Here is a 115,343-nt window from a genome sequence, read left to right on the forward strand (position 1 = left end):
AGCGAGGGCACGCAGGCGACCTGCGCGGAGCGCACCAGGTCGACGAGTTCGGCGTCGCTGATGCCCTTCACGAACTCGAGGAGGTCCTCCAGCTGCTCCTCGCGGGCCTGGGCGGCCACGAACAGCAGTTCGTCGCCCGCCTCCAGGGAGTCCTCCTGGCTCGGGGCCAGGACGCGGGTGCCGCGGATGATCGTCACCAGGGACGTGTCCTCCGGCCACTGGACGTCGCCCACGCGCGTGCCGGCGAGCGCCGACTCGGGCGGGAGCGTCAGCTCCACCAGGTTGGCGTCGCCGTGGCTGAAGCGCAGCAGGCGGACCAGGTCGCCCACGCTGACGGCCTCTTCGACCAGGGCGGACATGAGGCGCGGGGTGGAGACGGCGACGTCGACGCCCCACGACTCGTTGAACAGCCACTCGTTCTTGGGGTTGTTGACCCGGGCGACGACGCGCGGGACCCCGTACTCGGTCTTCGCGAGCAGCGAGACGACCAGGTTGACCTTGTCGTCGCCGGTGGCCGCGATGACCACGTTGCAGCGCTGCAGCGCCGCCTCGTCCAGGGAGGTGATCTCGCAGGCGTCGGCGAGCAGCCACTCCGCCTGCGGGACGCGCTCGACCGAGATGGCGGTCGGCGCCTTGTCGACGAGCAGAACCTCGTGCCCGTTCTCCAGGAGCTCGCCCGCGATCGAGCGGCCGACGGCTCCGGCTCCGGCAATGGCGACCCTCATCAGTGACCGCCCTCCCCTTCAGGGCCTTCGGCGAACGCCGCCTCGACCTTCTCGACGTCGTCCGTGCGCATCATCACGTGGACGAGGTCGCCCTCCTGCAGCACCGTCTGCGACGTGGGCAGGATCGCCTCGCCCAGCCGGGTCAGGAACGCGACGCGCACGCCCGTCTCCTCCTGGAGTCGGCTGATCCGCTGGCCGACCCAGGACTCCGAGGCGTGCACCTCGGCGAGCTGAACACCGCCGGTGGGGTCCCGCCACAGCGGCTCCGCGCCGGACGGCAGCAGACGGCGCAGCATCTGGTCGGCGGTCCAGCGGACCGTGGCGACCGTCGGAATGCCCAGGCGCTGGTAGACCTCGGCGCGGCGGGGGTCGTAGATCCTCGCCGCCACGTTCTCGATCCCGAACATCTCGCGGGCCACGCGGGCGGCGATGATGTTCGAGTTGTCACCGCTGGAGACGGCGGCGAAGGCGCCGGCCTCCTCGATGCCCGCCTCGCGCAGGGTGTCCTGGTCGAAACCGACACCGGTGACGCGGCGGCCGCCGAACCCGGAGCCCAGACGGCGGAAGGCCGTCGGGTCCTGGTCGACCACGGCGACCGTGTGGCCCTGCTGTTCCAGGGTCTGGGCAAGCTGGGACCCTACCCGGCCACAGCCCATGATCACGATATGCACGGCCCTACCCCGCACTCCTCATAGGCCTACTGACCTGCGTAAACGTCCTGCTCATGTCTCTCTCTCGCGGCTCGGTCCAGCCGGTGTGGCTCGATCTCGGGCACGGTGCGGGCTTGTGTTGCGGCTCGCGTTCTGGACCACCGTATCGGCAATGGGCGCGATCTCGACCTTCGCGTGGGGGCACCGGATCGTCCGGGTGCGGCGCCGGGGTGGAAGTGGTGGGGGAGCGGAGAGGGAAAGGAGGAGAAGGAGCGGAAAAAGCGAGGCGTGGGGAGAGGCGGGACAAGGGGTTCGGAAGGGGCGTGACAAGGGGGAGAAGGAGAGAGACGGGGAAGTCCGGGAGGAGGGCTCGGGCGAGGGCTGAGGGCGAATGGGGGTGGCGGGTGGGCGACCCCCCGTTCGAACGCTTACGATCCTCTGCGTGTCCAAACTGACCGACGTGCCCAAACGGATCTTGATCGGGCGCGCACTGCGCAGTGATCGGCTCGGAGAAACGCTCCTGCCGAAGCGCATCGCACTCCCCGTTTTCGCCTCCGACCCGCTCTCCTCCGTCGCGTACGCGCCCGGCGAGGTGCTGCTGGTCCTGTCCATCGCGGGCGTGTCGGCGTACCACTTCAGCCCCTGGATCGCGGTCGCGGTCGTCGTGCTGATGTTCACGGTCGTCGCCTCGTACCGGCAGAACGTGCACGCCTACCCCAGCGGTGGCGGCGACTACGAGGTGGCCAACACCAACCTCGGCCCGAAGGCCGGGCTCACCGTCGCCAGCGCCCTGCTCGTCGACTACGTCCTGACCGTGGCCGTCTCCATCGCCTCCGGCATCGAGAACCTCGGCTCCGCGGTCCCCTTCGTGGTCGAGCACAAGGTGCTCTGTGCCTGCGCCGTCATCGTCCTGCTGACGCTGATGAACCTGCGCGGGGTGAAGGAGTCCGGGAAGCTCTTCGCCATCCCGACGTACGTCTTCGTCGCCGGCGTCTTCATCATGATCGCCTGGGGTGCCTTCCGCGGGCTGATCCTCGGCGACACCATGCGGGCCCCCACCTCCGACTTCCACATCAAGGCGGAACACCAGGGCCTCGCGGGCTTCGCCCTGGTCTTCCTGCTCCTGCGGGCCTTCTCCTCCGGCTGTGCGGCCCTGACCGGCGTCGAGGCGATCTCCAACGGCGTTCCGGCGTTCCGCAAGCCGAAGTCGAAGAACGCGGCGTCCACGCTCGCCCTCATGGGCGCGCTCGCCGTCACCATGTTCTGCGGCATCATCGCGCTCGCCATGACCACCAAGGTGCGGATGGCCGAGCACCCGGCGACCGACCTGATCCACAACGGCGTCGCCGTCGGCGGAGCCTACGTCCAGAACCCGGTGATCTCCCAGGTCGCCGAGGCCGTCTTCGGCAAGGGCAGCTTCCTCTTCATCATCCTCGCGGCGGCGACGGCCCTGGTCCTCTTCCTGGCCGCCAACACCGCGTACAACGGCTTCCCGCTGCTCGGCTCGATCCTCGCCCAGGACCGCTACCTGCCGCGCCAGCTGCACACCCGCGGCGACCGCCTCGCCTTCTCCAACGGCATCGTGCTGCTCGCGGGCGCGGCGATGCTCCTGGTCGTCATCTACGGCGCGGACTCGACCCGGCTGATCCAGCTCTACATCGTGGGCGTCTTCGTGTCGTTCACGCTGAGCCAGACCGGCATGGTCCGGCACTGGAACCGCCACCTGCGCTCCGAGCGCGACGCCGACAAGCGGCGCCACATGGTCCGCTCCCGTGCGATCAACGCCTTCGGCGCCTTCTTCACCGGCCTGGTCCTCGTGGTCGTCCTCGTCACGAAGTTCACCCACGGCGCCTGGGTCGCGCTGCTCGGCATGTGCATCTTCTACGCGACGATGACCGCGATCCGGAAGCACTACGACCGGGTCGCCGAGGAGATCGCCGCGCCGGAGACGCCGTCCGACGACAGCGTCCGCCCGTCCCGCGTCCACTCGATCGTCCTCGTCTCGAAGATCCACCGGCCGACGCTGCGGGCCCTGGCCTACGCCAAGCTGATGCGCACGGACACCCTCGAAGCGCTGAGCGTCAACGTCGACCCGGCCGAGACGAAGGCGCTGCGCGAGGAGTGGGAGCGGCGCGGCATCGAGATCCCGCTCAAGGTCCTCGACTCGCCGTACCGCGAGATCACCCGGCCGATCATCGAGTACGTGAAGAGCCTGCGCCGCGAGTCCCCGCGCGACGCGGTCAGCGTGATCATCCCCGAGTACGTGGTCGGCCACTGGTACGAGCACCTGCTGCACAACCAGAGCGCGCTCAGGCTGAAGGGGCGGCTGCTGTTCACCCCGGGGATCATGGTGACGTCGGTCCCCTACCAGCTGGAGTCCTCCGAGGCCGCCAAGAAACGGGCCCGCAGGCGTTCCGAGTGGAACGCGCCGGGCGCCGTGCGCCGCGGCCCGGTCGAGAAGCGCCCGAAGGAGCCGAGCGGCAAGTAACGCCGTTCCCGAACGGTCGGCTCCTGGTGAGCGGCCGGGTGACAGCCACGTAGACTGGACGGCTGTTGTCCGGCCGCTTCTCCGTTTGTGGCCTCCCCTGACGTACTGGAGCCCCCGCCATGCAGGCAGAACCGACGAAGTCCCTGGTGGGGAAGGAGTACGAGGTCGAGGTCGGCCCCGTCGCGCACGGTGGCCACTGCATCGCGCGCACGGCCGAGGGCCAGGTCCTGTTCGTCCGGCACACGCTGCCCGGCGAGCGGGTCGTGGCGCGCGTGACCGACGGCGAGGAGGGCGACCGCTTCCTGCGCGCGGACGCCGTGCAGATCCTCGACGCGTCCAAGGACCGCGTCGAGGCCCCCTGCCCCTACGCGGGACCCGGCCGCTGCGGCGGCTGCGACTGGCAGCACGCCAAGCCCGGCGCCCAGCGCCGGCTGAAGGGCGAGGTCATCGCCGAGCAGCTGCAGCGCCTGGCCGGGCTCACGCCCGAGGAGGCCGGCTGGGACGGCACGGTCGTACCGGCCGAGGGCGACAAGCTCCCGGCGGGCGAGGTCCCGCAGTGGCGTACGCGCGTCCAGTACGCGGTGACCGAGGACGGCCGCGCCGGTCTGCGCCGCCACCGCTCGCACGACGTCGAGCCGGTCGAGCACTGCATGATCGCCGCCGAGGGCATCTCCGAGCTGGGCATCGAGAAGCGCGACTGGACCGGCATGGAGTCGGTCGAGGCGATCGCCGCCAGCGGCTCGCAGGACCGCCAGGTCATCCTGAAGCCGCTGGTGGGAGCCCGGCTGCCGATCGTGGAGCTGGACAAGCCGGTCTCCGTGATGCGGGTCGGCGAGAAGGACGGCGGGGTCCACCGGGTCCACGGCCGCCCGTTCGTGCGCGAGCGCGCCGACGACCGTACGTACCGCGTCGGCAGCGGCGGCTTCTGGCAGGTCCACCCCAAGGCGGCGGACACCCTGATGAAGGCCGTCATGCAGGGCCTGCTCCCGCGCAAGGGCGACATGGCCCTCGACCTGTACTGCGGCGTCGGCCTCTTCGCGGGCGCGCTCGCGGACCGGATCGGCGACAAGGGCGCGGTGCTCGGCATCGAGTCCGGCAAGCGCGCGGTCGAGGACGCCCGGCACAACCTCTCCGGGTTCGACCGCGTCCGCATCGAACAGGGCAAGGTCGAAGCGGTGCTGCCGCGCACCGGCATCACCGAGGTCGACCTCATCGTCCTGGACCCGCCCCGGGCCGGCGCCGGCAAGAAGACCGTCGCACACCTCTCGACGCTGGGGGCCCGCCGCATCGCGTACGTGGCCTGCGATCCGGCGGCTCTGGCGCGGGATCTGGGGTACTTCCGGGAGGGCGGGTACCGGGTGCGGATGCTTCGGGCGTTCGATCTGTTCCCGATGACCCATCATGTTGAATGCGTCGCGATCCTTGAGCCCGCCGAAAAACGCCACTGACCTGCTGTTTTAGCGAGTGTGCGTTATGTGCGTTGTGTGCGTTACGGGCGATATCTTGACGCATGTTCGACGCATATTTGACGCACGTGACGCACGTTTGACGCATGAACTGATGGCTCGTCAGGGCCCCTCTTGATTGGCTGACGGTTCATCAGGTCCGGTCTGGAGGTCTCTGGCTTCCCGTCGTTGGGGGCTGCGGGAGACCTCGGTTCGCGAGGGCCTCAGAGGGGCGAGGTACGGCGCAAGATCCGCGCTGCTGGGTGCCGGTGGCGAGGGCAGCTTTGGTGTCGAAGTGGTTTCGGTGAGTTGCTGAAGGTGGGCGTCTGCGAACGCGAGCCACTCCTCGATCGCGGTCCTTTCCTGCCCGGGGGGCAGGGATGCGTTGTGGTCGCGTACTGCTGTGACGAATTCGGTCAGGCGCTTGGTTTCGTGCCAGGCGTCTGCCTGCTTTTCGAGGTGCTCGATGCGATAGGCGTTGGCGTATGCGGCGTGTGCTCTGAGCAGGGCGCTTTCCCGGTTCTGCCGTGCCGCCTCCTGGGCTTGCTCGTCTGCGTGCTGGCGTTGTGCCGCGGCTTCGCCTCGGAGGTCGACTTCCTGCGCAATTTCGGCGAGTTGGTCTTCCAGAGGGCGGCCGTTGAGGTCGGCCCATTCGCTGCCGCGGTGCGGGATGCCGCCCCGGAGGGTGAAGCGCAGCCTGTCGGCGGGGGTGTAGTCGAAGCGGGGGATGCGCATCCACGTGTGCTTTTCGGCGTCGGCGCGTTCCTTGTCGGTGGGGATGTGTTTGCTGTGGTCGTGTTCCTGTAGGACGAGGACGTTGATGCATTCGGCTTGGGCGGTGATGGTGAAGTGCGGTGCTGCCTGTCGACGATGGCGGGGCGGGGGAGTGTTTGGAGCTGGGCCGAGCGTGGTCGTGTGGCCCTTTGATTCGGCGGTGGTAACAAGGGCTTGGATGAGGCGCAGGGCTCGGTTGTAGACGGATTTGGTCAGCTCCATGCGCTGGGGGCGTTTTTGGAGGGCCGCGACCACTGGATGGGGTTTGGTGAGTCTCGCGGGCACGTTGATGGGGGTGAGTTCGGTGAGTCGCCATGTGGGGATGTTGACGAGCTTGATTTCGTAGCCGCTGTAGGTCTGCTTCCCGCGCAGTTCCTGTGAGTGCGGGATCTTGCCGGACTGGCGTGCGGCGCTGATCCGCGATGCCCAGTTCACTGCGCGCGGGCCGGATTCGTTTGCCTTGACGAGGCGGTTGTTGTTGGCTGTCAGTTCTTCGAGGAGCTGGTCGGTGTAGTTCGTGCGGGTCTTCGGCGTGGTTTGGGGGTGTCGTGTCGCCAGATCCTCCGGCGCCTCAGGTGCTTCGGCGTCGTGGTCCCGTGGGCCGATACCGGAATCGGCGAGATACTGTCGTCCCTTATCGGTGAGCTCGGCGTTCCAATACCCACGCCGTTTGGTGACTTTGATCAGTCCTCGGCATTGCAGAGCCTGAGCGCTCACCTTGTACGTACTGTCCGGCCAAAACCCGGAGGGGCACCCTTGACTCACCCAGGAGAGTACGGCGTGCTGCCGCTCGTTCAGGTCCCCGTGCACGCGGCCCTCCCACGGTTGTGTACCTGCGCTGCCCCGCTCATGATGCCCGTTCCCGTTTCGGGAATTCAGGCAGGCTGAAGGACAGTGCTTCGTTCAGATGACATCTACGGGTGAGAGGCCGTGAGTTCGGCCAGTGTCGGGTACGGTGTCGGCGGCCGGGGCCGCTCGCCCGTGGAATGGGCGGGGTGCGCGGGCCTGTCACGGACCCTCGGCGGTCCTCAGCGCGCGGCTTCGCGCACCTAGACAACTCGTTGCCTTTTAGCGGCCCCCGATTGGCAAGTGCGATCATGCTGGCATCCAGCACCGGGAGTGCCCTGGTCTTTCCTAACGAACACCAGGGTTACAGCCTCTGCGTTGCCGCGCAGACCCCACTGTGGGATCTCAAACTCCGTGTCGGAATCTCACGGTCGGTGTCGGATGGAAGCCGGATCCGACACCATGCTGAGATTCGCAGTTCGCAGTAGGCAAGATAGAGTGCGGTCAGTGGGTTGCTGCTTTTCTACGCTGGTGCCCCGTTCACTCGTCGGGGGACTTCGTTGCCAGCGGGATGCCGCACCGCCAGCAGCCGTTCGCGTGGTCGTCCCCGCAGACGTAGCCGATGCCACCATCCACGCACCATTCGGCGGCCTCCTCGGACAGCAGGTCGGGCCCGGCATGGAGCAGCCGACGGAGTTCCGTGGTGTCCGCGATGTCGGCCGGGCGGTTGGTGAACCACTCGTCGAACCAAGGCTTGTCTCGGTGCACGTTCCAGCGCGAATTCTCCCGGTCGTCGACAGCCGTAGTGAACCGATCGACGACGCGCCCCCAACTCGGTGTTCCGAACCAGCCGTTGTCGGACGCGCAGAAGAATTCGATCAGGGTTCGCAGGCCGAACGTCTTCTCGCGAAGGCAGTACGCCCGCCCCCAAGCGATCGCGTCCTGTGCCATCTCCGCGAGTTCTTCGCGCGGATCAGCCTCGTGCGCCGGGTCGTCAGGATTGTGGCAGGCCAGCCCGAGCTCGAGAACAGACTGCCCGGTCGGTAGAACCCGGGACGGGTTGATGATCGTGAGACCGAGACCGATCCAGTCGACATGGTCGAACGACAGCAGCGAGCGCACGAGTCGGGTGGTTGCCGTGTTGATCCGCATCATTGTGCCGTCGTGAAGCGGACTCTTCCCGGCATGCCAGTTCTCGATGGGTGTGTTGCGCCACACCGCGAGCGTGATGCGGGTGGCAGCGAGCCACAGCAGCGCGTCGTCGTCGAGATGCCCGAACCGCTTGGCGCACTCCTGGGCGCCGTAGGGAATCAACTCTTCCGGTTTCGGCCACCTGTGGCTGTCGGGCCCTTCAGGCGCGTACTCGTAGTCGTCGGCGTACTCGTCGAGGATCGCGCTCAACTCGGCAGCGCTGTAAGCCTCGCTGTACTCGGAGCTGTCCGGCTCCTCGACGGTGTACATGTCGTGGTCCCAGGAGACGTACACGTCGCGCCAGAGCACTACGGCATCGCACTCGCCGGCGTTGTCCGTCACAACCGGCCTGATGGTGATCGGGGCAGTACGCCCGTCGGTTCGCTCGCCGTCCTTCTCGGCGGCCCATGCGGTGATGACGCCGAGCGGCTTCGGAAGGAGAGGACCGACCTCGGTGATGCTGAACGGCTCGTCGTCGTCATCGGTGTCGAACCGGCTGTTGACGAACGCGACCGCCTCGGAGGGCGTGCTGACGAGGGACTGGCTACCACTCTCGTTGTCAACCACTCGCCACAACGGGCTGTTCTTCACGATGCTCTCCGATCGCGGTGAGCGCACCCGGGGCGGGTGCGATGTGCCGGGTCGCTCGGCACTGACTCCGATTATGGGCTGATCAACCCATCCGTAGTCCCGAAGACGGTTGTCTGCGACAACGTTCGGTACGTTCGCGTGCAATCTGCTTTTCGCGACCGCGGCAACACAGCGGAGTCTCACAGCGGAGGAGGCGAAGATGGCGCTGAATAAGAAGGGTTCCCGGCGCATAACCGTTGACGGGATCGAGTACCGCTGGCGGATTCGCAGGAAGCCCTCCTACATGCAGGGCCTCTGCTGGACACCGCTGACCTATGCGGTTGAAGCGGCCAGCGGCAGCCAGCCGGGCACGACCTTGATCGTCACCAGCGGTCAGGCTCATCCCAGCAACTGGGTGGGCGTCGAGGCGGAGCCCATTCGTCCGGCTCACGTTGTTGCAAGCATTCGAGAGGCACGAGATCGAGGCTGGGATCCAACCCGGGTCGGTTCTCCTTTCCAGCTCGACCGATCCGCAGGATTCATCGCCCAGTCATGAGACAGAGCCGTGTGCCAGCACTCGACGCAGGAGAGAGCGGCAGGTGGTCGGGCTCTCCAGATTGCGGCCCAGTCGAGCCCGCAACCGAGATCTGCCAGGTGGGCAAAGACCATTCCCCACTGTGCGTGCAGTGCCCTGAACGCCATCACTCCCCCTGCTGCCCTCAATGCCTTCCATGCGTAAGCCGTCGATGACACCGATCTCGGTGCAGCGCAACTTCCGCTTCCACCTGCCGGATGCCCCAGGAGAAGACCGATGGCTGCGCCTGGACGAAGTGGCGCTCCCGCCCACCACACCCGCGGCGTACCCGCATACCTCCTTGCTCGGCTCTGAGTAGTCCCTTGCCGAGGTTCCGATCGCTTGACCGCCGGTGGTACGGGAGCTCAGGGTTCCCGTCTGTGCGCTGAAGCCCCGGGTGGGCAGGTGGGTGCGGTGCACTGGGCCGACCGAGGCGCCGGAGAACCGGAGACGTGCGCCCTGGGTATGCGCGGAGTCGTGTCGTGCGCGGCCCGGGTCTCGCGCCCGTCAGGGAGGGCGGCTGCGATCATGTCCACGACCTTGCCGCCGCTTGCTTCGATGCCGACCCAGCGGATCTTCGGCAGAGACATGGGCGCCCCTCCTGTACTCGGAGCAAGGCGCTGACGACGCGCTGGTCCTCGGAGAGGAAGACGTGGCAGCCCGGGAGGTAGCAGGTCCGCCAGAGATCCAACGCAGCCAATTGCTTGGCTTCTGTTCTTCGTTGACGTCGGAGAGCCAGATCCGGGTGAAGTCAGTGGTGACCCCTGCGGCGGTGCATTACCTTAACCCACCTCAGGAAGGGGCGAGTTGGGAAGGCAATCATCCGAACCAGTGAAAGTGGGCGGCCTGGGATCGCGGCGTCATCAGCCGTAGTGGCAGGCTCCGTGGTGCACGTCGGTGGCTCATCACCGGCGTCCGCCTCATGCCGCTACCGGCGGAGCAGGAGCAAGCTGCGAGATGTTCAGGTGCCGCAGAGGCACTGTTGAGCTGATCGTTCCTCGGGCGTTGGCAGATGGACTGTACGGGGCGAGGACCGCCGCACTCTCATTCACGGGTGTCGGCCCGTCCCTTGCCGGCACGAGGCTTCGGCGCTCGGGCGCGTGACACGCTCCCGACGGACGGGAGCTTCTGTGTTCGCCCGGGACGCCCGGGTGGAAGGACAACACCATGGTCGCGAAACGACCTGATGGCATTTTTCCGTACATCGGCACCGAAGCCTGGGGCCGGAACCTCGCAGCTGCCATCGAGAACACCTGCGCGGAACACAAGGTCGTACCCCCTCCCCGCCAGGCGATCACCGAGGGTCTGGCCACCGCTCTCCCGGACACTGAGATCAAGGGTCTGATCACAACCCGGAACAGCAAGAAGGTACTCAAGCCCTCGGCCTACCGTCTCGTACAGGCGGGCGAGGAGCAGGTACTCCTGCTCATGTGCGACGTCCACGGTGCTGCGGTGGTCCCGTGGGACCTCAACGACCGCACCGTCAACTGCTGGTCGCCGCCCGTCGCGGAGGCTGGCCAGCGCGTCAAGGACCTCATCGCCGCCGAGTTGGCGCTGCACGAGGCCAGGAAGACCGCGAAGTCTGCTGACAAGGAGCGGGAGACTTGTCGCCGCGCGGCCGGGGACAACACCTACACCGCGCAGGCCCTGTCGGCGGCCGAGCAGAAGCACGATGAGGCCGGGCGCTGTGTACGGGAACTCGAAGGTGAGCGTCAGGCCCTCCTCACTGCCCTCGGTGGCCGGCGGCCGCGTCCAGTGGTCCGCGCCGCGGTGGAGGACGGGGAGCCGAAGGCGGCGCTGGCTCTCTCCGAGCAGCCGTACGAGGTGGCCTTCCACATGCAGCGGTACGCCGTTGAATGTCTGGAGCGCGCCGGGAAGTCCCGCGGCTACGACCTGGCCGAGTCGCTGGTGGACGCGGGGCAGCTCTCCAAGGGTATGAACGTCCTGCAGCAGTGGCAGATCGTCCACTCCGACGGCACGGTGTCGAAGCTGTGGCGGCTGGCCGCCGTGACCGGGAATAACCGTGTGCTGGCCCGTCTGAACATCTTCCGCGTGCGTCCGGAGCACCTGGTCACTGGGATGCCCCAGTCCCTCCTGCCGATGCCGAAGGACAGGAAGGCTGACGCCGGGCGTCTGCTGCTGAGCCAGCGCGAAATCCTGAACCGGCTCTCCGACAAGCTCAACGAGGCCGGCGCTAAGCCAGAAACGGAGGCCAGCGACCCTTCAGTCCGGGCTGGAAAGATCGCCACAGTGTCCGCGGAGATCGTGATCGGCTGCACCAAGCCGGCGGGGTTGGAACACGTCCTGCGGACGCTGAACGTCAACGACCACCTGCGTGGCATCCAGCCCTACGACGAGGACGCGCGCCTGATCGCCCTCTTCGCGACGCTCGTCGACTCCTACACCCGCGAATCCCTTCTCATGGACGCGCTCGCCGAGGCGTTCCCCGACGCGCGCGGCGCAGACCTTCTCGATCTGGCCGGGGTACGCGACGCGCTGACGGCCAACGGACCGCTCGACCCGCTCGTGCCGCTGACTCCTGCGGACGACGACGCCTCCCCGGCAGTGCTTCGCGACATCGCGGTGCGCGCCATCACCGCGCTCGTGTTCCCCGACATCCCGCCCGAGGGTGTGAAGGTCACGAACGCGCGTACCGACACGGGACGGTTCTGGCCGATCGTCAGGGGGACGCTGCAGGAGCCGGCATGGAGTCAGACCAAGGCGAAGACAGCGGAGGCGCGTACTCGTCTGTGGTCCGCCGCCGTCGCCCAGCTGTTCCTGCACCGGGGCAACATCCTCTCCGCTCAGGGCTTCTTTGGCGTCCAGGAGACCGCGAAGGGCGCCGGTCAGGACCCGCGGTCCCTCAAGGCGCTTTTCCTCGGGGCAAAGGCCGGCGATGCAACCGCGTGGACCGCTCTTGTCAAGCGGATGGCCCCGGCGCTGATCCATGCCCCGCAGTCGTTCATCACTCCCGGCCAGGGCAGTGAGGCGGGCGACGGCCGCAAGGGCGTGCGCCGCACCCCCAAGAGCGCCCTCGCCGCCCTCACCCTGGCGTACACAGCGGGGAGCGCTCCGGATATCAGCAGGGCTCTTCTCCTCGCGTTCGCGAAGGCCGTGCTGGAACACCCGGACGCGGTACAGCCGCCGGAGTCGGAGGACGGCACGCCTCTGATCTGTTATGGGGAGCAGCACTGGGTCGAGGACCGGACGCCCATCACCGCGGGGATGGTGATCGCTCCTGATACTGAGGGGCAGCCCACCAACTACGTTGCCGACAAGGCGTGGTTCGACGAGACGTTCCCCGTGGAGCTCGGCCGCCCCGCCCCGGCCACCCCCGGAAGCACCGCCCACTCTTCCACGGCCGGCGCAACCAGCACCGACCCCACTGCTACCACCGCACACGGCGTACCGCTGGCTGACCCTCGTGATCTGCTGGCTACGCTGCGGAGGGAACTGCCCGCCCGCGTCGAGCTCGTTGAAGGGGGCTATCAGCAGGCGGTGGACTCCGCCCACACCCTGATGACCGACTTCGAGGAGGCACACCGTCTGCGAGTGCAGCTCGGAGAGGATGCACTCCCGGCCGAGCAGCGGATCGAGTGGATGGAGAAGCTGACGAAGGTACGGGCCGCGGCCCAGGCCAGCATGGCGACGCTCGAACAGGTGGAAGCGCTGATCCTGCTCGTCTGAGCGATGAGGTAAGACCCGAGTTTGTCGGGTACGGGTGGGCCCCTGGGAGCAGTTGAGGGGCCCACCTGCTGTTTTCACCAGAGGCGTGCCAGACCCCGGCGTTTCGCCGCGCTGCCCCGGCCAGTCGCGAGAGTGGTCCAGGGGCGCGTCCCGAGGGGTGGCGGGCCGGCCCAGGCGGCGCGGCCCTCTCGCTGTGCGGCAGGCGGAGGGGGAGGGTGACCAGGCCCGGCCGGCAGTTCGGGGTACGCACCGCGCCGTCGGACTCCGTATTGCGGGCGTTCCGCTTGCCTCTGTTCCAGGACAGGTGAATTCCGCGGGGCATTCGAGCGGGATTGACTCGGTGGCGAGGGGTTCGTGGACTTGCCGCCAGCGCGTCCACATCACCGTTCGAGTCCCGAGTGTCCGGCTCTCCATAGAGCCCAATGTCATATATTTCGAGGTCGGAGTTGCGGCGAAATGTAAGTTCGCTGGAGGCAGACGCGTAGGACTGGAAGTATCTTGGCGAGGCATGTCACAGTTGCCTCTTCGTGAAAACCGCAAGCCCTCAGAAAGGTATTCTTTTTTATGGCGAATGTTGCCTCTGCTGCACTTCAGATCCCTCAAGCTGCGTGCTCGAAGGACGGAGGGGGCCTTCCGGCAGGTGCGCTTGGTGATGCCCACCTCGCACCGGCCTCTGCCGGCGGAGGCGATAGCCTCACGGGTGTGTCTTTCACCAGCTCACCTAGCGCCACTGCCCACGCCGAGGCCATCCCTGCCGAGGCCGTGGCCAACGGCGAGGTCTACACTCGCCGATGGGTCGTCGACATGATCCTCGACCTGGTCGGTTACACCACCGACCAGGATCTTGATCGATTGACCATCGTCGATCCCGCCTGTGGTTCTGGCGCGTTCCTTCTGGGCATCGTTGAGCGTCTGAGCACGGTGTGTCGAAAGCTTGAACGGGACCTCCCCATTGAGGGGGTCCGAGCTCTCGATCTCCTGAGTCGCAACGTGAAGGCAAGCCGCGAGGCGGTGGCGGACGTCCTTATTGCGGATGGCTGGGACCGTGAGACGGTGCACACTATCGTCAGTCAGTGGATTCGCCATGGTGACTACCTTCTTGACGACATGGGGAAGGCTGATTTCGTTGTCGGAAATCCTCCCTATATTCGATTGGAAGACGTCCCTGACCAGCGGATGCGGCTTTACCGACAGGGTCATCCTTCCATGGTTGGCCGGTCCGATATTTACGTCGGATTCTTCGAAAGAGGACTCGGGTCCCTCACAGATGGTGGGGCACTCGGATTTATCTGTGCGGATCGTTGGATGCGCAACCAGTATGGTCGCGAGCTGCGCAAGCTGGTTGCCGACCGCTTCAGCATGGATTTCGTTGCAACCATGCATGACGTCGATGCTTTCGAAGAGCAGGTGTCGGCATACCCGGCGATCACGATCCTGCGTAACCGCCCCCAGGGCGAGGCTGTTGCGGTCGACACCACGAAGTCCTTCGGGGCAGATGAGGCCCGTCAGCTGATGAGCTGGATGGGTGACGAGGATCGCGCTGCCGCGAACACAGGGAGCTTCAAGGCGGCCCGACTGCCGCACTGGTTCTCGGCAGCAGACTCCTGGCCGGCTGGAAGCCCCGCACGCCTGGCCCTGCTTGAGGACCTCAACGACCGGTTCCCCGTGCTTGAAGAGACCTTGACGAAGGTCGGGATCGGCGTTGCCACAGGATCCGATGCTGTCTTCCTCACCGAGGACGCGACCCTCGTGGAGAGCGACCGGCTCCTCCCCATGGCGATGGTGAAGGATGCCAAAAGCGGGCACCTGGAGTGGCACGGCACCCACATGGTCAACCCGTGGGACGAGAACGGCGAACTGGTAGACCTTGCCAAGTACCCGAAGCTGAAGGCGTACTTCGAGACGCATCGGACGGCACTCGAAGGCCGATACGTAGCGAAGAAAACGCCTGACCGCTGGTACAAGACGATCGACAAGATCGACGCGAGCCTGACCGGCCGGCCAAAGCTGCTACTCCCGGACATGAAGCTAACAATTCATCCTGTACTGGATGAAGGTGGCTATTACCCCCACCACAACCTTTACTACATTGTGTCCGATGCGTGGGATATCAAGGTTCTAGGGGGACTTCTTCTGTCTCGCGTGGCCCAGACCTTCGTCGAGGCGTACGCCGTCAGGATGCGGGGCGGCACACTCCGCTTCCAGGCCCAGTACCTACGGCGCATCCGGGTACCTCGCCCCGAGACCATTTGTCAGACCGATGCTCTAGCGTTGGCGCACGCGTTTGATCACCGCGATGTGCAAGCTGCCACGGAGGCGGCCCTCCATGTCTACGGGATCGAGCGCATCCCGGACTGACGCTGACATGGGGGACCGATGAGCACCCAACCTAACTGGGACAACAACGCGTTGAACCGAGCCGTCCACACGATGTGGGCGGCCCGGTCGCATGGCACTCAAAGCGGGAAGCACATGGCTGCGGTCGAAGACCTCGTGATCACATCCGCGGTCGAGGCTTGCAAGGGCACTCCCATTACCTTCTTGAGAGGCGAGGCCGCCACACTCCCTGGAGTCTACCGACCACGCAAGAACTGGGACCTCGTCGCCTTGGATGACGACCGTCTCGTCTTTGCCATTGAGATGAAATCCCAGTCCGTGGAGAAGATTAGTAACAACGCGAATAATCGAAACGAAGAGGCCATAGGGAGTGCCACCGACCTGCGCCTGGCCCACAAGAAAGGGCTCCTCGGGAGGGATCGAGGTGATTCCCATAGGCCCTGGATCGGGTACTTTTTCATCCTGGAAGAGGCGATTCAGTCGACACGGCCCGCTCGGCAGCAGGTGAGCGCCGCTCTACCTACGGATTCCGCTTATGGGACTCACCCGTCCTATGAAGATCGATACCGCCTGCTTTGTGAACGCTTGCTGGAGAATAAGCTCTACGATGGAGCGTGTTTCCTCCTCTCGAATACCGATCCTGACGCTGTGGTCAAGCAGTCTGACCCGAGCTCCGGCATTGATTTTGGTAGCTTTATGGCATCCCTTGAAGGCTATCTCGCAAAATATTGTGCCAACAGGACCTGAACCGAGGCGGGCCTGGGCTTGGGTCTGTTTCAGCCATTTCATGCGCCGAGACGGCATGGTCCACTAGCCTGATCGCTGGCTTCGGCGTTCGAGGCCCGCAGCGTCGAGAGCTGTGCCGGTTTCGTGCGGCCTACCCGTTGGCTGCGCGCCGATTGTGGCGGGACCATGGACGGTAAATTCGAACTCGCAGTCCGCAAGTACTGGGAGACGCGAGAGCAGCAGACGGCGAGGCAGATCGCCGAGGGGAAGCAGGATGCAGGGCTTCGGGGCGCCGTTACAGGCGGCGCCCACCTCGATGCCCTGACGCAACTGATCGTGGAACACTTCGTCGACGTACTCGGTTACCCGGCCAGCTCGATATCCCTGGGCAAGAAGGCCGAGCTACCGGGCTACTATCGTCCAACCAAACAATGGGACCTCATCGTCAAGAATGGAGCTCAGCTGGTTGCGGCTATCGAGTTCAAGTCTCAGTCTGGGCCATCGTTCGGGAACAACTTCAATAACCGGACAGAAGAGGCAATCGGTAGCGCCGTAGATACTCAGCGCGCCATCTCGCATGGCCTTCTGGGTGATGCCCGGCCCTGGCTCGGATATGTCTTTCTGCTGGAGGATGCGGAGGGATCCACCCAGAGCGCGAAGCGAGACTTCAAACCGAGCTTCAAAGTGGATGAAGCGTTTGAAGGGCGACCTTCCTACGCTGACCGCTATCAAGTACTCTGCCGAAGGCTCGTCGAGGAAGAACTCTACGATGCCGCCTGTTTTGTCTTGGCCCCCAAAGATCCCGAACGGCCTATCAGTCAGCCCGACTCGCAGCTAACCTTCGCGGGATTCATTGAGTCGCTCACGAAGCATGTACGGAAAGAGCCGGGGCTCTAACCGGCGGTACCTTGACCGTGTGTCACGAGTTCTCCGGCTAATTCTGGAAGGTGCTCACCGCAAAGCGATGGGGACCTTCTGTGTCGACTGGTCTGCCGTGGAGGGAGCGGGGCAGGGGTATTGCAAAGTTCCTCGATCTTATAAGTGTGCTGGTCAGGCGATGCCCAGGAGAGTTGAGTAGGCAGGTGAAAGGCTCGTCGGAGACGTGGCGAAGGCTGGCGCCGATGAAGATTTGCAGGACGGGCTACACAACAGCTCAGCCTTCAACACCCCGCTCGTGCAGAGGAAATGTCCGCTCCGAGCCTTCCGCAAAACGCATTAACGGCCCGTTGTCGTCGCCGGGGGAGCTGCCCTCGCGGCGTTGGCGCCCACCGGTCTGCCGGATTCCCCCGGGCGGGACCACGAAGAGCGTAGGATTCCGGAATTATCGATCAAGGGCCGCGCCGCCCGGGGGTTCCCTTCCGGGGGAAGAGGGTGCCGTGGCCTCTATCGGCGGGGGACTGTGTGTACTTGGCGCATCTGCGGGTCGAGAACTTCCGCGTCTTCGGACCTGCAGCGACGGGTGATGGCGAGCGGAGTGATTCGCTGAGCCTGTGGTTCACGGCTGGGACGAATGTGCTCGTGGGGGAGAACGACAGCGGGAAGACGGCGATCGTCGACGCGATCCGGCTGTGCTTGCAGTCCGCGGCGGCGGACTACTACCGGGTCTCCCAGGACGACTTCCACCTCGGGAATGACGGGAGGGCAGAAACCTTCACCATCGGGTGCTCCTTCACCGACCTGTCGACCGAGGAGCAGGCAGTCTTCCTGGAATTGCTCACCCACGACCGCGAGGGCACCGCCTGGTTGTGTGTCACGTTCAAGGCCCAGCGGATGGATCCACTACGCAACCGTGTCTCGGTCACCACCCGGACCGGACCGGACGGCAACGGCCCCGCCCTAGACGGCGCAGCTCGCGAACTCCTGCGCACCACCTACCTGCGCCCCCTTCGCGATGCGGAGGCGGAACTACGCTCGGGCCGTGGGTCACGGCTGTCCCAGATCCTCGCCGGCTACCCGGCGATGAAGGACCAGGACGTCGACGACTTCGACCCGACCGGTGATGAGCCCCCGTCGACTCTGAGGGGAATTCTGAGGCGGGCTGAGTTCGATATCCGCAACAACAAGGCTGTCGCGGAGGTGAGTGAGGACATCAACTCGGCATACCTGCAGCGGTTCGCGATTGGTGACGACGTCCTGCGCGCCAAGATAAGCGTTGCCACGGACGCGACGCTGGTCCGCGCGCTGGAGCGGCTGGAACTGAACCTCTTCACAGCATCCGACGAGTGGACGCGCCGCGGACTCGGTTACAACAACGCCCTGTTCATGGCCGCGGAACTGCTCCTGCTGGGCAAGAACGAACTGGCTCCTCTGCTGCTGATCGAGGAGCCCGAGGCGCACCTCCACCCCCAGCTGCAGACCCGGATCATGGACCTGCTGCGGGACAAGGCGCAGAGGCCGCAGGAAGGTGACAGGGCGCCTGTGCAAGTCATCCTCACCACCCACAGTCCCAACCTCGCCTCCTCGACGCCGGTCGAGTGCCTGACCCTCGTCGCCCGCGGACGCACCTTTCCGCTGCGGCGCGGTATGACCCGCCTGAACGATGGGGACTACGCGTTCCTGACCCGGTTCCTGGACGTCACCAAGGCGAACATGTTCTTCGCCCGCGGTTTGGCGATGGTCGAGGGAGACGCCGAGGCGATCTTCCTGCCCGCGCTCGCCGACGCCCTGGGCATGCCCTTCAACGAACACGGGATCAGCGTGGTCAACGTCGGCCACGTCGGCCTCTTCCGCTACAGCCGGGTCTTCCAACGCGCCGGTGAGCAGATCCCGGTCCGCGTGGCCTGTATCCGCGACCGCGATCTCGTGCCCGCCGGCACTCCCGAGGTCATGAGAGGCAAGCTCGCGCGCTGGACCGATATGACGGAGGAGGAGATCTCCGCGTACGTCACGAACCTCACCACCGGCGACGACGGGCCGGTGAAGACATTCGTGTCCGACTGGTGGACGCTGGAGTACGACCTCGCGGTCACGTCCTGGACCATGGCCAGGCTGATGTACCGCGCGGTCAAGCTGGCATCCGTAGCTGCACGGTCCTGGCCGGACGCCGACAAGACGGGGAAGGCCATCGCACGGGCCGACCGGGTTGTCGACACGTGGATAGGGCAGGGCCTTTCCCTGGAAGAGGCCGCCCTGAAGATCTACCGGCCGCTCAAGCTGGATAACGTCAGCAAGCCGATCACCGCACAGTTCGCCGCCCAGCTGCTCGACTCGACGCCGCTGGTGCGCAGCGATGTCCCGCCCTACCTGCTCGAGGCTTTCACGTACCTGTGCGGCGAGGTGGCCCCGTGATCCGCCCCTACCTGCCCGATGCCTTCGCCACGTACAAGGTGGAGGCCATGGTGAAGTTCCTGGGGCTGGATCCGCTCGATGCCGAGCAGTGGGACTTCCTGCAGAGCGAGAGCACCCAGGACCTCCAGGCCGCCCCGGGGTCGGGCAAGACAACCTTGATCGGACTCAAGCTCGCCCTGATGGCCGACGCGTGGACCTCCCCGACGCGCGGGGTGTGCGTGCTGTCGCACACCAACACGGCCAAGAACGAGATCGCCGATCGAGTGGGCCTTCTCGCCGCAGGACGCAGCCTGCTGCGCTATCCGCACTTCATCGGCACCATCCAGTCCTTCGTGCACACCTTCCTCGGGCTGCCGGCCGTGCGGGCCAAGAGAGTGGAGGTCCGGTCCGTCGACGACGCGACCTTCGAGACCGCAGCGCTCCGGCTCCTGCAGCGCCCCGAATACTCCACCCTGCGCAGCTATGTGGGGCACCACCAGCACGAGGGCACCGGCATCGTCACCGGGGCGACGTTCACCTACCGGGACGGCGAACTCGCGGTCACTGGAGCGGCCAGAGATCTGCCCTTCGGCGCCCAGTCTCCCAGCGGAAAAGAACTGGACCACCTCAAACGGACTCTGGCACGCCGGGGTATCTTCCGCTTCCAGGACATGTACGCCATCGCCCAGGAGTATCTCGCCCGGCACCCGGATATCGCCGCGGCGGTTACCACGCGCTTCCCGTTCGTTCTCCTCGATGAAACGCAGGACACCAGCGCCACCCAGCACAAAATGCTGGACCTCGTGTTCGGTTCCTCATCCACCGTCGTGCAGCGGGTGGGCGATACCAACCAGGGCATCTACAGCGACGCGGCCTCCGTAGGAGGGCCCGCCTCTCTGTTCCCGCTGCCGGGGGCCCCGGAGCTGCCGGTCAGCCGCCGCTTCGGGCCGCAGATCGCGGCCGTGGCAAGCCGCCTGGCCGTCCGGCGGCCCCAGCAGGTCCGCGGAGCCGGCCCCGACGGCCAGGTGGCGGTTCTTCTGTTCGACGAAACCACGGTGTCTGAGGTCGTACCGACCTTCGAGCGCATGGCCGCTGTGGCCGTCCCCGAGGACGTCCTGGTGCGGCGTCCACCGCGTGCATTGGGTGCGCGACAGAACCCGAAAACCTCACCCGTCTACCCGCAGTCGATTTCCTGCTACCTGCCCGGCTACACCCCGACCAGCCGCCCGACGGCTCACCGCACCCTGATCGACGCGGCCCGCGCTGCAAGCGCCCGTTGGAGGACAGGCCCGGACAGCAACGAAGCGGCCACCGAGTTGTGGAATGCCGTGCGCGCGTCCGTCTCGTCACCGGCCAGCGACGGCCTCCCGGCCCTCGGCCGCCTGGAGAGGTCAATGGCGACGACCGGAGGCAGAGTGCGCATCCTTCTGCGTGAACTCCTCCTCAACGCAGACGAGTTCGACGCAGCGAGCTGGACAGAAGTCACCGAGCAGCTGGCTGCCCAGCTGAAACTCCTCAACGGCTGCCAACTACGCGAGCCTGGAATGGAATTCACCACCGCTACCGCGGCAGGCGCGGCTCTCGGGCCCGCTCCCGCGGCCGTCGCCGCAGTACCGGCGGCGCGGGCCGTACCCGGGACCATCCAGAGCGCGAAGGGTGAGACCCACGCGGCAACACTGATCCTGGAGTGCCTGGGGAAGACAGGCAGGAAGTTCGACGTGACCGAGGCGCTACGCATGATCGCCGAAGGGAGCGACCCGCTGCGCGAACTGAAGAGCATCCAGGCCGCCGTGCAGCTCGTCTTCGTCGGCGCGACACGCCCTACCCACCTTCTGGTGTTCGCCGCCCACCGCGACCGCAGCAAAAAGTACGCAGACGCGCTGGCCGGCGCTGGCTGGGATATCCGGGACCTCACCGAGCACTGAGCCTTCGCCAACTTGAATTCGCAGGTAAGGGGCCGGGTTGGCCGGTCCTCGGGATGCTCGTGCTGGCCGTGGGCGGGACCACCGTTGGCGGTCAGCCGCTGCGTGGTCTTCTGCGCCCAGCGGGGTTCCTCGCGGTCGAGGCGGATCAGGACGAGGGTGTTCTCGGTGATGGTGTGCCAGGTCTCGGCTTCCAGTACGCCGCGATCTCTTCGGTGTCGGGGGGCGGTGATTGTGGCGACGACGGCGCTCGCGTGGGTGGGGTGGGTATCGAGCAGGACCTGGGCGTCGAGTGAGGGGCCGGGGCCGCGGCCTGATCCAGGTTCGTGCAGTCGTGCCGCCCTGGGCAGCTGCTGCCGTCGACCGGAACCCTAACGGCCGCTGGAGTGCGATGGGCGGTCTGGTTTCGTGAGGGACTGCCTGGGGCCTAATGTTTGAATGGCATGCCGGGTGCTTCATGCGTCAAGAAGCCGCACGTAACGCACACAGCGCACGTAACGCACGCGAGCGTTTTGCCCAGATTTTCCGCCGCAGGGTGCTGACCTGGGGCTACTTCCACGGGTTTGTGCTCCACATGTTTCGCGATGACCCATCATGTTGAGTGCGTCGCGATCCTCGAGCCTGCCGAAAAGGGCGCCTGACCTGCCGTTTTAGCTGGTGTGCATTATGTGCGCTGTGGGCGTTACGGGCGATATCTTGACGCATTTTCGACGCATGCTGGGCCCTTCTGACGCACGTTTGACGCACGTTCTGATGAGGTGTCAGCCGTGCGTTTCCCCAGCTGAGGGTGTATCGAGTACGACTTGAGGGGTCTCCCTCTTTACTGCCTCTTGGCGAACTCGTGCTCGATATGGCCTGACTTGGGGCTCGGTCGGAACGGGGTCCGTACGGGTTCCAGTGGCCGAGGACTGGCTTGAGGTCGTCGCCGCTGGGCTTCGGTGGGAGTGCAGCTTCGGCGCTGCGGCGGACTCGGTGATCTGCTGGAGCCGGGCGTCCGCGAAGGCGAGCCACGCCTCGGTCTCTGTCCTTGTCTGCCCTGTTAGCAGCGCCGCGGCGTGTTCGCGTACCGCTGTGACCTATTCGGTCAGGTGGCTTTGTTCGTGAGAACGGGGTTCTGGCACAGATCTTGGGAAGCGGTCGCGGAGCGTCACCGCGGTGTTCGATCGCGAGGGCTCGGATTCGCGTGAGACCGGGTCCACCTCGCGGCTGGGAGTGCTGACCTAGCCAGGTTTGATGGTGCAGGACGGCTGCGCGGTGCGCAGGCAGTCGCGGTGGGCGACGATGCAGGTCTCCGCGGCCCGGCCGAGGTTTTGCCAGAGGTGAAAGCGATCTGCGATCTGGAGAGCCCCGGTGGCGCCGAGCCGAGCCCCTTCGGCGTAGGCGCCTGCCCGGTCGCGGCAGATGATCTCCACGCCGGGATGGGTGGTGGGCCACGCGGCCAGCGGTCCCGCTTCCCGGGTCGGCGGGACATCGACCACACGGTGAGTCTCTCCGCAGGTCAAGACGGTGGAGTAGGTCTGGCCCCGGCGGTTGGCGAAATCGTCGACACCCAGTACGCGGGGCACCGGCAGGGCAGGGTCGGGCAGCGCCGTCACCCGTCGCAGCAATGTCATCCGGCTGGCCGGGATGGCGAGCACGGCGGCCAGCCGTGCTCCGGCCCGCCCGGCCAGTGCCAGCCCGATGCGCTCCACCACCGCGTGCAGGCGGCGGGCGTACGGCGCGGTTACCGTCGCGAACTGCTCGGCCAAGGTACGCCGTGGAGAGGTGGCGTTGTCACATATGAACCGGCGGACCCGCAGCGCGAGCACCACCGGGTGGTCGCCGAGCGGGAGGTCACGTGGGCGGCGCTGGTGGGTGTCGTGCACCCGCGCCGCGAAGCGGCCGCAGCCCGGGCACGTGCCACCCGCCGCACATCCCCGGCCTGTTACCCGGACGAGGCCGAGCGCAGTGGGCGACAGCTCCACGGTGATCTCGTCGAGGAAGTCGGCGAACAGTGCTCTGTCCCAGTAGAAACCCTCCAGGGCAGTCCATATCCGGCACCGTCCGCCGGTAGGCAGGAGGTGTGACTGCACCGACGAGGACCTGATGGAGCGTCAAATGGCGCTCCTGCCAGCAACGGTGAGCATCCTCCGGGACTGCGAAGGCCACGGGATCGAACGGAACTCTCACCCTCCGCGACGGCCCTCAAGATCTGTGCCGGATCCCCGATCTCCCCGAGAGACCTGCAGAACACATTCAGTCGCTTCTGACCTTGCGCCTCCCGCAGGTCGACGTCGACGGCAGCGTGGAAACGGAAGATTGTGACAGCGCGGCCTCCGATCGGGGGGTCGGTAGCACCTCCTCCTTTCGGGGTAGTGACACTTCCAGCCCTTCTCTGTGACGAGATCGAGGGCGGCCTGCCAGTGCTCCACCGAGGCATCCGGGACATGCAGGTCCGGCAACGACCTCTATGTCCGGGATGAAGATGCACGTCACGTCATCCCGCGGCAGATCGGCCACCGCGCCAGGCTGCCTGGCTCACCGACCCGACGCATCTCCCTTTCCCCTGCCAAAAGTCATAGGGGCTCACCCTTCGGAAGCCCGACTCCCCGAAGTGGCGCAGGAAGTGGATCTTCGGGAGAAGGCGGCTGTCACGCAGGCAAGGGGTGAACCACAGGACAATTGGATGGGTGTAGTTGAGGCGAGCGATCCCCATTTACGTGCGTTTCTCGTTGTCGCTGCAAGCAGGTCTCCCCCTGGAGCCGAACCCAACGCCAGGGGGAGGATTTGCCAGGCGAGGCTTGTTGTAGGACGTCCAGAACGCCTGCCGGCGCAGCCGGTCGTCCTCAGGGCAGCGGCCCCAGTAGCCGACCGGGGCCAGAGTGGCAGCACGGCTCGAACGGCTTCCACGAGTCATCGTCCGCGATCACCGGCTGGGTCGTCACATCTCCGAGAGCTGCCCGCTCGTGACATTCACGCCCGACCAGGACCGTTCAGTGAGATCCTGTGACGAGCTCTCACGGCCGCAACTCGCACGAGGCCAACAGGCACAGGTTTCCTCCCTGTACGAGCCCTATCCCGCCGGACGTGTGGCCCTCCGATCCGATGGAGCACCGGGAGAGCGGGCACAGGTTGAAGCCCTGTGAGCCTTGGTAGTCCTTGAAGCCCGCTGCCCTGTCGTCCATGAGCGGCGAGGAGTGCGCTGCGTTCTTCGCAGCCGCTGCGGCAGACGTATCAGCTGCTGACGCGCCAGTTGCCCCTGCGAGGCCCAACGTTGCGACGCTGCCGACCATGGCTATACCGCTCAATGCCCTGCCCCACGCTGATCGATACATCGAGTGTGCCCTCTCGTTCGAATGGCGGCGAGCTGCCGCCGCGGTGCCGTACGTCGTTGATCCGTAGCCCTCCCGTGCGATGGATGGGTACGCGTTCGAGGTCCGATGCGGACGTTCTGCGCAGTAGTAACAAAGGGTGTCTCGCGTCACACACCAATCCGTAGTCCCATGCGTCTCGGATTAAGCGCGGAAGTCGATGTGTGGGGGTCTTCGCACATGCATCGAGCCGTGTGAGATCGGAAGGGTGATCGAGGGTGTCGGCACGCGTTACAGGTACTGGGGGAGAGCGCATCACTGAAGACTCTGCCGACTCGCTCGCGGTGACTCCCGCCCAGGAGTCGTTGTGGTTCGCGCACACGCTTCGTCCGCTGAGCAGTGAGTTCATGATCGCGGAGTACGTCGACATCCAGGGGGAGTTGAACCCTGCGACGCTGTCTCGGGCCGTGGCCCATGTGACGGGCGAGATCGACGCGATGCGTGCCGCGATATCCGATGAGGGGGCAGACTCCACGGCGCGGCAGGTGGTTCGCCGTGACCTGCCTGTCGAGGTTCCCCTCATCGACTTGTCCGCGAATGCGAATGGTGAGGCCGAGGCTCACGAGGCCATGCGTCGGGATCTCGCCAGACCTGTGGGCGTGAGTGGTGCGACGGTCATGTCCTTCGCTCTGTACAGGCTTTCGCGGGCACGTCATCTGCTGTACCTGCGCACGCATCACCTGGTGCTGGACGGTTACGGTGCGGCCTTGGCACTTGGCCGTATCGCCGAGACGTACGGCCTGTTCGCGGACGGCGCCGACGTCCCCTTCCAGTCTCGTCCCCTTGGACCACTGGTCACCGAGGCCCGTCAGTACCGCGAGTCGGCCCAGTACAGCGAGGACGCGGCGTACTGGCGCGACCAGCTCGCGGGAGCCCCGTCGCCAGAACGGCTCAGCGATGCGCCGGGTGTTGTGGGGGGACAGGTGCTGCGGCAGTCGGTCGTGCTGGACGGCGAGCGGTGGCAGCGGCTGCGGGACGGCGCGCGGAGCGCCAAGGTGGCCTGGCCCGCGCTCTTCGTCGCGGGGACGGCCGCGTATCTGCACCGGATGCGCGGAGTGGGCGACGTGCTGCTCGGCATGCCGGTGACCGGGAGGCGCACCAAGGTCGCACGGGCGACGCCTGGCATGATGTCCCAGGTCCTTCCGCTGCGCCTGCGGCTGTCCGCCCAGGACACGGCCCAGGACCTCTTGCGACAGACGACGCTCGCCATGCGGGCCGTGCTGCGCCACCAGCGGTTCCCGGCCCAGGAACTGCGGCGGCATAGGGGCCTTCGGCAGGGCGAGCCCCTGACCGGGCCGTCGGTGAACGTGCTCGCCTTCGACGGGGATCTCCGCTTCGGTGCTGCGTCCGGCACGCTGCACAATCTCTCGATCGGGCCGGTCGAGGACCTTACGCTCGCCGTGCATCCCGCGCCCGGTGGGGCCGGCGCGCGGATCGATGTCCTGGCGAACGCGGCTCTCTACGACGACCGCGCGGCGGCGGGACACCTCGAACGGATCGTGCGGGTGACCGAGGAGCTGGCGTCGTCCCCGGCGCGCTGCCTTGGCGCACTGGAACTGGCGAGCCCGCAGGAGAGGGACGTACTGCTGGCCATGGGAACCGGCCTGTCGGACGACGGGGAGGGCACGAGGCTGGGTGGGCGAACGGCCGGTGAAGAGCCCACTCTGCCGGAGGTCCTGTCTCGGCTGGCCCGCGAGATGCCCGACGCACCCGCTGTCGGTGACGGCACGGGAAACCTCACGTTCGCCGAGCTTGACCGAGCCGTCGATGCGGCGGCCACCGCCCTGCGGGGCGACGGCGCAGGGCGCGGTGCGGTCGTCGCGGTCGCGCTGCCCCGCTCACTCGACACGGTCGTGGCTCCGCTTGCCGTCCTGCGCGCGGGTGCCGTCTACCTGCCCGTGGACCTGTCCTATCCGGATGAGCGCATCGCTCATCTGCTGGCGGATGCGGCTCCCGCACTCCTTGTCTGCGCGCCCGACAGCCCGGTCGCCGCGCTGGCGCCGACCGGCACGAAGGTCCGGCCCCTGTCCCACGGCCCGGGCGAGGTGCCCGACCCTGCCACGAGCGGCCCGCGGGGTGAGGACGCTGCCTACCTCATCTACACGTCCGGATCGACGGGCAGGCCCAAGGGAGTGCTCGTCGAGCACCGTTCGATCAGCAATCTGCTGGCCCACCATCGCTCGGAGTCCCACGCGAGTGCGCAAGCCGCTCAGAGGCGTCAGCTGCGTGTGGCGCTCACCGCTGCGACCTCCTTCGACGCCTCCTGGGATCCGCTGCTGTGGATGTTGAGCGGACATCACCTGCACATCGTGGACGACAAGACGCGCCGTGATCCCGAGGCGCTGGTCGCCTTCCTGCGCACCCGGCGCGTGGACGTCATCGAGACCACCCCCAGTTTCCTGCAACAGCTCCTGGCCGCCGGCCTCACCGCCGATGACACCGACACAGGCCGGACAACGCCGCACCGTCCCACGGTGATCGCTCTCGGAGGCGAATCCGTCAACGCCGACCTGTGGGAGCGCCTCGCATCCGAGGATTCCCTTATCGCCTACAACTTCTACGGACCGACCGAGACGACGGTGGACGCCGTCACCGCACGCGTGCGCGGGACGGATCCGCTGATCGGGCGCCCTGTCCGAGGGGCACGTTCCTACGTCCTGGACGCGGCCTTGCATCTGCTGCCGAGCGGTGTGACGGGGGAGCTCTATCTCGCTGGAGAGGGGGTGGCGCGCGGCTACGTGGGTCAGCCCGGCCTGACCGCGGACCGTTTCCTCGCCGATCCCTTCGGGGAGCCGGGAGCACGGATGTATCGCACCGGAGATCTGGTGCGGTGGCACGAGAACGGTTCGCTGGAATTCGTCGGGCGCAGCGACGGGCAGATCAAGGTCCGCGGGCACCGCGTGGAGACGGCGGAGATCGAAGCCGCGCTCATTGCGCTGCCGGGAGTCGCGCAGGCCGCGGTCGTCCTTGGGGGCGGCCCGGACGGACAGCGGCTGGCCGCCTTCCTCGTACCGTCCGGCGACGCAGCGGGCGCACAGGTACGCGACGACGTGCGCCCGGTCCGGGACGCGCTCGTGACGTCGCTGCCTGCTCACATGGTGCCCGCCGCCTACGCGCTCGTCGAGCGGCTCCCACTGACCCCGAACGGGAAACTGGACACGTCCGCGCTCCCGGAGGCCACCGCCGTCTCCGCCGGCTCCTCGAACGCACCGGTCACGAGGACGGAGGAGCAGGTCTGCGCCGCGATGGCCGATCTGCTCGGCGTGGCCGAAGTCGGTAGGGAGGACGACTTCTTCGCCCTCGGGGGCCATTCCCTGCTGGCCACGCGCCTGCTGAGCTCCGTGGCCGAGCGTACGAACGTCCGACTTCCGGTTCGCGCCCTCTTCGAAGCACCGACGGCCGCCGCACTGGCGCTGGCCGTCGACGCCCAGCGCACCCACACAAAGGCTGCGGGCGGGGCGGCCACAGCCGTCACCCAGCAGCGCCCGGCCCGGCTGCCGCTCTCAGCGGCCCAGCACCGCCTGTGGCTCCTGGAGCACATGGGAGAGGGCGGTGAGCGCTACCACATCCCCATCGCCCTTCGTCTTGAGGGCGATCTCGATGTAGACGCCCTCCAGGCTGCCTTCGCCGACCTCCTGGCGCGGCACGAGAGCCTGCGCACCGTCTATCGGCAGGACGAGCAGGGACCGCACCAGGTCGTGCTGGCTCCGGACGCGTGCACCGTGGCCCTGCGGACGAGCCCGCTGCGGCCCGACGCCCGCCCCGGCGACTTCCCCGGCCCCGACTTCGACATCTCCCGGCAGCCCCCGATCCATGCCGTGCTGGTGCCCACCAGCGATCCGAGCGCCACCACCCGGAGCCACCTCCTCCTGCTCACGCTCCATCACATCGTCGCCGACGGATGGTCGATGAGGCCCCTGATCCGCGACCTGAGCGAGGCATACGAAGCCCGTCTGAAGGGGCAGGCGCCCGGCTGGACGCCACTGCCCGCGCAGTACGCGGACTACGCACTGCGGCAGCAGGTGCGGCTCGGCGTCCGCACGGACACCGACTCCCTCACCACACGCCAGCTGACCGGTTGGCGGGAGACGCTGAAGCGCCTGCCGCCCGAAATCCCCCTGCCCTACGACCGGCCGCGCCCGGAACGGGCCACCTTCCGCGGAGGCCGCATACCCGTGCGGGTGGATGCCGCAGAACACCGCGCTCTGGTCGCCCTTGCCCGGCGGGCGGGTGTCAGCCCCTTCATGGTGCTGCACGGTGTGCTCGCCACGCTGTTGCACCGTTTGGGTGCGGGCGACGACATCGTCGTCGGAACGCCGGTCGCGGGTCGTGACGAAGAGGAGTTCCACGACGTCGTCGGCTTCTTCGTCAACACGCTGGTCCTGCGTGTCGATGCTGGGGGCGACCCGGCCTTCCGGGAGCTCCTGGAGCGTGCGCGCGTGACAGACCTGCGTGCCTACGGCGCGCAGGATCTGCCCTTCGAGCAGTTGGTGGAAGCACTGGCACCGCCGAGGTCGCTGTCCCGGCACCCCCTCTTCCAAGTGATGCTTGCGCTGAACAACACAGCCGCGCCCCGGCTCGAACTGCCGGGTGTGAAGGCGCACGTGCTGACCGCCGACCGGAACAGCGCGAAGTTCGACCTCACCTGGGACCTCACCGAGTCGCACGGCCCCGACGGGCTGCCCGCGGGCCTGAGCGGAGAGGTGGAGTACAGCTCCGATCTCTTCGACGAAAGCACGGTGCGCCGGTTCGTCGACCATTTCGTTCGCCTGCTGCGCTCGGCGCTCGCCACTCCCGACGCCCCCCTGAGCGCCCTGGACATGCTCACCAGGGAACAACGCGAGGCGGCGCTCGACACCGGCCCGCGCGACGGTGAGGTGCACCGGGGGCAGGACCTGGTGCACAGCGTGTACGACGTGCTCGACATGCAGGTGGCGGTCACCCCGAACCGCATCGCCGTGGCCGAAGGGCATCGCGCCCTGACGTTCGGTGAACTGTCCGACGAGCTGAACGGCGTGGCACGGCGGCTGGTCGCCGCGGGTGTCCGGCCAGGGGACCGCGTCGCTGTCGCGCTGCCCCGGTCCGGACGGCAGATCGCAGCCATCTTCGGCGTGCTGCGCGCGGGAGCGGTCTACGTACCGCTGGACCCGACGCACCCGGCAGAACGGAATGCGCACATCCTGGACTCCGTACAGCCGACCGTGCTGCTCACCGAACGGCAGTGCCTGGTGGAGCTGGCTGACGTGCGCGTCCCCGTCCACTGTCTCGACGAGATGCCCGTGGGGGACGTGGACACGATCTCCCTTCCCTCGGGCTCACCGGACGCCTCCGCGCCCGCCTACGTCCTGCACACCTCAGGATCGACCGGCCGGCCCAAGGGCGTGGTCGTGGAGCACCGGGCGCTGGCCAATCTTTTGCGGCACCACACGCGTCATCTGATCGCCCCCGCCGAGCGTGCGAACAATGGCCGTCCGCTGCGTGTGGCCCTCACCGCGGCGGCGACCTTCGACGCCTCCTGGGACCCCCTGCTGTGGATGGTTGCGGGACACGAACTGCATCTGGTCGACGACGCGAGCCGCCGCGATCCCGAGGCGCTCGTGCGGCTGTTGCACGAACGACGGATCGACGTCATCGAGACAACTCCCTCGTTCCTCGAACAGTTGCGCGCGTGCGGGCTGTTCGCACCCGGCAAGCCCTGGCCGCGCGTCGTGGCGCTGGGTGGCGAGCCCGTCAACGAGACACAGTGGAACGAGCTCGCGGAGCTGAGCGGCGTCACGGTGTGGAACCTCTACGGGCCGACCGAGGCGACCGTGGACAGCGTGATCGCCCCGGTGACGCGTGGTTCAGTACCTGTCATCGGCCGGGCGATCACAGGGATGCACGCGCGGGTGCTCGATGCCCGGCTGAGCCCCACGCCGCCCGGCGTCACCGGGGAGCTGTACCTCGCCGGGGCCGGTGTGGCCCGTGGATACGACGAGGCGACCGGCATGACCGCGGACCGCTTTCTCGCCGACCCCTACGGCCCCCCTGGCACCCGCATGTACCGGACCGGCGACCTGGTCCGCAGGCGCCCGGACAACTCCCTTGTCTTCGTGGGCCGTACGGACAGTCAGGTCAAGGTACGCGGATTCCGTGTCGAGACCGGCGAGGTGGAGGCGGCACTGACCGCACACCCGGCTGTCCGGCATGCGGCGGTCACCGTCCAGGAGGGTGAGGACGGCGGCCGGCTGGTCGCCTGGGCCGTTCCGGAGACGGCGGCGGGAGAGCCGACCGCCGCGTTGCTGCGCTCCTTCGTCGCCGACCGGCTCCCCGCATACATGACACCGACCCGCCTCGCACTGGTCGACGAGATTCCCCTGACCGCGCACGGCAAGACGGACTTCGCCGCCCTGCCGGAGCCGGAGGCGGATGCGACCCACGACGGCGAACGTCCGCGCACGCCGCAGGAGGAGATCCTCTGCGCGCTCTTCGCGGAGTGTCTGGGCACCGGTCCGGTCAGCCGCGACGCCGACTTCTTCGCGCTCGGCGGTCACTCCCTGCTGGCCACCCGGATCGTCAACCGCATCCGCAACGCGTTCGGCGTCGAGATCCCGGTACGCGCCCTGTTCGAGGACCCCACCCCGGCCGGGCTCGCCACCCATCTCGACGGAGCCGCCCGCGGCCGGCCGACCCTGCGCGCCCGCACCGTCCGGCCCGCCGACCTCCCGCTGTCCTACGCGCAGAACCGGCTGTGGTTCCTCAACCGCATGCACCCGGCGGACCCCTCGTACAACCTCCCCATGGCGGTGACCCTGCGGGGGCACCTGGAGACAGAAGTGCTGCACCGTGCGCTCAGCGACGTCGTCGCCCGCCACGAGAGCCTGCGCACGGTCTTCCGTGAACCGGCCGACCGGTCCGGCACCCCGGTCCAGCGTGTCCTGCCCGTAGAGGGATTCAGCCCAGCCCTCACCGTCACGCCGTGCACCACGGAAGGAATCGCCGAGGCGCTGGCCGCAGCAGCCCGAAAGGGGTTCGACCTCACCGAGGACCTGCCGCTGCGCGCAGAACTGCTGCGGATCACTGAGGAGGAGCATGTCCTCCTCCTGACGCTGCACCACATCGTGGCCGACGCATGGTCCATGGGTCCGCTGGCACAGGACCTGGCCGCCGCCTATGCCGCCCGGAGCAGCGGTCGCGCCCCCGCGTGGACGCCGCTACCGGTGCAGTACGGCGACTACACGCTCTGGCAGCAGGACATCCTGGGCCTTCCCGAGGACCCCGACAGCCTCCACGCCCGCCAGCTCAGCCACTGGAAGGACGTCCTGGCGGGTGCGCCCTTCGAAGCGTCCCTTCCGACCGACCGGCCCCGCCCGGAGCACGCCTCCGGCAGCGGCGGCCGGATCACCCTGCCGCTCACGAAGGAGGACGGCCACCGGCTCGCCGCCCTGGCCCGACGCGAGGGCGCCAGCACCTTCATGGCCCTGCACGCCGTCCTCTGCGCGCTGCTGGACAGGCATGGAGCAGGCGATGACATCGTCATCGGCAGCCCCGTCGCCGGACGGTCCGACGAGGCCCTCGCCCCACTCGTGGGCTTCTTCGTCAACACCCTGACACTGCGCGTGCGTACCGACGGCAATCCGGACTTCCGCACCTTGCTGGCACGCACCCGCCAGACCGACCTGGCCGCGTACGCACACCAGGACCTGCCCTTCGAATCACTGGTGGAGCATCTGGCCCCGCCGCGCTCGCTCGCCCGGCATCCCCTCTTCCAGGTGATGCTCTCTCTCAACAACGCCGGGCAGCCCGTTCTCGACCTGCCGGGTCTCCACGCCATGGTGCGGGGAGTGGACACGACCGCGGCCAAGTTCGACCTGTCGTTCAACTTCTCGGAGCAGTCCGACGACGGACAGCTGACCGGGGAACTGGAGTACTCCAAGGACCTCTTCGACGCCGAGACGGCCGAGAGCATGGCGCACTCCTTCGTCGAGCTGGTCAGGCTCGTCGTCGCGGAGCCGGACGTGCCGCTCTCCCGCCATGACGCACTGACCGGCCAACGCGAGGGTCTACTCGCCCGCGGGCAGGGCCCCCGGCCGACTCCGCTCCACCCGACCGTGGTCGCCGGCTTCGAAACCACGGCCGCAGCGGCGCGCAGCAGCGACATCGCCGTACGCCACGGCACACACTCCCTGTCCTTCGCGGAACTGTCCCAGGACAGCGCACGGCTGGCCCACCTCCTACGGGCCCGTGGCGTCGGACCGGACCGGACGGTCGCTGTCCTGCTGCCGCGCTCGGCCGGATCCATCACCGCGATGCTCGCCGTGCTGGCCGCCGGCGGCGCCTACGCCCCGCTCGACGACGCCCTGCCCGCGGCGCGGATCCGCGCCGTGCTGGAGGACGCGGAACCCGTGGTGGTCCTAGCGACCACGACCACCAGGGACCGGATCCCCGACGGTCCCTGGCAGACGGTCCTGCTGGACGCCGCCGAAACCGAGTCCACCGTGGCCGCGCTGCCCGCCGACCCTCCACCGGCGGCGTCACCCGGCCCCAACGACACGGCATACGTCCTGCACACATCCGGCTCCACGGGACGCCCCAAGGGAGTTGCCGTCGAGCACCGGTCACTAACCCAGCTGTGGGAGCACCACCGCCGCGCCCTCTTCGCCCCGGCCCGCACCGCCGTCGGAGGACGCAGGCTGCGCGTTGCCCTCACCGCCTCGCTGTCCTTCGACGCCTCCTGGGACCCGGTCCTGTGGATGCTCGACGGAAACGAACTGCTGATCGTCGACAACGACACCCGCCGGGATCCTGCGGCCCTCGTCCGCCTGGTCCGCCAAGAAGCCATCGACGTACTGGAGACCACGCCCAGTCATGCTGCCGCGCTGCTGGACGCCGGACTCTGCGATCCCGTCGGCGGCCATCGGCCGTCCGTACTGGCTCTCGGCGGAGAAGCCGTCCCGCCCGGCCTGTGGCGGCGCCTTCGTGAAACGCCCGACCTGACCGTGTGGAACCTCTACGGCCCCACCGAGGCCACGGTGGACACTCTCTACGCGCCCCTCGACGGCACGGACACTCCTGTCCTGGGCCGGCCCGTCGCCGGAACTCGGGCCTACGTTCTCGACCGCTTCCTTCGCCCCGTCGCCCCCAACTCCACCGGAGAGTTGTTCCTCGCCGGTGCATCTCTGGCCCGCGGGTACGTCGGCAGGCCGGGCGAAACCGCCACCCGCTTCGTAGCGGACCCCTTCGGCCCGCCGGGCGAACGCATGTACCGCACCGGAGATCTCGTCCGTTGTGCTGCGGACGGCCGACTGGAGTTCCGCGGCCGAGCGGACCAGCAGATCAAGGTACGCGGCTACCGCGTGGAACCCGGAGAGATCGAGGCCGTGCTGGAACAGCAGCCCGGCCTCGCACAGGCCGCTGTCGTCGCCCGTTCGAGGACGCGAGCGGAGGGCAACGGAGCGGACCAGCTGATCGCCTATGTCGTGCCCGCACATCCATCGGCAACGGCCGACGCACCAGCTCTCGCGGACCGCGACGTTCTGCGAGCGGCCGTGGCGGCCGAGCTGCCCGGCTACATGGTTCCCGCGGCATTCGTCACCGTCGACGCGCTGCCACTCACAGTCAGTGGAAAGCTCGATGCCGGCGCTTTGCCGGATCCCGACGACGAACTCATGGCACGAGGAACCGGCCGCCCACCCGCCGGACCGCGCGAGGATCTGCTCTGCGACCTGTTCGCCGAGGCCCTCGGCCTCGACCACTGCTGGGCGGACGACGACTTCTTCGCCCTCGGCGGCCACTCGCTGCTGGCTGCCCGGCTGTTGGCACGCGTACGCGACTCCTCCGGCACCGAGCTGGGCATCCGCGCGCTGTTCGAGACACCCACACCCGCCGGGCTCGCCGCGGCCCTGACGGAAGTCGACACGCACCCGGAAAACGGCGACCGAGCCACCGCGGACCTCGCGTGCCTGCTTCCGCTGCGTACCACCGGCACTCTGCCGCCGCTGTTCTGTATCCACCCGGCCGGCGGCCTCGCCTGGTCCTACGCAGGTCTGTTGCAGCACGTCACCGACCGACCGGTCTACGGGTTGCAGACACCCAACCTCGACGGCACTCACCACCTCCCCGACAGCATCGAGGAGATGGCGGCCCACTACGTCGCGCAGCTCCGCACAGTCCAGCCGCACGGCCCCTACCACCTGCTCGGCTGGTCTTTCGGAGGCAACGTCGTCCAGGAGATCGCCGTCCAGCTCCAGGGCGCCGGCGAGGAAGTGGCTCTGCTGAGTGTCCTCGACGCCTTCCCCGTGGCTCCCGCCGACGGCCTGGAGGACGCCGGACGCGACACCGTCTTCCGCGCCCTGCTGACCGCGCTCGGCCTCGACCTGTCCGCATGGGACGACGATGCCCCGCTCGATGCGGCGGTCGTCCGCGACGCATTGCGGGACACCGGCAGTCCGCTGGGAGCGCTGGATCCCTCGACCATCGAGACCATGGTCGACAACTTCGCCCACCAGGCCCGCCTCATGCGTGCCTACACCCCGCGCGCCTTCAACGGCGACGTCCTGTTCTTCCGCGCCACGGAAGAGGATCCGGCGAACGGTCTGACGCCCTCCCTGTGGACTCTCTACATCCAGGGCGATCTCGAAGTCCACGACGTCCCCTGCGGCCACGCCCAGATGCTGCGCCCCGAATCCCGGGCACTCATCGGGCCCGTCCTCGAAGCTGCACTGCGCACGCACTGACCGCATACCTGACTGTCGGCCCCGATCGCGGGACCGACAGGCACAACCCGGGCGGAACACCCCAGCCCGGCCGACCACACCCCATCCCGCAGACGAAAGGCTCCTCACCATGACCAACCCCTTCGACGACCCCGCCGTGCAGCACCGCGTGCTGGTCAACGACGAAGGCCAGCACTCCCTGTGGCCCGAATTCGCCGACGTGCCGGCGGGCTGGCAGCCGGTCCACGGTCCCGCGTCCCGCCAGGAGTGCATCGCCTATGTCGACGCCAACTGGACCGACCTCACGCCGCGCAGCGCGCTGGCCAGCCGATGAGCCCGTCCCGAACGGATCTGCGGGGAGTACCACGCCAACCCCTGCCGCTCGCCGCGGTCGCACCGCCTGCCGCCACGCCCCCTGGCGGTGGGTACCCGATCGTGACCGAAGGGCTGACACGCAGTTTCGGGGACCGCCGGGCGCTCGCGGGGATCGACCTGCGGGCCCCGGCGGGCAGCGTGCTCGCGCTGCTGGGCCCGAACGGCGCCGGAAAGACCACGACGGTGCGCATCCTGACCACGTTGCTTCAGCCGGACGGCGGCCGGGCGACGGTCGCCGGACACGACGTCAGCGACGAGCCCCACGCAGTGCGCCAACGGATCGGGCTCTCCGGCCAGTACGCCGCCGTCGACGAACGCCTGACCGCGCGAGAAAACCTCTATCTCGTCGCCCGGCTGCACGGCATGAGCCGCAGGACCGCGCGGGCGCGGGTCACCGATCTCCTCGACAGGTTCACCCTCACCGAGGCTGCGGACCGTCCCAGCGGCGGCTTCTCCGGAGGTATGCGCCGCCGCCTGGACCTGGCAGGCGCGCTGACCACCCGGCCCGCGGTCGTCTTCCTCGATGAGCCCACGACGGGTCTCGATCCGCGCGGAAGAGCCGACACCTGGCAAGCGGTTCAGGATCTGGTGGCCGACGGCACCACCGTCCTGCTGACGACCCAGTACCTGGAGGAGGCCGACCAACTCGCGGACTCCGTTGCCGTGATCGACCACGGCCGTGTCATCGCCACCGGCACCGCTGCCCAATTGAAGGCGGCCGTCGGCGGAGAGCGCATCTCGCTGCGCGCCACGGCTCCCCACACCGTCTCAGCCATCGCCTCGGTACTGGCCGGAGTGGGCCCGCACCAGCCGAAGGCCGATGCACGCACCGGCCACGTGTCGGTCGCCACCGACAACGGTTCCACTGATCTCCAGCACGTTCTGGCCACTCTGGAAGCGGCAGGGCTCGCGGTGACGGACATCTCTCTGGCGCCCCCCACACTCGACGACGCGTTTCTCGCGCTCACCGGCCATCCACGTCGCGATCCTGGTGCTGGCGCAGGCCCTGCCGCGCCCGCACGTCGTGGAAGCCGCCGAAAAGGAGCCCACGCATGGCGACGGTGAACCTCAGTGCCCGGTGGCCGACGGGATCGATGCGCACCGTGCGCGACGGTGCGCTGATCGCCTGGCGCAATCTGGTGAACCTGCGCCGCACACCCGGCGCGGTGGTGGCGGCGCTGGTCCAGCCGCTCATGTTCGTCCTGCTCCTCGCCTACGTCTTCGGTGGAAGCCTGGGCGGTGACCAGTACCGTACGTTTCTGATGGGAGGCATCTTCGCGCAGGCCGTCACCTTCAACGCCTCCTTCACGGCGATCGGACTGGCCGCCGACATGGACAAGGGCATGGTGGACCGCTTCCGCGCACTGCCGACACCGCGCGGCTCCGTGATCCTCGGCCGCACCCTGTCCGACCTTTCCATGAGTGCCGTCACCCTCGCGGTGACGTCGCTGTGCGGAGTGTTGGTCGGCTGGCGCGTCGAAGGATCTGCGGCCGGCGCCCTGGCCGCATACGGGTTGGTCCTGCTCTTCGCTTTCGCCATGTCCTGGGTCGGGGCGACGGTGGGGTTGATGGCTCGGAGTGTCGAAGTCGCGCAGAGCGCCGGTCTGATCTGGCTCTTCCCTGTCACCTTCGTCTCTGGAGCCTTCGTCCCGGTCACGACGATGCCCGCTCCGCTGCGGCTCGTTGCCGAATGGAATCCGGTCTCCGCAGTAGCCACGGCGGCTCGCTCCTTGTTCGGTAACGAGGCCCCACGCGGCATCGGCGGGCCCAGTGGCTGGCCCGCTCAACATGCTGCTGTGTACGGGCTGTTGTGCTCATGTGCTGTGATCGCGATATTCATGCCACTTGCGGTCGGCCGGTACCGGCGCATCACCCGCGGTTGACGGCGGGGCCTGTGTGGACGCCGCACGATTCACCTTGTGTCACCGTGTTCGCTGAGCGTCATGATCCAACGGGCGTGGGGCTGAGAGGGGTCGTAGCGTCAGAGGTGTTGTTGCCTTCGGACATTGGAGTCCCTCATGCGCATCACACTTGCCAGAGGTGCGGTCATAGCCGCCCTCACCTGCGCCGCAGCGCTTCCCATGGTCGGCGCCGCACAGGCCGCGGTTCCCGCGCAGAGTTCGGTGCAGGCAGTCCGTACCCTGCCGGCGGACGACGGTCCCGGGTGGCACCACCACCACGGCGGATACTGGGGCCACGACCACTACTACGGTGGTGGTATCGGCCTCGGCCTCGGCCTCGGCTTGGGCCTGGGCGTCGGTCTCTGATTCGCCGGGAGCCGCAGCGAGCGGGAGCGAGCATGTCCAAGCAGCACGCGGGACATGCCAGCTCCTGCTCGTGTTGTTTCCGTCGCTCTACCAGGGGCCGATGGCGGCGCGTGTGACGAGGCCGAGGCCCACGATCGACACCAGCGCGGCAGTGCCGACGGGGCCGTAGCGAGCCAGCCGGCGTAGACGCTTCCACCGGGCGGGATCCGTTGCGCGCAGACCGTTCTCGATGCGGGCTCGTAGGCGTACCAGGAGGAGTCCGGCGAGGGTGAGTGTTCCGGCCATGCCGATGCCGTAGCCGACGACGAGGCTGATTCCGAAGGCGGTTCGGCCCAGTGCGGTGGCGCCCAGCAACACGACGAGCGCGGATGGGCTCGGTACAAGGCCGCCGGCGATGCCCATGCCGATGAGACCGCTGCGCTTCGTCCGCGGAACGTGGTGTGTGTGGCTGTGGGGGTGGTGGTGCTCCTTGGTGAGCAGCGCGACAGAACCGGGTGCCATTTCGTCCGGTTGAGCGTGATCGCGGTGAGGTGTGGGGAGACGCGGAAGGTGGTCGTGCGCCGCATGGCCGGCATCGCCGTGATGGTGCTCGTGGTGGTCATCGTGATGGTGATGGTGGTGGCCGTGGTGATGCGGGGGTGCGTCGCGGTTGAGGAGTGCGGAGCGCAGCAGCCACAGGCCGATGCCGGTGATCATGAGGCCGCTGATGACACCGAGCCAGGTGAGAACCGCTTCGCCGGCGAGATTCGTGGCGAGGGGGAGGGCCAGTCCCAGCGCGAGAACGCCTGCGGTGTGGGTGAAGGTCACGGTGGCACCGACAGTCAGAGCGTCTCGCGGAGTGCCTCGCTTACCTGCGAGGTAGGCCGCCATGAGCGTCTTGCCGTGTCCGGGCATGGCCGCATGGGAGGCGCCCAGGACGAGCGAGAGCAGCAGTGCCAGCAGCCCGACGGGAACGGTCAGTTCGCGCGCGCCCAGCAATGAGTCGAAGGTGTTCTGCACGGCGGACAGTGCTGTCGCGATCGGACCGGTCGAGGGCAGGACATCGCGCACCGAGGCCAGGTCCTGCGTGCGGCCGGGCTCGGCGCGCAGGTCGGCGGTGCGCTGGTTCAAGGGCGACGCCAGTGGGTCTTTGGGATAGTTCCGCAGTTCGTCGGTCGACGACTGAGCAGGCACATCGGAGGAGGCCAGGGCCAAGCCGTCGGCGCGGGCTGTGATCTCCTGCCACCCGACGCGTCGGGTGTCGTACGTGGTGCGCAGTCCGATGACGGCCGGAGAGTGCAGGTCTGCGGGCGCGGTCATATTGCACTCAAGGCGGCTGGTCGGAAGCCCGGCCTCTCCCGGACGGCGGCTGAAACGGCTGGACGAGAGGTGCCATTGAAGGCGGCTTGCGTCCACGGTGGTGAGGAGCTGGCGCTCCAGTGCACTGCACGCCTCGCCTGCGTAGTGCGTGCTCTCTTGGTCGCTGACGCGTCCGTCGTGGTCGGTGTCGATGTCCTGGAGTTCTTGGGCGGTGGAGATCTCCGCGCGGTCCACGACGATGCGGGCGTCGACGCCGTCCGGGTGCAGGACGAGTCCCGTGTGGTGATTGACGGTGAAGTTGCCCAGGGGGTGAGCTGTCGCGGGAGTTGCGGTGGCGATGGCGGCGGCACTGAGGCAGGTGACGGCTGCCAGCACAGCGGCAAGGGTGCGTGGGGCAGTCGGGTTCATCGGGGTCCGTCGATTCTGTCGAGCGCGGCGCGGGCCTCGGGGGCGTGCACGGGATGGAAGTGCGCGTCGATCGCGAGAGCTCGTCGGAGGTCGCCGCGTGCCTTGGCCGTGTGGCCGAGCGACTGATGGATCATCGCGCGGTGGAAGAGAAGGAGCGCGCTTCGTGTGCCCAGCGCCAGGGCGCGGTTGGCCTCGGCCAGGGCTTCCTGGTCCCGGCCCGCTCGGTGCAGTGCCCAGGCATAGGCATCGTGTACCGCGAGGAACGGGCGTGCTGCGATGGCCTGGTGGCCCATGCCGACGGCGGCTCGGGGATCTCCGTGATCGGCCTCGAAGAGGATCGCATCCGTGTCGGGCCGTGCCCCGGTCTCTTTGCGTACCGCATCCTGGGCGCGCAGGACGCGGTACTGGTCCTGGGCTTGATCCGGTCGGCCCAGGGACTGCTGGAGTTCGCCCAGCGCCAGCAGATAGTGGGGCAGTGGTGCGATGGCGATGGCCTCGGTGTAGTCCCGGACGGCGCGCGTGTGGTCTCCGAGCGCGGTGTACGCGCGGGCGCGCGCTTCCAGTAGCCCGCTGTCGTGCGGGGATTGTCCGAGCCCTCGCTGGGCTTCGCGCAAAGCGGTCCGAGCGTCGCCGGCGTCCGAGGCGAGCAGGGAGAGGTGCGTGAGGGCGAACGAGCGCTCGGCCGGGGAGGCCGCGGCGTCGAGAGAGCGATTCATCAGGGTGCGGGCTTTGCGGGTGTCGCCGCGCAGTTCCCACGTGTAGGAGGCCCTGGCCAGGGACGTGCTGTCCGGCCGGAGGTCGGTCATGCGCTGGACGGCGTCGAATGCCTCGTCGTACCGGCCGAGTTGGGTGTAGGCGTCGGCCAGGACGCCGTATGCCGGTGCGCTGTACGGATTTGTCGTGGTGGCCTGGAGCGACCAGGTCAGGGCCCGGGCGAAGTCGTGTCGGCCTGCGGCGAGGGCCGCCATGGCGGTCTCCGCGTGGTCGTTGCCGGCCGGTTGCACCTTCAGCGACCGGCGCAGCGCTCCCTCGGCCCTCGCGTAGGTAGCGGGGTCGGCGTTCTGCCGGGCCTGTTGCACGTATGCCATCCCGAGGGCCGACCAGGCGTCGGGATCGGTGGGGAGTTGGCGCACACGCTGCTGGAGGGCGGCCAGAGATCCACCGTGCGCGGGGCGGGCGGAAGTTGCGGTGTCGGGGGTGGCGGAGCCCAGCGGTGAGAGGCCCAGCGCCCCGGCGGTGAACAGGGCGACGCCCAAGGCGATGCAGACGGCCGCGCTGCGCAGGTGTCTGCGCCGGGCAGGCGTTCGGTGGGGATGGTCGCTGGCCACGAAGACCTCCGGGACAGAGCGTGGGCCCCCGGCGGGCCAGGCATCGTCGTCTGGCCCGCCGAAGATGGTGTGCGGTGGAAAGGATCAGGCGGTGGTGCGCTTGCGGCGCATCCGGAAGCCGCCGACGCCGAGCAGGAGTGCCCCCGCCGCGGTGACGGCCGATGTCTGTGCCGTCTTCAGCGACGACTGCTGGGCTCCGGGGCTCCCCGCGGCCGACTTGTTGACGCTCTTGGTGTTGGGCAGCGCCAGGTAGGGGAACGACGTACCGAAGGCGGTGTCGTTGGCGTTCACCTTGTCGCCGTCGGCCAGCGCGGGCACGAGCTTGCCGGTCTGCGCGGCGCCCTCGACGGCCTGGAGCGAGATGTCGATGACGTCGTCGCCCAGGCGGCGGCCGTTGGGGAAGCCGCCCAGGTCGCCGGCGAGCACGCCGAGCCGGTTGGGCTTGGCCGTGGGGGCCACGGCCATGTTCAGGCGCAGTTCCTCGGCGGGGACGATCCGGCGCTGGTCGGCGTCCTTGTTGAGGCGGTGGGCGTTGAGGTCGGCCTTGACGGGACCGCACGCCTTGCAGATCCCGGTCAGGAAGATCTCGGCGAGGTCGTTGCGCGGTGCGGCGGGCGCCGGTACCCCGTAGACCTTCTGGATCAGCTTGGGCAGGACCGGGTCGAGGACCTTGTCGACGACGGGCTTGACCGTGCGGTCCTGGTCGGGGGAGAGGGAGTTGAAGGCGTCCTTGTACTTGAGCGGGACGACGACCTCGTTGACCAGCGGGTTGCCGAGGCGGGACACCTGGCGCCAGCCGTCGTGGTGGCCGGAGCGGCTGTCGGACACCTGCGCGCCGCGGCGTTCAGTGGTCGACCACACGCCCACGACCGGGTTGCGGGAGCTGTTGCCGCGCAGCGCGAGGGCCTTCTTGGGGATCTGCAGCGCGACGGTGTTCACGTTGTACCCGGCCAGGGTGTCCTGGCCGCGTTCGCTCAGGTTTCCTCCGTACAGGAGGTCGAAGACGCGCAGGTCGGCGAAGAACGGGTCGTCGGCCTGCCCGGCGAACGCCTTCGCGCCGCCGTTCACCGGGCGCACGGCCTGCCCGCGCAGGGCCCCGTAGTCGGGCATGGAGGCGTTGCCGGTGCGGGAGGGCGCGACCGGCGCGTTGTGCAGCAGGGTGCGGGTGCGGTGGCGGCCGTCGGTGACGGTGAGGTCGTAGGTCTGCCGGAAGTTCAGGTCGGGGTCGGTCAGTGAGGTGACCTGCCCGGTGTTGTACAGGAACTGTCCGCCCGCGTCGCGCACCTGGTTGCGGAACTTCCAGGTGTAGGTCAGGTCCGGGCGCCCGTCACCGGTGTTGTCGATCTTGACGTGGTAGCGGGCGTCGTCCGCGAAGGCGTAGAAGTTCGGGCCGCCGTTGGGCTCCTCGAAAGGAATCCAGTTCGCGACCAGCGTGACCGTGTCACTGCGGTCGGGGCTGGTGAAGGCATAGACGTCGGTGTTGTCGGCCCGCGGATCGCCCGCGATCAGCGGTGCTTCGCGGTGGCTGGACGCGGCGCTGGGAGTCGGCGCGAGCGCAAGCCCGGCCAGACCGGCTGCCATTGCGCCGGAGCCCAGGACGACAAGCGCCTGGTCGACGACACGTCTGGCCGGCCTCTTGGTACGGGACATGGGCGAAAGTCCTTCCGTGGCAGGACACCCGCCCCCGTTACTCCGCGCGGAGCGAAAGGGCGGTGCGGCCTGGGGTGTGGACGCAGTGCGAGCCAGCCGACCGCCGATGGATCAAGGTGAGCCTGACGGTCAATCACCAGCTGGCACCAATGCGCGACATGAGAAATGCCTTAACGGAGAGAACCATGGATTCCGTGTCGCGTGTGACCGTTGCCTGTGCTGCGATTCTCGATCCCCCCTTCACGCGCTGCGGGAATCGCAGGTGAGGGACTCGCAAGTGAAATGTATGGGCTTTCATAATTCGTTCGGGGGCGCGAGCGAAGGTTACGCCGAAAGGGGGATGCGGGCCCATCGCACCAGGTGGTCTTGCGGGAAGGCTGCTGCGCGGCCTGTGAGCCGACGCTGATCAACTCGTCCTCTGGCCCGCGCTCTTCACTGGCAGTGTCCCGGACTCCCGGCAGTGAACCGTGTCTTCTCGGTGCAGAGAGAGTTTCCTGTACGCCACTCGAAGGGTTCTCTGGTGCGGGCCAATCCGCAATGGTGTCTGCTCCGAATTAATTTTGCCGCCGCATTTTCCTGATGGCGTTGACGCGGAATGTCTTTGAAGATCTGAGCTGTGGGCTTGCTGTATTAGTGCTGCCTCCGAACCCGGTTCGGCCTTGTCGAGCCGCGAGTGCGAGGGTGGGTGCATGACAGATGAACGTTTTGAAGTCACGCGCCAGATCGCCGCATCCCCGGCTGCGATCTTCGACGTCCTGTGTTCGCCGCAAGGTCATGTCCTCATCGACAGCTCGGGGATGCTCCAGTCCGCGGAGGGCGCACCGGTGACCGCGGTCGGGGACGAGTTCGTCGTCCACATGGACCGGGAGGCGTTGGGCGATCTGCCCATGGGCCGCTATGACGTGACAGTGATCATCACGCGCTACGAAGACGGGGCTCTCCTGGAGTGGACGATCTCCGGCACCATCCAGCCGCCGATCCGTCACCTCTACGGCTACCGCCTCGAACCCCACGGTTCCGGTACGGCCGTCACGTCGTACTACGACTGGAGCCAGATCGACGACAAGTACCGCCAGGCAGACATCTTTCCGGTGATCCCGGAAGCCGGCCTGCGAGCGACACTCGGCATCCTCGCGCGCACCGTCGAACAGGCTCCTACGGCTGCGACGGGCTGACGGCGACGGGCAGAGAGAGCGTCACCTTCCGGAGACGCCCGCCGTGCCTGGCCTTCAAGGCTCCACGGTGAGACACAGAAAGATCCGCGTGAGGGGGCGGGGCGGGCTTGGTCCGTGGCCTCGTCGAGGATCGACAGCAGCGGTGTCGTTCCGGCCGGGTGCACTTCGAGATCGTGTGCCGTGTTGACCAGCACGCGGCGGCCGCGGTAGGCGCGGGCCGCCGCGTCGGCGTCCCGTTCGTCGAAGGCGCCGTGGAAGTACAGCACGAGGCCGATGAGTTCTGTCTTCCAGGCTCCGGTGGGCCATCGCGCCAGGACGCCCTCGGCGGTCATGGGTGCGCGTGGGGGCAGGCAGGTCGGGAGTGCGGCCTGTCATGGCGTTCTCCTTTGCTGACTTCCGGCCTTCAGGTCACTGCCCTGGGTCGGGCGAGGGGGTGTGGTGCGAGCGGGGCTGGTCGAGGCGCGCGTAGACGACGGTGTTGTCGGCGTAGTGATGGTCGCGGTAGTCGCCGGCGCAGGTGATGAGGCGCAGTTCAGCGTGGTCGGTGTTGCGGTAGACATCCAGTGAGGGGAACCGGTTCTTGGCGTATTGCGCGGTGCGGGTGACGGTGAACCGAGCGGTGCTGCCGTCCTCGCGCTCTACGTAGACGTGTTCCCCGGTGTGCAGACGAGCGAGGTCGAAGAACACCGAGCGCTTCTGGTTCCAGGTGACGTGTCCTGCCAGAACGGCCGGCCCTTTGGCGCCGGGCGTGGGACCGGGGGTGAACCATCCCGCGCGGTCCGGGTTCTTCGGGGTCTGCATGGCCCGGTTCTTGTCGAGACCGAGCCGCTCCAGGGACGTCTTCACGCCGATAGTGGGGATGGAGAGCCGGGTCGGAGGTGATGAGGCCATCACTGCGGCCGCGGCCGAGGGGGCCGGCGTCTCGTCGGGCACTGCGGTGGCGGGAGTCGACGGTGTGGCGACGGGTACGCGGTGGCGCGCTGCGGTGGGCGGGGCCGGTGTCTGTCGCAGGAGGCCGATGGTGAGAGCGGTGATGCCTGCGATGAGGAGGGCCACGGCCGCGGTGGCCGACAGCGCCTGCTGTCGACCACCGCGGCGCCACCATGCGACATGTGGTGTGTCACGCGATTCCATGACAGTCCGTCAGCTGTTGCTGTCGGCGGGCTGGTGCTTGCGGCGCCGCACGAAGAACACGCCGGCACCGGCCAGTGCCGCGGCGCTGCCACCGGCGATCAGGCCAGGAGCCTCGACTCCTGCTGTGCTGCCGGAGCCCGTCTCCACGCCGCCGACCGGCATCGACCCGACAGCCGCGCCCTGGAGCATGCCGCAGTCGGCGGGGGCGGTGGCTTCCTGCGGGAGCTTGGGGTCGAGTTCGCTCTTGCCCTTGCCGAAGTCGTACTTGCCGTTGCTGTTGGGGTCGATTCCGTGCTGGACCACGTGCAGATCCTTGATGTGGTCGGCGACCTTCTGGGAGACGGTGATGGTGCGTTCGTAGGAGAGGTGGCCGTTCTTGTCGGCGGTCGGCATGCGGTCCACGGCCAGGCCGCTGCCCTTCGACGTGTCTCCCTTGGTGGTGAGGGAGATGTTGATGTCACCGTAGGAGGGAAGGCCCTCGGCGGTGGTGATGATGCCGTCCTTGTTCTTGTCCGCGGAGGCCTCAGGGCAGTGGAAGTCGTGCCCGGTGGTCGAGCCGTGGATGTGCTGGGCGTGCGGCTGGCCCGGAACGAGACCCGATGCCTCGATCTTCACTGTGAGCTTCGTGCCGTCCAGCATGAGCATTGCGGTGCCCTTGGAGCCGGAGTTGTTCAGCGGCGCCAGGTCGACCTGGTAACTGTCTCCGGACGTGGCCGTCGCGTGACCCTCGTGCGCGACGGCCGGGACGGCGCAGAGCGCCAGTGCCGCCGGGACAGCGGCTAGGGTAGTCAGTCGTGCGGTGTGACGGGCTATCACAGCAAGCCTCTTTCCTCCGCCGCCTCGCTGTTCGCCGCGAGCGGCACGGGACTCTCGAACTTCTGACGCCCTTATTCCGGAGACCTCGCACCGAGCGGATTGGTTGCATCGCGTCGTTTACGCTTCGGCTTGAAGGCGAATGTCAACACGCTAAGGTCGCGCGCTCTGGCGTGAAACCTGCCGCGTCCGGTGCGGGCGCTCGATCCGGACCTGTTGCGAAGACACGGATTCCACAGGGAGAGCTTGCGTTTGGTGTGGTCGTGGATGCGCAGCAGGCAGGAACCGACACAGGAGCGGGGCATGGTCCAACAGACGAACCGTTGTCACTGTCGGGACGAGCAGGGAACGCCGGTGGCGCGGGCCTTTTCCTCTCAGGAGCACAGCACTCCCGGGGCGGCTCGTCGTGCGGCGACCCGGTTTCTCGACCATGCCAGGTCCGAGCACGGCTGCGAGATCGACCGATCCACGGATGAGCTGTGTGAGCTGACGGTGAGCGAGCTGGTCACCAACGCAGCCAAGTACGCACCGGGGCCGTACCTGATGGAGCTCGCACTGACCCCCGTCGAACTGCGCATCACCGTGTGGGACAGCAGCACAGATCTGTCGGTGGCGTCGATGCCCGACCCGGACCGGGCCGGGCAGCACGGGCTTGAGATCGTCGAAGCCGTCAGCCGGCATGTGGACGTACGCCCGGATCCTGTCGGCAAGCGCATCACAGCCGCCCTCCCGCTCCACGCCTCCGACGACTGAGAACCGCCTGGCGAAGCAACGCAGAAGAGATCGACCTCATCATCGGCCCTCGCGCCCTCAAGATCCACACGTACCGGGCCGGCGAACATGTAGCAGGACCTCGGCCTGTTTCGTACGCGGTGGAACCATTGCTTGCCACACCGCGCTGTTGCAGCGGGCCACGTATTGTTCCAGAGCGGTCAGTGCGTTCATCCGGCGCGCCTGCCCGGCGCCGGGGACGGCCAGGCTCACCCATTGGGTGGAGCTCCGCCGGCATCGATCCGCACGCTTTGACCGGTCACAGCAGTGTGGCGCCCCGCCTGCGGGGCGCCACACTGCTCGTGCCTCTCTCAGGAGGCCGTGTTCGTGATCCGGTTCAGGAGTGCGAACCGGTGGTGTTGCCGGTGGCTCCGGTGGGGCCGGCCTGCTTGGTGGTGGTCTTGAAGTACGCCTTGCCGTCGGGAGTGAAGCCGCTGACCGTCTCCATCGTCATGCCGCCGTTGACGTTGGCGGAGTTCTGCGCCTTCTTGTAGGCGGGGCCGTCGTCGGCGGAGGCGAGGCCGGCGGCGCCGATGACCAGGGGGGTGACGAGGGCGCCGACAGCGAGGTACTGGGCAAGCTTGCGCATGGATGCGGTCCTTTCGAGATCGCCCGGCCGCAGGGCCCGCGGACACAGGACCACGGGCAGGCGGAGCGGGCCGGAAGCCCCGCCTGCTTCGACGCTGGGCCCGGATCACCGCATCCGCATGTTGATCAAAGCCGAACGCGGTGATCCGTGGCGGCGCCTGACGCGGAGCTTTCCCTTTCCGTGGCTGGCAGCAGTGGGAAGGACGTGGTCCGGACGGGTGAACTCGGGCCGTGCAGCCAATCCAGCTCCCTGGGACGTTCCGGATGGCCAGTGAGAAGCGAACCGCTTCTCGTCCTTGCCCCAAGGGGTGGGGACCGTGCGGATGAGTGTGGAGCGTTTCATGTCTCGTGTGCTGAAGAGCGCGGCGATCGTGGTGGCCATCGGCGGTTCGGTCCTGGCCGGTGCGGGCGCGGCGGCCGCGGACGCCGGAGCTCAGGGCGCCGCTGTGGGCTCGCCCGGCGTGCTGTCCGGCAACGTCGTCCAGGTGCCGGTCCATGTCCCGGTCAACGCCTGCGGCAACACCGTCAACGTCATCGGCCTGCTCAACCCGGCCTTCGGCAACAGCTGCGCCAACGACTCGGGCAACTGGGGCGGGCACGCCTGGGACGAGGGCCACATGGGCCACCACGGCTCGATGAACCACGACGGCGACATGGGCATGTGGAAGTAGTCCACCGCCCGTAGGTACTGAGGCAGGCCCACCCGCGGCCTGCCGTCGCAACACGTATCCCTGGCGCCGCAGGAGCACTCGGCGCCAGGGATACGGTGCGCAAGAACGCCGCGCGATGCGCCCTGTGCCGCCGAGGGCGCGCTGTTCACACGGATGTCAGGACGTCGGCGAGTCGCCGCCCGGAGATGCCGCGAACGTGCAGGGCTCGATGGTCTCTGTGCAGGCCACGGCAGCGGCGGCAGGAACGGTCTGCAGGAGCAGAGTGGTCCAGGTGACACCCGGAGTGCAGGCGGGGGCGAACAAGAGGGCGCCGATCGTGCCGATGAGCGCAGCCAGTACGGCGGCCCCCATCGTCCACAGCACCGAGATGCGCGGCCTGCCCGTATTGATCAGCCGACCCAGGGTGGCCATCACGACGCCAACCGGCAGGCAGAGCAGCGCATTCAGCACACTCACCCCGCAGTTCCCATCTCAATGCGAAATGGGGAAGGTGGGTGAGGCGGCCGCACGCCTGCGCTTTGGAATCGCTGACCACCTCACCCGGACACAACCTCCGGGAGACCATCGCTCAAGTCCTCCCGGACGCCTCCTGTCCGTGCTGTCCCGTACCCCGGGTGACAGTGGGACAGGGGAGCAGATTTCCCGTCTTCCCTCTGCTCGGTTGTGTCAGTCCGTGGTCCGTCAGCTCTTGGGCATGAGGACGGAGTCGATGATGTAGACGTTGGCGTTGGCGGTCTTGACGTTGCCGCACACCACGTTGGCGGAGTCGTTGACCTTGTAGGACTCGCCCGAGCCCGACGTCATCAGCTTCGACTTCTCCAGCGTGTCGAAGGAGCCGTTCTCCAGGTCCTTCGGCGCAAGCTTCTGGCCCACGACGTGGTAGGTCAGGATCTTGGTGAGCTGAGCCTTGTCGTTGAGGACCTTGTCCAGGTCGGCCTTCGGAATCTTCGCGAAGGCGTCGTTGGTCGGCGCGAACACCGTGACGTTCTGCGCGTTGTTCAGCGTGTCGACCAGACCGGCCTTCTTCACGGCAGTGACCAGAGTGGACAGCGCCGGGTTGTTCGAGGCGGCGGTCGCGACCGGGTCCTTGGCCATCCCGTCGAAGGAACCCGCACCGTCCTTCGGCACCGACGCGCAAGCCGAACCGAAGGGCTTGTCGGAATCCGTCATGTCGTCGGAGGGGCTGGCCATGTCCGAGCCCTTCGAGGCGGCAGCCGAAGAACTGTCGGACGCCTTGTCCTTGGAGTCGCTGTCGGAGCACGCCGTCAGGGCCAGCGGCAACATCGCGGCGGCGGCAACGACAACAGCAACACGACGGACTCGAGTCTGCATGACAATCCCTCAACGATCAGATCCGTGAAGGCCATCCGCCTCCATCGAACGGAATCCGGAGCGGCGGCCGCAGCGGATTGGTGGATTCCCGAAAGAGTGGGACGCCCGCGCATTCCGCACGGTCGAGTCCCAGGTCAGACGCCATGGCGCGGCAAGAAGAGATGCCTTGACCGTGAAGATGCGAGCTCCTGCAACAGGCCAACGTGTGTCGAGGGGAGCACCACGACCGTGGTGCTCCCCTCGACACACGCGCAGCAGGGCCAGGCCGCCCTGCCACCTGTCAGGAGGGCAGGGCCATCGTCGCCAGGGGCGAACTGGTGGGCTGTTGTGACCCGCCGGCCGGTTCCAGCGTGATACCGATGCCCGTGGCCTCGCCCACGCGGCCGTCCATGAGCACGCTCTGGTCGACCCGGGAGGCGTCCATCAGGCCTGCCGAGCGCATGTGGCCGTCGTCGGCGAACCACAGCTGGTACACCTTGCCCTTCGGAGGGGCTGCCATACGGGAGGCAATGAACACGGCCCTGCCGCTGCCCCGCGAGACAACCACGGAACCACGCGCCCCTCCCTCCAGGGGCGCGGCGGCCACCTTGGCGTCCGGCGCGGCGAGAACTGCGGCGATCCGGTCGGATTGTTCCCGCACGGCCTCGGCCCGGTGACGCGCGTCGTCGGCTTGGCCGTGCTGCCACACGGTGGTTCCGCCGAGAGCGGCGATCCCGGCCGCGCAGGCAGCCAAGACCCACCGCAGCGCCATTCCGTGGCGTGTCCTCGCCCCGCTGGACGCCTTGGCTGGCGGAGCGGGATGCTCCTGTCGCACCTCACTGATCTGCCGCAACACCTGCGACTTCAGATGGTCGGGAGGGCGGATCGTGGTCGCCAGGGCGAGTCGTCCGGCGGTGGCGGTGAACTCCTGTACCTCCAGCGCGCACGACTCGCACCGGGCCATGTGCGTCTCGAACAGGGCGCGTTCGGCGTCGTCGAGCGCGTCGAGTGCGTACGCGCCTGTCAGCGTGTGCACATCGCCTGTGTCCACGGTCATGCCGTCACCCCCAAGCAGTCACGGAGCCGGATGAGCCCGTCCCGCAGCCGCGTCTTGATCGTGCCCAAAGGCGCCGACAGTTCTTCAGCGACCTCTTTATAGGTCAGGCCCTGGTAGTACGCCAGCGTGACCGACTGACGCTGGATCTCACTGAGCGAACGCAGGCACCGGCGCAGTTCTTCCCGCTCTTCCCGGGCCTGCACCTGCTCAGAGACCTCGTCGAACTCCGGAGCCCGGTCCAGCAGCGCGGCCCGGTGGTCGCGAGCAGCCGCAGACTCCACGGAGCGGATGCGGTCGACGCTGCGCCGGTGGGCCAGAGTGAGCAACCAGTTGAGCACCGACCCGCGCTCCGCTCGGTAACGGCCGGCCGTGCGCCATGCCTCCACCCACACCTCCTGGGCGACTTCCTCGGCCTGGGCGTGGTCGCGCAACACCTTGAGGATCAGCCCGAAAACGGCATTGCAGCCCGCGTCGTAGACGGCGGCGAACGCCTCCTGGTCTCCCGCACCGACCTGCCTGACGAGCGCGGGCAGATCAGGGCCATGGGCTGGATTGGGGCCGATCGAGATGGGTTGCGTCATACGCCGCCTTCCGGATACCGCTGGAACGCGGTGTGAACTGGGGGACCACACCAGTAACTCATGTGCGCCCCGACCACCCACCGTGAGGATCATGTTCGTCGCTTCCTGGCCGTTTCCTTCCCTCTATCTAGTCGACGGTGACGACGACCGAGTGCCAGCCGGAAGCGCCGTCGGGGATTGTCGGGGTGCGCTTCTGTGTCTGGGTCTCGCCGGTGCGGTCGGTGGCGCGGACGGTGAGGGTGTGGCCGCCCTTTGTGGCGGGCCACTCGTACGACCACTGGCGCCAGGTGTCGCGGGTGTCCTCGGTGGCGAGCCGGGCCATCTCCCACGGTCCGTCGTCGACGCGTACCTCGACCTTGTCGATTCCGCGGTGCTGGGCCCATGCGACGCCCGCGACCATGACCGTGCCGGTCTTCGGGCGGCCGAACGGCTTGGGTGTGTCGATGCGCGACTCGGTCTTGATCGGCGCCTTCTGCGCCCAGTCCCGCTTGACCCAGTACGAGTCGTAGGCGTCGAACGTGGTCAGCTCGATGTCCTGGATCCACTTGCAGGCCGACACATAGCCGTACAGCCCCGGGACGAGCATGCGGACCGGGAAGCCGTGCTCGAAGGGCAGCGGCTGTCCGTTCATGCCGAGGGCGAGCATCGCGTCGCGGCCGTCCATCACGTCCTCGACCGGGCTGCCGATGGTCATGCCGTCCACCGAGCGCGCCACCAGCTGGTCGGCGGGTCCGCCCTTCGACGGGGGCCGCACGCCGCATTCCTTGAGCAGGTCGGCCAGGCGGACGCCGATCCAGCGGGCGTTGCCCACGTAGGGGCCGCCGACCTCGTTCGAGACGCAGGTGAGGGTGATGTTCCGTTCGATGAGCGGCATCTTCAGCAAGTCGTCGAAGGACAGGGTGCGTTCACGCTGCACGCCCTTGCCGTGGATGCGCAGTTTCCAGGATGTGGCGTCGACCTTGGGCACCACGAGGGCGGTGTCGACGCGGTAGAAGTCATCGTTGGGCGTCATGAACGGGCTGATGCCCTTGATCCGCAGTGCGGCCCCCTTGGGTACGGCCGCCGCTTTCGACGACGGGGCGGGGAGCACGATGTCCTTGCGGGAGGCGACGGCGTTCTGGCCCTGGGATCCGTTGAGGGCACGCCCCGCGAGACCGGCGCCGGTGGAGGCGGCGGCCGCCGCGGTGGCCGCGAGGATGAAGCCGCGCCGGTCCCACCCGGAGCCTTCCCCGTCGTCGCCGGGCTGTGCGGGGGTCGCCCCGCCCTCGGCCTGGTCGGTGTCGTGCTCCGCGCTGGCCGCGGCCGACTCGTGCACCGTACGGCGGGGCTGCCCCAGCCGTCCGATCAGCCAGTACAGCAGGCAGGCACCGACCACGGCACCCACCACGGAGGGCAGCGCGTCGGTGGCGCTGGTCGAGTCGGGCCTGCTGGTGGCGGCCAGCGCCCCGACCACGCCGAAGGCGAGCACACCGAGCGATCCGATCAGTCGCCACCGCGTCGCGAACGCCCCCAGGACCAGGGCGAGGACGGTCAGCACGGCGAGAATGCCGAGCTGCAGAACGAGCTTGTCGTTGGTGCCGAACTGCCGGATCGCCCAGTCCTTCACGCCGGGCGGGGTGCGGTCGATCGCCGCCCCGCCGACCGCGATGACCGGTCCGGATTCGGGGCGCACGGCAGCGGAGACCAGTTCCGCGATCGCGATGGCCGCGTACCCGGCGAGCAGGCCGCTCAGGGAACCGAGCGACAAGCGTTTGATGCCGCGCAGCGGCTTGGGTCGTACATCGTGGTCCATGACCGGAATCCGTCCTGGAAGCGCGCTTGGATTGGTCCTTCACACCATCGAAGTGGCGAGCGCTGGCTGTTCCACAGGAGTAGCAATCGGTGACCGGCCACCGGCGACGACAGCCCCAGCGGAAACGACTCTTCCCCCGAAAGGTGCAAAACGAAGGCGGGGCAGGCATCGGAAGAATCCGGAGGTGCGGCGGTGGGATGACGCGGGGATGCTTACTGCCCTGATCTGCCGGGTGGGCCGGTGGCTGCGCGAAGTCGTCGCCCTGGTGAGGCGCCTCGGCTGTTCGTGGAGATCATAATGACCGATCGCGCGGCCCTGCGTGTTCCCGGTAAGCACCCGGTACCGCGCACCCACAGACCCGGCTTCGAGCGCAGTATCCACACGCCAGGGCAGCTGGCTGCCCTGGCCTCGTGGATACGTTGAGTGCGCGTGCTGCCGGGGCTGGTGCGGGTGGGGGGCAGGGATTGGTTGCTGGCTCTGACTGCGTCAGACCTTCTCGGGCAAGATTCGAGTGTGGTCCGCGGTGAGCATGGAGATGTCTTCGACATCGGACGTCAGGATCGTGACGCGGCCAGGCTGCGCGAGCGCGGTGGCGCAGAGCGTGGCGTCGATGGCGTACTTGTGGCCGTGCAGTCCAGCTGAGCGCAGCAGGGTCGTCGCCGTCTGGGCGGTGGCCTGGGTGACGGGCTCGACCCGCAGTCGGGACAGTGTCCATTTCAGCGCCGCGTCATTGATCCTGGGGTGGATCACCTTGACCAGCACTGCAGCCGAGGTGACGATGGGCCAGTCGGCATCGCGGGCGGCGGTGAGCCACTCCTGGACTTCGCGGTCACGCTGGACGGCCTTGGCCAGGCCCTCACTGTCCAGGATCAGAGCGCCGCTCACACGGCAGCACCGGCAACGGAGGAGGGGGTGCCGGTGAGCTTGGTTCGCTTGGCGTCCACAGCCTGCGGATCGGCGGGACCGTTGACGCGCTCGAAGTCGGCGATCAGCTCGTCCACGCTGTCGCGCTCGATCTGCCGCTGCGCAGCCTTCTTCAGGTAGGCGGACACGCCCCGCTTGCCGACCCGTTAAAAGGATCACCCGGTGGGTCGTGCGTCAAGAGATCGCACGTAGTGCCCGTAACGCACATCGAACCTGGCCCGAACCACTGTCGGTGTGGCGCTGACCTGTGACTTTCTTTCACATGTTTTTGATTCACATGTTTCGCGATGACGCATCACGTGGAGTGCGTCGCGATCCTGGAGCCCGCCGCCAAGGGTTCCTGACCTGCGGAGACCTTCCCCAGGTCTGCCCCCGATCTCTGTCGGGGCCAGACCTGGGTCCGCCTACGGGTGTGCCTTCTCGTACAGGGCCCGGGTGACGGCCAGCCATGTCTCCTTCGGCAGGGGCGGAATCCGGTCCTCCTTCGCGTCGATCAGGAGTTCCTGCAGGATCTGGTGGTCGGCCGGGTCGTCGGACGAGGCGATCGAGCTGAGGTATTTGGTGAGCCCGGGGCCGTGGTGCTTCGTCGTCCGGGGTTCGACGAGCCAGCCGAAGAACCAGCGGATCATGCGGGCGGTGCGTTGGGCGTGGAGGTCGGTCAGGTAGAGGTCCAGGGGGTCGGGGGACGCCGTGATCCGGAAGTCGGCCGTCAGGAGGGTCGCGAGGAGGTCGCGGGCCGACTCGTCCGCCTGGACAGCGGGTGGGAGGTACTCCAGGACGATGTTCTGGGCGGCGTAGTGCAGGGGCTGGCGGAGGACCGACAGGAGGTCCTTGTGGTGGGCCTGGGCCAGGCGCTCCTCGGTCTTGTGCAGGAGGTCGGCCGCGGGTTCCGCCCGGTTCGTCGCGTGGGTCAGGTCGTCGGCCAGCATCAGGATCTGGGACCACTCCATGCGGGCCCGGCGCCCCCGGTGCGCCCAGAGCTTCGAGCGCGGCGACCTTCCCGCGACCGGCTGGTCGAAGAGGTCCGGCAGGGCGTCGTCGTTCAGGGTGCGTCGGCGATCTGGCGTCAGCCGGTCGGTGATCGCTCCCATCGCCGGGGCCGTCGCGGAACTCGTGGCGGCGCTCGTGACGGGGGGCGTCGGATGGTGGGTGGCGAGGGGTGCGTCCGTCCGCGCGGGGAAACCGGAGGGCGGGGGCGGCGGTGGCCCGTACTGAGGCACGTACTGAGGCGTGTACTGAGGCGGGGTGCTCGGCGGCTCCGGGTAGCTCTGGTGAGCCCTCTGCCCCGACCGTTCGGACTGCCCGTGCTGCTCCGGCTGCCTGGGATCCCGGGCCTGTCCGGACGGGTTTGTCGCGTGTGCCGTCGCAGGCATTGATTCCGGCGGCAGGGGCTCCGCGATGGCGCGCTGAGCCTCCGTCCCTTCGAGTGGGTCCTGCGCCTCCTCCGTGGGACTCCCCGTCTGCTGTGGCTCCGTCGTCGGGTGGCGGGAGGGTGAGGGAGAGGGCAACTCCGTTGATTCGAGCTGCTGTTGGCGCCACTCTGGTGGCGGCGTCAGGATCGAGTCGGAGGCCGGAGTGTCCCGGGTCGGCTGATGGGTCGGCAACTCTTCCTGTGCGTGCGGCTGTTGCGGCAGTGCGGGCTGCTTTTCCACTTCCAGGGGCAGGGGTTGGGAGATCACCGGGACGGAGCCTGTGTCCGTAGTTACCGGTGACTCGTAGCGGGCGGGCCACACCTCGCGGAGCCGGGTGTGGAAACGCCGGACCTCCGGATCGGCCGCGTTCGGGTCGGTGTCCAGCAGGCGTTGGTACTTGCCGAGGGACCAGTCCAGGTAGTGGTCCACGAGGGTGGCGGCGAGTTCGGCGGCCGGGTCCGTGCCGGGGTCCAGCAGGTCGATCCGGCGCAGGCGGCTGTCCTCCGCGGGGGAGACGCGCCAGGCCGGCACGAACACCACCCGGTACGCCTGGTCGTCCATCGTGTCGAAGGTGGCGAACTGCCAGCTTCCCGAGCCCCGGTCCAGCGAGGAGCCGAAGATCCACCACAGGCCCCACAGCACCAGGAGTGCCGGTTCCGGCGACTCGCGTCCGGGAGGGACCGGCCGGTGCCCCGGGGCCTGGGCAGCCCGCGCCGTGGCCAAGGAGTCGTCCAGTTCGCCCACGAGAGCCGACAGCCGGGCTCCCGGAGTGCGCAGGAACTGAGCCACCAGACAGATGAGCGGGCGCCGGACCAGCCGGACGTTCTCCCACATGCGGTGCCGCATGTGATTGGCCAGGGCCTTGAGCCGGTCGCGCGGCATCGGCTCGATCGGCCCCGTCACCCGGTCGGCCCAGCCCTCCTCCGCCCAGGCAACGGCGCCCAGACTGACGCAGTAGAGGGGGAGCAGGATGCGCGCCGGGCCCAGGAGGGCGTGGCAGACCGTGCTGTCGCGCTTCTGGGCGTCGGAGCCGGGGGTGCGGCGGACGAGCAGGACGCGGTCGCCGGGGATGATGTGCCGGACCAGGCTGGGGCGCTGCACGTCACCCATCACGCGGAGCACCGGGCCGAGCCGGTCGGCCAGTTCGCGGGCCTCGGGCTCGGGGCAGGAGTGGGCGACCGCGGCGATGCCCGCGCCCCGGTGGCCGACGTTGCCGGCCCAGCGGAACACGACCTGGTGCACCGGGTCGTCGGGTGCGACCGCGTCTCCCGGCCGGCCGGGCGGTGTCCGTGTCACAAGCCCACCGCCGCCGGCCGGTCCTCGGTGCCGCCGTCGATCAGCCCGCACATCGCGAGCACGGAGACCAGCGGCTCCAGCACCCGCAACGGCCGGGTGCCGTGCGGGAATCTGCCCTCGTGGTCGTGGCTGCCGGTGGCCGAGGCGAAGTGCAGGGTGCAGCGCAGCACGCTGTCGAAGGGGCCGACCCACGCCTGCCCGGTGTGATGACGCAGGAACGCGTACGCGTCGCGGCTCTCCTCCGCGAACCGCTCGGCCATCCGCTGTTCCGGCGGGGGTTCGTCCAGCCAGCGGTCCACGGGCGGTTCGAACCGCACCAGATCGCTCTTGTTGATCACCACCGCCGCCGCCACCCCGAGATACTGCCCGCCCGCGCGCGGCAGCCGGTCCAGCACGGTCTGGAACGCCGGATCGCCGCCCCGGGTGTACCCCAGGTCGCCGCGCAGCGGGTCCAGATACGGCATGGGCAGCGCCCGCAGCGGATCCACCACGAAGATCAGCGCGTCCACCCCCACCATGAACCGGGTCAGCGCGTCGGTGCGGCGCAGGTCCTCACCGGCCAGGTCGAAGAACGCCACCGGCCGGGCCGGCCCGTCCGGCCGGCTCAGCAGCAGCGCGTCCACGAACGCGGCGAACCCGCCGGCGCTGCGGGTGTGCTCCAGCATCGTCCCGGACCGCAGCCGCTCCACCCGCTCGGTCATGAACGTCTGGTGGTCCTGCGGGTTCACGGACTGCATCTGCAGCCCGTACCGCTTCAGACCGCCGTCGGCGATCTCGGCGATCATCTGGGTGAGCAGATGTGTCTTGCCGGTGGCCGAGTCCCCGACCATCGCCACGGTCAGCGGGCTGCCGTTGGTCAGATAGGGCACCGGGATGTAGTGGGTCTGCCCGCTCTCGGAGTTGCCGCACCGCTGATAGGCGGAGCGGAGGGTGTCGGCGAGACGCAGCGGACTGATCTGCCGGTCCACGTGCAGCTCCTCGAACAGCTGCTTGTCGTTGCGGACGAACAGCTGCTGCTCGTCGTAGGAGATGATCTCCAGGCAGTACGGGCAGAGGATCTCCTGGGCCGTGGCGCCCGGCGGCATCGGAACGGTCATCGGCGGGTGTCTCCTTCGGACCGGCTTCCGCCGGGCTCGTTCGTGCCGGAGGTGCGGCCTCCGCTGATCCAGGTGCGCAGCCGGCTGCGCTCGCGGGCCGGATACTCGTAGCCGGTGAACTGGGCCGGCGGCGCCTCCCCGTACCGGGACCCGTCCGCGCCGAACCCGCCGGGGTCCCCGGCGCGTTCCTGCCCCGGGACGGACGGGGTGTGCGCCGGGGGCGGCGGGGCGAGGGAGGCGTGCTTGCGGCGCCGGATCTCCTCGAACTCCCGCCGGTGGCGCTCCAGCGGGTCCGGCAGCAGCACGCTTGCCGCCTCGGCGGCGACCTCCGGCGCCAGGGTGCGCAGCAGCGCGTCCGGCGTCGGCCGGTCCTGCGCGCGCCGGGCGAACACCTGGCCGAGCGTCTCCTGCACGGACCGCTGCGCCGCCAGGTCGGCGGGCGGCCCGTCCGCGCTCCCCGGCCGACCGGTCACCAGGTGGTACATCACCTGCGCCACGCTCCACAGCGCGTCCCGTGCCTCCGTCGTGCCCGTCCCGGCCCGCTGCTCGGGCGAGGAGTACGGCGGTATGCCGTACGGCACCCGGGGACGCCCGGTGCGCACCACCGAGCCCAGGTCCCACACCTGCACGCCCTGCGCGTCCCGGCGGACGGCGCCGGGCACGATGCCCCGGTGCACCAGGCCGACCGCCTCCATCAGCCGTACCGCCAGCACCAGATCGCGTTCCACGGCCCGCTGTTCGCCCATCGAGACCCGCTCGGTGGGCCCGGACAGCGGGCGTCCGCGCGGCACGGCGTACAGCACGAACGGCGCCGGGGTGTTCACGTCGTAGCCGACCGGCGTCGGGAAGAGACCGCCGAAGCGGGTGCCCGCGTACGCCCGGTGCAGTGCCAGCGCGGCGGTGATCTCCGCATGGAGCAGGGTGTACGCCTCCCGGTCCGCGCCCGCCTCCTGCGGCAGCCGGACCTGGAAGCCCCGCCAGCCGTCCTCGAATTGGACCGGCCGGGCCAGCGCGGGCGGCCGGACCAGACGCGGCCGGTCCGGCCCGAACCTGGCCCGCACCCGGTGCGTGGCGCCCTGCGGGGAGACGAAGGACAACTCCACGGCCGGCTCCCCGGGCGTGACCGGTCCGGTGCGGGCCTCGCGGCCGGTGTGCTCGCTGGGCCGCGCCCGCTCCGCGCGGTCGCCCTCCGGGTCGTGGACGGACTCCTGACGGGCGGTCGGCCGGGGGCCGGCCGCCGCGTACGGCTCCGGCGCCGGACCGAACCGGTCCGGGTGCGGTGCGGGCCGGTGGTCGTTCACCATGACTTCCCCACTGTGTTGGTCCGTGCGCCCGGGGCGCGGTCGGTCGTCGTCGTACGGGTACGGTTCACCGCTGCGCCTGTCCCTCGCCGGGGTCCGCTGGACCGTCCTCGGCCCAGGTGCGTACGCGGACCTTCTCCACCACACCGGCCCGGAGCGGCACCAGCCGCAGCGTGCCGGCGAAACGGCCGGACGCCGTCCACACCATCGAGGCCGGTGCGGCGTCGGGGCCGTGCCCGCTCGTGCGGACCTCCACCACAGGTCGTACGGCCTGCGGGGCGAACGCGATGGACCGCGCCTCGGCCGGATCCCGGCTGAGCAGCGAGAGCTGCGCCGGCGGGCACAGCAGCAGCGGCCTGCCCTTCTCCGAACCGATGTTGAGCACCTCCCGGACCGGCTGGGCCCCGATGCCCAGCAGCGCCGCGGCGTCCCCCCGCACCCGGTCCTGCCGGGCGTAGGCCGGGGCGGGCACCACTCCGTTGTCGCGCAGGGCCAGCCCGGCCGCCGCGATGGCCCGGCACACGGCGGCCTCCAGCGTGGTCGGCGCCCCGCCCGCGGGCCGGGTGTGGCCGCGCAGCGCGTCCACCGTCGCGTCGGCCAGGTCCGCGACCAGGGTGGCCACCAGATCCGGACCGCCCTCGCCCGCGCCCCGGTGGAGCCAGGGCGGCGCCACCCGGGACACCTGCCGGGGGCGGCTGTCGGGCGCGGCGGCGGGCTCTGCCCAGCCGCCCGACGACGCGTCGGCAGGCGGGTCGTCGGGCCAGTCCGGCCAGTCGGCGTCCGGCCCCGACGGGTCCTGCCCCGGCGGGTGGTGCTCCGACGGATCCGGGTGCGACGCGTACGGCTGTGACGCGTACTGCTGTGACGCGTGCGTCTGCGACGCGTACGGCGGCACCCCGTACCCGTTCGTCCGTCCCGCGTCCCCCGTCGTCGCGTCCGGCCGCGCCGCTCCCTGCCGGGCGCCGGAGGCCATCGGCCGGTCGTCCGGCCAGGACGACTCGTCCCAGCCGGGGTCGGACCAGCCGTCAGCACCGACGGGTCCCATGCCGGACATCGAGTGTCCCGCGTCCGCCTCGACGGCCGCGCTCCGCAGCACCGCCGCGAGCGTCCGGGCGCCGTCCGCGCAGCGGGTGCGCTCCTCGGCCGCCCACCACTGCCTGCGCAGCGCGTCCGCCAGGACGGCGTCCACGCGGGCCAGGCACGGCCCGAGGTCCGAGGTGCCGGTCGCCTCCCACCAGTCGGCCACGCCCCGGCGCCACCAGGCCCCGACGCACAGCACCGCGCCGAGCGCACCGACCAGCACACCCCCGAGCACCACCGCGCGCGGGACGCTCACCAGCAGGGTCAGAGCGAACCCGGCGCCCGCGCCGGCCGCCAGGGCGGCCGCGCGGGCCGCCTCCGCCCGGTGCACCCGGCCGCCCGCCCCCCGGCCCGGCCGCACCGCGGCGGCCAGCGCGCCGCCGAGCAGGAACACCGCCGCGGGCAGCAGCGCGAGCAGCGTGCCGGGCCACGGCGCGAGCGCGGAGACGAACGCGGCCAGCGCCGTCGGCACCAGCTGCCCCGCGCGGGCGCGGGCGAAGTACAGCGGTACCGCCGCCGACATCCGCCCCAGCGACTCCTCCGGGCACGCCCGTTCCAGATCCCGCAGCCGGGCGGCGGACGGCGTCGGCGCGACCCGTTCGGCGAGTGCCGTCAGCCGGGCCGCGACCGCGCGCAGCGGCAGCCCCGAGGTCAGCCAGCGCGCGGTGCAGCGCTGCAGCCCTTCGTCCGACTCGCCGCCGCGCGACCGGTGTTCCCACATCTCCGGCAGCGCCACGCCCCCGTCGGCGAGCCGGGCCAGCGCGTCGCCGTGCGGGACACCGGGCGAGCCGCTGTCCCGCAGCACACCGGCCACCACGTCCCGGTACCGGCGCAGCGAGGTCGCCGCCCGGGTGATCGCCGCGGGTACTCCGTCCGCGACCTGGCGACCCGTCAACAAGGCTCGTGCGGAGCCCAGTTCGGATCGTGCCGCGGCCAGATCGTCCACGGCCCGTACGCACGCGGCGCGGGCGGCCTCGGCGGGACCGCCCGGACGCAGCAGAGCCGTCACCGGACGTTCCGGCCCCGGACCGAGCAACTCGGCCAGCCCGGCCGGGAGATCCTGCGCGGCGGGCGGCCCGGAGACCGGCACCTCGCCCCCGGCGAACCGGGCCAGCGCGCCGGTCCACGCGCTGTCCCGCGCGTCCGGCGTCAGATCGTGCTCCAGCACCCGCAGCGACAGCGTGGCCACCGACACCGGGGCGTCGTGCAGTTCGGACAGCACCTTGTCGAAGAGCTCCCGCACCCGCAGCAGATCGACGAGGGCGACGATCGCCGCCGCTGTCTCTCCGGCCGGGTCGTCGGTGCGCGGATCGTGCCCCGCCCGCGGATCGGGCGCCCACAGCACTCCCGTACGGGAGGACTGCAGCACGGACGCCAGCCGTAGCCTGCGCCCGGTCCCGCCCTCCGCCGGGCGGTCGTCCGGGTACGACGCGGTCCGGTACGGCGCCTCCGCGTACGCGGCGTCCGAGGGCGGCGGTTCCGCGGGCCGCCACCGCTCCAGATCGCCGACGACCAGGCAGAGCAGGCTCACCCCGCCCAACGTCGGGGCCGCCGCGACCAGTTCGTACGCCTCGGCGTGTGCGGTCAGCCCGTCCGGCTCGTCCACCACCAGGAACCGCAGGTCCCCGGAGTCGGACCGGCCGCTGTCCGGCAGCAGTTCGGCCATCCGGCGGCGCAGATCGGCGCCGTCCACCGGTACGTCCCGGCCGTCCCGGAAGTCGAGTACGACGACCGGGCTCCCCGTGCCGCTCACGCGTGCTTCTCCCAGTTCTCGCGGGCGTCGTCGCCGTCGCCGTCGCCGCCGGACGTGATGTCCTCGTCGGGCCAGTCGGCGTCGCCGTCCGCGTCCGAGATGCCCCAGGGCGCGGTGGAACCGGCTCCGGGCCAGCCCGGGTCGGACTCGGCGGCGCGCGGGAAGGGCGGATACTCCGGCGACCGCGCGGGCACCGGTCCCGACGCGGGCCGCCCGGCCGGCGGCTGCGGCACCGGCCGGACCCGGTCCGGCTCCCCGGATGCGTGCTGTCCCGCGTCCTGGCGCGGGCGGCCCGCGGGACCGCTCGCGGCGGGCGGCAGCGGGGTGTCCGGCCAGTGCCGGGTCCGCTCGTCGTGCGGGGGAGCCGCCGGCCACCGCGCGTCCCCGTCGCCGCCCGGCCGGCCGCCGGGCCCCGGCCTGCCGTGCGCGGGCACGTCCCAGCTGTCGGCACGCCGGGGCGCCGCGACGTACGGGTCGGCGGGCAGCCCCGTGTCCGCCGGGCCGGGGCGCTGCGGACGCTGGGCGGGCCGCTGCTCCCAGGACCGGTCCGAGGATCCGTTCGAGCCCCGGTCGGAGGTCCACCGTTCCCCGTCCGCCGGGTACTTCGGGTCCGCGTCCGCGCTCCGGCTCTCGAGGACCCACTCCTCCAGTTCGCGCAGGGTCGGGTGGGCGCGGTCCTCGCCCTCGGGGAAGGGCAGATCGAGCGCGTCGGGCAGCGTCTCCGCCCAGAACTCACGCAGCCGGCGCGTCCAGTCGGACACACGTGCGCCGTAGCGCCGCTCCCGCTCGTCCAGCAGCCGCAGCTGACGCGGCGCCACCTCGTGGACCAGCTTCAGATACAGCTCCGAGGGCTCGCTGCCCGAGGTGCCCAGGCCGCGCGGCAGCGTGTTCATCACCACCTTGCAGTAGCTCTGCACGATGTTCTCCTCCGCCAGCAGCGCCCAGCGCTCGTACGCCCGCAGCAGTCCGGCCCAGCTGGAGATGCCCTCCTGGTAGTCGGTGAGCGCCAGCTGGATGCCGAGCGCGTCCTGGCCGGCGTCGTCGTGCAGCCGGATGCGCAGCCGCTGCGGGGACGCCGGGTCGCCCTGGTAGTCGATCTGGCCGTTCCACAGCGCGCACAGCAGCCGGTTCAGGATGTGCGCACGGTCGTCGGGCGTGCTGGCCAGCCAGTCGTCGCGGTACCCGAGCCGCTGCCGCCAGCGCAGCACGTCCTCGTCGCGGCGGGTCTCCTGCGCCCTGGCCCACTGGCGCAGCACCTTGCGCGCCTCCGGCACCTCGGTGAGGCTCATCTCGCTGCGGAACAGCACCACGGAGATCGAGTCGGTGTCCACCGCCCGGTACTCGATGGTCCGCTGGCTGTCCGGAGGCAGCCGCAGATGCTTCTCCAGGTAGTTCTCCACGGTCACCCGGCGCGAGCCCGGATAGGTGATGAGGACCTTCAGCCGCCCGTTGCCCTCGGGGGTGAACGCGGCCGGCAGCAGACCGGCCAGCTTGTACCGGAACTGCTCCAGCGCCCGCGTGCTGACCTGCTGGGACGCCTCGGTGTCGCCCGCCTCGGCGGCGAGCAGCGTGCTCATCCTGGGCAGCAGCGCACGGGCCTGCCGTCCGTCGGGACGCTCGGAGAACAGCCGCTGCACCCGGTGCTTGAACGCGGCCTTCACCTCGGACACGGCCGCGTCGGGGGAGTGCCGGCCGGCCGCGAAGGCGCTGCGGCGCAGCTCGGCGTCGACCAGCTTGTGCAGCAGTGCGGCCTCGTCGCCGTTGGGCCCGAGCTGGTGGCTCTCCACCAGACGCTCCATCAGCGCCTGGTAGAAGCGGCCCAGGTTGCCCTGCGGGGGCAGCAGGTAGGAGACGCCGGTGCGGTCGTCGTACAACTCCTTGACCTGCGCGGTGTGCCCGCGCGGCTGGTCGTCCACGTGCTTGCGGAACGCGTCGCCGATCGCGTGCACCTCGTTGCGCAGCAGGTTCGCGGCCTGCCGCCAACGGGGCTCGTGCTCGCTCCACGCGCGGTGCCAGATCGTGCGGGCCCGCCACTTGTACCAGCGGTCCTGCTCCTCCAGCACGGCGGCCACCTCGTCGTCCGCCCAGCGCAGCCGGGGCCCCACCATCCGGCCCTTGATTCTCGGCGCGGGCGGCGGCTGCACCTCGACCCCGGCGGGCCGCGCCGGGTCCTGCCGGCGGTTGTCGAGCATGCCGAGGAAGCCGAGCCGGGCCACCGTGTTGGTCTCGCCCGGCACGCCCGACACCACCCGGCCCAGCGTGAACAGGTCGGTCTTCAGGAGCAGTTGTTCGGCCGCCGCGCGCGGCGAGAAGCCCTCCACCAGGACCGGCATGCGGTGTGCGACCTGCCGGTCAAGGTCGGCGAGCAGCCGTCGCATCTGCTCCAGCCGGTCCCGCAGCGCGGTCTCGATGTCGTTGCTGCCGCGCGGCAGCGGGTCCGGCTGGGTCACCTCCAGCGGCTCGCGCCGCCACAGCTCGCCCAGCCCGGCGGCGGTGAACATCTCCCGGACCAGGGGCGCCGTCTCGTGCGGCACGGCGGCGGAGGCGTCGGTCAGCCCGGTCACCGCGTGGGCGAGCATCTTGGCCGCGACCAGCTCGGCCAGCTCGTCCAGCGGCGCCGTCATCGACGCGACCAGGCTGGTGGAGATGGCCTTGCGGCCGATACCGGTCGCGGAGCGGGTCCGGCGGCTGATGTCGCCGTTGACGAAGTTGCTGGCGAACGTCTGGTAGTCGTCGTCGCGGCCGCCGCCCTTGGCCTCGCCCAGGTTCAGGTCGGTGCCGACCAGGGACACCACCAGGGAGACGATGGAGCGGCGCAGGTCGTCGGGGCGGATGCCGGCCGTCTGGCTGAACAGGAACGCGGTGGGCACGGTGCCCGGCCGCAGCGACACCGGGTGCGTCTGCGGGTAGCGGATGCGCAGCGACTCCTGGAGGTCCACGTCGCCCAGTTCGGCCTCGGCGTCCGGCGCGTTCTGCTCGTCCACCAGCCGGGACAGGTCCACCACCGCGCGGGCGGCGTTGAGTTCGGCCTCGCGGCCGCCGCCCTTGGCCTCCGGGAACGCCGACGGCATGACGACCAGCGGATAGATCCGCGCGCCCCGGAACTTCTTGTCCTTGAACGCCTGCCCAATCAGATGCAGGTAGTCCAGGAAGATGCCCGTACCGGTCCCGCCCGCCACCGAGAACGCCACGAACACGTCGCAGCCGTTGATGGTGTCGCCGCCCACCTCCTGGAGTTCCCCGCCGGATCCGGCGATCGCGTCGATGGCCCGGTGCAGCGGGGTCAGCACCGGCGCGGGACCGTTGGCGAGGGTGGCGAACAGTGCGGCGCGGCCCACCGTGGGCAGCTGGCCGGCGCCGTTGCGCAGCGGGTTGATCTTGGGTTCGCCGCCGTGCGGCGGCAGCCAGTCGGACACCTCGTCGCGCAGCAGCGCGCGCAGCATCCGGGTCACCTCGGGCGAACTGTCGTAGTCGGCGGGCAGCAGGTCGTGCGTGGCGCGCGAGGTGCGGCTGTAGGCCTGCCGCAGCGTGGTGTCCGCGCTCAGGTGCGGCAGGCGGCCCAGCTCCGCCTCGCTGTAGTCGGCGTACACGAACTGCAGGCAGCCGGGCAACTGGTAGGGCAGTCGGCCGTTGCCGGTGAGGGCGGTGCCGTCCGGGCCGCAGAGTTCGGCGCGCAGCCGGCGCTCCAGTTCGGCGCCGATCAGACCGCCGGTGCCGCCGAGGCCGACGAACAGCATGGGCTGGAAGATTTTCATCGCTTCGTTTCCCCCTGTCTGGTGCGTGCGCACCGGACATGTGATGGACCCCAGGTCTTCTGAGCGGACCTGCCCCGGGCCGGTGGTGCGGCCCCCGCCGCACCACCGCCCGGTGTCAGGTGGCCTCGTCGAATTCGTCGTACGCGGAACTGCCGTACGCGGAGCCCCCGTACGAGGAACCTCCGTACGCGGAGCTCCCGTACGTGTCGCCCGCCCCGGGGGCGTCCGCGGCCCTCCGGTCGGACGGCGCCGGTGCGGGCTTGCGCTGCCGGGGCAGCAGGTCCGCGAGCCACCGGGGCATCCCCGGCCGGCGGGCGGCGGACCGGCCGCCTGCGCCCCGTTCCACGCGGAGCTGGACCCGGCCCTCCAGCGGGATGTCACGGGCCAGCGGGTACGACTGGTCGCGCCCGTCCGGGGTGCGCAGCCGGACCCCCGTACGCGGGTCGCGCTGGAGGGCGTACCGGCCGGTGGGGCGGGGATCCAGCCGGGGGCCGGGGCCGTCCGGGTCGGACACGTCGAACCGGTACCAGGGGTCGCGCTTGCGGGGCACCGTCGTCTCGCTCGCCGTCCGCTCCCCGGACGCGTCCGACACGATGAGCCGGAGCAGCAGCCCGCCCGGCGAGACGCCCTCGAGCGCCTGCCTGCGGTGCCACACGAACCAGCCGAGCAGTCCGGCCAGCAGCACGGCGCCGGTCACCAGGGCCCACCACCACGCGTCCCAGACCCGCTCCGGCCAGGAGGGAACCGGTGTGACGTCCACCTTCACCAGCTTCGCGTCGAGCAGCCGGGCGGAGTCGTCGGCGTCCGACACCTCCATCCGCGCGGTCAGTTCGCGCGGGGCCTGATGCCCACCCACGGTGAGCCGTCCCGCGCGGTCCACGGAGTCGCCGGGGGCCAGCGTGATCTCGGTGAGGGAGAGCGCGACCGCGCCCGGCTCGGAGTCCCGCAGCGACAGGCGCAGGGTGTGCGGCCGGTCCGAGTCGTTGGACGCCAGCAGCCGGAACGGCAGGCTGCCGCCGGGGTGCGCCTCGGCGTCGGCCACGCGCAGCTCGGCCCGCACCTCGGGGTTGGCCGAGGCGGTGCGGGTCACGAACGGGCGGTGGTCGGCGGTGAGTCCGACGGAACCGAGCACGCCGACGGCCTTGAGCGCGCCGCTCGCCCCCCGGGGGATCGTCACGGTGCCGGTGAAGCGGCCGTCACCGGCCTTCCGGTCGCCGTTCTCCCCGGTGTCGGAGAGCGCCAGGCCCAGGGGCGCGAAACCGTCGCCGGTCAGCCGCCCGGAGACCTTCAGCCGGCGCAGGTCAGCCGGGTCGACGATGCCCTGCTCGTCCCGGGTCTGGAGGGTCAGTTCGACACGGGCCTTCTCGCCCGGCCGGGGCGCGGCGGGCGTCATCACGATGGAGGAGCGCACCGCCCCCCGCCACTGCACGGAGACACTGGCCAACCGGTCCCGGTGGCCCTCCGGGGCGTCGAGCCGGACCCGCCAGCGGCCCGGCCGGGGGTCGGTGATGCGCAGCGACTCCACCTCGCCGCCGGACCCCGCCAGCGTGAACGTCGAGCCGTCGGAGCGGGCGCCGGGCTCGATCTTCCGGTCGCGCGGGTCGTAGTACGTGGCCCTGACCGCGGGGTCGCCCTTGGAGACGACGATGGTGGCGAGCGTCGCCAGCGGGGACAGCGGTACGGAGATGTCCGCCGGCGGGGTGTCCTTGCGCGGCGGGTCGGTGACCAGGCAGCGCGCCCCGGCGAAGGCACGCTGCACGGCGTCGCCCAGGGTCTGGGAGTCCGTCGCCCGGTCCGCGTCGGGGAGGGCCGCCTTCAGGTCCGTGCACCCGCCCCGGTAGCCGCCCTTCGCCATGGCCCGCAGCGCGGGCATGTCGATCCTGTCGCCGAAGCCGAGCGGCCAGATCTGGACCTTGGCGGCGCGTGCCTCGGCCAGCGCCTTGGTCAGTTCGCGGCGGCCGTTCTCCTCGCGGCTCTCCTTGTCGGTGCCGTAGGAGGGGCTGTCGCTCACGTCGAGCTTGCCGTCGGTGAGCAGGAAGAGAATGCGCGGGCGGCTGCCGCCGTGCTCGCTCAGCCGGGTCACCGCCTGCCGGATGGCGTTCGGGAAGTCGGTCCCGGTGCCCCGGCCCGGGCTGCGCCGGGCCAGCCGGCCGATGCAGCCGTCCATCTTCTCCCGGGCCACCGCGTCGAGTTCGGTGGTCGGGCACACCTCGTCCACCGGGCTCTGGTCGTCGTTGTCGGCGCTGGCGAACCCCAGAACGGTCATCCGCGAGGCCGGGGAGATCTCCCCGACCGCGATCCGCCCGGCGGCGTCCCGCTCCCGCTCCACGTCGGTCGTGCTCAGACTGTTCGACTCGTCCACCGCCACGGCCAGGTCCACCGCGTCCGTCGCGGTGGACGCGACCGGGGCGAGCGGCGCGGGCAGCGCCGCCTGGCCGAGCGCGGTCCCCCCGAGCAGCAGCAGCACGGCGGCGGTCCGCCGGACCCCGAACAGCCTGCGCCGCCGGCCCGGTGCCGTACGGCGCGCTCCGGCCGCCGCGCGGGCGCCGGACGCGGTACAGGCGTCAACCACTCTTCGGTGTAAGGCGATCGGCGTACCGATGTCGTGCGTGGTGCGTGCGTCGGACGCCGTACGACGCCCTCGCCCCCGTGCCGTACGCCCCGGACCACCGCGGACCGGTGCGGTGTCGTGTGCGTCCATGTCGTCCCCCTCGGATGTCACTTGATAGACGTAGATGTCGGGCGCACGAGACCCGTGTGGGCCCGCGTGCGCCCTGGTGACGGCGGCCGGTACCGCCGTCCACCCCCCTGAAAGCGTCGGGATCAGCCGAGCAGCAGCCCGGCCGTCGCCGACAGCGCCCCCGCCACCAGGCAGCCCGCTCCCCAGCGGATGCACCGGTACTTCCTGATGAGGATGTGGCTGTTGTCCACGGCCTGGGTCAGCAGCCAGGCCGTGACGTCCCCGCCCGCTCTGCCGACCGCCTCGGCCACGCCGTCCGCCCCGCCCGCCGAGTGCACCGAGACGACGTCGGCGAAGAAGGTGATGCCGGGCCCCACCCGCTCAGTTCCGCTGTGCGGCAGCATCGCCCGAACGAGTGAAACGGACCCCGCCAGCCACATCAGCAGCCCCGCTCCGACCAGTACGAGCCACAGCACGGTGGGCCGTTCCGGCGAGCGCTGCCCCACCCCGACCACCAGGGGCGGCACCCCCAGCGCCACCGACAGCAGCACCGACGCCTTGATGTCCGCCCGCCCGGCGTCCTCACGGACCGTGGCGAGCAGCCTCTCGGCGACGTAGCGCGCTTCCGGGACGGCGGGCGCCGGTGCGGCCGTCATCGTCCGCCGCCCCGGCCGCCGTCCGACGGGCCGCCCCAGATGTCGTCGTCCTCGTCGGCCCAGTCACGGGACCCCGCGCCGGACTCCGCGCGCCCGGCATCGGGGGAGGCGTTCCCGCCGTACGTGTACGGGGAGCCGTCGCCGTGCGCGGACGTGCCGTACCCGTCCCGTGCCGCCGACGGATCGGTCTCGGCCTCGACGGCGTCCTGCGGCTCGCCCCACCAGTCGTCCTCCTCCTGGCGCGGCGCCGCGGCGGTCCGCCCCGTCCCGCGCTCCGGGGTGTCGTACGGGTCCGGGTCCGCGGCCGCCGGGCCGTCCGGCCAGTCCTGCCGGGCAGGTGCGGTCGCGGTCTCGGCGGCCGCGTCGACGGGCGCCGGAGGCAGCGCGGTACGGGGTTCGAGCACCGGCCGCGCCAGCTGCCCCGCCCCCTGGTCGGGAAGCACCGTCCGGCGGATGTACGCGTCCAGTTCGGGGGTGTTGACCCGGCCCTCGTGCGCCATCCGCACCAGGAAGTCGCGGTTGGCGCGCTGCTCCTCGGCCTGGCTCTCCATCATCATCTTGACCAGCCGGCCGACCTCGGCGCTGTTGCCGGACGCCATCAGGTAGGCGTACTTCTCCGCGTCGGTGCCGTGCGCGATCGCCGCGAACCCCCGGAAGCGGGTGGTCACCCGCTGGGCCTCCGCCTCGTCCTTGCGGGTCTGGCTGACGAAGCCGATCTGCGTGCGGTCGGTGCCGACCTCGACGAACACCTTCGTGCGCAGCCCCACCTCCAGTCCGAGATCGGCCCAGCGGCCCGCCTCGATGTCCAGCCGCACCGCCTGGTTGGCCTCGTGCGCCTGCGCCACGGAGTACCGAGTGGTGACGCCCTGGAGCCGGTCCACGATCTCGGGGCCGAGGTCGTTCTCCACGCTGAACAGGCGCTTCTCGACGACCAGCCGGTAGTCGGTGACCTCCCAGCGCAGCTTCACCCGGGTCTCGAAGAAGGTCGCCGAGCCGTGCGCGGGCAGCTTCAGCGCGAACGAGGTCGTGTGCCGCCCGCAGGCGACCTCGCAGACACTGCTCGGCCGGGACCACCGGCTGAGCCGGTCGCGGTGGTCGGCGCCGCGCGCGGTGATCACGCTGTGCCCGCCGTCCTGGTAGTAGAGCACGGAGGCCACCTGCGCGCCCCAGTGCTTGAACCCCCTTCCCTGCACGATCCGTTCGCGCAGGAACGGTCCGGAGAGATTCTCCGGGATCACCAGTTCCTGCTCGGCTTCCTGTTCCTGTCCCGCCGTCACCTCTGCTCCTCCCCCCGGCCGCCCTGGCCGCGTCCCGTCGCCGCCATGGCGGCCACCACATGGCGGGCGAAGGCGGCGGTCATCGGTTCCTCCGGCGCGTCCGCCATCAACCGCAGCAGCCAGCGCAACCGGTCGGCGTCCCGACGGTCGCGGATCATCCGAGGCAGCAGCCACAGCAGGGCCTGGAGGATCTCCCCGCGCCGGCCGGCCGTGCCGTCGGCCGGCGCCTCACCGGCCGCCTGCTCGAACACGTAGGTGCGGTCCGCCCGTCCGGGCACCACCGCGTCCGCCTCGGCCGCCCTGAGCCACGTCGTCAGGCCCTCCGTCGCGGCCTCGTGCGACAGGCGGTTCGCCAGCGACCGCCACAGCAGGTCGGCCAGCGGCTCGGCCGCACTCTCCACCGCCACGGCCACCGCCAGCGCGAGCGGCCAGTGCGCCCGCCGGGCCAGCTCCGCGTCGGTCACCTCGACCGAAGCGCGCGGCACCGGCGGCCGTTCGTCCTGTCCGGTGCGGGCACGCTGATCGGTCCGGCCCGGCTGCCCCGGCGCCCGGCCCGCGAGCCGCACCCCGCCCGGCCCCCACACCCGGCTGACGGACGCCGGGACGGAAGTGACGGCCTCCGCCGACGGGGAGTCGGATCCGTCGCTCTCCTCCGCCTGCCACATGTCGTCGGTCCGCGCGCAGAACAGCCGTACGGCACAGAGCATCGCCAGGTTCAGCTGCTCGGCGGAGCCGTTCTCCGCCCACTCGCGCAGCAGGGTGGCCGCCTCCCCGGCCCGGCTGCCGGCCACCAGCCGGGTCGCGCCGTAGGAGGCGACGAGCGCTTGTGCGCCCTCGTCGCGGTCACCGATGCCGCACAGCAGCTCCAGGGCCTGCCGGGTGTCGTCCACGATCCGCCCGGAGCCGAGGGCCAGCGCCGCCGTCCAGCGCAGCGCGGGCACCGGGGCTTCCGCCCAGTCCGCGACCACGCCCCGCACCGCCGACCGGTACGGCTCGCGTCCGGCGGCCTGGGCCAGCGCGGTCGCGGCGAAGAAGCGGCGCCGGGCGTCCGAGGCCATCGACAGCGGCTGGATCAGCTCCGCGAAGCCGTACCCGAGGTCGGCGGTGGCGAGCTCGCCCGCCACCACGGCGGCCCGCACCCACACCTGCGGCCGAGGGGCGCCCGCCAGTTCGCGCAGCCAGCGCGCCACCGGGCCGCGCGCCGCGTGATGCCTGTGCCAGACCTCGGCCAGCACCGAGCCCGCCAGCGCGGCGCCCCGGTACGTGACCGTGCGGACCGGGACCGGAACCCCGCCCACCGACTCCTCCTCGCCGGCCCGCACCTCGGCCCGGCAGGCGGCGAGCAGCCCTTCCAGGTCCTCCGCGAACACCGGCCGCCCGTGGGCCCGTCCGGGCATCCGGACGGCGAGGATCTGCTGGGCGAGGAGTTCGGCGGCGTCGGCCACCGAGCTGACCGCTTCCCCGTCCAGCACCGCGAGCGCGATCCGGAAGGCCGCCTCCCGCACCCGTGGCGCGGCGGTGTCCACCGGTCCGTCCGCCTCGGCCCGGCCGGGCTCGGGCGCCGGGGGCAGCGGATCGGCGGCTCCGGTGAACCACTCGCGGGCCTGTCGGCGCGCGATCTGGCCGCAGGCGTCCAGGAGTTCGTCCCGGCGCAGCTCGCCCCGCACATGCCGGGCCACCCGGTCCGCGACGAGCTCGGTCTCGGAGGGCCGCAGCGCCTCCGGTGCGATGCCGAGCGCGTCCAGGAACAGGGGGTGCTTGAGGATCTGTTCACCGCGGCCCGGCGCGTCCGGGTCCGCGCAGTCCTCCAGGTGCCGGACGAGCTGCCACTCCAGCAGCTCCCCGGCGGGCGCCGGCGGACATGCCAGCCCGTAGCGCCCTGCCAGCAGATGCCCGGCCGGCGACGCGGAGGAGACGACGAGCACCGCGTACGACCCCTTCGCGGCGAGCCGCGCGGCGAGCGCGTCCAGGTGCAGCTCCTGCGGCGCGGTGAAGCTTCCCGTCTCCGGGAGCTGGACCAGGAGGCCGCCGCCGTCCCGCACACCGCCCGCCACGGCGTCCGGGTCGGCGGAGAGCCGCCCCAGATCGGACGGGGCGAGCCGTGTCACGCGGCCCTGGGTGAGGACCGCGGTGCCCGTCCGGGCGTCGGGCTCCGCCGCATCGGACGCGGGCTTCCCGGCGCCGGACGCCGTGTCGCGCACGGCGCTGGTGACCTCGTCCAGCAGGCAGAGCCCGGTGGTGAGGCGGCCTGTGCCGGGCGGGCCGCCCAGCACCAGCACCCGGCGCCCGCGCAGCACCCGCTTCAGCGTGGGGTAGCCCGCCGGGGCCCGGTAGACCTGGCGCAGCCGGTCCAGCTCGTCCTCGGGCACGTCCCCGAAGACCGGCGCCGCCGTGTCCCGGGCGCCGACGTACACATCGCCGAAGTGCGCGCGGTCGAAGCTGGTCCGGTCGAAGACGTTGCTGGTGCCCCGGACGTCGAACCGGGCCTGCGCGGCCCGCTGGACCCGGGCCGCCGCGCGCGCCTCGCCGGGCACCCCCGAGTCGGCCAGCGGGTCCCGCGTCGCCTCCCGGAAACGCTCCTCCTGCCGCTCCTGCCGCTCCTGCCGCTCCTGCCGCTCCTGCCGCTCCGCGTGCTCGGCCTCGTCCGCCCGGTCCCGGCCGCCGCCGTCCTGCTCCGCCTCCCCGCCGGTGTCCCTGTCGGACCGCCGGCCCGGCCGCCGTTCGCCGTCCTGCGCGGCCGGTTCGTCCCCGGCCCGCCACTGGTCCGCTCCGGGGGACGCGCCCCCGGCACCGTCCGCTCCGGAACCCTCGGCGCTCCCGTACGCGCCGTCGCCGCTCAACGTGCTTCTCCCGTACGGCCGTTGTCGTCGGCCGCGCGCCGGCCGCCGTCGGGCGGGGCGGCGTCCGTCGCCCCTCGGCCCCCGGGCGCTCCGGTGCCGCCGGCCGGCCAGTCCTCCTGGGCCGCGGCCGGGCCGTTCCCGAAGTGGACCGGCCCCCGAAAGGTCGCGCGGTCCTGGACGACGCTGGTGCCGCCCTCCACCTTGATGTCCCAGTGGCCACCGGAACCGGTGTCCACCGGCCACGCCTCCGTCGCGGGCGCCCGGAGACCCCCGTCGGCGGAGGGCCGGCCGGCCAGGTCCGGGGCGGCATGCCCCTGGTCCCTGGCCGGCGGGCGGCCCTCCGCCTCGGCTCCCGTGGACGCGCCGCCCCCGTTCTCCCCCGAAGGCGCGTCCACGGGAAGTGTGTCGAACCCTTCTTCGCCCGGCACCCGGGGCCGGGCCTCGCCCGGCACGTGGAACCACGCGGTGACCGGGCCCTCCTTGAGTGTGAGCCGGGCCGGGCGGTACGCGGAGGGCTCCACGAACCGCCCGCCGTGCCGCACCACTTCGTGGTGCAGCGAGTCGGAGACCACGAGAACGAGATCGCGCCCCGAGTGCTCCAGCACGGTCCGCGTCACCGGCGAGTCCGCCAGCCGGCAGACCAGGTCCATCGCGTGGCCCGACAGCCCCTCCGCGTCGTGCTCCACCGGACCGACGTGCAGTCCGACGCGCAGCCCGAGCCGGCGTGCCAGATCCTCGTTCCCCGTCCGCTGCCGCTGGTGCATCTCGGCCAGCCAGGTGCCGAGCAGCCGGACCGGCGGGATACGCGCGTCCACGGCGGCGATGAACCCGTCCCCCCGGTCCTCCAGGTGGAGCATGGACTTCGCCACGCCCGCCGCCCCGAAGGACGCAGTGGCCAGCTCGTATATTCGTGTGCGCATCCGTCGCTTCGCGCCGTCGAGGTAGCTGCCCGATTCCCGGGTGTCCACGCTCATCAAGGTCTTGTAGACGGCTCCGTCAGCCATCTGCCCACCCCCTGTCGTGCAGTGACTGACCGTCAGCATGGCGGCTCGCGCCGACTCGCGATGTGGTCGTTTACACATCCGATGGCAGTACATGGATCGCGCGCCGAAAATGCGCGCCGCGCAGGCTGTCCTGTTCTGCGCCCCGCACTTCAACACAACCCCGCGCGATACTTGACAGACGCATATTCAGGGGGTTCTGAGCAGGGGCATCCGCTGCGGGGAGGGGGACCGACGGGCGTACGGAAAGCCCTTCAGGAAGCGGGGAAGCCGATGTTGCCGCCGGCCGCCAGCAGGCGCAGCGCATCGTGGTCGATCAGCTCGATGCGGCGGGGCCGGGTCCGTACGACACCGGCGGCGCGCAGCAGCCGGAGCGACTTGGCGACCGCCTCGCGGGTGGCGCCCACGGCGTCCGCGAGATCGTGCTGGGCGAACTGCGCGAGCACCGGGTACTCGTCCCCGGGCCCGCCCGTGTCCCGCGGGCCCGCCCGGCCGGAGGCCGCCCGCTGGAGTTCGCCCAGTTCCAGCAGCCGCCCGGCCACCCGCTGAATGACGGTCAGGGAGGCGAGCGTGCGCCGCTCCTCGTCGGCGGTGCGCAGCCGGGAGACCAGCTGGGCCATGAGCAGCGCCGACACCGCGGCGTCGCGTCCGGCGAACGCGCGGAACCGGTCGCCGGGCACCACCAGAGCGCGTACCGGACCGAGTGCGGTGACGGAGGCGCTGCGTGCGATCCCGCCCAACGCGGCCATCTCGCCCACCAGTTCACCGCGCCGGCGCAGCGCCAGGATCAGCCGGGCCGAGGACCGGTCGGTCGCCGCGGACACCACGGCCCACCCCTCAAGGAGCACCAGCACATGGCTGCTGTGGTCCTGCTCCAGCAGCAGGTGCTCGTCCGCCCGGAAGGTCCGCTCGGCACTGATCCGGAACAGATCCTTCCGTGCTTCGGCGGACAGGACATCGAGAAACGTGCGGTCCTGCACCACCAGAGCCATGGATCCGTCGCTTCCGGCAGAGGCTGGGAGAGGCCAGCCCAGGGGCCCGAGAAAGAGTGAGGCGGATGAACCTGCAACTGTACCTGCGCCCCCGCCCGGAAGAGCCGTTCCTGCCGAACCGCCCGGCCCGCCTCGCCCGTGCGTTCCTCAGGCGGCCTGCCGGTCCGGTGACGGGGCGTCGGCGTAGTCGCGGATCTGGGTGCAGCTGCGGGAGATCAGACGGGACACGTGCATCTGGGAGATGCCCATCCGCTCGGCGATGTTGGCCTGCGTCATGTCCTCGAAGAAGCGCAGGTAGAGGATGGTGCGTTCGCGCTCCGCGAGGTGCCTGAAGCCCTTCTTCGCGGCTTCGCGGTCGGTCACGAGGTCATAGCCGGGCTCGTTCTCGCCGAGGGTGTCGGCGAGGCTGAACTCGTCGTCGGACGCGCCGACTTCGGCGTCGAGGGACAGCGCGCTGTAGCTCTCCAGGGCTTCGAGGCCGGTCTGGACCTCGTCGAGGGTCAGACCGCATTCCGCGGCGATCTCCTCGGCGCCGGGCTCGGTGTGCCGGCCGGGCCGGTCCATCAGCTCGCGGCGCACGCCGCGGACCTGGTTCCTCAGGTCCTGCACGCGCCGGGGCACGCGGACGTCCCAGGCGTGGTCGCGGAAGTGGCGGCGCAGCTCGCCGGTGATGGTGGGCACGGCGTACGACTCGAAGGCGCCGCGCTCGGGGTCGTACCGGTCGACGGCCTTGACCAGCCCGACCGCCGCCACCTGCCGAAGGTCGTCCTGGTTCTCGCCCTTGTTGCGGAAGCGGCCCGCGATGCGGTGGGCCATGGGCAGCCAGGCCTCGATCAGTTCCGCGTTCAACAGGTCGTGTTCGGGTCCCGACCCCGTCCTGGCGAGTCGTTCGAAGGTCTGCCGGGTGTCGGGGGCGTCGTGGTGCGAGTGACGTATCGCCATCGGCGGGTGCTCCTCAAGGCTTGTTGCCAACGAATGGCCGCGAGAAGCACGTGCGCCGACAACAGGGCACACCGCTCCCGCGGTCGCGCCTGTTGTCCCAAGCACTCCGCTCCGCTTGCCCCACGCCCGGACGGGCAAACAGGGCCTCGTCCGGCGGGGCGCCGGGTTTGCTGGTGCGCGGCCGGGGGCACTCGGGGCGCGGCCCCGGTCGGCGGCGCGTCGTCGCAGGTCGCAGGGGTCGTAAGTGCCGTCGATCGACCATGGAGAGGGTAGTCATGACCAGCCGACCCGAGCCCGAGGTGCGTCCCGAGACCCCCGGCAAGCGCCCGCCGGTCGTGCCGCGTGACCTTCCCGACCAACAGGCCGGAGCGCACGCGAAGGACCCCCTCGACGTACCGGGGCAGGCGGAGCCGGAGGCCGACGGGACGGAGCCCGACACGTCCGTGCCCGAGCCCGATGAATCCGGCGCGGGCCGCCGGGGCGCCCCGCGCTCCGGCGGTGTCCGCCCCGACCAGCCCGTGCCGGACGAACCGTCGGCCTGACCGGGGCGGCGGCGGCGGCGAGGCCGAGTGCCCGGTGGACAGCAGGGGAAATGTGTGCTGCCGGGCGCCGCACGTGTGTCACGAGAAGCCCGGACGACGGGCCGCTCGACATGAGAGATCGCTCATCTGGCCGCACCATGGGTTCAGAAAGGTGTCAAACCAGCCCATAGAGCCGCTGGGAGGCTGATGTGGTCATGGAGCGATCCGAGCAACGTGCTGTTGTCGCCGAGTTCCTCGGCACTCTTCTGCTGGTGTTCTTCGCCGTCGGTTCGGCAGTCATCGGCCTGAAGTTCATGGGCGCCCTGGGCGTCGCCCTCGCCTTCGGGTTCACCCTGCTCGCCCTCGCCTACGCCATCGGGCCGATCTCGGGCTGTCACGTCAATCCGGCGGTGACGCTCGCGATGCTGGCGGCGGGCCGGATCAATGTGCGTCGGGCGGTGCTGTACTGGGTCGCCCAGTTTGCAGGAGCGATCGCCGGCGCCGCGCTGCTCTACTGGCTGGTCCAGTCGATCCCGGGTCTGGAGACCAGCGGCGCCTTCGGCTCGAACGGCTACGGCAGCCGCTCCGACGTCGGCCTGAGCGGGGGCGGCGCGTTCCTCGCCGAGACCGTGCTGACCTTCCTCCTCGCGTACGTCGTCCTCGCCGTGACCAGCAGGGTCGCGGTGGTCGGGTTCGACGGACTGCCGATCGGTCTCGCGCTCGGCGTCATCCACATCGTCGGCATCCCGCTGACCGGCACCTCCGTGAACCCGGCGCGCTCGCTCGGCCCGGCCATCTTCGCGGGCGGCCAGGCCCTGTCGCAGCTGTGGCTGTTCATCGTGGCGCCGCTGGTCGGCGGCCTGCTCGCGGCCCTGGTCATCCGCCTCACCCACCCGGCGAACGAGCCCCGCGTGACGGCGGACGTCGCCTGAGGGAGCCGGACCCGTGGACGGGCCGCGGTCCGTCCACGACCATGGCTCGTATGACTTCCTGGACCATCGGGCCCGAGCCCGTCACCGGCGCGGCCGTCGACGACGTGATGCGGGAGTACTTCACCGAGATGGGGCTGCGCGTGCTGGGGCGGCCGGGCACGGAGGCCGAGCTCCGGGCCGTGCTCGCCGAGGACCCGCACGGGGAACTCGCACCGCCCGACGGGGAGTTCCTCGTCGCCCGGGGCGGGGGAGGGGAGTTCCTGGGATGCGCGGGGGTCAGGCTGATCGGCTCCGCCCCGAAGACCGCGGAACTCAAGCGGATGTACGTCCACCCCGCCGGGCGGGGCGCCGGCCTCGGCCGTGGGCTTCTGCTCGCCGTCGAGGAGGCGGCCCGGGGGCTCGGGGCCGCGCGCATCGTGTGCGAGACCAACAGCGGGCTCACCGAGGCGCGGGCCCTGTACGCGCGTTGCGGTTACGAGGAGACGCCGCCGTACGAAGGCCACGGCAAGGCCGATCATTGGTTCGCCAAGGAGCTGGTGTAGCCCTGCCCCCTCGGCCCCGGTGCGTGTGCGCGGGGGTCAGTTCGTGGTGTGCGTGGGGTAGACCCGGACGTCGGTGTAGGCGCCCTTGATGCCGGGGGCGTCCGTGGGCCAGTTCAGGGTCACGGAGTGGGTCTCGTTGGGGGGCGTGACGATGAGGTGGGTCGGGCTGGAGAGGCTGTTGCCGCTGTTGTCGATCGTGTAGGCGAGGTCGAAGACGGCGGCGGCGCCGGGCTTGAGGGTGGTGATGCGGGGCTGGGCGGGGCCGCGCTCGATGGGGTTGCTGGTGTGGTCGGCGTCCTTGATGTCGACGCCGGCGAAGCCGGTGGCCGAGCAGGTGGCCGAACCCCGGTTGATCAGGGTGATGTTGATCCGGCCCTCGGTCGTGTCGGGCGAGGCGTCCACGGCGTCGATCGCCAGGTCCGCCGTCCTGCAGAACGTGACCCTGCCGCCGGTCTGCGCCGCGTCGTTCGAGGTGGTCCCGGTGCCCTTCCCGGAGCCCGACGTCGTGCTGCCCTTCTCCGAGCCGCCCGACGGCTGCGAGCCGCTGTCCGACGCAGAGCCGGTGGACGCAGAGGACGCAGAGGGCGCGGAAGGCGCGGAGTCCTTGGCCGACGCGTTGGTTCCGGAGTCGTCGCCGCCGCAGGCGGTGAGCGAGAAGGCGGCGGCGACGCTGACGGCGGCGAGAGCGGCGATGCGGATGGACTTCACGGTGTTCCCCCAGAAGTAGCGCTGTGTGTGCGGTCGGAAATATTTGTATCCCGCACCGAGTCACAGGCGGTCCTCCGTCAGGTCTTCGTTCTGTCACAGGGAACAGACAGGAACAGTGCGGGCGAACACGGTGAAATCGGCCTCGCTCCTCACGGGCCGAGCGGAAGCTCCGTCAGTTCCCGCCAGCCCGCGGGCGTCAGGGCGACCACGTGCAGCGAAGTCAGCTCGGCGGCGATCGGCAGCAGGGCACGGGCCCGGTCGGCGACGGCCGCCGCGACGGGCGCCTCGGCGTCCAGCGCCACCGTGAGATGCACCGGCGGGTTCGGACCGAACCGGCCGCCGTACGGAGGACGGTCCGGATACACCGACCGCACCGCGGTGGCCGTGGCCCCCAGCTCGGGCACCGCGACCGCCACGAAACCGTCGTGCCGCTCCACCTCGGCCAGCCGGAGCCGGATCCGGCGGCCCGGAAGCACGGCCCGCAACCGCTCCAGCGCGCGGTCGTCGACCTGGTCGACGGGAAGCCACGGGTAGAGCAGTGCGGCGTGCGCGGGCACGCCCGGCCGCACCACGCGCGGGTCCACCTCGGCGGCCAGCGTCAGCAGCGGTTGTGCCTGCGGCACCAGCGCCAGCACGGCCGTCGTTCCCAGCGGGGGCATCGTCCGTCCCTCAGTACGTGTGAGTCCGTGAGCAGGTGGTCCTCACGGGTGTTCAGCAGCCCGGCACCTTCACCGATAGCGCCAGGACCGTGGCCTCCCGGACGGGCCGCCGGGCCTCCTCGAAGAAGTCCGGCGCGGCGCAGGCGAACAGGGTCCTGCCCTGTGCTCCGCCCAGCGCGCACGCGTACACATTGGTGCCCGGGCTGATCTCCTCCGTGACCGTCCCGCCCTCGGTCACCCGCAGCAGCCGCGCCCCGATGGCGTCCGCGATCCACAGCGCGCCCTCGGCGTCGAGGCACACCCCGTCGCCGCTGACGACGAGCTGCGGCACCACCCCGGCGAACTCGCGCTCGGTCGGCAGGTCCCCGAACTCCGCCCAGACGCGCCGGTTTTCGAGTTCTCCGTCCGTGCCGATGTCGAAGGCCGTGACCCGGTTGCCGAACGTCTCGGCCACCAGCAGCACCCGGTCCGGGGTGATCGCCATGCCGTTGGGGAACCACAGGTCGGTCGCGGCCTCGGTGACGCCGCCGTCCGGGTCCACGCGGTAGAGGGCGGCGGGGGCGAGCGGCGCGCCGCCCATGAGGTCGAACCCGAAACTCCCCACCCAGGCCCGGCCGTCGGCGTCGACCACCATGTCGTTGGCGTGACCGGTCATCCGGTCGCCCAGGTCGGCGTGCACCGTCAGTTCACCGTCCGGCTCGCGGCGCAGGATCTTCGCGTCGCGCATGGACACGATCAGCAGCCGGCCGTCGGGCAACCAGCCCAGCCCTGACGGCTGTTGGGGTACGACGGCCTCGACGCGTATGTCCGAGCCGTCCTCGGCGGCCGAGAACACCTGGTTCCGGTAGAAGTCCGAGAACCACAGCCGGTCCTCGTGCCAGCGCGGCGACTCGGTGAAGGCGAATCCTGAGAGCACGGGCGTGGGCTGGGACATGCGGCTCCTCTGTTTCCGATGGCACGACCGACGACGTAGACGACACGGCCGACCTGGCCGACCTGGCCGACCTGGCCGACGCGGCGAACGTGCCGGACGCGCCGGACTCCGGGACATCCTGCCCCCGGACCGCCGCGGGCGACAGCCGCCGGCCGCGGCCGATGTCCCGTCGGCCGCACCGGAGCGTCGCGCGGCCCCGTCAGGCGGTGATCAGGGAGACCTCGGTGGACTTGATCAGGGCGGTGACGGCGGAGCCGACGGTCAGGCCGAGGTCGGTGACGGCGTCCTTGGTGATGGCGGCCGTCAGTTCGCCGCCCTCGACGGTGACCTTGACGGTGGCCATCGCGGCTCCGGCGACGATGTCCCGGACCGTGCCGGGCAGCCGGTTGCGGATCGACAGGCCCTCCACCGCGCCCGTGGCGAGCGACACCTCCGTCGACTTGACCAGGGCGCTCACCGAGGAGCCCTCGGCGAGGCCGAGTTCCTTGACGGCGTCGACGGTGATGGCGGAGGTGACGTGCTGGCCGCCGTCGAGCCGGACCCTGACGGTGGCCATGGCCTCGCCGGTGGTGACCGCGGTGACGGTGCCGGGGATCTGGTTGCGGATGCTCAGTGACATGCGGAACGCCTCACAGGGATGTGCGGTGACGGGCCGGGAACCGGCCACGGTGAGGCCACCGTAACGAGGACGGCGAACGGCTGTTCCGGTCCCTTCGCAGCTGCCAGGGAAAGGGGACGCCCCGGGTCGTATTTCCGGCTCGGGGCGCCCTGCGATTCACCCGTCAGGCGGGATAGGCGTGCGTCTGCGCCGCCTTCACCGTCGCCCAGACCCGCGCGCCCGGGTGCAGTCCGAGCTCGGCGGCGGCGACCGTCGTCAGACCGGCGGCGAGGGGCAGTTCGCCGGTGAGGTCGGCACGGATCTGGTCGCCGTGGGTCTCCATGCCCGCGACCTCGCACTGCCAGAGATTACGGGCGCTGGTGCCGGCGGGGCGGTCCCGGAACAGGGTCACCGCGGTCGGCGGGAACGTCACGAAGACCGGCCCCGTGAGGTCCTCGGTCGTGGTGATCGCGGGCCCGCCGGGCAGCCGTACTGTGTGCCCCTCGGCCTGTCCCTGGTACAGGTTGAGGCCGATGAGGTGGGCGATGTAGTCCGTACGCGGATGACGGGCGATGTGCCCCGGGGTGCCCTCCTGCACCACGTGGCCGTCCTCGATGACGACCAGCCGGTCGGCGAGGACCATGGCGTCGAGCGGATCGTGCGTGACGAGGATCGCCACCGCCTCGAAGTCGGCCAGATGGCGCCGGAGCTGGGCGCGGACCTCGAGCCGGGTCCGGGCGTCGAGCGCGGCCAGCGGCTCGTCGAGGAGGAGCAGCCGGGGGTGGGTGGCCAGGGCGCGGGCGAGCGCGACGCGCTGGGCCTGGCCGCCGGAGAGCCGCCGGGGCTTGGCGCCCGCGTGCCCGGCCAGGCCCATGCGGTCCAGCCACTGCGCGGCCTGCGCCCGGGCCTCGGCCTTGGACACGCCGTGGCAGCGCGGGCCGAAGGCGACGTTGTCGAGCGCCGTGAGGTGGGGGAAGAGCAGATAGTCCTGGAAGACGACACCGACCGGGCGCCGCTCCGGCGGGATGCGCTCCAGCTCCGCGCCGTCCAGTCGCAGACGGCCCTCGGTCAGCGGGACGAGGCCGGCCAGTGCGCGCAGCGCCGTCGTCTTCCCCGCGCCGTTGGGACCGAGCAGCGCGACGACGTCGCCGGGGGCGGCCGTCAGTGTCACGTCGAGCCGGAAGGACGGCCGCTCGACGACCAGCCGGGCGTCGAGGCCGTCGGCGGAGGGGTCCTGCTTCTCCAGCACGTTGGGGGCTGTGTCGGTCATGAGGCGGTCATCCAGCGGTCGCGCAGCCCCGCGAGCACGGCGACCGAGACGGCCAGCAGCACGAGGCTGAGGGCGATCGCCGCCTCCGGGTCGCTCTGCAGGGCGAGGTAGACGGCGAGGGGCATGGTCTGGGTGCGGCCGGGGAAGTTGCCCGCGAAGGTGATGGTCGCCCCGAACTCGCCGAGCGCCCGCGCCCAGGCGAGCACCGCTCCGGCCGCGATGCCCGGCGCGATCAGCGGCAGGGTGACCCGGCGGAACGCGGTGAACCGGGAGGCGCCCAGCGTGGTGGCCGCCTCCTCGAAGCGCGGGTCGGCGGCGCGCAGGGTGCCTTCGACGCTGATCACCAGGAACGGCATGGCGACGAACGCCTCGGCGACCACGACCCCGGCGGTGGTGAAGGGCAGGGTGATCCCGAACCACGAGTCCAGCCACTGGCCCACCACGCCGTTGCGGCCCAGCGCGGAGAGCAGCGCCACACCGCCGACCACCGGGGGCAGCACCAGCGGCAGCGTGACCAGGGCCCGTACGACACCGCGCCCGGGGAACTCGACGCGGGCGAGCAGCCAGGCCAGCGGCACGCCGATCACCAGGCTGACGGCGGTCGCGGCGGTCGCGCACAGCAGCGACAGGCGCAGCGCCTGCCACACCGACGCGCTGGTCAGCTGGTCGGGCAGCTCGGACCACGGGGTCCGGACGAGCAGGGCGATCAGCGGCAGGACCAGGAAGGCCAGGCCGATCAGCGCGGGCACCAGCAGGGGTAGCGGCGCGCCCCGGAAGTTCCGCCTGCCCGCGCGCCGGCGCCGCGGCCCACCCGTGCGGGGGCGGACCGCGGCGCCGGGGTCGTCCAGCGGGGTCACGGCTTGAGGAACCCGGCCGAGGTCAGCACCTTCTGGCCCTCGGCGGACTGCACCAGCGCGATGAACGCCTTCGCGGCCGCGCTGTTCTTCGAGTCCTTCAGCTGCGCGATCGGGTAGTCGTTGATGGCCTGGGCCGACTCGGGGAACTCCACGCCCTCCACCTTGTCACCCGCGGCGTGCACATCGGTCTTGTACACGACCGCCGCGTCCGCCTCCTTCAGCTCCACCTTCGTCAGGGCGGCCTTCACGTCCTGCTCGTACGAGACCGGCGTGAGCTTGAGCTTGCTGGCGTCGAGGGCCTTCTCGGCGGCGGCGCCGCACGGCACCTCCTTCGCGCACAGCACGACCTTCAGGTCCTTGTTCGTCAGGTCCTTGAGGGAGGCGACCTTGTCGGGGTTGCCCGGCAGGGTGGCGATCTCCAGCTGGTTGCGGACGAAGGTCGACGGAGTGCCCGCGGCGTCGCCCTTGTCCGTCACGATCTGCATGGTCTTGGGGCTGGCGGCGGCGAACACGTCCGCCGGGGCGCCGCCCGTGATGCTCGCGGCCAGCGAGTCGCTGCCGCCGAAGCTGAAGGTGACCTTCGTGCCGGGGTGCTCCTTCTCGAACTGCTTGCCCAGCGTCGTGAAGCTCTCCTTGAGCGAGGCCGCGGCGAAGACGGTGACCGTGCCCGAGAGCTTGTCCTTCGACGACGCGGACGACGAGGCCGAGTCCGAGCCGGACGAGTCGTCGGACGAGGAGCACGCGCTCACCGCCAGCAGTGCGGCGGCGCTCGCCCCGGTCACCTGCAGAATCCGGGTGGTGCGGCGGTTCCGGCGCACGGAGGGGGTCGTCACGGGTGTACTCCTGTTCGGAATGAGTGTGTATTCGCTGAGCATACTGCCGCAAATGCAAGGTGTAAGTGCATAGTTGAATCGCATGAGCCAGACTGGATGATCCGACAGATGGTATGTGCGTTTGTTCAGGCGGCCCGGCCGGGTACGGTCCCCCGGGAGGTGGTAGCCCGTGAGCCGAACCCGCGCAGCTGCCCGTACGACCGCCGCCTCGATGGCGGAAGTGGTTCTCGCCGGTGATCTCGCCCGGCCGTCCCGGCTGACCGTCGCCGATCTGGTGCGCTGGCCCCAGCAGGAGGCGACGGTCGCCTTCGAGTGCGCCACCAGCGGCGTGCGGCACCACCGCTTCACCGGCCCGCTCCTGCACGACGTGCTCTCGGCCGCGGGGCCCGGCTTCGACCCCGCCCGGCGCAAGGACCGGCTGCGCTTCCTCATCGCCGTGACCGGCACCGACGGCCATCACAGCCTCATGTCCTGGGCCGAGATCGACCCCGACTTCGGGCGGGCCCCGGTGCTGCTCGCCGCCACCATCGACGGCGCCCCGCTGGACCGGGCGGGACCGCAGCTGGTGCTGCCGCAGGACCGCTGCGGCGCCCGCTACGTCAGCGGGATCACCGCCATCCGCGTGGACGGCGGCTACCGCTCCTGGCCGTGAGCGGCGGTCCTCGGCCGCGCTACGAGGCACCGGGCACCCCGTGCTCCGCCATCGCCCGCCACACCCGGTCCCGGGTCAGCGGCACCTCGGTGAAGCGGATGCCGGTCGCGTCGCGCAGCGCGTTGGCGAACGCGGGGGCCACCGGGTTGAAGGGGCTCTCGCTCATCGACTTGGCGCCGAGCGGGCCGATGGTGTCCGTGGTCCCGATGAAATGGACCTCGGTGCGCGGGACGTCGGCGTACTGGGGGAGGCGGTAGCGGCGGAAGGCGGCCGTGTCGACGGCGCCGCGCGCGTCGAGGCGTACGTTCTCGAAGAGCGTGGCACCGAGCGCCTGGGCGACGCCGCCCTCGATCTGGCCGCGGCACTGCATCGGGTTCATGACCTGCCCGGCGTCGGCCGCGTGCACGCTGCGCAGGATGCGGATCTCGCCGGTGCCAGGGTCGACGGCGATCTTGAACCACTGGGCGTTGAAGGCGACCGAGCGCGGGGTGCCGCCGAAGTGGCCGTCGGCGGTGCACTCGACACCGACGGCGCGCGCGGCCGCGTACACCTCCTTGAGCGGGAGCCGGCCGCCCGGGTGCAGCACCGCCTCCTCCGTGAGCCGGCAGTCGGCGCGCGGGACCCGCAGCCGGGCGGCGGCGAAGTCGAGCAGCAGGTCCGCGAGGGCACGTGCGGCACGCAGGGTGGCCTTGCCCGCCACGACGGTGCCGGTGGAGGCGAAGGCCCCGGTGTCGTGGCGGACGACGTCGGTGTCGGACTGCCGGACGGTGATCCGGTCGACGGTGGTGCCCAGCTCACCGGCCGCGATCTGCCGGTGCACGGTCGTCGTGCCGTTGCCGAACTCGGCGGTGCCGACGGCCAGGTCGAAGGAGCCGTCGGGGAGCAGCGTCGCGGCCGCGTCGGCGATGTGCCCGCCGGGCGGACCCGTCGCGATCATCGCGAGGGCCGCGCCCTCGCCGACCAGCCAGCCCGGGGGAGCGGTGACGTCCGCGGCGCCGGTACGGGCCCGGCGCACGATGTCGACGCACCTGTCGAGGCCGTAGCTGGCGATGTGCAGATCCTCCTCGTGGCCGCCGGGCGTGATCATCGGCTCGTCGGCGCCGATGACGTTGCGGGCCTTGAACTCCAGTGGATCCAGGCCCAGTTCCCGGGCCAGTTCGTCGAAGGCCGACTCGACGGCGAACATCACCTGGCCCAGGCCGTAGCCGCGGAAGGCGCCGGCCGGCACGGTGTGCGTGTAGACGGAGTAGGCGTCGACCTTCTTGTTCGGTGCGCGGTAGACCGCCATGGACTCGCCGACGCTGTGGAACATCACGGCCGGGCCGTGATTCCCGTAGGCCCCCGTGTTGGACACCACCCGCAGCTGGAGCGCGGTGAGCGTGCCGTCGCGGCGCGCGCCCGCCTTCACGCCGATGGTGAAGGGGTGCCGGGTCGTGGCGCCGAAGAACTGCTCGGCGCGCGTGTACTCCAGCTTCACCGGGCGGCGCAGCCGGAGCACGGCGAGCGCCACGATGTCCTCGACGAGCATCTCCTGCTTGCCGCCGAAACCGCCGCCGACCCGGCCCGCGACCACCCGCACCTTCTCGTGCGGCAGGTCGTACAGGTCGCACAGGGCGCGTCGGGTCAGGAACGGGGTCTGCGAGCTGGTCCGCACGGTGAGCCGGTCGTCCTCGTCGAACCAGGCGACCGCGCCGTGCGTCTCCAGGCTGGCGTGCTGCACGCGCTGCGTGCGGTAGGTGCCCTCGTACACCATGTCGGCCGCCGCGAACCCGGCCTCGACGTCGCCGGTCTCGCCGTGCGCCTCGCCGACCACATTGGCCCGGGGGCGGGCGATGCGGGCGGTGGCCGCGTCCTTGTCGTGGACCGTCGGCGCGCCCGGCCGCATCGCCTCCTCCGGGTCGAGCACGGCCGGCAGCACCTCGTACGTCACCTCGATCCGCCGGCAGCCCTCCTCGGCGGCCGCCTCGCTGTCGGCGACGACCGCGGCGACCCGCTGACCGATGTGCCGCACCGTGTCGTCCAGGACGCGCGTGTCGGCCGGGTCCTCCTCCGGGTGCTCGTGGCGGGCGGTGGAGAAGAGCCGGTCGGGGGCGTCGTGGTGGGTGAGGACGAGGTGGACGCCCGGGACCCGCAGCGCGGCGGCGGTGTCGATGGCGGTGATCCGCGCGTGGGCGTGCGGGGAACGCAGCAGCTTCATGTGCAGCAGGCCGGGTCCGCCGGAGAAGTCGAGGTCGAAGGTGTAGCGGGCGGTGCCGGTGACGACCTGGGGGCCGGCCGGCGCGGGCAGATTGCGGCCCACCGCCTCGCCCGCGCACGGTTCCTCGACGTGGCGGACCCCGCGCACGGCGTCCTCGATGGCCCGGTAACCGGTGCAGCGGCACAGGTTGCCCTTGAACGCCCGGGGCAGGTCCGCGAGCTGTTCCTCGTCCAGGGCCGCCGTCGTCATCAGGAAACCGGCGGTGCAGAAACCGCACTGGAAGCCCTGCGCGTCGAGGAACTTCCGCTGTACGGGATGGAGTTCGCCGTCCGGTGCCGCCAGGCCCTCGACCGTGGTGACCGTACGGCCGTCGGCGCGGAAGGCCGGGTAGAGGCAGCTGTGCACCGGGGCGCCGTCGACGTGGACGGTGCAGGCACCGCAGTCGCCCGCGTCGCAGCCCTTCTTCACGCCGAACCAGCCGCGCTCGCGCAGGTACGTGCGCAGACACTGGCCCGGGCGCGGATCCTCGGCGTGGGTACGCCCGTTGACCTCAACCTTCATCGTTGCCCTCCAGCCCTGACGGGCCTCCCAGTTCGCGGCGGATCTCCTCCGCGTACCGGAACGTCATGTGGCGCCGCCACGCGGGCAGCCCGTGGATGTCGTCGAACCACTCCTCGTCCGCGACGGCCGCCCCGATCGCCGCGCGCAGCGTCCCGGCGGACGGGGGCAGCGGGAACCACAGCCGCACCGGCCGCACGGTGGACGCCGTGACGGTCACCGCGAGCGAGCCGTCGGACGGGTCGAGGGCGCCGATGACCAGCACACCGGAGCGGCCGAGCCCGTACAGCGACGCCTGCCGGAACGCCGTACGGCAGGCCAGGGCGCGTGCGGGCAGCGTCACCGAGCGCAGCAGCTCGCCCTCGGCGCGGGCCGTGCGTCCGGCGCCGGTGACGAAGTCGGCGACCGGCACCCGGCGGCGTACGCCGTCCTGGGCCAGCAGCAGGCACTCCCCGTCGAGCGCGGCCGTCAGCGAGATCATCGGGCCCGCCGGGAGGCCGTTGCAGAGGTTCCCGCCGACCGTGGCCATGTTCCAGATCTTGAACGAGGCGAGGAAGGCCCGGCAGCACCGCTCGAACAGCGGGGCCGCCGGTTCCGCCAGCTCCTTCGCGAAACCGGACAGTTGGGCGATGGTGCAGGTCGCGGCGATCTCCAGGGAGCCGTCCGGGTGCCGCTCGACCGGCGTCCAGCCGGTGCGGCTGAGGTCCACCAGGCGCCGCAGCCACGGCTGCGGCTCGGAGAACAGATACGTGCCGCCGCCCAGCCAGGCGTCGCCGGGCCGCCAGGGAGCGGGCACCCGTCCGTCCCGGATCTCGGCCACCGTGTTCAGGTCCATGGCGGTCAGTGAAGCAATCCGCGGCGGGCCCGCACGACTGGTGCACCACACGGAATCCGCCCGCCGCGCGGGCCGCCTTTTGGTGAATCAACCAAGGGGTGTTTCGCCCGGTTCACCTTGCACTTACTATGCGATCACTCGTATTCACCTGGTGATTGCGAGATGCCGGGTGGTTGATCCCCCGCCCGGTGGCCGCACGAGGAGCCGGAACGCATGCACGTCGAGAACCTCCTGGGGGACCAGAATCTGGGCCTGCGCCCGCTGTGGGCCGACGGCGCGTCGCTGCGGCGGGAGATCAGCGGGGTGACGGTCACCGACCTGGAGGATCCGGTCCGCTTCGTGCGGGCCGGCGAGGCCGTGCTCAGCGGCCTCGTCTGGTGGACCGCGCAGGACGGCGAGGGCAAGGCGGACCGGTTCGTCCGCGCGCTGCGGGCCGCGGACGCCGCCGTCCTGCTGGCCGGCGAGGAGACGCACGGCGCCGTCCCCGACGAGCTGATCGAGGCGTGCGCACGGCACGGGATGCCGCTGGCGGGCGTACCGCCGCACGTGATGTTCCGGGCCGTCACCGAGAGCGTGTACGTGCAGCAGTGGGGCGAGTTGAGCCGACGCCACGCCCTCCCCGCGCACCTGCGCGAACGGCTCGGGCGGCTCCTCGCCCAGGACGCCGGACCGGGCGCGATCCTCGCGGCTGCCTTCGCGCACCTGCGGACGGGAACCGCCGCGTCCGTGCTGACCGGCGCGGGACGGACGGTCGCGGCCACCCCGGCCGGCTCCGGCTCCGATGGCGTCTTCGAAGGGGCCGGGGCCGCCGTGCCGGTGGAGGCGGACGGCCTGTCGCCCTACGAGCGCTGGGAGTTGCGGCTGTCCGATCCCGACGCCGTGCCGCCGGGGCTGGTGCACGAGGTGGCGGCCGTCCTCGCACGCTGTCAGGAGGCGCTGGCCCGGCGCGGGGCCGCCGCCCGGCGGGCCGCAGGCGAGCTGGGCGCACTCCTCGCCGGGCCCGGCGCCGACGGCGACGCCGGGGGAGCGGACATCGAGCGCGGCCTGCGGGCCTGCGGGCTGCCGGCCGAGGGGCCGTACCGGGTGATCGCCGCCGCCACGGGTTCCCGGCGGGGCGGGGCCGCGGAAGGGGCGCTGGCGGAAGTGGCGGCCTGGACGGCAACCGGGCCCGCGGCCGTGGGACGGCTCCCGGACGGCACCGCCTTCGCCGTCGTCGCCGCGAACGTCGCCGGTGACCAGCCCGCTGACCGGTCCCCTGACCAGCCCGGCGACGGGTCCGCCGACGGGTCCGCCGGGGTGTGGTCGCGCGTCGCCGCCTGTGTCCCCGACGAACCCTTGTACGGGGGAACCGGCACCCCGGCCGCCGGGCCGCGAGAGCTCGCCGGGGCCCTCGCCGAGGCCCGCTACGCCCTCAGCTGCGCGAGCGGCGGCGCCCCCGGCGTCTCGGCGCTCGTCGACACCGCCGGTCTCGGCGGCCTCGGCGCGCTTCTGGCCGGGGTGCCCGCGTCGGTCCGGGCCGTCTACAGCAGGACCGTGCTGGGCCCGCTGTTCGACGCGGAGACCGCGTCCGCCGCCGCCCTCCTGGAGACCCTGCGGGCCTTCCTCACCTGCGACTGCTCCTGGGCCCGCACCGCCGAGGCGCTCCATCTGCACGTCAACACCGTGCACTACCGGGTCCGGCGCATCGAACACTTCACCGGCCGCGATCTGTCCCGGCTCCCGGACCGACTGGACCTCTGGACGGCCCTGCTCTGCCGGGGGACGGGCGAGGGGTGACGGGGCCGGGTGACGAAGGGCGGCCGGCGGCGGTCGATCAGACCCGGTCGATATGGACGTTGGTCGACTTCACCCGGGCCGTGGCCTCCACGCCGACCTCCAGCTCCAGCTCCTCGACCGCTTCACGGGTGAGCAGCGACACCAGCCGGTGCGGACCCGCCTGGATCTCGACCTGTGCGGCGACGTCACCGAGCTTGATCGCGGTCACGATGCCGGGGAAGGCGTTGCGGACCGACGTGTAGGAGGAGTCCTCCTCACCGGTCCCGCTCTTGGCGAGTTCGACGGAGAACGCCGCCAGGTCCTTCCCGTCGATGAGCCGCTTGCCGCTCTCGTCCCGATGGGTCGTCACTCGTCCCGCGTCCGCCCACCGGCGGGCGGTGTCCGGGCTCACGCCGAGCAGTCGTGCTGCCTGGCCGATCGTGTATGACTGCATGCGCGCCAAGATATCCGGGACATCCGGGCCCATCGGCCACACCCTGTCCCGCGCCGGGCGGCATGACGCGCGCTGCCGATCCACGTCGTCCGTCGACCCTCACGTGCACTTTATGTAGCACGTCGATTACGCTCGGTCGCGATGAAGATCCTGTCGGTGCGCCGTGGCGGCCGTCCCGGGGCGTGGACCGGGGCCGCCCTCGTCGTCCTTCTCGCCGCGCTGCTGCACCTGCTGGCCTGCGCCCACGGGCCCGCCGCGGACGGGGCCGGGCGCGCCGACACCATCGCGGCGACCAGCGCCGCCGTCTCCCACGCCACCACGGCCGCCCACCGCACCGACAGCGGCGGTGACGGCGACGCGCGCTGCCGGGGCATGGACGAACCGACCGCCCAGCCACCGCGCGACCGCGCCCCCGCCGAAACCGTGCGGAGCGCACCGGCGGCCGAGCCGCGCCTCTCGTCGCCCGCGCCGTCGCACGGGCGACCCCCCGGCGCGGGACGGCACACGGAGTGCTCTGCCCCAGGGGACCGGGCCCGCCTGGGCGTGTGGCGGACCTGATCCCGACCGGCTCGGCCCAGGCCCGGGAACCGTCCGGCGACGGCGTCCCGCGACCGCGCCCGGCCTCCGTCCCCTTTCCGTAGTTCCGTCCGCACGCACCGGCCGGCCGCCGCACCGGCGCCGGCCGCGGGAGAGACACGCCATGCACCAGACCACCCGCACCACCGCTCCGGCCGCCCCCGCCGGACTCCTCACCGGCACCACACGCGCGGCCCGCACCCCGGCCGGACTGGTCGGCGACACCCCCGTCCTGTGGATCGGTGAACCGTTCACCGCCACCGGGCGCGGCTTCTGGGCCAAGCTCGAAGGACACAACCCCGGCGGCATCAAGGACCGCACCGCCCTGCACATGGTGCGGGCCGCCCGCGAACGCGGCCACCTGGCGCCCGGTGCCCGCATCGTCGAATCCACCTCCGGCACGCTCGGCCTCGGTCTCGCCCTCGCCGGAGCCGCCTACGGGCACCCGGTCACCGTCGTCACCGACCCCGGCATCGAACCGCTCATGACCGGCCTGCTCACCGCCTACGGCGCGGACGTCCAACTCGTCGACACCGCGCACCCGGTGGGCGGCTGGCAGGAGGCCCGCAGGCGCCGCGTCGCGGAACTCCTCGCCGCCCACCCCGGCGCATGGTGCCCCGACCAGTACAACAACCCCGACAACGTCGCCGCCTACGCCCCGCTCGCCCATGAACTCGTCGCCCAGCTGGGCCGGATCGACACTCTCGTCGTCTCCGTCGGCACCGGCGGACACTCGGCCGGAACCGCGTCCGTCCTGCGCCGCTCCTTCCCCGCCCTGCGGGTCGTCGGGGTCGACGCCACCGGATCCACCCTCTTCGGCCAGCCCGCCGCCGCCCGGCTGATGCGCGGCCTCGGCAGCAGCATCCACCCGCGCAACGTCCACCACGCCCTCTTCGACGAGATCCACTGGACCGCTGCCCCCGAAGCCGTCTGGGCGGCCCGCGGGCTGGCCCGGCACCACTACGCCACCGGCGGCTGGAGCGTCGGCGCCGTCGCACTCGTCGCCCGCTGGCTCGCCCGCACCCTGCCCGCCGAGAACCGGATCGTCGCCGTCTTCCCCGACGGCCCGCAGCGCTATGTCGGCACCGTCTTCGACGACGCGTACTGCGCCGAGCACGGGCTCCTCGGCCGGCCCCCGGCCGACGATCCCGACGAGATCGCCCGCGCCACCGACCGGGTCGTCACCCGCTGGACCCGCTGCACCCATGTCACCGACCCCCGCGACCCCGCCCCGCGCCTGCTCACCGGAGCGACCCGATGAGGGCGGTGTGGCGGCAGACCCGCTCCTTCTCCGCACCGGTACGGCTGCTGATGATCAATCAGTTCGCCATCAACCTCGCGTTCTACATGCTCATGCCCTACCTGGCCGCCCATCTCGCCGGACCGCTGGGCCTCGCCGCCTGGGCCGTCGGACTCGTCCTGGGTGTCCGCAACTTCTCGCAACAGGGCATGTTCCTCATCGGCGGCACCCTCGCCGACCGCCTCGGCTACAAGGCCCCGATCATGGCGGGCTGCCTGCTGCGCACCGTCGGCTTCGGACTGCTCGGCTGGGTCGACAACCTGCCCGCCCTGATCGCCGCGTCCGCGGCCACCGGATTCGCCGGGGCGCTGTTCAACCCGGCCGTACGCGCCTATCTCGCCGCCGAGGCGGGGGAGCGTCGCGTGGACGCCTTCGCCACCTTCAACGTCCACTACCAGGCGGGCATGCTGCTCGGCCCGCTGGTCGGACTCGCCCTGCTGGCCGCCGACTTCCGGCTCGTCTGCACCGTCGCCGCCGTCCTCTTCGCGGCGCTCACCGTGCTCCAGTGGCGGGCCCTCCCGGCGCGCCGCGGCGAACCGGCGGCCGCCGCCCCGTCCGGCGTTCTCGGGCAGTGGCGCACCGTCATCGGCAACCGCCCGTTCCTGCTCTTCGCCGTCGCGATGACCGGCTCCTACGTACTGACCTTCCAGGTCTATCTGGCGCTGCCCCTCGCGGCGGGCCGGGCGCTGGGATCGCGCGGCACGTGGGCGACGAGCGGTCTGTTCGTCGTCTCGGCCGCCGTCGCCGTCGCCGGTCAACTACGGCTGACCGGCTGGGCGAAGCGCCGCTGGGACCCCGAGCGGGCCCTGGTGCGGGGGCTCGCCGCGATGGGCCTGGCCTTCCTGCCGCTGGCCCTCACCCCGCCCGGCGCCCGGGCGGGCGTCGTCCTCGCCCTCGTCGCCGCGGTGGTCCTGCTGGCCGTCGGCGGGGCCGTCGTCTACCCCTTCGAGATGGACACCGTCGTCTCGCTGTCCGGCAATCGCCTGGTGGCCACGCACTACGGCCTCTACAACACGGTGTCGGGCCTGGGCATCACCCTCGGCAACCTCGCCACCGGCGCCCTCTGGGACTTCGCCGTTCGGCATGACGCCCTGTGGCTGACCTGGTCGGCGCTGACCGTGACCGGCCTCGTCTGCGCGTCGTCGGTCGCCGCGCTGGCCCGCAGCGGACGCCTCGCGGCACGGAGGGAGCCCGAACTCGTCGCCGCATAGGCGGGTCCGGCCCGAATCGCGCGGTTCCGCTCCCGACCCCGCCGCCCGCTCAACCGGCGCGCGGCGGACTGCGTCTCCCCACCCGGGGCACCCGGGCTCGGCGACCGAGCCGGGTGCGCGGAGCGACGCAGGAGCAACGGGAGGCGTACGGCATGGAGATCTCCGGCATCTTCACGGCGATCGTGATCGGCATTGTGATCGGCATCCTGGGCCGTCTGGTGATTCCCGGCCGGCAGCGCATCGGTGTGCTCTGGACGATCCTCGTCGGGATCGCCGCCGCGCTCGTCGGCACGGCCGTCGCCGGGGCCTTCGACGTCGCGGACACCCCGGGCGTCGACTGGATCGAACTGGCCGTCCAGATCGGCCTCGCGGCGCTGGGCGTCGGCGGGGTGGAGCGGCTGAAGAGCCGCCGCTGAGCGCGGCGGCACATCCGCGACGCTCACGAGCTGTCCGAACGGCTCGGACCAGGCCGGCCGATCCGCTCCCACGCCTCCCGGTCCCGTACGTACAGCGGAGCCGCCGCGGTGATCGCCCGGGTCTGTGCGGAGCCCCGGGACAGTCGCCAGCGCACGGTGCCGGTGACCCGGGCGGCGCAGGAGGAGATGAACTCCTGGCACGCGGAGCGGAGTTCGCCGTACCAGCGGCCTTCCAGGGCCTCGCGCACCCAGACCTGTTCGAGGTGCATCTTCTCCCGGACGGTCTCGGCGGCGAGCGTCGCCGTCTCCAGGTGCCGGTACGTCCTCAGGAGCAGTGCGGCGGCGGGCATCTCCCGCAGTTCGAGGACCTTGTGGCCGCCGGGCAGGTGCTCCAGGCCGCTGTAGCGGCCGATGCCGTGGGCGCCCGCCCGGAGGTTGAGCGCCTCGATCAGCTCGGGGAGCGGCAGCGGGCGGCCGTCCAGGGCCGTGGGGACGCCGTGCGCGAAGGCGATCTCCACGCTCTCGTCGGCGGGCGGCTCGGCGGGGCGGGCCGTCCAGCTGTACAGGTGCTCGGGGACCGGGTGGTCCTCCGGGTCGTCGAGGACGCCCGACTCGAACTCCCGGCACCACAGGTTCGCGTCGACGCTCGCCACCCGCTTGCCCAGGTGCGGCAGCCCGATCTCCTCCAGCTCGCGCGCCTTGTCGCCGCGGTCGACCGGGTCGAGGTCGTACGGGCTGCCGTACGGCACGGCGCAGCCGAGCAGGTCGAGGGCGCCGTTGAGACGGCGCAGCGTGTTCTGCGACGGGTTCGCCGTGTGCACGATCGCCGCCGCGTCCAGCTCCGTGGCCAGGTCCAGGGCGAGGCGGGCGATCAGCGGGCGGCTCAGGGACGAGCTGACCGGATGGGTGTCCAGGTAGACGGCCTGCGCGGCGATCGCCGGGCGGACGAAGGAGTCGGCGAAGGTGTGCCGGGCGTCCACGAGGTGCAGCCGCACCCCGAGGTGGCCGGTGGTGTGCCGCAGCTCGTCGGCGTCCTCGCCCGCGCCCAGGTCGGCGCTGAAGGCGTGCACGTCCGTGAAGCCGGCGCGGACCAGCCGGTGCAGCAGATAGGTGCTGTCCAGGCCGCCGCTGAACAGGGTGACCACCGGCCGGTGCCGGTCGAGCGCGGGGCCGGTGAGATCGGCGAACGAGCGGATCCGCGGCCGGTGCGGGACGCTCACCCGGTGGCCTCCCGCACTCTGCGCAGCTCCTCGGTGAAGGCCCGCGGGGTCGGTTCGTGCAGGAGGGCCGCGAGCGGGATGCCGAGGCCGAGCAGCTCGCGCAGCGTCTCGACGACGTGGACGACCTTGAAGGAGTCGCCGCCCAGGTCGAAGAAGTCGTCGTCGGGACCGATGGTGTCCACGGCGAGCACGTCGCGCCACACCGCGACGACCATCGCGTCGAGATCACCGCTCACGGTCACGGCCGGGCGCGGCGCGGAGGCGGCCGCCGCCCGCTTCTCCAGGACCGCCCGGTCCAGCTTGCCGTTGGCGGTCAGCGGCAGCGCGGCGACCACCTCGACGGTGCGCGGCACCAGGGCGCGGGGCAGCCGGTCGCGCAGACCCGCGCGGACCGCGGGGCCCAGTTCGTCCGGCGGCGGCGCGCCGTCCCCGGGCACCACGAACACGGCGAGGGCCTTGTCCGCGCCCGTGCCGTGCGCCACGACCGCCGCCTGCCGGACTCCCGCACAGGACAGCGCCGTCGCCTCGATCTCGGCGGGCTCGACCCGGATGCCGCGGATCTTCACCTGGCGGTCGACGCGGCCCAGGAACTCCAGCGCGCCGTCGGGACCGGCCACCCGCACCAGATCGCCGGAGCGGTACATCCGTCCGTACGGCGTCGCCACGAACCGCTCGGCGGTCAGCTCGGGCCGGTGCAGATAGCCGAGGCCCAGGCCCGCGCCGCCGATGTACAGCTCGCCGGGCTCGCCCTCGGGCACCGGCCCGCCCGCCGCGTCGAGGACGTGCAGCTCGGTGCCCCGGACCGGGCCGCCGATCAGCACCGCCGCCGGGTCCGGGTCGCGCGGGCAGATCCAGTACGTGCAGTAGACCGTGCACTCGCTGGGCCCGTAGAGATTCGTCAGGGAGGCGGTGGAGCGGGCGTGGAAGCGGGCCACCAGGCCGGGGGCGAGCGGTTCGCCGCCGGTGAGGACCTGGCGCAGGCCGTCGTACCGCTCGTTCGGGTCACGGGCCAGCAGGAACAGGTCGAGGAGCGAGACCACGCAGTAGAACGTGGTGACCGCGTGGTCGCGGATCAGCGCCGCCAGATGGTCGGCGTCGCGCTGCCGCCCCGGCTCGGCGACGACGACCGCGGCGCCCGCGAGCAGCGGCCAGTACGTCTCGCTCAGGTACATGTCGAAGGTGCACGCCGTGTGGTGGATCATCCGGTCGCGCTCGTCCATCCGGTGCGTCGACTGCAGGGCGTGCAGCCGGGAGGCGAGGGCGGCATGGCTGATCAGCGCGGCCTTGGGGCGGCCGGTGGACCCTGAGGTGTGGATGACCACCACCGGGTCGTCGGGCGACGCGTCGAGCGCGGGCGCCGGACCGGCCGGATACGCGGCGCACTCCTCGTCCGTCAGCACCTCGGCGAGCCCCGCGAACCGCTCCCGCAGCCGGGCGTCGGTGAGCACGATCCGCGGCGCGCAGTCCCGGGTCGTCGCCCGGACGCGCTCCGGCGGATCGCCGGGGTCGAGCGCGGCGTGCGCGGCGCCCGCGAACGCCGCGCCGAGCAGCGCCACGAAGAACTCCACGGACCGTTCGTGGTGCACGACGACCCGGTCGCCGGGACCGACGCCGTGCGCGCGCAGCGCCGCCGCGGTGCGCAGCACGCGGTCCTTCAGCTCGCCCATGGAGACGACCGTCCGGCCGGAGATCAGGGCGGGCAGCTCCGGGTCGCGGTCCCAGCGCTCCAGGAGCAGGGCGTCGATCCGGTGCGCCCGGCTCACGCGCTCGCCTCCTTCGCGAAGTGGCCGAGGCTGTCGGCGACGGCGGCCGCGAGCGGCGCCGGGCTCTCCGTGAGCAGCAGATGGCCGCCCGGCAGCCACACGGTCCGGGCGCGGTCGCTGAACAGCTCCCAGTCCTCGGTGCGCTCCTGCGGGCACAGCGGGTCCTCGTCGCCGAACACCGCGAGCAGCGGGCAGTCCAGGAGCGGCTCGGGTCCCGAGCTGTACTCCTCGACGGCCCGCATGTCGGCGACGATCGACGGCAGCAGCAGCGCCAGCATCTCCTCGTTCGCCGCCAGCGACTCGGGTACGCCGCCGAACTCCCGCAGGATGTCGAGGATCTGCTCCCGGTCGTCGGTGTCCCGCAGCAGCCGCCGCCCGGGACCGGGCCGCTCGGTGACCGCCCACTGCGACACCGCCACGAACCCGGCCACCGGCACGTCGCCGGTGCGCTGCAACGCCCGTACGGCCTCCAGCGCGAGCACCGCGCCGGAGCAGACGCCGACCACGAGCAGCGGCGCCGAGCCCGGCAGGGCGCGGGCCGTCGCGACGACGTCCGCCGTCAGCTCGGCGAGCCCGCCGACGGGTTCGCGCACCCGGGACTCGCGCCCCGGCAGCCGCGCCGTGGCCACCGCCCAGTCCGCGGGGGCGTGCGCGGCGAACGCGGCACCGCTCGCGGCGCCCGCACCCGCGTGCGGCACGAGCAGCACCCGCCAGGCCGCCCCCTCGGGGCGGGCGCCGTCGAGCCTGAAGGTCTTCACCGGCATCCGTGCGTCACCCTGCCGTCACGAACTCGGCGAGCCCGCGCGCCAGATGGCCCGGGTCGTCGGCGCCGACCAGCTCGCGCGCGGAGTGCATGGACAGGCCGGGAACGCCCACGTCGACGGTCGTCACCCCGAGCCGGGCCGCCGTGATCGGCCCGATGGACGTGCCGCACGGCAGCGCGTTGTTGGACACGAACCGCTGCCACGGCACGTCGGCCCGCTCACAGGCGGCGGCCCACGCGGCGAAGCCGGTGCCCTCGGTGGCGTACCGCTGGTTCACGTTGACCTTGACGACCGGACCGGCGTTCGGCAGCGGGTGGTTGTCGGGGTCGTGCAGCTCCGCGTAGTTGGGGTGGACGGCGTGCGACATGTCGGCGGAGACGCACAGGCCGCCCGCGAGCGCCCGCTCCCAGTCCTCGGCGCCGCCGCCGCGCGCGGTCACCGAACGGTGCAGCACCCGTTCCAGGAGCGGCCCCTGGGCGCCGGTCTCGGAGCCGCTGCCGGTCTCCTCGTGGTCGAACGCGGCGAGCACCGGCACCCGGTCGGAGGCCGCCGACGCGGCGGCGAGCAGCGCGGTGACGCCCGCGTGCACGGAGACGAGGTTGTCCAGGCGGGACGACACGATGAACTCCCGCCGGGCGCCGAGGAGTCCGGGCGGCTGCACGTCGTGCAGCATCAGGTCCCAGCCCAGGATGTCGGCCGCGTCGATCCCGCCCTCGTGCGCGACCCGGCGCAGCAGCGCGCCGCGCTCGGGGGCGCCGAGCGACCAGACCGGCTGGGTCTGCCGCTGCCGGTGCAGGGCCAGCCCGTCGTTCACGCTGTGGTCCAGGTGGATCGCCAACTGCGGTACGCGCAGGAGGGGTTCGTCGATCCGGACGAGGGCGGAGGTGCCGTCGCGCAGGGTCAGGCGGCCGGAGATGCCGAGGTCCCGGTCGAGCCAGGTGTTGAGCGGGACCCCGCCGTAGATCTCCACGGCGACCTGCCGCCAGCCCGCCCGGCCCGTGTCGGGGGTCGGCTTGACGCGCAGGTTCGGCGAGTCGGTGTGCACGCCCATGATGCGGAACGGCGCGTGGGCCGGGGCGCCCTCGGGCACGTACCAGGCGATCAGCGCGCCGCCCTTGGCCAGGTAGCGGCCGCCGCTGTGGCCGGTCCACTCCTCGGTGCCGGTCAGCTCGGTGAACCCGGCCTTCTCCAGGCGCCGTACCGCCGAGGCCACCGCGTGGTACGGGGACGGGCTCTCCCGCAGGAACGTCAGCAGGTCCTCGACGTGCTCGGCTTGTGTGGGCTGGTTCATTCGGCTTCCGCCTCCAGAGGCAGGGGGTGAGGGTGGTCGAGCAGCGCCGCGAGGGGGCGCCCGGGGTGCGTGCACAGCTCCCCGAGCAGCACGGCGTAGGACGAGAGGAGTTCGTCGGCCGTGGGCGCGTCCCACAGGTCGGCCGAGTACTCCAGGAAGGTGCGCAGGCCGCGCGCCGGGTCGCGGCGCGGGGAGAGGCCGAAGACCAGCTCGGCGCGGGCCACGGGCGGCGCCAGGTCCTCGACCTCGACGTCGAGTCCGGGGATCTCGATGTCGGTGTCGGGATAGTTCTGGAAGGCGAGCACGTTCGGCACCCGGTCGGGCACCTCGGTGGCGCCCGCGTCGCGCATCGCCCGCATGATGCGGGTGGTCGGCAGGACGTGCGCCATCGCGGCGAGCGCTTCGGCGCCGGTGCGGGTGACCAGCTCGGCGAAGGTCTCGCCGGGGTCGATCCGTACCCGCACCATCACCGAGGTCGACACCATCGCCACCAGCGAGTCGCCGGCCGTGCCCTCCCGGTTGGCGTACGGCACGGCCAGCAGGACGTCCCGCTCGCCGGACAGCCGGGCCAGGTGCACGCCGAGCGCGGCGGCCGCGACCGCGAACGGCGTCTGCCGCACGGACGCCGCGAGCCCTTCCATCGCCGTACGGACCTCGGCGGACACGGTGCCGCGCGCGGTGCCGCCCGCGCCGCTGAGCAGGTCGGGCCGCGGCCGGTCCGTGGGCGTATCGAGCCGGCACGGCACGCCCTCCAGGTACCGCGCGCAGAACGCGGCGCGCCGCTCCTCCTCGGCCGGGTCGTGCGCGGCGAGCTGTTCGCGGGCGTACTCCGGGGCCTGCGCGGACGGTGCGGGCAGGGTGTGCGGCCGGCCGGCGGTCGCTGCCGTGTACAGCTCGGCCAGCTCCGCCATCAGGACCGAGTGGGACCAGCCGTCGGCGCTGACGTGGTGCAGCACGAACATCAGCACCCAGCTGTCGTCGGTCACCTTCAGCAGCCGGCAGCGCGGGAACGTGGGCTCGGCGAGGTCGAACGGCTTCGCCGCCATGCGACGGCACACCGCGTCCGCCCGCTCCCGTGCCGCCTCGGGGGCGAGCCGGGAGAGGTCGTCGACCGGCAGCCGCGGGGGCGGCGCGTCGACCACCTCCTGCGACCAGGCACCGTCCGCGTCCCGTACGAAACGGGTCCGCAGGGCGTGGTGCCGCTCCACGAGCCCGGCCAGGGCCGTGCGCAGCGCGACCGGGTCCAGGGCGCCCCGGAAGCGGATCCTGGTCGGCACGTTCCACACCTCCGCGTGGGGAACGGCGTGGTGACCGGCGATCATCCGGTCCTGCTGCGGGCTGACGGGAGCACGGTCGACGACCCCGTCCCCAGGGCTCGGCGCGCTCAACTCCTCCTGCACTGAGAACAGGTGACGGGTCATCGCCTCCGGAGTCGGGTCGGCGAAGAAGTCCGCGAGCGGGATCTCCGCGCCCAGCACCTCCCGCACCCGGTTCACGAGGCGGATCGCCGTGATCGAGTTGCCGCCGAGGTCGAAGAAGTCGGCGTCGTCGGCGAGGTCGTCCACGCCGAGCACCGCACGCCACACGGCCCGCACCTCGGCCCGCACCTCGTCGCCCGCGCCGGACGGCCCCGGGCGAGTGTCCCGCACGGTTCCCGCCGCGTCCTCCACCATGGCGCGCAGCACCCGGTCGAGGTCGGCCAGCAGGCCCCGGACCGTCCCGTCGTCGAAGAGCCCGGCGTCGTAGCGGATCCGCAGCCGCAGCCCCGACGGCGAGCGCACCGCCATGAGCGCGAGTTCGAGCGGCGACGACGAGGCGCCGCCCGGCACGTCGGACGCGGTGAGCCCCGGCAGGTCGACGCGGGTGAGCGGCGCCGCGTCCAGGTCGGCGGAGACCGTGACCAGCGGCCGCGGCCGCCCCGCGCCCGGACCCAACCGCGCTGCCAGTTCGTCGGGGTCGACCCGCTGGTGCCGTTCGGCCTCGAAGAGGGCGTCGCGGGTGGCCCGCACCGCGTCGGTGACCGTGGTGCCGTCGGTGAGCGTCGCACGCAGCGGCAGCACCGCCGCGTGGAAGCCGACCGTCCGCGCGGTCGCGGGCGCGCGCCGGGCGAACGTCGAGCCGACGACGAACTCGTCGAGTCCCGTCCGCTCGCGCAGCACCAGCTGCCAGGCGGTGAGCAGCGTCGCGAACAGAGTCACGCCCTGCTGTCCGCTCCACTCCTGCACCGCCGCCGTGCGCGCCGCGTCGAGGCAGGTCTCGGCCGCGCCGCCGCGCCCCGACACCCGCCGTCCGCGCGGCCGGTCGGTCGGTGGCGCGAGGACCGGCGGCATCGGGTCCAGGTTCTTCAGCCACCACTCCAAGTCCGCTTCGTCCGAAGAAGGTTCGGTCGCGTCGACGGTCGAACCGGCGGGGTCCGGGAAGTGCGGGGCGCGCCCCCGGACGTGGGCCGTGTACAGCTCCTGGAGGTCGTCCGCGAGCAGCCGCGCCGAGTGGCCGTCCGTGATCAGGTGGTGCAGACCGAGCAGCAGGACGTGGTCGTCGTCGGCGAGCGCGAGCAGCTGCGGCGCGAACAGCGGGCCGTCGGCGAGGTCGAAGGGGCGGGTGCTCGCCGCGCGCAGGGCGGCCTCGACCGCCGCGTCCGGGTCCTGCTCCCGGGCGTCCGTCACCACGAGCGGGACGCGCGCCTGCGCCCGCACGATCTGCTGGAGCAGCCCGTCGTCCCCGCCCGCGCGGAACACCGTGCGCAGCCCCGGGTGCCGGGCCACGAGTCCGTCGACGGCGGCGGTCAGGGCGCCCTCGTCGAGCGGGCCGCGCAGCCGCACCGCCTGCACCTCGTTGTACGCGGCCGGGTCACCGGCCAGCTGCGCGGCGAGCCAGAGCCGGCGCTGGGCGGCGGTCGCGGGCGCGGTGACGTCCTCGGCCGGCGTGACGTCCTGCGCCGCCGTCGCCTCCCGCAGCGCGGCGAGCCGGTCCAGTCCCGCCCGCGCCAGGCCGGCGGGCATCCCGAAGTCGACCAGGGCGGCGATCTCGTCGACGCCCGCCTCCCGCAGCGCCGCGACCACCGGCGCGCACGTCCCGGGCGTGCCGATCAGCGCCCGCTCGTCGCAGTACCGGTCGTAGGCGCGCAGGAACAGGTACTCCAGGTCGTCCTCGCTCGCCTCCGCCACGTCCCGTTCGCCCGAGGCGACGGCACCGGCCGCCGACCGCATCTGGAGCGACGCGCGCAGATACCGGGTCATCGGCTCGCGCGCCTGCGCCCGTGCGGTCGCGTGGTCGTCGGCGAGATAGGTGTGCAGGAGAACGGTGACGCGGCCCGCGTCCGGATCGAGGCCGTGCCGGGCGCGGGCGGCACGGTAGTGGGCGATGTTCGCGGCGAGCTCGGCGACGGACTGGTTCATCAGGTTCGTGACGATGCCGAGATCGCGGCGGGCCGCCTCCTCGTACGACTCCCGGCGCCCGGACGTCGCCAGGAACATCGGCGGAGCCTCCTGCACCGGCCGCGGCAGCGTCGCCACGTCGGCCGGGCGGCCGTCGCCGCTCTCCCGGCGCACGGTGCCGCCGCGCCACAACTCCCGTACGGTGTCGAGGTGTTCGAAGGCTGTCTCGGTGCGCCGGGCGAACCGCTCCGGGTGCAGGACGAAGTCCCGCGCGTGCCAGCCGGTGGCGCAGCCGAGCCCCACCCGGCCGCCGGACAGCCGGTCGACGACCGCCCACTCCTCGGCGACCCGCACCGGATCGTGCAGCGGCAGCACCACGGAGCCCGCGTTCAGCCGGATCCGCTCCGTCTCCCGGGCGAGCGCGGCGGCGAGCACGGCCGGGTTCGGGAAGAGGCCGCCGAAGGAGTGGAAGTGCCGCTCGGGGATCCACAGCGAGCTGAAGCCGTGCGTGTCGGCGAACCGGGCCGTCTCCACGATCCGCTCGTACGCCTGCGAGGTGTCCTCGGCGTCCGGGTAGTCGCCGAAGAAGTAGACGCCGAAGTCCGGTGCGGGTCGCGGGCGTTGGGGCTTGATGACCTGCTTCGGCCGGGCCGCCGGGAAGAACCCGCCCTCGCGCAGCTCCCGCAGCGAGCCCTTCACCGCGTCCGTGACCCGTTCGACGTCCGCGTCCGTGTGGGCCGTCGACAGATAGAAGCTGCGCCACTCCCAGACGTAGATCCCGCGCAGCAGCAGATGCCGGTACAGCAGCTCCATGTCCGCACGGTGCGTGAAGCGGAACATCGAACCGAAGTGGGCCACCTCCAGCGGGAACTCCTCGGCGCGGAAGAACGCGTTGAGGTCCTCGGCGAGCGCGTCGGTACGGGCGTTGAGCCGCTCCTGCAGGGCCGGGCCCTCGGCGACGAGGTGCGTGAGGACCGCCTTGGCGGCCGCCATCGACAGCGGGTGCTGGAGGTACGTACCGCCGAAGAAGGTGGTCTCCACGCCGGGCGCACTGTCGTCGCCGTAGCGCCAGAACCCGCCGTCGACCCCGTCGAGGAGATCGGCGCGGCCCGCGATCGCGCCGACCGGGAAACCGCTGCCGAGCGCCTTGCCGTACGTGGCCAGGTCGGGGACCACGCCGAAGTGGTGCTGGGCGCCGCGCGGATGCGGACGCAGACCGGTCAGCATCTCGTCGAAGAGCAGCACGATGCCGCGCCGCCGGGTCAACTCACGCAGCGAGCGCAGGAAACCGACCGGGCGCAGACCCGGATTGCGGCACTGGACGGGCTCCACGACGACGGTGGCGATGGAGTCGCCGAGCGCGTCGATGGTGTCCAGGGCCTCCTGGCTGCCGTACTCCAGGACCAGCAGATCGGCGACCGCGCTCGCCGGGATGCCGCGCGACACCGGCACGGCCCGGCCGCCGTCAGATCCCGGGCGGCCGAGCACCGGGTCGATGTGGCCGTGGTAGGAGCCCCGGAACATGACGACACGGTCGCGGCCGGTCGCGGCGCGCGCGAGCCGGATCGCCCCCGAGTTCGCCTCCGTGCCGGAGTTCGCGAACGCCACCCGCTCCAGGCCCGTCAGACCGGCGAGCAGCTCGGCGACCTCACCGGCCTCGACCGGACGCGGCCCGAACCGCAGCCCGCCGTCGAGATGGGCCCGCACCGCCTCCGTCACGCACTCCGGCTCGTGCCCGAGCAGCAGCGCGCCGAAGCCCATCGTGATGTCGGTGTACGTGTTGCCGTCGATGTCCGTCAGGCGCGCGCCCCGCGCCGAGCGGGCCGACAGCGGATACAGCGTCTCCTTCGTGGCGCGCCGGAACCCGACCACGGCCCGGCTGTCGGCCAGTACCGGACGCCGTCGCTGGGCCAACTCCTTGGAGGAAGACGTGCGTTCGGTCAGCCGACGGGCGAGGTCGGCCGCGTGGGCGCGCTGCCGTGCGTCGGCGCCCGTTCCCGCCGCCCCGGAGTCCGGGGGCAGCACGACACGCGGCCCGTGCTGCTCCACGGCGGCGGATGCGGATGCGGAAGCGGGCTCGGGGGCGGGCGTGCCGCCGCGCGCGCGGGCCAGTTGCGCGGTGAGGTCCCGGGACAGCTGTGCGGCGCGGTCCGCCGCCGATGCCGTCACCGGGCGGCGCGGTCGGCGCCGAGCAGGGCGACCGCCTCGGAGAGCTGGGTCAGCATCGCCGTCTGCGTCTCGGCCAGCAGGTTCACCTGGCGGGTGAGTTCGGCGATCTCGGCGCGGGTGGCGTACTGCTCCTTGGCGGGCGTGATCACCCGGGCCTCGGCGGGCGGGGCGGGACGCTCCCGGCGCTCGGCGATGAGCCGGGCCGTCAGCTCCGGTGTCCCGGCGTCCTCCAGGATCTCCCGGATCGCGATCCGCACGTCGAACTCCGCCTCCAACTGGCGCAGCATCCCGATCAGTTGCAGCGAGTCGGCGCCGAGACCCACGTACGTCTGCGCGGGCCCCACCTCGTCCAGGGTGAAACCCAGGTGGTGCGCGGTGAGTTCGCGCACGCGGGTGAGCACCGGCCGGTCCTGGTTCTGATGGGTCACTGCGTCCTCCGTGGGGGGTTCGGGGGCGGGGGCGGGGCCCGTCCAGTAGGAGCGGTGCTGGAAGGGGTAGGTGGGCAGCGGGATCCGGCGGCCGGGGACTCCGGCGAGCAGCGCGGTCCAGTCGACGGCCGTGCCCGCACAGTGCAGCCCGGCCACCGCCTGCCAGAGCCCGTCGGTGCCCGCACTCCGGCCCTGCGTCGGCAGGCACGGCACGTCGGGCAGAGCCCGGCGGGCCATACCGGTGAGCGGGGCGCCCGGTCCCAGCTCCAGCAGGACGTCCCGGTCGGCGAGGGAGCGCAGCACCGCGTGGAAGTCGGCGGTGTCACGGGCCTGTTGGACCAGGTGGGCGGGGTCGGGGCGCCAGCCCGGCGCCCTTGCGCGGCCGTCGAGGCCGGACACGAACTCGACGTCCACCGGCCGGAGTTCGACGTCCTCGGCCGCCGCCCGCAGCCCGTCGAGGATCGGGTCGAGCAGCGCCGTGTGGAACGCCTGGTCGACCGGGAGCGGCTCGCAGGGCACGTCGGACAGGAGCCGCCGCGCGGCCGCCACCGCCTCGGGGCGGCCCGCGACGACATGGTGCGCGGGCCCGTTCACCACGGCGAGTTCCAGACCGGTGCCGACCTCGTCGAGCAGCGCCCGCACCCGCGCGTACGGGGCGAACACGGCGAGCATCGCCCCGGGCGCGGTGTCCCGCATGAGGCGGCCCCTGCGGCAAAGGAGCCGCATCCCGTCCTCCAGGGACAGCGCGCCGGCCGCGTACAGGGCCGCGTACTCCCCGACGCTGTGCCCGCCGACCGCCGCCGGACGCACCCCGAGGGATTCCCAGAGCCGTACCTGCGCGACCTGGAAGGCGAAGAGCGCGGGCTGTGCGAACGCCGTGTCCCAGCCGCCCGGTTCCGGGCCGGTCGCGGACGTCAGCCGCTCGCGGAAGTCCGTGCGGCCCGTCTCCCGCCGGTGCAGGCGCGCACAGGCGTCCAGCGTCTCGGAGACGACCGGGAACCGCGCCGCGAGCGCCGCCGCCATGCCGGGCCGTACACCGCCCTGCCCGCTGAACAGGAACACCGGTGCCGGGCTCCCGCCCGCCGTGCCGGTGCGGTACCGGGCGGGATCCGGGCGTCCGGCAAGGAACGCGTCGAGCCCGCCGACCGGGTCCCCGGTGACGACGAGGCGGTGCTCGTGCGCGGGGCGGCCGAGCGCCGTCGTGGTCAGCAGATCGGCCGGGTCGGGCCCCGGCTCCCGTACGAGCGTGTCCCGGAACGCGCGGGCCAGCTCGGTGAGGGCCTCGGGGGAGCGCGCCGAGAGCGGCAGGAGCGGGGGCGCGGCCGACGCGGACGGGGGACGGGCCGGGGCGGGCGGCGCCTGCTCCAGGATCACATGGGCGTTCGTGCCGCCCATCCCGATGGAGTGCACGCCCGCGCGGCGCGGGCCGTCGTCGTCGGCGGGCCAGGGCGCGGCCCGGCGCGGCAGCGTGAACGGGCTCGTCCCGACGCCGAGGCGGGGATTGGCGCGGGTGAAGTTCACCAGGGGCGGGACGACGCCGTGCCGCAGCACCAGGACCGCCTTGACGAGCCCGGCGAGCCCGGCCGCGCTGTCCAGGTGCCCGATCGCGGGTTTCGTCGAGCCGAGCGCGCAGAACCCGGTCCGCGCGGTGTGCCGGCGCACCGCCTGGGTGAGCGCGTCGAACTCGATCGGGTCGCCCTTGTACGTGCCCGTGCCGTGGGCCTCCAGATAGCGGACCGACTCGGCCGGCACCCCGGCCGCCGCCAGCGCGCCGAGCACCGCGTCCCGCTGCCCGGCCACGCCCGGAGCCGCGAACCCGGCCTTGTCCGCACCGTCGTTGGTGACCGCCGAGCCGAGGATCACCGCGTGCACGGTGTCCCCGTCGGCGAGCGCCCGCTCCAGCGGCTTGAGGACCACGGCGGCCACCCCGTTGCCGCCGACCGTGCCGTCCGCCGCCGCGTCGAAGGCCCGTACCGCTCCGGTCGGCGACAGCGTCGAGCCCTTCACCCGCCGGTGCCCCGTGATCTGCGGCAGATGGAGCGCCGCCGAGCCGACCAGCATCAGCTCGGCGTCGCCCGCGTACAGCGCCTGGCACGCCAGATGCACGGAGACGAGCGCGCTGGAGCAGGCCGTGGCCACATTGACGGCGGGACCGTTCAGACCGAGCCGGAACGCGGCCCGGTTCGCCGTGAAATCCGGGTAGTTGCCCACCTGGATCTGCTTCACGGCCGTCCAGTCGTCGGCCGCCGCCTGCTCCCCGATGTTCCGCGCGAGATAGCTGTGCAGGGAGTACAGGCGGTAGCCGACGCTCGCGTACACCCCGACCCGGGCGTCCGTGCCCGCGTACCCGGCGTCCTCCAGCGCGTGCCAGGCGCACTCCAGGAACAGCCGCTGCTGCGGATCGGTGACCGTGGCCTCGCGCCCGCTCATCCCGAAGAACGCCGCGTCGAACCCGTCGATCCCGGACAGCAGCGCACTCGCCCCGCCGAACTCCGGTTCCTCGTACGTCGCTTCGGGCACTCCGGCCGCCGCGAAGTCGGCGTCGCCGAACCGGCGTACGTGCGTCACGCCCGCCACGATGTCGCGCCAGTACGCGTCCGGGCCGTCAGCTCCCGGAAACCTCAGCGCCATCCCGACGACCGCCACGCGCCGGTCCCGCATCACCGCCCCCCTCCTCCGGGGACGCCGGATCGGAGCGTCGCTGTCGCAGCGTCTGCGCGACGAACACCATGGCCACCACGATCGCGACCCCGTGCGCGACACCGACCACCGACAGCGGGGAGAAGACGTCGAGCGCCGCCGCGACCGCGATCATGCCGACGCCGAAACCGAGGTTCTCCACCGTCGCCGACAGCCCGAAGGCGTGGGTGCGCAGCGCGGTCGGCAGGGTCTGGAGGTGCGAGCTGTACGACACCTCCGTGACCCCGTCGGCCGCGCCCGCCAGCAGCGCGATCACGATCGTCGCGGCCCACGGGAACCCGGCGAAGGCGAGGATGAACGTCGCCGACATCGCGATCGTGCCGAGCCCGAAGCCGAGCGCGCCGACCGAGCGGCCGTCGCGCTTCACCCACCGCTGGAGCACCTGCTGCACGAGGACGTTGCCGAGTGCCCACACGCACCAGAAGACACTGACGAACACGGCCGGCCGGTCGGCGTCCAACTGCGTGGAGTACACCGGCAGGGCCGCGTTGTGCGAGGACGAGCCGAGCGCGTCGATGCCGCGCAGCGCGACCATCAGCGCGATGACCGGGGCGGTGGCGAGCGCGGCCAGGGCGCCCGGGTTCCGCTTCCTGCCCGTCGTGGCCGGGGCGCCCTTGTCCTCCTCGCCCGGCCGTGCGGCGAGCGGCAGCAGCGCCACCGTGCCCGCGCACACCACGAACGTCGCCATGTCCACCAGGAACGCGGCCGTGTAGCCGAGCAGCGACACCACGACACCCGACGAGGCGAACCCGACCACCATCGCCATCGAACGGCCGCTCACCATAAGGGAGTTCGCCCAGGTGTGCCGGCCCTCGTCCACCATGTCCGGGATCGAGCTGCGGAAGGCGACCATGAAGAACGTGCCCGCCCCGCCGACCACCGCCGAGACCAGGAACAGCGCCGCCGTGCGCAGCCCGTCCGGCGCGCACACCAGGAGCACGAGCGCGGCGGCCTGCACCACGTTCGCCCAGAACATCACCGGCTTCGCCGCCCACCGGGCGAGCAGCGCGGCGGCCCCGAGTCCGGCCAGGAATCCGGCGGCCAGCCGGACGGCCATGAACACGCCGACCGCGAGCGCCCGGTCCGTCACCGCGTAGACGTACAGGTTGAGCGCGACCAGATTCAGGTACGTGCCATAGGAGGAGATCGCGTAACCGGTCACCAGGATGCGGTACCGGCGTTCCTTCATGGAGCGTTCCTTTGCGAGCGGGCCCGTACAGATGCGAACGAGTGAACGGTGATTCGAACGCTGAGCACCCTAGGCGGGGGACCGCTCCTCCCGCAGGAAGATCATGGAAGTTGTCCGAAGCGACGGCGCGATCTACAGCCCCACGTCGCGGCTGCGCATGTCCTCCGTCGACTCCCGGCGCACGAGCAGCCGGGCCCGGCCGTCGCGCACGGCGGCCACCGGCGGACGGCCCACCAGGTTGTAACCGGACGCCATCGACAGGTGGTACGCCCCGGCGACGGGCACCGCGAGCAGATCGCCCGCCCGGACGTCCGCGGGCAGCGGGACGTCGGCGGCGACCACGTCACCGGCCTCGCAGTGCCGGCCGACGACCGTCATCGGCGTACGGGCGGCGTCGCCCGCCCGGCCGACGAGCCGGGGCGCGTACCGCACCCCGTACAGGGCGGGCCTGGGGTTGTCGCTCATGCCGCCGTCGACGGCGACGAAGGTGCGGCCGCCGGTCCGCTTGACGGAGACGACGTGGTAGAGCGCGATGCCGGACGGTCCGGCGATGGCACGGCCCGGCTCGATGATCAGACGCGGCACGGGCAGCCGCGCCGCCGCGCAGGCGTCGGCCAGTTCGGCGCGGACCCGGCGGGCCAGCCGGGTCAGGTCGAGGGCCGGTTCGCCGGGCCGGTAGGCGACGCCGTGGCCGCCACCGAGATCCAGCTCGGGCAGGACCAGGCCGTGCTGCTCGTGCAGCCGTGCCATCAGGCCGACCATCCGGCGCACCGCCGACAGGAATGGCTTGATCTCAACGATCTGCGAGCCCAGGTGGCAGTGGAGTCCGGTCAGTTCGAGCTGCGGCTGGTCGAGGATGCGGGCGATGGCGTGCTGCGCGTAGCCGTCGGAGAGGGACAGGCCGAACTTCTGGTCCTCGGTACCGGTCCGGATCTTCTCGTGGCCGCCCGCGCTGATGCCGGGCACGACGCGCACCATCACCTTCTGGTGTCCGTCGGGGCCGACGGCGGCGGCGAGCCGGGCGATCTCCGAGGGGCTGTCGATGACGATGCGGCCGACGCCGTGCCACAGGGCCCTCTCCAGGTCGTGCGGCGTCTTGGCGTTGCCGTGCAGCACGATGCGGTCGGCGGGGAACCCGGCGGCGACGGCCAGTTCGAGCTCACCGGCGGAGCAGACGTCGAGCCCGAGCCCCTCCTCGTCCATCCAGCGGGCCATGGCGCGGCACAGGAACGCCTTGGCCGCGTAGTGCACCTCGGCCTCGGGGAAGACGTCCCGGTAGGTGCGGCAGCGGCGGCGGACCTCGGCCTCGTCGAGGACGTACACCGGGGTGCCGAAGCGGGCGGCGACCTCGGAGAGCGCCACCCCGCCGACGGTCAGGCCGCCGGGGCGGGGCTCGGCGGTGGAGGCGGGCCACACCGAGAGTTCCTCCGCGGTGGCGGTGACGGGCGAGGTTTCGTGAACGGTGGTCATGGTGGCGTGGTTCCTTCTCAGCCGATCCAGTACGACAGCGCGGTCACCAGGGCGGCGGCCCCGGTCACCCGGAGCACCCCGACCGCGTGCGCGTCCCAGCCGGGCCGCCGTGCGGGCGCGGGGGCGGCGGGGGAAGCCGGCGCGGGCGCGGTGAGCTGCGGATCGACGGTGACCGTGGCGACGCCGAGCGGCGCGGCCAGGGCGCGCAGCGCGGGCTCCGCGAGCCGGATCCACGGCTGGCCGGGGCCGAGCGTGGCGGCCAGTGCGCGCTCGGAGGTGAAGCCGACGGCCGTGCGGCCGCCGAGCGGGGTGCGGAACAGGCGGGCGGCGTGCCCGGAGGGGCCCGGCCGGACGGGGACGAAGAGCGGTCCGGCCGGGAACCGTTCGGCGGGTTCCGGGTCGTCGCCGCACACGAGTTCGGTCATGGGGATGCCTCCTGGAGGATCCGGGGGAGCGGGTGTCCTGGCCCCGGTCGGGGGACGGCCGGCCGGGGCGCACCGAGGACGCTATGCCCGCCGCGCCCACCGCCCGGGCCTGCCCTGACGGGATGTTGACGCGGATCGGGGCGACGCTGACGCGCTGGTGACGGGGGCCGCCCCGGACGGCTTCCGGCGTCGTCAGGAGTGCGCCAAGAAGTGCCGTCGCGGCTGGTCCCGGCCGGGTGCCGGGAATGGGATGGGGAGGGGAGCCGCGGCTCCCGGTGTTGTCCCGCGCCGTCGACGGGGCATCCGTTACGGACAGGCGACAGCACGGGAGGTGAAGCGATGTCCGGATCCGACGCGGCCTCCGCCCCGCGCACGTCCCGCGTCGTGGTCGGGGTGAACGGGGAGCCGGGCAGCCGCACCGCCCTGCGCCGGGCGGCGGCCGAGGCCCGGCACCGGCGGGCCGAACTCTGGCCCGTCCTCGCCTGGCAGCCGCCCTGCGGCGGGCTCGGCGTCCGCCACGCCACGGTCGATCCGCTGCCCGCGGAGGACTGGCAGGACCTGGCCCGCGCCACCCTCCTCGGCACCCTCGACGAGGTGTTCCCCGACGGCCCCGGTGTCCGGGTGCACGCCCTTCTCGCCCACGGCTCCCCGGGCCGCGTCCTGGTGGAGGCCGCCGACCGGGAGGACGACCTTCTCGTCGTCGGCGCCGGACACCGCGGCACGCTCCACCGCATGCTCCAGCCCTCGGTCAGCCGCTACTGCCTGGCCCGCGCCCACTGCCCGGTGCTGGCCGTGCCGCCGTCCCCGCTGGAGGCCGAACTCGCGGCGGCGCACCGGCGCAACCTGTGGCGCCTGCGCCTGGACACCCGGCACTTCGCCCAGGAGACGGCTGCGCCGGACGACGGCCAGACCCTCGCCGGGGCCTGACACCTCGGACCGGGCGCTCGGCGCTGCCCGGACACCGGAACACCGCACGTCCGGCTCCTGCCGCGGATCAGGCGGCGGCCAGCGGCTGCGCCGGATACGACCGGTGCGGGGACACGGCCCGCCCGTCGGGCAGCAGCTCGCCGGTGTCGTCGAAGACGATCCCGCCGTCGCACCGCAGGCTCCAGCCCTGCTCGGGGTGGGCGGCGACGACGTGCTCGGGGCCCGTGCACACGGGTCGGTGATCACACATGGCGCACCTCCAGATGGATTGTCGTCCGCTACGACGATGCGCGCGCCGCGCCCCGGCCGCCAGGGCCCGGAGCGGAGTGTGACAGCTCCAGGACATGGCGCGGACAGAGTCCGGACGCACGGCTCGCGCGGCCCCGCGTAAGAGACACGTCAAGGGCGTCCACAGCCGCGTAAGGGAGCCGTCAACGGAGGCCGAAACCCGCCATGACCGGGGGTTTCCTCTGACTGTCAGACCTCATTCACGACCTTCGAACAGGGAGCTCACGATGGCCGACGTGGCCTTCGTCGTCACCACGATCGCGGTCTTCGCGCTGGTGGCACTCGTCGCCAAGGGGGTGACGAAGCTGTGACCGCCGAGAACATCGTCGGCCTCGTCGTGGCCGTCGCGCTCCTGGGCTATCTCGTCCTCGCCCTCATCTACCCGGAGAGGTTCTGAGCACAGATGAGCCCCGTACTTGCCGGAGTGCTCCAGGTGCTCGCGCTGATCGCGGCGCTGGCACTGGCCTACCGTCCCCTCGGCGACTACATGGCCCGGGTCTACTCCTCCGAGAAGCACCTCCGGGTGGAGAAGTGGATCTACAAGGGCATCGGCGCCAACCCGAACGCCGAGATGCGCTGGACCGCGTACCTGCGCGGTGTCCTCGCCTTCTCGGCCGTGAGCGTCCTCTTCCTGTACCTGCTCCAGCGCGTCCAGGGCAGCCTGCCGGGCTCGCTCGGCTTCACGTCGATCGACCCGGACCAGGCCTTCAACACGGCCGCGTCGTTCGTCGCCAACACCAACTGGCAGTCGTACTACGGCGAACAGGCCATGGGCCACGTCGTGCAGACCGCCGGCCTGGCGGTGCAGAACTTCGTCTCGGCGGCCGTCGGCATCGCCGTGGCGGTGGCCCTGGTCCGTGGGTTCGCCCGCTCCCGCACCGGTGAGCTGGGCAACTTCTGGTCCGACCTGGTGCGCGGCACCGTCCGGATCCTCGTCCCGATCGCCGCCATCGGCGCGATCGTCCTGGTCGCCTGCGGCGCCCTCCAGAACTTCTCCGGCATCCACGAGGTCGGCCAGTTCATGGGCGGCTCGCAGCAGTGGAACGGCGGCGCCGTCGCCTCCCAGGAGGCCATCAAGGAGCTGGGCACCAACGGCGGCGGCTACTTCAACGCCAACTCGGCCCACCCCTTCGAGAACCCCAACGGGTTCACCAACCTCTTCGAGATCTTCCTGATCCTGGTCATCCCGTTCGCGCTGACCCGCACGTTCGGCACGATGGTCGGCTCGGTGAGGCAGGGCTACGCGATCCTCGCCACGATGGCGACGATCTGGATCGGCTTCATCGCGCTGATGATGTGGACCGAGTTCCACCACGGCGGCGCGGCCCTCGACGCCGCGGGCGGCGCCATGGAGGGCAAGGAGAATCGTTTCGGGATCGCCGGTTCGTCGATCTTCGCGGTCTCCACGACGCTCACCTCGACCGGCGCGGTGGACTCCTTCCACTCGTCCTTCACCGGCTTCGGCGGCGGCCTCACCATGCTCGGCATGCAGCTCGGCGAGATCGCGCCCGGCGGCACCGGATCCGGCCTCTACGGCATGCTGATCATGGCGGTCATCGCGGTGTTCATCGCCGGTCTGATGGTGGGCCGCACCCCCGAGTACCTGGGGAAGAAGATCGGCAGCCGCGAGATCAAGTTCGCCGCCTGCTACATCCTGATCACGCCGGCCCTCGTCCTGGTCTTCACGGCCGTCTCGATGGCCCTGCCGACCCCGCCGCACTCGATGCTCAACAGCGGCGCGCACGGCTTCTCCGAGATCCTGTACGCGTACACGTCCGGCGCCAACAACAACGGCTCCGCGTTCGCCGGACTCAGCGCCGACACCCAGTGGTTCAACACCACGATCGGGCTCGCGATGCTGCTCGGCCGGTTCCTGCCGATGGTGTTCGTCCTCGCCCTCGCCGGTTCGCTCGCCGAGCAGAGGCCGGTCCCGGCCACGGCCGGCACCCTGCGCACCGAGAAGCCGCTCTTCACCGGCCTGCTGGTCGGCACGCTGCTGATCATCACCGGCCTGACCTACTTCCCGACACTCGCACTCGGCCCCATAGCCGAGGGGCTGGCGTCATGACCGTACGTACTGAGAAAACCGAGGACGCCATGTCCGCTGTCACTCCCACCCGGGCACCGCACCAGGACGTGCCGACCGGTCACCAGCCCCCTCAGGACGGCGAGAGCAAGGTCGGCGCGGGTCTCTTCGACCCCAAACAGCTGATCAGGTCGCTTCCCGACGCCTGCCGCAAGCTCGACCCGCGCGTGATGGTCAAGTCGCCCGTGATGTTCGTGGTGCTCATCGGCTCGGTCCTGACCACGGTGTTCTCCTTCACGGACCCCACCGACTGGTTCGGCTGGGCGATCAGCGCCTGGCTGTGGCTGACCGTGATCTTCGCCAACCTCGCCGAGGCCGTCGCCGAGGGCCGCGGCAAGGCCCAGGCCGACACCCTGCGCAAGGCGAAGACGGACACCGTCGCCCGCAGGCTGGTGGCGGACCGCGAGGAACAGGTCCCCGGCACCGCGCTGACCATCGGTGACCTGGTGGTCTGCGAGGCGGGCGACATCATCCCCGGCGACGGTGACGTCGTCGAGGGCGTGGCCTCCGTCGACGAGTCCGCGATCACCGGCGAGTCCGCGCCCGTCATCCGCGAGTCCGGCGGCGACCGCTCGGCCGTCACCGGCGGCACGAAGGTGCTCTCCGACCGCGTCGTCATCAAGATCACGACGAAGCCCGGCGAGACGTTCATCGACCGCATGATCAGCCTGGTCGAGGGCGCGGCCCGGCAGAAGACGCCGAACGAGATCGCGCTCAACATCCTGCTCGCGTCGCTGACCATCGTCTTCGTCCTCGCGGTCGCCACGCTCCAGCCCATCGCCGACTGGTCGTTCGCGAACGCGGGCAGCAGCGAGCACCTCTCCATGATCGTCCTGGTGGCCCTGCTGGTCTGTCTGATCCCGACCACCATCGGCGCCCTGCTCTCCGCGATCGGCATCGCCGGCATGGACCGCCTGGTGCAGCGCAACGTCCTCGCCATGTCGGGCCGCGCGGTCGAGGCCGCGGGCGACGTGTCGACGCTGCTCCTCGACAAGACCGGCACCATCACCCTCGGCAACCGCCAGGCAGCCGAGTTCGTGCCGGTGCGCGGCACCACCGAGGCCCAGGTCGCCGACGCGGCCCAGCTCTCGTCGCTGTCCGACGAGACCCCCGAGGGCCGCTCGGTCGTCGTCCTCGCCAAGGAGCGGTACGGGCTCCGGGAACGGCGCCAGGGCGAGCTGGCCGGCGCCGAGTGGATCGAGTTCACCGCCCAGACCCGCATGTCGGGCGTGGACGTCGACGGCCGCAGGATCCGCAAGGGCGCGACCGGCTCGGTCGTCGCCTGGGTCGAGCAGCAGGGCGGCGAGGTCGCCGCCGACGCCCGGGAGCTGACCGACCGGATCGCACAGGCCGGCGGCACCCCGCTGCTGGTCGCCGTCGAGGACACCGACGGCGCCCGCGTCCTCGGCGTCATCCACCTCAAGGACGTCGTCAAGGACGGCATGCGCGAGCGGTTCGACGAGCTGCGCCGCATGGGCATCAAGACCGTCATGATCACGGGCGACAACCCGCTGACGGCCCGGGCGATCGCCGACGAGGCGGGCGTCGACGACTTCCTCGCGGAGGCCACCCCCGAGGACAAGATGGCCCTCATCAAGCGGGAACAGGCGGGCGGCAAGCTCGTCGCGATGACCGGCGACGGCACCAACGACGCCCCGGCCCTCGCCCAGGCGGACGTCGGCGTCGCGATGAACACGGGCACGTCGGCCGCGAAGGAGGCCGGCAACATGGTCGACCTCGACTCGAACCCGACCAAGCTCATCGAGATCGTCGAGATCGGCAAGCAGCTGCTCATCACCCGTGGAGCGCTGACGACCTTCTCGATCGCCAACGACGTGGCGAAGTACTTCGCGATCATCCCGGCGCTGTTCGCGGCGATCTACCCGGGCCTGAAGACGCTCAACATCATGCACCTGTCGTCGCCGAACTCCGCGATCCTGTCCGCGGTGATCTTCAACGCGCTGATCATCATCGCGCTGGTCCCGCTCGCCCTCAAGGGCGTCCAGTACCGGCCGGTGAGCGCCGA

General features: G+C 71.2%; 79 protein-coding genes and 2 pseudogenes (1 of these 81 running past the window's edge). 31 read left to right on the forward strand and 50 right to left on the reverse strand.

The features are described from left to right. Nucleotides 1-77 precede the first annotated feature (77 nt). Both ABT127_RS23215 and ABT127_RS23220 read right to left on the reverse strand, forming a co-directional pair. A pseudogene (locus ABT127_RS23215) lies at nucleotides 78-725 on the reverse strand (potassium channel family protein); the annotation flags it as partial. Next, nucleotides 725-1,396: a potassium channel family protein gene (locus tag ABT127_RS23220; protein WP_111662526.1), complete on the reverse strand. Its 672-nt coding sequence runs from the start codon at nucleotides 1,394-1,396 to the stop codon at nucleotides 725-727. The gene ABT127_RS23220 and the pseudogene ABT127_RS23215, both read right to left, overlap by 1 nt. 421 nt (nucleotides 1,397-1,817) lie before the next feature. On the opposite strand from ABT127_RS23220, the gene ABT127_RS23225 reads away from it, so the two are divergent. Both ABT127_RS23225 and ABT127_RS23230 read left to right on the forward strand, forming a co-directional pair. Further along, nucleotides 1,818-3,863, forward strand: coding sequence for an APC family permease (locus tag ABT127_RS23225; RefSeq protein ID WP_351453206.1), 2,046 nt, complete (start codon nucleotides 1,818-1,820; stop codon nucleotides 3,861-3,863). 119 nt (nucleotides 3,864-3,982) lie between these two features. Beyond that, nucleotides 3,983-5,311 carry a class I SAM-dependent RNA methyltransferase gene (locus ABT127_RS23230; protein WP_351453209.1) on the forward strand — a complete coding sequence of 443 codons (1,329 nt, stop codon included), beginning with the start codon at nucleotides 3,983-3,985 and terminating at the stop codon, nucleotides 5,309-5,311. 120 nt (nucleotides 5,312-5,431) lie between these two features. Here ABT127_RS23230 and ABT127_RS23235 read toward each other — a convergent pair whose 3' ends face one another. Then, nucleotides 5,432-6,799 (reverse strand): hypothetical protein, encoded by a 1,368-nt coding sequence (locus ABT127_RS23235; protein WP_351453211.1) that lies wholly within the window; start codon nucleotides 6,797-6,799, stop codon nucleotides 5,432-5,434. Nucleotides 6,800-7,408: 609 nt separating this feature from the next. Beyond that, nucleotides 7,409-8,650 (reverse strand): hypothetical protein, encoded by a 1,242-nt coding sequence (locus tag ABT127_RS23240; protein ID WP_351453214.1) that lies wholly within the window; start codon nucleotides 8,648-8,650, stop codon nucleotides 7,409-7,411. A gap of 199 nt (nucleotides 8,651-8,849) precedes the next feature. On the opposite strand from ABT127_RS23240, the gene ABT127_RS23245 reads away from it, so the two are divergent. The 8 genes from ABT127_RS23245 (at nucleotide 8,850) to ABT127_RS23280 (ending at nucleotide 21,438) form a co-directional block, all read left to right on the forward strand. Then, nucleotides 8,850-9,185, forward strand: coding sequence for a hypothetical protein (locus tag ABT127_RS23245; RefSeq protein WP_351453217.1), 336 nt, complete (start codon nucleotides 8,850-8,852; stop codon nucleotides 9,183-9,185). 1,185 nt (nucleotides 9,186-10,370) lie between these two features. Beyond that, nucleotides 10,371-12,890 (forward strand): hypothetical protein, encoded by a 2,520-nt coding sequence (locus ABT127_RS23250; protein WP_351453220.1) that lies wholly within the window; start codon nucleotides 10,371-10,373, stop codon nucleotides 12,888-12,890. A 702-nt stretch (nucleotides 12,891-13,592) separates the two neighbouring features. Further along, nucleotides 13,593-15,248 (forward strand): Eco57I restriction-modification methylase domain-containing protein, encoded by a 1,656-nt coding sequence (locus tag ABT127_RS23255; RefSeq protein ID WP_351453223.1) that lies wholly within the window; start codon nucleotides 13,593-13,595, stop codon nucleotides 15,246-15,248. A gap of 18 nt (nucleotides 15,249-15,266) precedes the next feature. Continuing rightward, on the forward strand, nucleotides 15,267-15,974 hold the full coding sequence (locus ABT127_RS23260; RefSeq protein ID WP_351453226.1) for a PaeR7I family type II restriction endonuclease: 708 nt from the start codon (nucleotides 15,267-15,269) through the stop codon (nucleotides 15,972-15,974). Nucleotides 15,975-16,139: 165 nt separating this feature from the next. Further along, nucleotides 16,140-16,850, forward strand: a complete 711-nt coding sequence (locus tag ABT127_RS23265) for a PaeR7I family type II restriction endonuclease (RefSeq protein WP_351453229.1) — start codon at nucleotides 16,140-16,142, stop codon at nucleotides 16,848-16,850. A gap of 510 nt (nucleotides 16,851-17,360) precedes the next feature. Then, nucleotides 17,361-19,241, forward strand: a complete 1,881-nt coding sequence (locus ABT127_RS23270) for an ATP-dependent nuclease (protein ID WP_351453232.1) — start codon at nucleotides 17,361-17,363, stop codon at nucleotides 19,239-19,241. Continuing rightward, entirely contained in the window at nucleotides 19,238-21,145 is a 1,908-nt protein-coding gene (locus ABT127_RS23275) for a UvrD-helicase domain-containing protein (protein WP_351453235.1), read from the forward strand. The genes ABT127_RS23270 and ABT127_RS23275 overlap by 4 nt, the downstream gene beginning before the upstream one ends. 53 nt (nucleotides 21,146-21,198) lie before the next feature. Continuing rightward, nucleotides 21,199-21,438, forward strand: coding sequence for a hypothetical protein (locus tag ABT127_RS23280; RefSeq protein ID WP_351453238.1), 240 nt, complete (start codon nucleotides 21,199-21,201; stop codon nucleotides 21,436-21,438). A 924-nt stretch (nucleotides 21,439-22,362) separates the two neighbouring features. Here ABT127_RS23280 and ABT127_RS23285 read toward each other — a convergent pair. Beyond that, nucleotides 22,363-23,214, reverse strand: coding sequence for an ISL3 family transposase (locus tag ABT127_RS23285; protein ID WP_351453240.1), 852 nt, complete (start codon nucleotides 23,212-23,214; stop codon nucleotides 22,363-22,365). Nucleotides 23,215-24,746: 1,532 nt separating this feature from the next. Between ABT127_RS23285 and ABT127_RS23290 the strand changes: the two genes are divergently transcribed. The 5 genes from ABT127_RS23290 to ABT127_RS23310 all read left to right on the forward strand — a co-directional run bounded on the left by ABT127_RS23290 (nucleotide 24,747) and on the right by ABT127_RS23310 (nucleotide 37,828). Continuing rightward, entirely contained in the window at nucleotides 24,747-35,207 is a 10,461-nt protein-coding gene (locus ABT127_RS23290) for a non-ribosomal peptide synthetase (RefSeq protein ID WP_351453572.1), read from the forward strand. A 109-nt stretch (nucleotides 35,208-35,316) separates the two neighbouring features. Next, nucleotides 35,317-35,520: an MbtH family protein gene (locus tag ABT127_RS23295; protein WP_351453243.1), complete on the forward strand. Its 204-nt coding sequence runs from the start codon at nucleotides 35,317-35,319 to the stop codon at nucleotides 35,518-35,520. Continuing rightward, nucleotides 35,517-36,626 carry an ATP-binding cassette domain-containing protein gene (locus tag ABT127_RS23300; RefSeq protein WP_351453246.1) on the forward strand — a complete coding sequence of 370 codons (1,110 nt, stop codon included), beginning with the start codon at nucleotides 35,517-35,519 and terminating at the stop codon, nucleotides 36,624-36,626. The genes ABT127_RS23295 and ABT127_RS23300 overlap by 4 nt, the downstream gene beginning before the upstream one ends. Nucleotides 36,627-36,655: 29 nt before the next feature. Further along, nucleotides 36,656-37,444 (forward strand): ABC transporter permease, encoded by a 789-nt coding sequence (locus ABT127_RS23305; RefSeq protein ID WP_502971765.1) that lies wholly within the window; start codon nucleotides 36,656-36,658, stop codon nucleotides 37,442-37,444. 135 nt (nucleotides 37,445-37,579) lie between these two features. Then, on the forward strand, nucleotides 37,580-37,828 hold the full coding sequence (locus tag ABT127_RS23310) for a hypothetical protein (protein ID WP_351453253.1): 249 nt from the start codon (nucleotides 37,580-37,582) through the stop codon (nucleotides 37,826-37,828). An 87-nt stretch (nucleotides 37,829-37,915) separates the two neighbouring features. On the opposite strand, the gene ABT127_RS23315 is transcribed toward ABT127_RS23310, so the two are convergent. From ABT127_RS23315 to ABT127_RS23325, 3 genes are all read right to left on the reverse strand, one after another. Beyond that, entirely contained in the window at nucleotides 37,916-39,502 is a 1,587-nt protein-coding gene (locus ABT127_RS23315) for a nickel/cobalt transporter (RefSeq protein ID WP_351453256.1), read from the reverse strand. 29 nt (nucleotides 39,503-39,531) lie between these two features. Then, the gene (locus ABT127_RS23320) at nucleotides 39,532-40,863 is read right to left on the reverse strand and encodes a tetratricopeptide repeat protein (RefSeq protein ID WP_351453259.1); all 1,332 of its coding nucleotides are present in this window, start codon (nucleotides 40,861-40,863) and stop codon (nucleotides 39,532-39,534) included. 84 nt (nucleotides 40,864-40,947) lie between these two features. Then, on the reverse strand, nucleotides 40,948-42,513 hold the full coding sequence (locus ABT127_RS23325) for a DUF4331 domain-containing protein (protein ID WP_351453261.1): 1,566 nt from the start codon (nucleotides 42,511-42,513) through the stop codon (nucleotides 40,948-40,950). A 689-nt stretch (nucleotides 42,514-43,202) separates the two neighbouring features. Here ABT127_RS23325 and ABT127_RS23330 point away from each other — a divergent pair. Further along, a complete protein-coding gene (locus tag ABT127_RS23330; RefSeq protein WP_351453264.1) occupies nucleotides 43,203-43,688 on the forward strand; it encodes an SRPBCC family protein in 486 nt (161 codons plus the stop codon). A 408-nt stretch (nucleotides 43,689-44,096) separates the two neighbouring features. Here ABT127_RS23330 and ABT127_RS23335 read toward each other — a convergent pair whose 3' ends face one another. Both ABT127_RS23335 and ABT127_RS23340 read right to left on the reverse strand, forming a co-directional pair. Further along, entirely contained in the window at nucleotides 44,097-44,822 is a 726-nt protein-coding gene (locus ABT127_RS23335; RefSeq protein ID WP_351453266.1) for a class F sortase, read from the reverse strand. Between the two features lie 9 nt (nucleotides 44,823-44,831). Further along, nucleotides 44,832-45,638 carry a GVDTG sorting domain-containing protein gene (locus tag ABT127_RS23340; protein ID WP_351453269.1) on the reverse strand — a complete coding sequence of 269 codons (807 nt, stop codon included), beginning with the start codon at nucleotides 45,636-45,638 and terminating at the stop codon, nucleotides 44,832-44,834. A 300-nt stretch (nucleotides 45,639-45,938) separates the two neighbouring features. On the opposite strand from ABT127_RS23340, the gene ABT127_RS23345 reads away from it, so the two are divergent. After that, nucleotides 45,939-46,388: an ATP-binding protein gene (locus ABT127_RS23345; protein ID WP_351453272.1), complete on the forward strand. Its 450-nt coding sequence runs from the start codon at nucleotides 45,939-45,941 to the stop codon at nucleotides 46,386-46,388. Nucleotides 46,389-46,743: 355 nt separating this feature from the next. Here the strand turns inward: ABT127_RS23345 and ABT127_RS23350 are convergent, their stop codons facing one another. Continuing rightward, nucleotides 46,744-46,995, reverse strand: a complete 252-nt coding sequence (locus tag ABT127_RS23350) for a hypothetical protein (RefSeq protein WP_351453274.1) — start codon at nucleotides 46,993-46,995, stop codon at nucleotides 46,744-46,746. 340 nt (nucleotides 46,996-47,335) lie between these two features. Here ABT127_RS23350 and ABT127_RS23355 point away from each other — a divergent pair, with 340 nt between their 5' ends. Continuing rightward, nucleotides 47,336-47,665, forward strand: coding sequence for a chaplin (locus ABT127_RS23355; RefSeq protein WP_351453277.1), 330 nt, complete (start codon nucleotides 47,336-47,338; stop codon nucleotides 47,663-47,665). A 156-nt stretch (nucleotides 47,666-47,821) separates the two neighbouring features. Here the strand turns inward: ABT127_RS23355 and ABT127_RS23360 are convergent, their stop codons facing one another. The 19 genes and pseudogenes from ABT127_RS23360 to ABT127_RS23450 form a co-directional block, all read right to left on the reverse strand. After that, complete coding sequence (locus ABT127_RS23360) at nucleotides 47,822-48,121, reverse strand: GlsB/YeaQ/YmgE family stress response membrane protein (RefSeq protein WP_351453280.1); 300 nt, start codon at nucleotides 48,119-48,121, stop codon at nucleotides 47,822-47,824. Nucleotides 48,122-48,346: 225 nt separating this feature from the next. Continuing rightward, the gene (locus ABT127_RS23365; RefSeq protein WP_351453283.1) at nucleotides 48,347-48,997 is read right to left on the reverse strand and encodes a fasciclin domain-containing protein; all 651 of its coding nucleotides are present in this window, start codon (nucleotides 48,995-48,997) and stop codon (nucleotides 48,347-48,349) included. A gap of 280 nt (nucleotides 48,998-49,277) precedes the next feature. Further along, on the reverse strand, nucleotides 49,278-50,027 hold the full coding sequence (locus tag ABT127_RS23370) for an anti-sigma factor (RefSeq protein WP_351453574.1): 750 nt from the start codon (nucleotides 50,025-50,027) through the stop codon (nucleotides 49,278-49,280). Between the two features lie 2 nt (nucleotides 50,028-50,029). Then, nucleotides 50,030-50,614 carry an ECF RNA polymerase sigma factor SigK gene (gene sigK, locus ABT127_RS23375; protein ID WP_351453286.1) on the reverse strand — a complete coding sequence of 195 codons (585 nt, stop codon included), beginning with the start codon at nucleotides 50,612-50,614 and terminating at the stop codon, nucleotides 50,030-50,032. 127 nt (nucleotides 50,615-50,741) lie between these two features. Further along, entirely contained in the window at nucleotides 50,742-52,406 is a 1,665-nt protein-coding gene (locus ABT127_RS23380; protein WP_351453289.1) for a sulfite oxidase, read from the reverse strand. Between the two features lie 486 nt (nucleotides 52,407-52,892). Further along, nucleotides 52,893-53,291 carry a DNA-binding protein gene (locus ABT127_RS23385; protein ID WP_351453292.1) on the reverse strand — a complete coding sequence of 133 codons (399 nt, stop codon included), beginning with the start codon at nucleotides 53,289-53,291 and terminating at the stop codon, nucleotides 52,893-52,895. Beyond that, nucleotides 53,288-53,476 (reverse strand): annotated as a pseudogene (locus ABT127_RS23390) (hypothetical protein); the annotation flags it as partial. The pseudogene ABT127_RS23390 and the gene ABT127_RS23385, both read right to left, overlap by 4 nt. Nucleotides 53,477-53,734: 258 nt before the next feature. Further along, on the reverse strand, nucleotides 53,735-56,038 hold the full coding sequence (locus ABT127_RS23395) for a hypothetical protein (protein WP_351453294.1): 2,304 nt from the start codon (nucleotides 56,036-56,038) through the stop codon (nucleotides 53,735-53,737). Beyond that, on the reverse strand, nucleotides 56,035-57,135 hold the full coding sequence (locus ABT127_RS23400; protein ID WP_351453296.1) for a hypothetical protein: 1,101 nt from the start codon (nucleotides 57,133-57,135) through the stop codon (nucleotides 56,035-56,037). The genes ABT127_RS23395 and ABT127_RS23400 overlap by 4 nt, the downstream gene beginning before the upstream one ends. Beyond that, complete coding sequence (locus tag ABT127_RS23405; RefSeq protein ID WP_351453298.1) at nucleotides 57,132-58,439, reverse strand: protein kinase family protein; 1,308 nt, start codon at nucleotides 58,437-58,439, stop codon at nucleotides 57,132-57,134. The genes ABT127_RS23400 and ABT127_RS23405 overlap by 4 nt, the downstream gene beginning before the upstream one ends. Before the next feature lie 64 nt (nucleotides 58,440-58,503). Continuing rightward, nucleotides 58,504-61,269, reverse strand: a complete 2,766-nt coding sequence (locus ABT127_RS23410) for a hypothetical protein (RefSeq protein WP_351453301.1) — start codon at nucleotides 61,267-61,269, stop codon at nucleotides 58,504-58,506. Next, nucleotides 61,266-65,024, reverse strand: coding sequence for a tubulin-like doman-containing protein (locus ABT127_RS23415; RefSeq protein ID WP_351453304.1), 3,759 nt, complete (start codon nucleotides 65,022-65,024; stop codon nucleotides 61,266-61,268). The genes ABT127_RS23410 and ABT127_RS23415 overlap by 4 nt, the downstream gene beginning before the upstream one ends. A 115-nt stretch (nucleotides 65,025-65,139) precedes the next feature. After that, nucleotides 65,140-67,596, reverse strand: a complete 2,457-nt coding sequence (locus ABT127_RS23420) for a VWA domain-containing protein (RefSeq protein ID WP_351453306.1) — start codon at nucleotides 67,594-67,596, stop codon at nucleotides 65,140-65,142. A gap of 251 nt (nucleotides 67,597-67,847) precedes the next feature. Continuing rightward, complete coding sequence (locus ABT127_RS23425; protein WP_351453309.1) at nucleotides 67,848-68,360, reverse strand: Pycsar system effector family protein; 513 nt, start codon at nucleotides 68,358-68,360, stop codon at nucleotides 67,848-67,850. Further along, nucleotides 68,357-69,637 carry a hypothetical protein gene (locus ABT127_RS23430; protein WP_351453312.1) on the reverse strand — a complete coding sequence of 427 codons (1,281 nt, stop codon included), beginning with the start codon at nucleotides 69,635-69,637 and terminating at the stop codon, nucleotides 68,357-68,359. The genes ABT127_RS23425 and ABT127_RS23430 overlap by 4 nt, the downstream gene beginning before the upstream one ends. Then, nucleotides 69,634-72,477 (reverse strand): hypothetical protein, encoded by a 2,844-nt coding sequence (locus ABT127_RS23435; protein ID WP_351453315.1) that lies wholly within the window; start codon nucleotides 72,475-72,477, stop codon nucleotides 69,634-69,636. Before ABT127_RS23435 ends, ABT127_RS23430 begins: the two co-directional genes overlap by 4 nt. Beyond that, a complete protein-coding gene (locus ABT127_RS23440; RefSeq protein ID WP_351453318.1) occupies nucleotides 72,474-73,481 on the reverse strand; it encodes a hypothetical protein in 1,008 nt (335 codons plus the stop codon). Before ABT127_RS23440 ends, ABT127_RS23435 begins: the two co-directional genes overlap by 4 nt. 251 nt (nucleotides 73,482-73,732) lie before the next feature. Next, nucleotides 73,733-74,470, reverse strand: coding sequence for a Crp/Fnr family transcriptional regulator (locus tag ABT127_RS23445; protein WP_351453319.1), 738 nt, complete (start codon nucleotides 74,468-74,470; stop codon nucleotides 73,733-73,735). A 147-nt stretch (nucleotides 74,471-74,617) separates the two neighbouring features. After that, nucleotides 74,618-75,412 (reverse strand): SigB/SigF/SigG family RNA polymerase sigma factor, encoded by a 795-nt coding sequence (locus tag ABT127_RS23450; protein WP_351453321.1) that lies wholly within the window; start codon nucleotides 75,410-75,412, stop codon nucleotides 74,618-74,620. Between the two features lie 275 nt (nucleotides 75,413-75,687). On the opposite strand from ABT127_RS23450, the gene ABT127_RS23455 reads away from it, so the two are divergent. The 3 genes from ABT127_RS23455 to ABT127_RS23465 all read left to right on the forward strand — a co-directional run bounded on the left by ABT127_RS23455 (nucleotide 75,688) and on the right by ABT127_RS23465 (nucleotide 77,407). Beyond that, nucleotides 75,688-75,954, forward strand: coding sequence for a hypothetical protein (locus ABT127_RS23455; RefSeq protein WP_351453324.1), 267 nt, complete (start codon nucleotides 75,688-75,690; stop codon nucleotides 75,952-75,954). A 194-nt stretch (nucleotides 75,955-76,148) separates the two neighbouring features. Continuing rightward, complete coding sequence (locus ABT127_RS23460) at nucleotides 76,149-76,865, forward strand: MIP family channel protein (RefSeq protein ID WP_351453326.1); 717 nt, start codon at nucleotides 76,149-76,151, stop codon at nucleotides 76,863-76,865. Between the two features lie 50 nt (nucleotides 76,866-76,915). Continuing rightward, on the forward strand, nucleotides 76,916-77,407 hold the full coding sequence (locus tag ABT127_RS23465; RefSeq protein WP_351453328.1) for a GNAT family N-acetyltransferase: 492 nt from the start codon (nucleotides 76,916-76,918) through the stop codon (nucleotides 77,405-77,407). A 36-nt stretch (nucleotides 77,408-77,443) separates the two neighbouring features. On the opposite strand, the gene ABT127_RS23470 is transcribed toward ABT127_RS23465, so the two are convergent. The 7 genes from ABT127_RS23470 to modA all read right to left on the reverse strand — a co-directional run bounded on the left by ABT127_RS23470 (nucleotide 77,444) and on the right by modA (nucleotide 83,266). Continuing rightward, nucleotides 77,444-78,115 (reverse strand): DUF4232 domain-containing protein, encoded by a 672-nt coding sequence (locus tag ABT127_RS23470; RefSeq protein WP_351453331.1) that lies wholly within the window; start codon nucleotides 78,113-78,115, stop codon nucleotides 77,444-77,446. Nucleotides 78,116-78,264: 149 nt separating this feature from the next. Beyond that, nucleotides 78,265-78,774, reverse strand: a complete 510-nt coding sequence (locus ABT127_RS23475; RefSeq protein WP_351453333.1) for a 2'-5' RNA ligase family protein — start codon at nucleotides 78,772-78,774, stop codon at nucleotides 78,265-78,267. A gap of 52 nt (nucleotides 78,775-78,826) precedes the next feature. Then, on the reverse strand, nucleotides 78,827-79,708 hold the full coding sequence (locus ABT127_RS23480; protein WP_351453336.1) for an SMP-30/gluconolactonase/LRE family protein: 882 nt from the start codon (nucleotides 79,706-79,708) through the stop codon (nucleotides 78,827-78,829). Nucleotides 79,709-79,907: 199 nt separating this feature from the next. Beyond that, entirely contained in the window at nucleotides 79,908-80,327 is a 420-nt protein-coding gene (locus tag ABT127_RS23485; protein WP_351453338.1) for a TOBE domain-containing protein, read from the reverse strand. 163 nt (nucleotides 80,328-80,490) lie between these two features. Next, nucleotides 80,491-81,576 carry an ABC transporter ATP-binding protein gene (locus tag ABT127_RS23490; RefSeq protein WP_351453341.1) on the reverse strand — a complete coding sequence of 362 codons (1,086 nt, stop codon included), beginning with the start codon at nucleotides 81,574-81,576 and terminating at the stop codon, nucleotides 80,491-80,493. Further along, nucleotides 81,573-82,433, reverse strand: coding sequence for an ABC transporter permease (locus tag ABT127_RS23495; protein ID WP_351453344.1), 861 nt, complete (start codon nucleotides 82,431-82,433; stop codon nucleotides 81,573-81,575). The genes ABT127_RS23490 and ABT127_RS23495 overlap by 4 nt, the downstream gene beginning before the upstream one ends. Continuing rightward, complete coding sequence (gene modA / locus ABT127_RS23500) at nucleotides 82,430-83,266, reverse strand: molybdate ABC transporter substrate-binding protein (RefSeq protein WP_351453347.1); 837 nt, start codon at nucleotides 83,264-83,266, stop codon at nucleotides 82,430-82,432. The genes ABT127_RS23495 and modA overlap by 4 nt, the downstream gene beginning before the upstream one ends. A 169-nt stretch (nucleotides 83,267-83,435) precedes the next feature. On the opposite strand from modA, the gene ABT127_RS23505 reads away from it, so the two are divergent. Beyond that, on the forward strand, nucleotides 83,436-83,918 hold the full coding sequence (locus ABT127_RS23505) for a molybdopterin-dependent oxidoreductase (protein ID WP_351453349.1): 483 nt from the start codon (nucleotides 83,436-83,438) through the stop codon (nucleotides 83,916-83,918). A 19-nt stretch (nucleotides 83,919-83,937) separates the two neighbouring features. Here ABT127_RS23505 and ABT127_RS23510 read toward each other — a convergent pair whose 3' ends face one another. After that, the gene (locus ABT127_RS23510) at nucleotides 83,938-86,676 is read right to left on the reverse strand and encodes a molybdopterin-dependent oxidoreductase (RefSeq protein WP_351453352.1); all 2,739 of its coding nucleotides are present in this window, start codon (nucleotides 86,674-86,676) and stop codon (nucleotides 83,938-83,940) included. Then, the gene (locus ABT127_RS23515) at nucleotides 86,666-87,508 is read right to left on the reverse strand and encodes an FAD binding domain-containing protein (protein ID WP_351453355.1); all 843 of its coding nucleotides are present in this window, start codon (nucleotides 87,506-87,508) and stop codon (nucleotides 86,666-86,668) included. Before ABT127_RS23515 ends, ABT127_RS23510 begins: the two co-directional genes overlap by 11 nt. A 213-nt stretch (nucleotides 87,509-87,721) precedes the next feature. Between ABT127_RS23515 and ABT127_RS23520 the strand changes: the two genes are divergently transcribed. Next, the gene (locus tag ABT127_RS23520) at nucleotides 87,722-89,284 is read left to right on the forward strand and encodes a helix-turn-helix domain-containing protein (RefSeq protein WP_351453358.1); all 1,563 of its coding nucleotides are present in this window, start codon (nucleotides 87,722-87,724) and stop codon (nucleotides 89,282-89,284) included. Between the two features lie 37 nt (nucleotides 89,285-89,321). Here the strand turns inward: ABT127_RS23520 and ABT127_RS23525 are convergent, their stop codons facing one another. Beyond that, entirely contained in the window at nucleotides 89,322-89,717 is a 396-nt protein-coding gene (locus tag ABT127_RS23525; protein ID WP_351453361.1) for a TOBE domain-containing protein, read from the reverse strand. 141 nt (nucleotides 89,718-89,858) lie between these two features. Between ABT127_RS23525 and ABT127_RS23530 the strand changes: the two genes are divergently transcribed. The 4 genes from ABT127_RS23530 to ABT127_RS23545 all read left to right on the forward strand — a co-directional run bounded on the left by ABT127_RS23530 (nucleotide 89,859) and on the right by ABT127_RS23545 (nucleotide 93,220). Further along, entirely contained in the window at nucleotides 89,859-90,275 is a 417-nt protein-coding gene (locus ABT127_RS23530; protein WP_351453364.1) for a hypothetical protein, read from the forward strand. 142 nt (nucleotides 90,276-90,417) lie between these two features. After that, nucleotides 90,418-91,554 (forward strand): PLP-dependent cysteine synthase family protein, encoded by a 1,137-nt coding sequence (locus ABT127_RS23535; RefSeq protein ID WP_351453367.1) that lies wholly within the window; start codon nucleotides 90,418-90,420, stop codon nucleotides 91,552-91,554. After that, the gene (locus tag ABT127_RS23540) at nucleotides 91,551-92,804 is read left to right on the forward strand and encodes an MFS transporter (protein ID WP_351453370.1); all 1,254 of its coding nucleotides are present in this window, start codon (nucleotides 91,551-91,553) and stop codon (nucleotides 92,802-92,804) included. Before ABT127_RS23535 ends, ABT127_RS23540 begins: the two co-directional genes overlap by 4 nt. Before the next feature lie 152 nt (nucleotides 92,805-92,956). Continuing rightward, nucleotides 92,957-93,220: a GlsB/YeaQ/YmgE family stress response membrane protein gene (locus ABT127_RS23545; protein WP_351453372.1), complete on the forward strand. Its 264-nt coding sequence runs from the start codon at nucleotides 92,957-92,959 to the stop codon at nucleotides 93,218-93,220. Nucleotides 93,221-93,243: 23 nt separating this feature from the next. Here the strand turns inward: ABT127_RS23545 and ABT127_RS23550 are convergent, their stop codons facing one another. The 9 genes from ABT127_RS23550 to ABT127_RS23590 form a co-directional block, all read right to left on the reverse strand. After that, nucleotides 93,244-94,440, reverse strand: coding sequence for an argininosuccinate synthase-related protein (locus ABT127_RS23550; RefSeq protein ID WP_351453375.1), 1,197 nt, complete (start codon nucleotides 94,438-94,440; stop codon nucleotides 93,244-93,246). Further along, entirely contained in the window at nucleotides 94,437-96,203 is a 1,767-nt protein-coding gene (locus ABT127_RS23555; protein ID WP_351453376.1) for an amino acid adenylation domain-containing protein, read from the reverse strand. Before ABT127_RS23555 ends, ABT127_RS23550 begins: the two co-directional genes overlap by 4 nt. Next, complete coding sequence (locus ABT127_RS23560) at nucleotides 96,200-96,967, reverse strand: thioesterase II family protein (RefSeq protein WP_351453379.1); 768 nt, start codon at nucleotides 96,965-96,967, stop codon at nucleotides 96,200-96,202. Before ABT127_RS23560 ends, ABT127_RS23555 begins: the two co-directional genes overlap by 4 nt. A 7-nt stretch (nucleotides 96,968-96,974) precedes the next feature. Beyond that, nucleotides 96,975-98,258 (reverse strand): M18 family aminopeptidase, encoded by a 1,284-nt coding sequence (locus ABT127_RS23565; RefSeq protein WP_351453382.1) that lies wholly within the window; start codon nucleotides 98,256-98,258, stop codon nucleotides 96,975-96,977. Further along, nucleotides 98,255-103,804, reverse strand: coding sequence for a MupA/Atu3671 family FMN-dependent luciferase-like monooxygenase (locus ABT127_RS23570; RefSeq protein ID WP_351453384.1), 5,550 nt, complete (start codon nucleotides 103,802-103,804; stop codon nucleotides 98,255-98,257). The genes ABT127_RS23565 and ABT127_RS23570 overlap by 4 nt, the downstream gene beginning before the upstream one ends. Further along, on the reverse strand, nucleotides 103,801-106,893 hold the full coding sequence (locus ABT127_RS23575) for a type I polyketide synthase (RefSeq protein ID WP_351453386.1): 3,093 nt from the start codon (nucleotides 106,891-106,893) through the stop codon (nucleotides 103,801-103,803). Before ABT127_RS23575 ends, ABT127_RS23570 begins: the two co-directional genes overlap by 4 nt. Further along, nucleotides 106,838-108,121: an MFS transporter gene (locus tag ABT127_RS23580; protein WP_351453389.1), complete on the reverse strand. Its 1,284-nt coding sequence runs from the start codon at nucleotides 108,119-108,121 to the stop codon at nucleotides 106,838-106,840. The genes ABT127_RS23575 and ABT127_RS23580 overlap by 56 nt, the downstream gene beginning before the upstream one ends. Nucleotides 108,122-108,253: 132 nt before the next feature. Further along, the gene (gene lysA / locus ABT127_RS23585; RefSeq protein ID WP_351453391.1) at nucleotides 108,254-109,591 is read right to left on the reverse strand and encodes a diaminopimelate decarboxylase; all 1,338 of its coding nucleotides are present in this window, start codon (nucleotides 109,589-109,591) and stop codon (nucleotides 108,254-108,256) included. Nucleotides 109,592-109,608: 17 nt separating this feature from the next. Then, complete coding sequence (locus tag ABT127_RS23590; protein WP_351453394.1) at nucleotides 109,609-110,016, reverse strand: SAV_915 family protein; 408 nt, start codon at nucleotides 110,014-110,016, stop codon at nucleotides 109,609-109,611. A 339-nt stretch (nucleotides 110,017-110,355) separates the two neighbouring features. Here ABT127_RS23590 and ABT127_RS23595 point away from each other — a divergent pair, with 339 nt between their 5' ends. Next, nucleotides 110,356-110,943, forward strand: a complete 588-nt coding sequence (locus ABT127_RS23595; protein ID WP_351453397.1) for a universal stress protein — start codon at nucleotides 110,356-110,358, stop codon at nucleotides 110,941-110,943. Between the two features lie 67 nt (nucleotides 110,944-111,010). Here ABT127_RS23595 and ABT127_RS23600 read toward each other — a convergent pair whose 3' ends face one another. After that, nucleotides 111,011-111,193 carry a DUF5999 family protein gene (locus ABT127_RS23600; protein ID WP_351453399.1) on the reverse strand — a complete coding sequence of 61 codons (183 nt, stop codon included), beginning with the start codon at nucleotides 111,191-111,193 and terminating at the stop codon, nucleotides 111,011-111,013. Between the two features lie 345 nt (nucleotides 111,194-111,538). Between ABT127_RS23600 and kdpF the strand changes: the two genes are divergently transcribed. The 3 genes in view from kdpF to kdpB are tightly spaced (at most 6 nt apart) and all read left to right on the forward strand, a layout consistent with a single transcriptional unit that may run on beyond the window. Continuing rightward, the gene (kdpF, locus tag ABT127_RS23605) at nucleotides 111,539-111,628 is read left to right on the forward strand and encodes a K(+)-transporting ATPase subunit F (protein ID WP_018533641.1); all 90 of its coding nucleotides are present in this window, start codon (nucleotides 111,539-111,541) and stop codon (nucleotides 111,626-111,628) included. A 6-nt stretch (nucleotides 111,629-111,634) separates the two neighbouring features. After that, nucleotides 111,635-113,299 carry a potassium-transporting ATPase subunit KdpA gene (kdpA, locus tag ABT127_RS23610; protein ID WP_351453402.1) on the forward strand — a complete coding sequence of 555 codons (1,665 nt, stop codon included), beginning with the start codon at nucleotides 111,635-111,637 and terminating at the stop codon, nucleotides 113,297-113,299. Next, a protein-coding gene (kdpB, locus tag ABT127_RS23615; protein WP_351453405.1) for a potassium-transporting ATPase subunit KdpB crosses the window boundary here: on the forward strand, nucleotides 113,296-115,343 show its 5' portion. Its footprint extends 112 nt past the window's final position; 2,048 of the gene's 2,160 nt are visible here — the first part of the coding sequence; its start codon is at nucleotides 113,296-113,298; the stop codon falls past the right edge of the window. The genes kdpA and kdpB overlap by 4 nt, the downstream gene beginning before the upstream one ends.

The sequence above is a fragment of the Streptomyces sp. NPDC001904 genome (genome assembly GCF_040297005.1).
Classification (GTDB): domain Bacteria; phylum Actinomycetota; class Actinomycetes; order Streptomycetales; family Streptomycetaceae; genus Streptomyces.

Excerpts from the sequence above, each read along its gene's own strand:
- ABT127_RS23450 (WP_351453321.1), bottom strand. The coding sequence starts at position 75,412 with ATGGCGATACGTCACTCGCACCACGACGCCCCCGACACCCGGCAGACC.
- ABT127_RS23305 (WP_502971765.1), top strand. The coding sequence starts at position 36,656 with ATGCGCACCGTGCGCGACGGTGCGCTGATCGCCTGGCGCAATCTGGTG.
- ABT127_RS23460 (WP_351453326.1), top strand. The coding sequence starts at position 76,149 with ATGGAGCGATCCGAGCAACGTGCTGTTGTCGCCGAGTTCCTCGGCACT.
- ABT127_RS23540 (WP_351453370.1), top strand. The coding sequence starts at position 91,551 with ATGAGGGCGGTGTGGCGGCAGACCCGCTCCTTCTCCGCACCGGTACGG.
- ABT127_RS23455 (WP_351453324.1), top strand. The coding sequence starts at position 75,688 with ATGACCAGCCGACCCGAGCCCGAGGTGCGTCCCGAGACCCCCGGCAAG.
- ABT127_RS23575 (WP_351453386.1), bottom strand. The coding sequence starts at position 106,893 with ATGCGGGACCGGCGCGTGGCGGTCGTCGGGATGGCGCTGAGGTTTCCG.
- ABT127_RS23560 (WP_351453379.1), bottom strand. The coding sequence starts at position 96,967 with ATGCCGGTGAAGACCTTCAGGCTCGACGGCGCCCGCCCCGAGGGGGCG.
- ABT127_RS23310 (WP_351453253.1), top strand. The coding sequence starts at position 37,580 with ATGCGCATCACACTTGCCAGAGGTGCGGTCATAGCCGCCCTCACCTGC.
- ABT127_RS23355 (WP_351453277.1), top strand. The coding sequence starts at position 47,336 with ATGTCTCGTGTGCTGAAGAGCGCGGCGATCGTGGTGGCCATCGGCGGT.
- ABT127_RS23490 (WP_351453341.1), bottom strand. The coding sequence starts at position 81,576 with ATGACCGACACAGCCCCCAACGTGCTGGAGAAGCAGGACCCCTCCGCC.
- ABT127_RS23230 (WP_351453209.1), top strand. The coding sequence starts at position 3,983 with ATGCAGGCAGAACCGACGAAGTCCCTGGTGGGGAAGGAGTACGAGGTC.
- ABT127_RS23280 (WP_351453238.1), top strand. The coding sequence starts at position 21,199 with ATGCTCGTGCTGGCCGTGGGCGGGACCACCGTTGGCGGTCAGCCGCTG.
- ABT127_RS23510 (WP_351453352.1), bottom strand. The coding sequence starts at position 86,676 with ATGAAGGTTGAGGTCAACGGGCGTACCCACGCCGAGGATCCGCGCCCG.
- sigK (WP_351453286.1), bottom strand. The coding sequence starts at position 50,614 with ATGACGCAACCCATCTCGATCGGCCCCAATCCAGCCCATGGCCCTGAT.
- ABT127_RS23345 (WP_351453272.1), top strand. The coding sequence starts at position 45,939 with ATGGTCCAACAGACGAACCGTTGTCACTGTCGGGACGAGCAGGGAACG.
- ABT127_RS23595 (WP_351453397.1), top strand. The coding sequence starts at position 110,356 with ATGTCCGGATCCGACGCGGCCTCCGCCCCGCGCACGTCCCGCGTCGTG.
- ABT127_RS23480 (WP_351453336.1), bottom strand. The coding sequence starts at position 79,708 with ATGTCCCAGCCCACGCCCGTGCTCTCAGGATTCGCCTTCACCGAGTCG.
- ABT127_RS23265 (WP_351453229.1), top strand. The coding sequence starts at position 16,140 with ATGGACGGTAAATTCGAACTCGCAGTCCGCAAGTACTGGGAGACGCGA.
- ABT127_RS23295 (WP_351453243.1), top strand. The coding sequence starts at position 35,317 with ATGACCAACCCCTTCGACGACCCCGCCGTGCAGCACCGCGTGCTGGTC.
- ABT127_RS23300 (WP_351453246.1), top strand. The coding sequence starts at position 35,517 with ATGAGCCCGTCCCGAACGGATCTGCGGGGAGTACCACGCCAACCCCTG.
- ABT127_RS23350 (WP_351453274.1), bottom strand. The coding sequence starts at position 46,995 with ATGCGCAAGCTTGCCCAGTACCTCGCTGTCGGCGCCCTCGTCACCCCC.
- ABT127_RS23440 (WP_351453318.1), bottom strand. The coding sequence starts at position 73,481 with ATGGCTGACGGAGCCGTCTACAAGACCTTGATGAGCGTGGACACCCGG.
- ABT127_RS23250 (WP_351453220.1), top strand. The coding sequence starts at position 10,371 with ATGGTCGCGAAACGACCTGATGGCATTTTTCCGTACATCGGCACCGAA.
- ABT127_RS23380 (WP_351453289.1), bottom strand. The coding sequence starts at position 52,406 with ATGGACCACGATGTACGACCCAAGCCGCTGCGCGGCATCAAACGCTTG.
- ABT127_RS23365 (WP_351453283.1), bottom strand. The coding sequence starts at position 48,997 with ATGCAGACTCGAGTCCGTCGTGTTGCTGTTGTCGTTGCCGCCGCCGCG.
- ABT127_RS23465 (WP_351453328.1), top strand. The coding sequence starts at position 76,916 with ATGACTTCCTGGACCATCGGGCCCGAGCCCGTCACCGGCGCGGCCGTC.
- ABT127_RS23475 (WP_351453333.1), bottom strand. The coding sequence starts at position 78,774 with ATGCCCCCGCTGGGAACGACGGCCGTGCTGGCGCTGGTGCCGCAGGCA.
- ABT127_RS23565 (WP_351453382.1), bottom strand. The coding sequence starts at position 98,258 with ATGAACCAGCCCACACAAGCCGAGCACGTCGAGGACCTGCTGACGTTC.
- ABT127_RS23325 (WP_351453261.1), bottom strand. The coding sequence starts at position 42,513 with ATGTCCCGTACCAAGAGGCCGGCCAGACGTGTCGTCGACCAGGCGCTT.
- ABT127_RS23445 (WP_351453319.1), bottom strand. The coding sequence starts at position 74,470 with ATGGCTCTGGTGGTGCAGGACCGCACGTTTCTCGATGTCCTGTCCGCC.
- ABT127_RS23485 (WP_351453338.1), bottom strand. The coding sequence starts at position 80,327 with ATGTCACTGAGCATCCGCAACCAGATCCCCGGCACCGTCACCGCGGTC.
- ABT127_RS23600 (WP_351453399.1), bottom strand. The coding sequence starts at position 111,193 with ATGTGTGATCACCGACCCGTGTGCACGGGCCCCGAGCACGTCGTCGCC.
- ABT127_RS23335 (WP_351453266.1), bottom strand. The coding sequence starts at position 44,822 with ATGGAATCGCGTGACACACCACATGTCGCATGGTGGCGCCGCGGTGGT.
- ABT127_RS23415 (WP_351453304.1), bottom strand. The coding sequence starts at position 65,024 with ATGAAAATCTTCCAGCCCATGCTGTTCGTCGGCCTCGGCGGCACCGGC.
- ABT127_RS23245 (WP_351453217.1), top strand. The coding sequence starts at position 8,850 with ATGGCGCTGAATAAGAAGGGTTCCCGGCGCATAACCGTTGACGGGATC.
- ABT127_RS23260 (WP_351453226.1), top strand. The coding sequence starts at position 15,267 with ATGAGCACCCAACCTAACTGGGACAACAACGCGTTGAACCGAGCCGTC.
- ABT127_RS23590 (WP_351453394.1), bottom strand. The coding sequence starts at position 110,016 with ATGACCGAACTCGTGTGCGGCGACGACCCGGAACCCGCCGAACGGTTC.
- ABT127_RS23530 (WP_351453364.1), top strand. The coding sequence starts at position 89,859 with ATGAAGATCCTGTCGGTGCGCCGTGGCGGCCGTCCCGGGGCGTGGACC.
- kdpA (WP_351453402.1), top strand. The coding sequence starts at position 111,635 with ATGAGCCCCGTACTTGCCGGAGTGCTCCAGGTGCTCGCGCTGATCGCG.
- ABT127_RS23580 (WP_351453389.1), bottom strand. The coding sequence starts at position 108,121 with ATGAAGGAACGCCGGTACCGCATCCTGGTGACCGGTTACGCGATCTCC.
- ABT127_RS23535 (WP_351453367.1), top strand. The coding sequence starts at position 90,418 with ATGCACCAGACCACCCGCACCACCGCTCCGGCCGCCCCCGCCGGACTC.
- lysA (WP_351453391.1), bottom strand. The coding sequence starts at position 109,591 with ATGACCACCGTTCACGAAACCTCGCCCGTCACCGCCACCGCGGAGGAA.
- ABT127_RS23545 (WP_351453372.1), top strand. The coding sequence starts at position 92,957 with ATGGAGATCTCCGGCATCTTCACGGCGATCGTGATCGGCATTGTGATC.
- ABT127_RS23405 (WP_351453298.1), bottom strand. The coding sequence starts at position 58,439 with ATGGTGAACGACCACCGGCCCGCACCGCACCCGGACCGGTTCGGTCCG.
- ABT127_RS23520 (WP_351453358.1), top strand. The coding sequence starts at position 87,722 with ATGCACGTCGAGAACCTCCTGGGGGACCAGAATCTGGGCCTGCGCCCG.
- ABT127_RS23515 (WP_351453355.1), bottom strand. The coding sequence starts at position 87,508 with ATGGACCTGAACACGGTGGCCGAGATCCGGGACGGACGGGTGCCCGCT.
- ABT127_RS23330 (WP_351453264.1), top strand. The coding sequence starts at position 43,203 with ATGACAGATGAACGTTTTGAAGTCACGCGCCAGATCGCCGCATCCCCG.
- ABT127_RS23425 (WP_351453309.1), bottom strand. The coding sequence starts at position 68,360 with ATGACGGCCGCACCGGCGCCCGCCGTCCCGGAAGCGCGCTACGTCGCC.
- ABT127_RS23400 (WP_351453296.1), bottom strand. The coding sequence starts at position 57,135 with ATGACCGTTCCGATGCCGCCGGGCGCCACGGCCCAGGAGATCCTCTGC.
- ABT127_RS23525 (WP_351453361.1), bottom strand. The coding sequence starts at position 89,717 with ATGCAGTCATACACGATCGGCCAGGCAGCACGACTGCTCGGCGTGAGC.